Source organism: Thiomicrorhabdus xiamenensis, from assembly GCF_013282625.1.
Lineage (GTDB): Bacteria > Pseudomonadota > Gammaproteobacteria > Thiomicrospirales > Thiomicrospiraceae > Thiomicrorhabdus > Thiomicrorhabdus xiamenensis.
The window spans coordinates 630306-745648 of record NZ_CP054020.1; the positions used below are offsets into that span (position 1 = coordinate 630306).

Sequence of the window (115343 nt, forward strand, 5' to 3'; positions counted from 1 at the left end):
TCAAAAAACGCTGCCAAAAGAAGGCGGCGGACGATGAAGCTTTTTATAAAGCGGAAAGTAACGAAACCCGTCAAGAGTTACGCCCGCGACTGGAAACCCTGGTCAGGGAAGTGGCTCATGAGATGCGCTACCCGCTTTCGGAACTGGAAGTTCGCCAGCTCGGCGTCGAATTGTTGGACGAAATCTACGGGTTGGGGCCGATCGAGCCTTTAATGGCTGACCCGACCGTTTCCGATATTCTGGTGAACGGCTTTGATCAGATTTACGTTGAGCGCGCAGGTAAACTTGAACTGACTGATATCACCTTTATCAGCGAAGAACACCTGCGTAATAAAATTGATCGCATGCTCTATCTTACCGGACGTCGTGTTGATGAATCCTCACCGCTTGTCGATGCGCGTTTGCCGGACGGCTCGCGAATCAATATCATCATTCCACCGTTGGCCGTCGACGGTATCTGCGTCTCGATTCGTCGCTTCCCGGATCAGCATCTGCGTGCCAAGGACATGATCTCGCTTGGTACCATGACCGAACAGATGTATCAATTTCTGGAAATGAGTGTCCGTTCCGGGTTGAACATGATTGTCTGCGGAGGTACCGGTTCCGGTAAAACAACTACGCTGAATATGCTTTCCGGTCTGATTCCGGAGGATGAACGAACTGTTACCATCGAAGACAGTGCCGAATTGAGAATGCAGCAGACACATGTGGTTCGCCTGGAAACCCGTCCGCCAAATGCGGAAGGTGTTGGCGAAGTGACTCAGCGCGAACTGCTGAAAAACGCTCTGCGAATGCGCCCGGATCGGATTGTTCTGGGGGAGGTCCGTGGTGCGGAAGTCCTTGATATGCTTCAGGCGATGAATACCGGGCATGAAGGCTCTCTTGCAACGCTGCATGCGAACTCGCCGCGGGATTGTATCGCCCGACTCGAGTTGATGATTAACCTCAGTGGTGTCGATATTCCGGCAACGTCTATCCGCAAGCAAATCGCCAGTGCCATTGATCTGATTATTTTTGTCAGCCGCGGAAAGGATGGGCGACGTCGTGTCGAATCGATTACCGAGGTAACCGGGGTCGAAGAGGAAAACGTTGTCTTGCAGGAATTGTTTACTTTCGAGAGTCAGTTTGACGAAATTACCGGGCGGGTCAGAGGTCGATTCAAGGCGACCGGGATTCGTCCGAGCAGCTCGGCAAAATTTTCAGCCAGCGGCTTGAAGCTACCGGCTTCACTGTTTACTTTCAGTCAGGATGTGAGCTAGATGGATTGGATTACGCTGTTGTTAGCGACCCTGGTACTGATACCGATCGTATTTGCTTTCTGGGGATTTCGCAAAAAACATCAGATAGAAGCGGAGTTAAAGGTTCGCAAACTGATGCTGCGTATCGGTGTTGCGGAAGAGAAGAAACTCAGTTTCGAGGAGTTGCTGCTGTCGCAGGGCGATCGAGGCTGGTTTCAGTTTTTTGTAGTTAAATTCAAGCAGGCCGGCATTGTCGAGCGAAATGAAATTGTCCGCATCCTTCTGATTCAAGGGGTGTTAATCGCCACTTCATTGCTGTTGATTGCAGTGAACCTGCTTCATCTCAGTATGAATATTCTATTGCTTGCTCTGCTGTTGCCGATGCTGCCGACCTTATACTTGATTATTAAGGCTTCGCAGCGTCAGGCGCAGCTGCGTAAAGATTTCCCGGAAATGCTGGATTCCATTGTCCGTTCATTGCAAGCCGGGTTCGGTATCGACGGTGCTCTGCAGAATATTGCCGAAGATTCCAAGGGGCCTTTGGCCGAAGAAATTGCCGAAATACATAAGCAGCTTAAACTCGGTATCAGTCTGCGTGAACTGCTACGTGAATTTCAAAGCCGTGTCAGTCTTCCGGAAGCGAGTTATTTTGCGATTACGCTGATCCTTCAGCGGGAGAGTGGTGGCCAGTTAACGGCGATTTTAAAGGAGCTTTCTCGCCTGATGCGCAGAAGGGAGAACTTTCAAGCCAAGTTGCGCACCTTGACTGCCGAGTCCCGTTTTACCGCCTGGTTTATCGGCGGAATGCCGCTGGCTTATCTCGGTTATAAGCTGATTTTCGATTATCCGGCCATGCACTTCTTTTTACATGATCCGACGGGGGTCAAGTTATTGAGCTTGTCGGTATTTCTGATCCTGCTTGGGGCGGTGATATTGAGAAATATGTTAAGGATTCGTTTTTAATGGCGCTCTCAATCGGAATTACTCTGGCCTTTATCACCGTTTTGATGCTGGTGATGTTTTTTTCTCTGGCGCAAGTCTTCAGGGAGAAGCATCGTTTGCAAGAGAAGAAGGATCGTTTCCGCAAGCGAGTGGGGTTGGGAATTGACTTTACCCAGAATTTCGGAGCGCCTTACGATTGCTGGTGGTGCCGTATCGGGCGTGCTCTGGGGAGTAAGAACCCAAAGCAGTTACAGATTTTGCAGACTCAGCTGGTCGGAGCCGGTTTTCGTGAAGAGTGGCATATTGGCGCCTATTTCTTCATTAAATTCATGCTGATTTTCCTCGCTTTTTTTCTCGGCTTTGTTTCATGGGTGTTCAACGGTACCTCTCCGCTTTTGATGATTGCTTTGCCTTTAGTCACGATGTTTATTCCTGAGAGGGTTCTGGTTCGGCAGGGTGAAAAACGTTTGGAGAAGATTAATAATCAACTGCCGGATTATATCGATATGATCACCATCTGCATGAATGCCGGCCTCAGCTATCTGGTAGCGATTCGACGCGTAACTAAGGAATTACAGAATTTATCGCCCGAGATCTGTTTTGAATTCGAGTATCTGGTCGAACAGATTCAGATCGGGGTGCCGCGCGTTGAAGCGCTGGAACAGTTTGCTTATCGCAACCCGACGCGCGACATTCAGAATCTGGTGCAAGTGCTGGTTCAGAACGAGAAGTTGGGAAGTTCCATCAGTGAAGCGCTGACTAATTTTTCGCGCAGTATGTATCAGGACAGAGAAAACCTGATGGAAGAAAAGGCCGCTAAAACGTCGGCTAAAATGGCGATTGTTATACTGCCCTTTATGTTGTTCCCGTATGTTGTTTTATTGCTGGGCGAGAAACTGGTAATGCTGGGAAGAGGGTTTTAATTTGCGATCGTTTAATTTCCGAGTTTTTCGTTATAAAGCCCTATTGTGGGTTCTGGCGATGTCCGTTTCGGGTTGTACGACAGTGTCGAATGCGCCGGGTAGTGCCTCTTTTCCGAACTACAAAGAAGCTTCCGAGCCTTTGGTGACTTCTCTGGATGAAAAGGCTGAATATGAGCTGATGCTGGATTTGGCCGTTATGGAAATTAAACAGCGGCGATACGAGCGGGCGGAAGGGCTGTTACAAAAGCTTCGTAAAATAAATCATCAGGATATCGAAGTGTACCGGATGCTCGCCAAGGTGTATGAGGGGCAGGAAAAACGCCATCTGGCGCTCCTTGCCTGGAGGCAAATTATCCAAATGCCGAACCATTCGGTTGAAGATGAGGGTGAATATGCCCGTATGGCTTTGGCCGAAGATCAATTTACCTTGGCTGAAGCGGTTTATCAGCAGTGGTTGCAAAGTGATTCTCTGGTTCGCCGCGTCAGTGCGCTGAATAATTTGGGCTTCAGCCGACTTTTGCAAAAAGATTTTGCAAGCGCCAAGTCTTATTTTAATCAGGCCTTACAGCTCGATCCTTTAAACAGCAAAGCACTGAATAATCTGATTTTAGTTGATGCTTTGACGGAGAAGTAGTCTATGCGCAAGGAATTAACAAACAAGTTCGGATTGCACAGACAAAAAGGCGTGATCACTCTGATGGGAGTAGGGGGCATTGTTGCCGCACTGTTTGCCTTTGAGTTGGTGATGCAGTACAGCAAACTCAAGATCATTGATCACGAGTTGGATAACTATGCGCGAAGCGTCGCCGAAGTTGCCCTGCGTTCGGAAATGGCCTTGACCAAAAAAGGCCTGGAATCCGGTGGTATGTCTCTGGCTGCCTCTGAGGTGATGAGTAATGCCGTTCTGGCTCAGGTCGGTTATGACGCATCCTCCGACGGTTTGGATGGTGTGGATTTCGACAGTTTAAATAAAGAGATTACCTTCGGGAATTTTGCATCCGACGGCCATTTTTACGCGCTGGGAGAGGAAAATCCGGATTATGCCGAGAGCGCAGGTTTTGGTACCTATAAAAGTAATCCGCGTCTGGCTTTGCAGGAAATGATCGACAGCGGTGGCACCGATGTGGACAGTTTGCCGAAATTCAATGCCGTCGCCGTTCAACTGTGGACCAACGATAATTTTATGGGCGTCTATACGCCTCAGGGGCGCGCGCTGTATGGCGCTTTGCCGAGTGATAAAGAGTGTTTCTGCGACGTGCGTTATGAAAGTTGTGTCGGCGGAGAATTAACCAAAGCGGATATTCTTGAAAGGCTCTACCCGAGCGAGCCTCCGGGACTGGTTAAAGGTTTGCTGGGTGGCTTGTTGGGCGGAGGGGCTTTTCCCGAGCACTCACTGACCGAAGCGGAAGCCGATGCAATCGCCTCGGCGATAGCGATTCCGAACTCTGACGCGCGCAAAAATTATTGCGAATACGGTTTTACCGCGACTCACCCCTCCCGTGTCGATGAAAGCAAGTACCCGTACATTGATTTCGCGTTGCGTCAGGGGTGGATTGGTATTCCGCCAATCGAAGAAGACAGCGGTGTAATTTTAAATTTACTGGCGGAAAGTAATTACTCTAGAGAGGACTATTCAAGTAGCCTCGGACAGTTGCCGATTTTTATCTATGATGGCGCGGATACGCTGTCTAATGAAGCCGGGCTTCTGACTACGGTAGATGAATTGTTGGTGCTTCTCAATCCGGATTCAGGTTCCGGTTCGGTCTTTTCTGAAAACACGGATGCTACCAATCAAAAAGCTACCGATCTGGACAATAATGGAGAGAATTACCGTTGTTCGCTTTTGACGGCCAATGTCGATGTTTCGCTTTTGGGTGGTTTAACCGATACTTTGGGCTTGACTAACGATGCATTGGCAGCGCCTTGTGATAGTCTGGTGCCACAAGTCGGGGCGCTGCTTAATACCTTGACGGACCCTCTATTTGAGTTACTCGGGCCTCTGCTCAGTCTGTTGGCTGGGGCGCTTGATGGATTGCTTGATGTTCTTGGTCTTTCTGCAGATGGACTGGAGTCCATTTTAGATAATTTGCTGGATCCCAATGTGGTTGTTCACGACCCGCTTTATATCGGTCGCTCAGGAACTTGTATCTACGGGACGGACTCGACCAATGTAACTCCTCAACGTTGTCTGTATAACAGTAGTAACGTGACTTATCAGAGTTGTAATTATCTTTTGGCTGACGATGGTTCCGGAATGCCGAATGTGGGGGTTCCGTCGCCGAGCTTAGTGAATCGCCTCAGTATTTACTTGCTTGGGCCGGTCAAAGACTTTTCTGCTGGTGTTGAAAGCCTGAATTGTGAAGTGGAATATTTCCGTTATGTGCAACCTGCTTTCCGAGCCGGTTCTTGGCAGGAAGTTAATTAAAACCGATAAAATTGCCTGCGAACAGGCGATCAGAGATTTATTGCAAAGTAACTCCATCCTGGGCTAGACATCATAATTTATCCTGAGTATAATTCAGCCCCTGTTCGGAGAGCTGTCTGAGTGGTTGAAGGAGCTCGCCTGGAAAGTGAGTATAGGTTAATCGCCTATCGGGGGTTCGAATCCCCCGCTCTCCGCCAAATCCGACAAAAACCCGCTTTTATAGCGGGTTTTTTTATGCCTGCAATAAATTCAATCCTGCGTGTTCATGTTGAGCTTTGATGTGGCTTTATCAGTAAAATCCTTCTTACTCTTCTGATTTCTCCGTGCTTATCTTGTGTTCTCATTCGATTGAATCGGGACGACTGAAAGGAATGTGTTGGCATTTCCCTTTTTGCTGATTCAATTCGCCTGGACTGGTCTATCCATAATAGGGCAGGGTGTTTCATTTTGGGGCGCTTGTATTGGCATTTCATCTCTTGTAATGATCGATATCTAAGCTGTATTACTGCATAAAAAACGCTTTTGGGTCTTGGCACCGTCATTGCTTATTACATTTTTAATAAAGCGTAATAATTTTTGGCTAGGTAATGTCGAGGCTGCATATGTCCATAAACTTTTCAACATGGTTCACGCCCAGAACTCCGCTGGATAAGTCTTCCAAACGTCTGTTGACGTTCGGAAGTTTTGCGATTCCACTTTTGCTGTGGTGTCTATTCAGCTATGCGCCTTTTTTATGGCATCCGCAGGTTGAAATTACTCAGTCAGGCGGGGTCAGTTATTTCCGTGAGGGAACACTGGTCGATAAAGAAGTTTTCCAGAAGATTGTCGACAAGAAAATCGCCGAAAACCCTGAGATTAATGCCTCTGAGCTGCCGCAGGGAATTCCTTCCAATCCGGTTTACCTTCCTGCGCCACATGAGGTTGCTACGGCCTTTTATACCGCATTTACCACGCCGCCTAAAAGAAGTAACGAACCCTGGTTGCATGAAAGTCTGTGGCATTCGATACAGGTGATTGCCTGGGGCTTTTTCTGGGCCATGCTTTTCGGAGTGCCTTTAGGTGTCTTGGCGGGAACCTATGCTTCGGCGTCACACGTAATCGAGCCTTTTACCGAATTCTTCCGTTATCTGCCTGCTCCTGCCTTCGGCGCTCTGGCCGTGGCAATTCTCGGGATTTACGATGCACCGAAAATCGCAATCATTTTTATCGGAACCTTTTTCCAAATGGTGCTGATTGTCGCGGCGACCACTCGTAAATTGAATATTGCGCTGGTGGAAGCGTCTCTGACACTCGGCTGCAAAGGGTTGCGGATGATCCGACGCGTGATTCTGCCGGGCATTCTGCCGGATCTGTATCGCGACATGCGTATTCTGCTGGGCTGGGCTTGGACCTACCTGATTGTTGCCGAGCTGATCGGTACCAGTTCAGGGATTACCTGGTTCATTACGCAGCAGGCACGTTATAAGAATTTCGACAATGTATTTGCGGCGATTCTGATTATCGGGATTATCGGACTGGTAACCGACATCATTCTTGCTCGTCTCGGCAAGCGTCTGTTCCCTTGGCATAACAGTAAATAAGGAAGATTTTTGTGAATAGTCACCCTCTGAACGAATGGATTACGCCCGAAATTCAGGATAGAAACGAACGTATTCTGAAACGTCCGCCGGTACTGGATATCCAGAAACTGCATAAATCTTTCGAGCATAAAGGCAAGCCGGTCGAAGTCCTGCGCGAGATCGATTTTACCGCCTACAAAAGAGAATTTATCTGCGTTGTCGGGCCATCCGGTTGCGGAAAGTCGACGCTGGCCAGATTGGTGGCCGGTCTGGAAACCATCGACGACGGACAGATTTTGATGGATGGCGCAGCAGTCAATGCACCGGGACCGGATCGCGGCATGGTCTTCCAAAGTTATTCGCTGTTCCCGTGGATGACGGTAAAAGATAACGTTATGTTCGGAATGGTTGAGTCGGGAATGTCGAAATTGACGGCCGAATCGGAGGCTTTGCAGTGGATTGATCTGGTCGGTCTTGAGAAGTTTGCCGATTCCTATCCGCATCAGCTTTCCGGGGGGATGAAACAACGTGTCGCGATTATCCGCGCTCTGGCAAATCAGCCGAAAGTTTTATTGATGGATGAGCCTTTTGCGGCACTGGATCCGAAGAACCGTCTGAAAATGCAGCAGTATCTTTTGGAGATCTGGCAGAACATCGATATCACGATTTTCTTTATCACTCACGATTTGGATGAAGCCATCTACCTGGCTGACCGGATTCTGGTTCTCGATGCGCACCCGGGACGCGTTAAGGAGGTCGTGAATGTTCCTCTGCCGAGACCGAGAGAGGAAGAGACGTTTTTGAGTCCGGCTTTCATGGCAACCAAAGCCTATCTTGAAAGCCTGGTGCACCATGAGGACGAAGAAGTCGAAGATATGGAAGACAAGTTAAAGATGGTGCGAATGGTCTCCGTGAATTCTGAAGTACCGGACATTTTCTGATATGAAAAGACCTAGCACCCTAATTAGAACCAGCGCGTCGCTACCGGAAGAGGTCCTCAATGAACTTGAGTGGCTGACCGGTCAGCGCAAGCTGAAAAACCGCTCCGCCCTGTTGGTTGACCTGATCCGTAAGGAAGCCTCGGCTTTCCGTCAGGATCATACCAATGAAGTCATGGCGGGAACATGTACGCTGGTTTACGACCATTCGATTGCGGGTCTGCAGCAAAGTCTTAATCAGTTAAAGCATAAATATGTCGCGGAAATTATTTCCACCACACAGGTTCAGCTGATGGACCAACATACGCTGGAGGTCAATCTGATGCAAGGGCCAGCGCAATTACTTAAACGGATCAGCGACGAGATGATGTCTTTTAAAGGCGTCAAAAACAGCAACCTCTATCTGACCCATTCGGCGTTGCCGCCGATTCATACGACGACGGATGTCAGTCGTTTAACACAGGAGAAAAAACATGCCTGAGGCACCTTCTTACAACGGTTTTGTTTGGAAAGAATTGATTCCGGCAGGGGCTCACTGGTCGGGTGTCATTCGCCGCGGTACGGTGCTGCGTATGACTGATCTGCAGGGCGGAGCGAATGTTTCGATGCTGATCAATAATCTGGAAGTGAAAAATGAACGTTACAACATGCCGGATACGTTAAAAGCGCAGAAAACCGCTTTTTTGACCACGCCGAATATGTGTTTCAGTGATATGGGACGTGTGATGTGTTCGGTGATCGCTGACACCTGCGGTTGGCATGACACTATCGGCGGATTGTCCAATGCGAATATGCTGCAGAAAAAGTACGGTACGAAAACTTATCAGGAAGCGCATAACGACTATTTCAAAAACGGTCACGACAGCTTGATCAACGAGCTGGAAAAGTGGGGTCTGAACGAAAGCGATATTATGCCGAACCTGAACTGGTTCAGTAAGGTTCGTGTCGAAGACGACGGCAGCATGACGTTTGTCGAAAACAACTCTGCGGCTGGCGACTATGTTGATCTGCGTTTCGAAATGGATTGCATCGTATCTCTGTCCACGGCGCAGCATCCGATGGATCCAAGTCCGGAATACAACCCGAAACCGGTCGAGTTGAGTGTCTATAAAGCCATGAAGGTCGAGCAGGACGATCCTTGTCGTCTGCATCGAGGAGAGAACGAGCGCGCTTACTACAACACCAAAGTTTTTTACGGAGAGAACCCAAATGACTAAGTTTGACGAAAATCGAATCGTTTACCGCGAAGTGGTAAAAGCCGGCGATCCGTGGATGCACGAAGTCAAAGCCGGGCAGTATTTCCGTATTGTCGACCTGGAAGGAAATCAGGCGGTCGACACGCTTTTCTATAACGCTGCAGATCAGGCCGAACGCTATTCGGCTACCGACACCATTCGCGAGCAGGGCAAAATTTATCTGACAACCGGTAGCGAACTGATGTCCAACCGCGGCAATAAGATGCTGACGATTGTCGATGACACCTGCGGTCGCCACGATACCATCGGCGGCGCCTGTTCAGCGGAGAGCAATACTGTCCGTTATGCGATCGAAAAGCGCCATATGCATTCGTGTCGTGACTCTTTCCTGATGGCTTTGGGAAGTTGTAGCTGCAACCACGGTAAAACCATGAAAAAGGAAGACCTGTCGAGCAATATCAACTTCTTTATGAACGTGCCGGTTTCACCGGACGGGCATTTGGACTTCGATGACGGTATTTCCGCTCCAGGCCGCTATGTCGAGATGAAAGCGGATATGGACGTGCTGGTGCTGGTGTCTAACTGTCCGCAGTTGAATAACCCGTGTAATGGGTATAACCCGACGCCGGTCGAAATGATTATCTGGGAGTAAAAAACGATTGCGAAGAGCAAGAGCTGTGTTGGGCGGTGCTCGAAATCCTCATGTATTTGAATATACACTCCGGTTTCTGCGCTCCGTCCGCCTTGCTCTTGAACTTCTCATCAGTTTTTTAAACCGTCAGCTTCAAGTTCAAAAAACTTAGCGAACGCTTTAAGCAAGAAACAGACACTGAATAACAAAAAATCTAGGACGACCTAGTTGAAATAAATTGCCTCGGAACGATCCGAACAAAGGACACTCAATGTTTAGCAAAGTACTCATTGCCAATCGTGGCGCTATTGCCACCCGCATTATCCGCACCCTGAAACAGATGAATATACAATCTGTGGTGCTGGCATCCGATGCCGATCGCGCATCGCTTCATGTGCGCGAGGCGGACGAAGTGATTTTTCTGCCGGGCAATGTGGCCACCGAGACCTATTTGAATGTGCCATTCATTCTCGAAGAGGCGGAACGTCTGGGCGTGGAAGCGGTACATCCCGGTTACGGTTTTCTGAGTGAAAATACCGGCTTTGCCGATGCCTGTGAAGCCGCCGGTATCCGTTTTATCGGGCCACGTGCGGAACATATCCGCGACTTCGGTTTGAAACATACGGCCCGCGAACTGGCGATTCAGGCGGGTGTGCCGCTGCTGCCAGGTTCCGGTTTGCTGGATTCGATTGAGCATGCCTTGCAAGAAGCGGAACAGATCGGTTATCCGGTTATGCTGAAAAGTACCGCCGGGGGCGGCGGAATCGGTATGCAGCGCTGTAATAATGCCCAGGAATTGAGTGATGCCTACGAACAGGTCGAACGCCTCAGTCAGAACTCTTTTGGTCAGTCGGGACTGTTTCTCGAGAAGTTTGTTGTCAATGCACGTCATATCGAAATCCAGATTTTCGGTGACGGCCGTGGTGAAGTCGTCTCTTTCGGCGAGCGTGACTGTTCATTGCAGCGCCGTAACCAGAAAGTCGTTGAAGAGACACCGGCCGTCGGTATCAGCCGCGAACAGGTCGCTGAAATGGAAGCGCATGCGGTCAAATTAGGAAAGGTGGTCGATTATAAATCCGCCGGAACGGTCGAGTATGTATACGATGCGGATCAGCAGGCGTATTACTTTCTGGAGGTGAATACCCGTCTTCAGGTTGAGCATGGTATTACCGAAGCGGTGCGCGGGGTTGATTTGGTCGAATGGATGATTCGTGTTGCTTACGATGAAACCTTGCCGCTTTCTGCCGATCAGATTCCGGTTGCGCAGGGACATGCGATCGAAGTGCGTGTTTATGCCGAGGATCCATTCAAGAATTTCCAGCCGAGTACCGGTAAATTGACCGGCTGGGAAATGCCTAAGGAGTGTCGTGTCGATACATGGTGCGAACGCGGCGTCGAGGTCAGCTCATTCTATGATCCGATGCTGGCGAAGATCATTGTTAAAGGTACGGATCGCGAAGATGCGGTGACTCGGATGCAAACCGCTCTGGAAAACACGCGTATCGACGGATTTGAAACCAATGCCGCCTATCTGGAAGCTTTGTGTGGCAATGATGCGTTCAGACAGGCAGACGGACTTTACACCCATTTCCTGAACAGTTTTATGCACACGCCGAATACGGTGGAAGTGACGCAACCGGGAACCCATTCGATGATCGTCAGTTATCCGGGACGCGTTGGTTACTGGGATATCGGCGTACCGCCTTCCGGGCCGATGGATGCCTTGTCGCACCGTCTGGCCAACCGCTGTCTTAATAATGCGCTGGATGCCGCGACGATTGAAATGACGGTGTCTGGTGTTGGTCTGACTTTCGATGTCGATACGGTGATCTGTATCACCGGGGCGAATGTGCAGCCGACGCTGGATAAAGAGCTGATTCCGCAATGGCAGGCGGTAAAAGTGAAGGCCGGCCAGCAGTTGAAAACCAAAGTGATCAAGGATGCCGGTCAGCGCGCTTATCTTGCTGTGTTGGGTGGTTTCGACGTGCCGGATTATATGGGCAGTAAAACGACTTTCTCGCTGGGCGGATTCGGTGGCCATGGCGGCCGTCTGCTCCGAGCGGGGGATGTTCTGCGCGTGCCTGTTGTTCCTATTCCGGAAGATCTTCTGACATTGCCGCAGCAAACGATTCCGACCTTCGGCAACGCGTTCGAGATCGGTGTCATTTACGGGCCACAGGGAACGCCGGACTTCTTTACCGAAGAGGACATCGAAAAATTCTTTAACTGCGACTGGGAAGTACACTACAACTCAAGCCGTACCGGGATTCGTCTGGTCGGGCCTAAGCCGCAATGGGCGCGTAAGGACGGCGGGGAAGCGGGGCTTCATCCGTCGAATATTCACGATAACCCTTATGCGATCGGTGCCATCGATTTTACCGGCGATATGCCGGTCATTCTGGCGCAGGACGGCCCGAGTCTGGGGGGCTTTGTCTGTCCGGCGACGATTATCGAAGCCGAACAATGGAAGATGGGGCAGTTGCGCCCGGGCGATAAGATCCGTTTCAGACCGGTGACCATTGAACAGGCCGAGCAGGCGTTGAAGGATCAGGAAGCGGCTATCGATTCTTTGCAAACTCCGACCGTTGCAGAACTGTCTTTCCTTGCTTCGCCGACGGAACAGTCGTGCATTGCACACGAGGTTTCTTCCGACGCGCATGAATTCGGCGTTAAATACCGCCGTTCCGGTGACAGTCATGTCTTGATTGAATACGGCAGAATGGAGCTAGATCTGGCGCTGCGTTTCCGTATTCAGGTATTGTTCGAACGTCTCAAAGAGTATCGCGATAATCAAGCGGATTGGGCGTTCTTGAAGGATCTGACACCGGGAATTCGCTCCTTGCAGGTGCATTACGATCCTAGAAAAATTTCTCAGAACGAACTGATCGATAAACTGATCGCACTGGAAGAAGAGATCTCTTCCGGTAAGGATCTGACGGTGAAAAGCCGTATTGTTCGTCTGCCGCTGTCCTGGGATGATCCGAGCACGCGTCTGGCGATCGAAAAATATATGACCACGGTGCGTCCGAACGCGCCATGGTGTCCGAGCAATATCGAATTCATTCGCCGTATTAACGGTCTGGACTCGATCGAAGACGTCAAGCGTATTGTCTTTGACGCCAAATACCTGGTTATGGGGCTGGGCGACGTCTATCTGGGCGCGCCTGTCGCGACGCCGCTGGACCCGCGTCACCGTCTGGTGACCACCAAATACAATCCGGCGCGTACCTGGACGCCGGAAAATGCCGTCGGTATCGGCGGCGCCTATATGTGTGTTTACGGTATGGAAGGGCCGGGCGGTTATCAGTTCGTCGGTCGGACCATTCAGATGTGGAACGCCTATCACCGTACCCGCTTCTTTACCGAAGAGAAGCCGTGGCTGCTGAATTTCTTCGATCAGATTCACTTCTATCCGGTTTCCGAGGAAGAGCTGGCACAGGCGCGTCTGGATTTCCCGTTGGGACGCTTCAGTATCGATATCGAAGAGACCGAGTTGTCGTTGAATGCTTATCAGGCCTTCCTGGAAGAAAATAGTTCCAGTATCGATGAATTTAAGCAGACTCAGGGCGCGGCTTTTGAAGCGGAACGTCTGTACTGGGAAGAGTCCGGGCTGGCGAATTTTGAAGCCGAAACGGCGCAGGATGAAATTCAAAGTGAAGGTTTGGGTGAATTGCCGGACGGTTTCGAAGCCGCCTTGTCGCCGATTACCGGCAGTGTCTGGAAACTGCAGGCCAAACCGGGCGATAAGGTGCAAGAGGGCGATACCATCGCCATACTGGAAACCATGAAAATCGAGGTGGCGGTCGAAGCGGAAATTGCCGGAACCGTGACTGAAATTCTGGTCAACGAAGGTGATCTGATTCAAACCGGACAGGCGTTGATGGTGCTGGAGGAGAATGAAAATGTCTGAGATCGATTTACGTCTGGATGCTTTGAAAAACGCCTATCAAGAGAAAACCCTGACGCCACGAGAGGTCGTATCGCACCTGCTGGAGAAGGCGACGGCTTATAAAGAACATAATATTTTCATTACGCTGCTCGACGAAAGCGATCTGGAGCCTTATCTGAGCAAACTTGAGCAGAGCGACCCGCAGAGTCTGCCTATGTGGGGAGTGCCGTTTGTCATCAAGGACAATATCGACTTGGCGGGCATTCCAACTACGGCTGCCTGTCGCGAGTATACCTACAAGGCGCAGCAGTCAGCCAAGGTAGTTGAGCTGTTGATTGATGCCGGTGCCATTCCGATCGGTAAAGCCAATATGGACCAGTTTGCAACCGGTCTGGTCGGTACGCGTTCGCCTTACGGTGTCTGTCATAATGCTTTTGATTTCGAAATGATTTCCGGCGGCTCCAGTTCCGGTTCGGCGGTCGCTCTGGCGTTGAACCTGTGCAGTTTCTCGCTCGGAACCGATACCGCCGGCTCCGGGCGTGTGCCTGCGGCTTTTAACAACCTGGTTGGTTTAAAGCCGACCAAAGGCCTGCTCAGTTCAAGCGGATTGATACCGGCGGTGCGTTCGCAGGACGTCATCAGCGTGTTTGCGTTGAATGCGCAGGATGCCGCTCAGGTATTCGATGTGGTGGCTCAGTTTGATGAAGCGGACGAATTCAGTCGTGAATTGAGCGATCTGACCCCGCCTGTCTGGAATAAACAGCCGGTGATCGGAATTCCTGATGCCGCGAGTCTGGTTTTTGATGGCGATAAGCAAGCGCAGGCGAATTTTGAACAGACGGTGGCGACTTTGCGCTCGGAAGGCTTTCAACTGGTGGAAGTGCCGTTTGCCGACTGGCTGGATACCGCAAAACTGCTGTATGGTGGTGCCTGGGTGGCGGAACGTTATGTTGCGATCGAAGATTTTATCGAGCAGCATGAAGCGGATATGGATCCGACCGTAGCAACAATTATTGCCGGTGCGCGTTCTTTAAGCGCCGCCGATGCCTATAAAGGCAGCTATAAATTACAACAGGCGCAGCGCAAGACAGCCTTGCTTTGGAAGGCGTCAGGTATTGATTGCATGATGACGCCGACTACGCCGACGATCTATTCGATCAAACAGCTTGAAGAACAGCCGATCGAGCATAATTCCATGCTCGGAACCTACACCAATTTTATGAACCTGCTGGATTATGCGGCGGTGGCCATGCCGACCGGTTTCCGTGACGATCAGTTGCCGTGCGGCGTGACGCTGTTTGCGCCGGCCGGTAGCGATAAGGCGTTGTTGCAGCTAACCGATGCGCTGCACGGGAAGTTTGTTTCCACTTCCGGGGCTAAAGGGTTGCCGGTTCCCGCTCCGAATAGTGACGGCTTTGCCGATGGTCGGGTCATCCCTCTCGCGGTTGTCGGCGCGCATTTGAGCGGTTTTCCTCTCAATCAGCAGTTGATCGAGCGCGGTGCAACCTTGCTTGAAGAGACCAAAACTGCGCCGAAATACCGTTTCTACGAGTTAAATGAACGTCCGATTCTGAAACCGGGACTGGTTAAACAGCCCGAAGGTGGTGAATCGGTTGCTCTGGAGGTTTGGGCCATGCCGAAAGAACATCTCGGCAGTTTTCTGGCCTTGATTCCGTCGCCGTTAGGACTGGGGAAAGTCGAATTGATCGATGGCCGAGAAGTGGTCGGGTTTATCTGCGAGCCCTACGGAATCGAAGGCGCCAGAGAGATTACCGAAACCGGAGGCTGGCGCAATTGGATGGCGCAACGACCGCAAGAGAGCTGATTGATTTGCGGTTTTAATTTTATCTATTGCTGCCACCAGGCGGATTGCCCGGCCGGATTCTGTAGCGAGGTAACCTCTCCCATTATCGGGAAGGTTGCCTTTACGCCTTTTCCCGCTGCTGCCTTTGAGATGCGCTCAAAAGGTTCTTTCCATGGATGCATGGAAAGTTTGAAGCTTCCGTTGTGAATCGGGAATAGCCATTTACCACCCAGATCCAGATGCGCTTGAACGGTTTCTTCCGGCATCATATGGATTTTTCGCCATCTTTGATTGTAGGCTCCGTTTTCCAGAAAGGTCATGTCAAAAGGTCCGAGACGCTCTCCTATCTCTCTGAAACCGTCAAAGTAGCCGCTGTCGGCTCCGAAATACAGATTGTATTGCGCGCTTTTAATTACCCAGGACGCCCAGAGTGTTTTATTTCGATCAAACAGGCCGCGTCCCGAAAAATGCTGCGCCGGCGCAACGGTAATTTTCAGAGTGTCATTCTCGGCCGCCTCCCACCAATCCAGTTCGCTGACCTGCGACGGATCGAAACCCAGATTCAGGAGGTGTGACTTGATGCCTAAAGTGGTATATACATGACCGATCCGGTCTTTAAGTGCGCGCAGTGTCGGCTCGTCGAGGTGGTCGTAGTGGTTGTGTGACAGAATCAGAATGTCGATAAACGGCATTTCGTCAAGCGTAATCGGCAGGTCGTGAAAACGCTTTGGTCCAAAGAAAGGCACCGGCGAGGTTCTTTCTGAGAAGACCGGATCGGTCAGAACAAAACGGTTATCCAGACGGAACAACAGGGTCGAATGCACAAAGCGCACTACGGAACCTTCCGGCATGGCCAACAGATCTTCTCGGCTTAATCGGTGTACCGGAATCTGCCCGTTTTCGGGTTCCAGTCCCTGGGTATCCTGCACGAAGAGTTCCCAAAGGATTTTGCTGGTTTCGGTAAAGCCTAGATTCTGCTGATCCATTGCACTGGCAAAAACACCATCCTGATAAAAAGAGGCGCTGAAGCGCGGATTCACTTCCCGGTTTGCACAGCCGGCCAATACCAAGGGGGCCAGACTCAGCGCCAGAATTCTTGTGCACAGTTTTTTCATTACAGGTGTCCGTTTTTTTGAATATTCATTCAGTGATCATAAACAGGAATGGAAAAACAGTGAATAACCCTTTCTACGATTGATTTGCCTAATACACCAAAAACCGCAGGTAAGTTAATTCATGATTACTTGATTGCAAGCTGTTTTGAAGCGTAGTGCGCGGCACCGAGAAGCGGAGCTTCCGGGTTGTCGACAATGCGCAGTGGAATGTGTTCGATGGCGTGTGTCATCCGCCCTTTGTCGAGAAAGCCTTCGAGAAAACCGCCGGATTCGAGTGCCGGACGGATTTTGGGGGCGATGCCGCCGGCGATATAAACACCGTTGCGCGGCAGGCATTTCAACGCCAGATTACCGGCTTCGGCGCCGTAAATACGACAGAAAAGACGCATCACTTCGCTACACAGCACATCTTCCTGCTGTAGGCCTGCGCGGCTGATGACGGCATTGCGATCGGTTTGCTGCATTTGTGCTTCCAGTTCCGCATTGGCTTCGGCGAAGTTGATGCTTTTGAGAAAGTCGTACAGATTGCCGAAACCGTCGCCGGCAAGAATCCGCTCCAGACTGACATGGCCATTGAAGCGCTGGCGTAAAAAGACCAGCAGCTGGTCTTCCAGCGCATCTTGTGGTGCGAACTCGCAATGACCGCCTTCGGTCGGCATGGCATGGTAGTCCCGTCCATCGTAAAACAGAATTGCTTCACCCAGTCCGGTACCGGCAGCAATCACGGCAATGTGTCCGGCTTCCTCATGGGCATCAGGATTGAGCTCGTGAAAATGGTCAAGTCGCAAAATACCATAAGCGGCCGCTTCCAGGTCATTGAGCAGATGTACCTGCGGGATATTCAGCTCGTCAGCGATTTCTGCGGCATCTATGATCCACGGAAGGTTGGTGGTAATGCAGCGCTGAGACTTGATCGGGCCGGCGATTCCAAAGGTGGCTGCGTCGATCAGTGAATCGGAACCGAGAAACTCCAGCAGCAGGTCTTCAAAACGCGTATGGCGCCCGCTGGGATAGGTTTCCTTGCGGATCTCTGTCAATTCTCCTTGGTCACTCTGGTAGAGCGCGAGTACGGTTTTGGTACCGCCAACATCGCCAGCAAGAATTCGAACCATGGTTGTTATCTCCTCTAAAAAGCCTCGGAGGGCTTTGGTTCCCGATGAAGGTTATTTTCGCTATTTGCCTTTATGCAGGAAGCGGAAGGCGTTCACGATTGCATTAGCCGTTTCATGCGGAGGGCAATAGTAAAAATCTTGCCACGCCTGCTCGCGCTGACCGTCATAGGCGATGATTTCGTTGCCTGTCTGCGATAACCAGCGAAGGCGGACGGCGTGCCCGAGAATGACATCGAGAATCATGACGTCGTTCGAGCGTAAATCCGGATTCGCTCGCATAATCATGCCCAGTACCATAAGGGCCTCGTAGTAGAGACGGCGGACTTCCGGTACCGGTGTTTTATTGAGCAGGTGATCGACCTTGTCCTGGAAAAGCTTTTCGCCGCGAGTCATATTGGCGCTGAGCGAATGTTCAAGGCGGCGTTTTGGGTTCCATTGATCGCCGATAATGACACCGGCGGTTTGATTGACGACGTCCCAGACGCCTTCGTAGAAACCGTCCGGATAGCGACCGATACTGCCGTTGATTTTACGCCAGTGATGCCAGTCGTCCGCCTGACCCAATTCCGGGTCCATATTGGATTCAAACTTCGGCAGTTTCAAATCCCGGTCGCTGTTATCGAACTTCATCTGCTCTTGCTGATAAAGCTCTTCCTGAACGTCTGCATAGTGTTCCAGAACGTATTCCAGCGCCTGCGCGATTTCGAAAGGTGCCTTGGTCATCAGCAGATCCATGGCGTCGCTGGCACTGTAATTGGTTTCGGCATGGCGAATATGTCCGGCGAGAAGCTGCAGCAGCTGGCCGGTACGAATAAGGGTCATATTGCTCAGCAGTTCAGGTCGCGAGCGGATCAGCAAGCCAAGATTGAGAATCAGTTCCTGGGTCAGAATCTGCGCCCGCTGATCGTCCGGATTGAACTCTTTGATAATGCGAATGATCTCATCCGCGCCGGCCGGTTGTCTGAAGGTCGAGTGTTTGCTGTATTGACGCGAAACGCTCAGGGCGATTTTACGCACCAGAATTTCGGTGACCGCGCCTTCCAGGTTGATATCGTGTTTATCCAGCCACGCTGCGGCGCGACGTGTAATGTCCCAGTTGTTCAGTTCGCCGGCGGCCAGATAGATTTCATCCATCAGTTTACGCAGGCTGCAGGGGGTGCCTTCGGAGTCGGTCAGACCGCTGTCGAAGTCTCCGTCATGGCGCGCAAACAGAATCTGCAGCAGGGCAAACTGATCCTGCAGATTATCGGTGTGGATCAGCTGGGCGATCAGCGCGTCATCGTTCCACTGATTACAGGTGTCGATATTCAGTGTCGACGGTACTTCATCCCCGCCTGCCTGAAGAACCAGACAAGGGTTCGCCTGCGAGAGTTGTTCGTCGTTGTCGCCCGGTGCTTGTTCGAGATAGTGCAAGCTGCGTTTGGCCGAGGTCGGCAGGAAGTTTTTCAAAGAGCCCAGTTTCACCGGTATGTCATCAAAGCTACCGTGGCGGCACTCTTCCATAAATTCCAGCAGCGCCCGGCTACCGCCTTTACTCAGCATGGATTGGTTGACCACCATTGCCACCAGCGGACGGCCGGGTAAATTCCACTGTCGGTAGATATAGCCCATTTCCATTTTCAAACGTCGAACCAGCATGCGGTTGTCTTGGGTGAGATAGAAATCGTGACGGCTGAGAAACTGCGGCTGGAAAATAAAGCGGTTGCCTTCATACTCGTATACGCAGGAAGTCGTCAGTCCTCTGGGGTTGCGATGCGGGCGGCCGCTCAACGCCAAACGCTTCGAACGCCCGAGCCATTCAAAGGCATCGGCCAGCGAACTGGCCTGTAAAACCTGTATCGGCTTGAGTTCTTGCAGAGTTTGCGTGACCAGCCCGTACTCATCCAGTTTATTCTGTACCTGATCGTTTTCGGCGATCAGCGAAAACTGAATCTGTTTGCCGAGGTTTTTACCGATGCAGTTATGTCGTCCAAGCGGATCAATGTCGGTAATATCCAGCAAACCGTCCTGAATCAGTGCGCCCAGAATATACAAACTCTGTGCCCAGACCAATGGAACGTTTTCATTCGCTTCGCGTTTTTGCGAGCCGGGATTTTCCCGTTCGGCTTCGATTTTATCCAGCGGTACATAGTAAAGTTCCGGAAGCAGTTTCTGACCGTCTTGTTCAATCAGAAGACCTTCAAGTTTTTCCCGGTACTCGCGGGCTTGTTCGGGTTGATCGGTAAACAGGTAGTGCAACAGAAGATAAGTGAAAAACAGCGGCCATTCGCATTCGATGTGCTCGAACTGTTTCATCTCTTCGGGTTCGTAGTGCAGGCGGTTGGCGTCTTCGTTGGCGGCCTGATGGCCGTCGCGAAGAAAGCGTTTGCAGCCGTAATGACCGGATAATTTGCCGATCACTTCATCCAACGTTTGCTCGACAAGATCGGCGTCCTCGACGGCAAAAGCCGGAAAGCCGGTGATGCTTAGCGTAGCGGCATCCACTTCTTTGGACAGCGATTCAGAGGGCAGCGCGGCTTCCAGCGTAATCCGTGCCCGGGCGATTTCATCGGGGATAACATGGATGACGCTGCTTTCGCCGCCTTCGGAGCCGAAACAGTTGAAGCCGTCCATCGCCTCCAGCGCCGCCTTGGCCATGCCGACCGAGCTGCTGTTGACCTCGGCGATACCGTGATTGATTTTATTACCGCGTTCCCAGATGCCGTAATCCGGCGTACGGTAAGCGCGGCCGATATAGTGAACCAGGTTTTGAATAAAATGCACTTCGTCCATCGAGAAGACAATCCGCAGGCCCGAAGCGGTCATTTGCGCCAGCATCAGGAGGAACAGGCTGGTTGCATCCAGTTGCAGATGTCCCCATTCGTCATCGCCGACGACCGGGTCGCCGGTTGCAGTGGCGTATTTGGCGTGCAGGGCATCGAGCGGGTCCTGGGAGTGTTTAAAGGCTTCAACTTTGTGCGCCTGCTTCATCATGGCAATTAACAGACCGCGCATCAGCTTGACGACATTCTGTTCCAGCAACACCGCTCGTCCCTGGGTATCGTCAACCCGGCGGTAAGCCAGTCCCAGGCCCCAGGCCGCCAGGATGCTGTAGACGTTGTCACGTACCCAGGCATCGGTATAGTCGCCATGGGCGGTAATAGCGGTACTGGCCGGCAGAAGGCCGGTAATCGGATTTTGTCGGGCAAGAATAATGTCCGACACCTGTTGATAGTAGCGGTCTAATGTTTGCCGGGCGTTTTTTTTCATGTAACTTCCCTGTCGATTCGGTTTCGGGACTTGGCTTTTCCCAAAATAGAAGCAGTTTCCATTCCTTTTCGACTGTTTTGAATAAAATCGTGGGGCACGAAATCATTTCACCGGCTCGCGGGTAACCGTTATCTCAGAGACGGGTCCTGGTCAGAGACGATTCGAAAAATTTCATAACAATCTTATTTGAATCATAGCAGAGAGCCGTGCTCAAAAGTCTCTATTTGTATAAAACAAACGTTTCGCTGTAACGAGATCATTACAAGGTCGCAACGGGATCTTGCACACCCTGAAAAAAGGGGGGCGAGGTGGTGTAGCGGAGTTAGAGTCTAGGATGGTTCGGATAGGAAGTTGCTTGGCAGAAGAAAAGGTTATCGAGTTAGACACTGCCTGCGATTGCAGGCAGCTCATGAATCAACCGGTAAGACAGGTGGTCTTAGAAAAGATGGCTGTAGCGTTTGATTTCCCAGGCGGAAATGGTTTCGTGGTATTCACGCCATTCGCGTCTTTTATAGGTAATAAACTCGTCACGCAACTCTTTGCCGAGAACCTCTTCGACAAACGGGTCGGCTTCGAAGGCTTCAACCGCTTCCAGAAGGTTTTGCGGTAGGAATTCGATGCCTCTGGCCAGGCGTTCTTCTTCGCTCAATTCATACAGGTTGTCTTCCTGAGCGTGGCCCGGATCGAGTTTTTCGCGAATACCCTGCAGGCCGGCAGCCAATACCAGTGTCGCGGCTAGATATGGGTTGACCGAACCGTCGGCATTACGCGATTCGAAGCGTCCGCCGCCCATAGGAACGCGGATCGAGTTGGTACGGTTGTTGGAGCCGAAAGAGTTGAAAACCGGTGCCCATGAGAAGGTTTTCATATCCCCTTGACGAACCAGACGCTTATAGCTGTTGACCGTCGGCGAGAAGACGGCGCACAGTGCAGGTCCGTGCTTGATGACTCCGGCGATGAACTGATAACCCAGTTCGGTCAGGCCAAGTCCGCGAGGATCGTCCTTCGGATCGCATTTAAAGACGTTTTCACCGGTCTCTTTATCGAACAGCGACATATTGAAGTGCGCGCCGTTACCGGTTTTGTCGGCATAAGGTTTCGGCATAAAGGTCGCCAGCAGGCCTTCTTCCTGTGCATAGTGTTTGGCCATATAACGGAAGAAAATAAAACGGTCGCACATGGTCAGAGCGTCGCTGTACTGGAAGTCGAATTCGAACTGTCCATTGGCGTCTTCATGGTCGAAGGAGTACAGATCCCAGCCGAGGTCGTTAATGGTGGTCGCCATCTTATCCAACCAGGTAAAACGGTTCATGAAACCGCGTACGTCGTAGCACGGCTTGATCAGTCTGTCGTCCGGATCCGGAACCGAAAGGCTGCCGTCTTCCTCTTCTTTCAAAACGAACAGTTCGCACTCGATTCCCAGGTTAAACCCGAACCCCATCTCTTCGGCTTCGGCAAGAACTTTTTTCAGTGCAACACGGGTATTGATTTCATAAGGTTCGCCGTGCAGAGTGTTGTCGGCGGCCATCCACATGACTTCCGGCTGCCAAGGCAGTTGGATCGCACTGTCCAGATCGGGTACCGAAGCGATTTCATCATCGTTCGGACTCTGTCCCAAACCGTCCAGCGCATAACCGGTATAAAGCTCGGAACCTTCGACCATGTGTTCCAAATGGTCGATCGGCACAACTTTCCCTTTCGGAATGCCGTGAATATCAACATAGGCGCCAAGGCAGTATTTAACACCGCTGTTTTTCCATTCTTTTTTAAGTTGTTTTACATCCATTTCAACGTTCATTTAAGGTCTCCTTAATTCGGTAGCGTTGTGTATTCGGTCGACAGACGGTTCACTCGCTGTCGCTAAGAGGGTGGTGATAACTGTGAGGCAGCGGTGGCTGCTCCTTTAATCCTTGTTCAATCTTGTTTGCCAGATCCTGTTGCATCCAGGTAAAGAGCTCTTCGCCTTTTTCGACGGTTGCCAGGCTGGGCTTGCCGGTGACACCGTTGAGACTGGTGCGGTTAACCGGATGCGAGAAAACGCAGTTTTCCGTTCTGTCCGGATCGTCGGAATCCTGAAGGCGTTCGGGGCGGACGATTTCCGGAGCCAAAGCCATCATCAAAGAGGTCTCGGCTTCATTGGCGTGCCAGTCGTCGGCATCTTCAAAGTGACGTGCCTTGACGCGTTCGCTGACGGTGGCCGAGTTAATCAGGGCGACCATTAAATCGTCGTGTTCGGCACGCAGCATTTCCAGAGCACAACGCAGAGGGGCAAAATTGGAAACATGGCTGTTTAAAATAAACAGTCGCTTGATTCCGCTGTAAGCGACCCAATCGCCGATTTCCTTGACGACATCGATCAGCGTTTTCGGTTGCAGGGCAATGGTGCCCGGCCAGCGCTTCGAGTGACCGATGGAACAACCGTAAGGCAGGGTCGGCAGAACGGCGATATCGGTCAGGTCTCCTGCCGCTTTTGCCAGTTGGTCGGCGATTTCCGAATCCATACCGCAGCCGAGATGCGGGCCATGTTGTTCGGTTGCTCCAATCGGCAGTAAAGCCGCACAGCTTTCGCTTCGGGCGTATTCTGCGATTTCCGGCCAGGTCATTTGATGCCACTGCATAATTTATTTCCCATTATTAAAAAGGCTTTCCGTTCCGGGGCATTGGCGTAAGTTGCCCGGCTCGAATCCGTTGGGTATTACCTTTTTTAAAAAAAGTAATACTTATTTAGCAAAAGAAAACTCAATAATGGTTTTTTATTGAGTTATCAATCAGTTAGTTATTTTTAGGCTGTTTTTGTGCCGCGCTTGTCGTTGCTTATGTTTATTACAGAGCAGAAATTTCGCCATTTTGGTGCGTTTGCATCTTTCTTTTTTGCGGCAGTGTTTCCAGCAGGGCTGCGATTAATATCAGGGCGCCGCCGAGCATTTCGAGGCCGCTCATGGTTTCACCGAGAATCAGGCTGGCCGAAACTACGGCGGTAACCAGTTCGAGAATCAGGATGATCGAAGATTTGCCGGCCTCCATTTGAGTGACCGCCCATTGCGTCCCAAGATTGGCCAGTAACATCCAGAAAATCGCAAAAGCTAGTAATATTCCCCAAGTGCCGGTTGACACCTGAGGTATTACTTCGTCACCCATCTGGCTCAGAACCACCGCTGAGAGGCCTGCTGCGCCCAGAAACATAACGTTCAGTTTGAGCATGATCGGAATCTTCGGTGAGGCGCGGAAAACAATGTTGTTCATAGCGAACAGGAAACCGGATAACAGGGCCAAACCATCGATCCAGCTCGGTGGTGCATAGAAGGCGTTCATGCCGCCGACCACGAAAAAGGCGCCGATAATGGAAAAGCCCATGCCAAGCCAGCGGAATGGGGTAATCCGTTCGCTCAGAAAGAGTCGTCCGCCGAGTACGCCCCATAGAGGAACCAGATAGAAAAGCACCATAACCCGGATAACATCGCCGAAGATCATCGAGGTGTTAAATGCCAGCTGAGCGCCGCCGCCGAGAAGCAGGATGCCCAATAATGCCAAGCCGTTTCCGGCAATCTGCTTTCGGAAGCGCCAGATTGTCGGCAGGGTGACGGCAAACATAATTACGTACACTAAGAAGGTGATAGCGATGCCGTTGAATCCCTGTTCGTGCAGGAATTTCAACGGCAGCCAGGTCAACCCCCATAAAATCGAGGCGCCCAGTAAAGTGAAAACAGCGATGGATTGCATAGTGTTTATTTCCTGAAGGGGTTACGGCGTCGCGAGACAGTCCGAATAGGCTTGTCTGACCCGGATGTTCATCCATTGATTGATTTCCCACAGATCAACCACCGGCATTTGTGTGTAGGGTTGTAAATGGCAGTAGCCATCCGGACCAAACTCCGGCGTCATAGTGGTGGTATCGGCCTGGTTTTTTTGTCGGTGTAGCCAGATCTGACGCCAGAAAGCGAGATGGGATTCGACGGCACTTTGATATTCAGGAGCGCGCGGATCGGGAACTTGCGGTCCCTGGTCGTAACCGATTCGGGCGTGGATGTGGTGGATCTGCGGAATCAGTTGTAGCAGGGTTTCCATTTCCGAATCCATCTGTCTTTCGCACACCACGCACCAGTGACTGATGTCGACAGTCAGTTTGAGATCCGGTAAAGCCTGGGCAATACGCAGCGTTGTCCAAGGATTAAAGGTTGGTCGGCTGCGATGGGTTTCGAAACTTAATTGCAGGCCAAACTCTTCTTGTAGGCGCATCGCCTGTTCGAAAAACTCGATAGCTTCGGGTTCGCTCCAGGCGTCGCAGCCGACAATACAAGTGGCGAAAAGCGGCTTGAACGGTAGCGATTGTTCGATTTGCCGTCTGATGTCATCCAAGTGCTGTTCGCTGGACCAGCTGCGGTCCGGCACATAATCTCCGCCGGAAACAATCTCGGCGATATAGTCGCACTGGTGTCTGTGCAGAGCCTCTTGCCATGCGACACTTTGAGAAAGCTCGGGAGCCCGGCCTTCGATGCCGTCGAAACCAGCGGTTTTTGCTTCGGCGCAGGCGTCTTCGATCTGCAGGGTATTGCCCCACAGGGTTTTAAAGGTTTTCAGTTGCATGACTGAGTCGGCTCTTTATTCAAAGTAGTTAGGAAAACGATTGGTTTTCAGGTAGAACTGCCAGTCGTGATTCGGCCAAAGGTCGGCCTTCTCTTTTTCACTGAGTGATTTCAGCTTACGGATGCTGTCGATTGCCAGCGCTTCGTTGTCCTGCCAGCAAAGCCCCGGAGCGACTTCGTCGCGAATATTTTCCGTCAGATCGGCGGCGTCACCGGCGAGAATGATTGGCGGGCCTTTGGGCATTTCAATCATCATCGACATGTGGCCCGCCGTATGGCCCGGGGTTTCAATGGCATTGACGCCGGGCACCAGTTCGTATTCGCCGGTTTGAATTTTCCAGTTTACCGGCAGCTCGAAATCGCTGGCGAAATAGGCGTCGTCGGCTGGTTCTTTGGCGGCTTTCATCTCTCGCTGATGGACATGGACTTCCGCGCCGCAAAATTCGCACAATCCACCGGCATGGTCGAAATGCAGATGACTGCAAAATACCATATCGATATCTTCCGGCTGCAAGCCGAGAATTTGCAGTTTATTCGGCAAGCGCTGTTCTTCGGTCATGTCTGGCGGGCCGAAAGGAAAGCCGTCGTGTTCGTAATATTTTGCACGCAGATCCGGCTGCTTGATTTTTTGATAGTCGCAGCCGACATCGAACAGGATTCGTCCGTTATCGGTTTCAATCAGATACGCGAGAATCGGTGCCTTAATGATTTCTCCCTGGCCGCGGCCACGTGTTGAAAGGGTTTTCTCGTAGGTGTGTTCACCGGTGAGAATCGACCAGAATTTTTTTACTTGGGTCATGCGGTTACTCCGTTCAAGTTAGTGTGCGGTCAGAAAAGAGACTCCGTCGACACCGATGAAACTCTCGCCTTCGTCATGTTTAACGGGCAGGTCGATCGGGTCGCCGTTGAGAATTCGCGGTATCCGGTATTTATGGAAGCTTTTGATTAGGTGGCGGAAAGTCAAAACCTGCTGCTCATCATCGCCATACATCTGTTTATGCAGTTTCGGCAGTCGATACCAGGGTTGAAGCTGTTGGTGATGGTGGACGTTGTGGTAGCAGAAGTTCAGAACCAGCAGATTGATCCAAGGGTATTTCACCGAAAGCAGATTCGAGTAAGTGTTGTGTTCTTCAAAATCGCGGTCTCTTAGGCGAGCTTCCGGGCCGCGCGGCGAGTCGAGCGTTTCGTAAACTTCGTAGGTGTGCTGATGGACGTCCATAAAGCGCATAACGGTCAAAAACAGCAGATACGCCAGCGCATAAAGCCATAGAAAGTGAATCGAAATCGACGCCAGCCAAGCGAAAAGGGCAAGACGTACGACTAAGACCGACAGAACGCGCAGACGTCGTTGACGGCGATTTGTTTTAACGAAAGGTAAAATGATCACCAGTGTGTGCATGAGAATTTCCAAAGCGGGAATGTACGCCCACTCCAGAATTTGCAGGGTTTTGAGGAAAAACGGGTGTTTTTCCAGAATCGGTCGGAAGTCGAAACTGACGATATCCGCCCGGTCCGAATGGTGGCGGTTGTGTTTGTGGACGATGTCGTTAAAGTCCGAATAGCTGCTGCCGGTAATCCATAAAAGCAATTCGCCGTACCAGCGGTTGGCCTGCTTTTTACGGAAGACGCTTTGATGGGCCGCCTCATGAATAAGGTAGGCGGCAATAACCATAGAATGGGCAAACCACAAGACCCCCGGTAGATTGAAGTACCAGCCGTCAATCAACATCCAGTATCCGCCGACCAGATAGCCGCTCAGCGCATAGCCTGTCGCCAATAGAGTCGGCAGTAGTGCATCATCGTGTCTGAATGTTTTCGTAGTCGAAGGCATTGTGGGTTACTCACTTTCAGGTGAAGAATAAAATGCAGCAACCTTAGGCAAGGTTGCTGCGTCCTAGAGGATTCGAAGGGTTACTTCGAAACGGTATTTACTGAACTTTACAAACCGTTGGTTAGACTGCCGTCAAAGTAAGCGTCGACATCCTGAGGCGCGTCATACACTTTGTTATTGACGTTAAAGTCATCAGAAATTTTTGAAGAACCGTAGATCGAATCCAGACCAGAACCTTTTTTGTAAGCCGCTTTTGCTTCTTCCAAAGTCAATAGCTTGGTACCTTTCAAGAAAGGTGCATACTCTGCTGCAGTCAGGCCAACGCGGGATGACATGATTTCCAAAGCGTCGTTACGCGTTTTAGGATCATTGATGTAATCCACTGCCTGATACCAGACTTTCAATACTTTTTCCCAGTCAGCACCGCGGGAAGCCAGACTGGCAGGGTTGACGGATAGACCGTCATAAATGATTCCCGGTTTGTCCGCTGAGGTGAACACCGCTGATGATCCTGGAACCAGGTTCAGGGCTTGACCGGAGCTTGGCTGCCAGGCAACAATTGCGTCAACTTCGCCAGAAGCCAGAACTTGAGGGGTTTCGTTGGTCGGTACATTAACCAGAGTGACGTCAGACTCGCTCATGCCGTTTTCTTCAAGAGCGGTTAGCAGTAAAAGATGGCCGACAAAACCGACTTCAACACCGATTTTTTTGCCTTTCAATTCTTTAATGGATGAGATGCCAGGTTGCGCTACAACCATGTCGTTCCCGTTTGAATAGTCGTTGATGGCAATCATCACGCTTGGCGCACCGGTAGAGCCGGTAACAAGAGCGTCACCGTTGGTCATGCCGACCGCATCCAGCTGACCGGCTGCGAAAGCTTCCATTGATGCGACGTAGTCGAACCATTCGAATTGAACGTCAACGCCTTCTTTTTCAAACATTTTCTTTTCAATCGCAACTTCCCAGGCTACCCAGCCAGGCCAGTCGCTGTAACCGATTTTCAAAGGTTCGGCCGCATTGGCAATCCAGGAAAGGCTACTTAAAGACAAAACCGCAGCAAATTTAGCCGCTTTCTTAAATACATTTAGTTTCATAGGAGGTACTCCGCTGTTGGCTGTTGGTTATTACGAATTAATACAAGTGTAATAACCTAATTAAGCAAGAAGTGAATTTAACTTTTTAAAAATCTTTTAATATCAATTGCTTAGTTTTAAATTAGTGGGTTTTTAGCGTGTTTTCGAAAGGCGTGTTGATTTATTTTGGTTTGTTTGTGTTTTATTGTGGTGCATAAGTGCTGCTTTTCCGGATCGGCTTTGAACGATTTTTTCAGTTTGTCGAATATTTGAATTCTTACGCCGCCATGTTTTGTCGTTTTGGTGTCGCAGTTTCGAGGGCGTTTTTTAAGTTCAATGAGTACGTAATGCTTGGCGATACCTTTTTAAGGAAGCTTGAATTATGATGCGCAAATGTCCGCGCGATTTCCGCTAGGATGAAAAGTCTGGAATTTTTTAAGGGTATAGAATGAGAAAACATACGATCATGCTTGCGGCGACTTGTCTGCTGACTACCGGAAGCGTTCAGGCGGTGGATACAACCGATTACAGTCAGCCGGGTATGAAACAGATGGCTCTGGCGATGAATAAAATGCAGGATTGTATCGGGCAGGTCGATGAATTGGAGCAGAATCGGTATGAGGTTGCAATTAATCGCATGCAGAATGAGTTGCTTGATCTTTGTCGCAGCGGAAAAACAGAAGCTGCCCAGTCCAAAGCATTGGTGTTCAGCCGGGAAGCGCAAACTTCGCACTCTTTTCAACAGATGATGGCGTGTTCGAAAACGATGCGCGATCAAGGTTTTATGCCGCAATTGCCGGTGCTGTCGCTGGATCAGGACGGCAACAGTTCAGAAGCGGTATGCGATCGTTATAACTATTAAGGACTGCTGTCATCTTTTACCAGACGACTCTTTTTCTGCCTGTCCGGCGAAAGTACGACGGTTTACTGTTTTTTTGAATAGCGTGGGACGGTCATGTCGAAAATAACACCGCCGAATCGTTCAATCGGGTTGTTGGGGGCGATTGCCATCGGCGTCGGAGGAATGGTCGGCGGCGGTATTTTTGCGGTACTTGGCGAAGCGATCTCTTTTGCCGGAGGAGCCACGCCGCTTGCGTTTGTTTTCGCCGGAGTGATTGCCATTCTGACGGCATACTCTTATGTGAAGTTTAGCGTGTATTTCCAGAGTCGCGGCGGCACGGTGTTTTTTGTCGATCAGGCTTTTAACCACAACCTGCTTTCCGGTAGTTTGAATCTATTTCTGTGGCTGTGCTATCTGGTGACTATTGCACTTTATGCCAAGGCCTTTGCTTCTTACGGACTGACCTTCGTCGAGTCGCCGTCTTCTTTTTTGGCGCACTTTCTGATCAGTCTGGCTATTGTGGTGCCGATGTTGATTAACTTAATCAGCAGCGGGTTTGTCAGTCGTTCGGAAACGCTGATTGTTGCGATTAAGCTGCTTTTGCTGTTATTGATTATGGTTTTTGGCGTCGGGACAGTGGAAGGTGAGCGACTGTCGACGCAGCACTGGATGCCGGCGTTTAATGTTTTTATTGCGGGCATGATTATTTTTGTCGCTTATGAAGGGTTTGAATTGATTTCCAATGCGGCCGAAGAGATCAAGCAGCCGGAACGCAATTTGCCTCGGGCCTTTTATGTTTCGGTGGTCGGTGTGCTACTGCTGTATGTCGGTATTGCAATAATCGCCATCGGCAGTGTTCCTGAAGAAAAATTACTCGACGCGAAAGATTATGTCTTGGCAATCGCGGCCGAACCGGCGCTCGGGACCGTCGGTTTTCAGTTGGTCGCGGTGGCGGCATTATTGGCGACATTTTCGGCAATTAACGCGACGATTTACGGTAACGCGCGTTTGGGATACTTGATTGCCAAGGAAGGGGAGCTGCCAGAGGCGTTGGATCATGAAACGCGTGCAATTCCGGTGAACGGTGTTATGACGATCGCTGCGATCAGTTTGTTGTTGGCCAATAGCATAGATTTAACCGAAATCGCAATTCTTGGCAGTGCCGGTTTTTTATTGATTTTTACCGTTATTAACTTCGGCGCTTTTCGCCTGAGGAATAAGATCGGCGCGTCGGGTGTCATTACGTTGTTAGCCGCAATTATCAGTGCGCTTGCTTTGCTTACATTGCTTTACCAGACGGTTTTGAGTAATCCAATTGCCGTAGCGGTTTTTGCAGGGTTTATTTGCGTTGCCGGGTTGTTTGAATGGTTTTATGGTCGAATGATCCGCAAGCATTGGTTTCGCCGTCGTTATGCTTGAATACCCGGTTAAGTCTGACTCTTTTCGCGAGGCAGTGGGCGTCGGCAGCAAGCGGTTTTGAAGATTTCAGGCCTCAGGAGTGGTTTTTGACGATTTGACAATAAAGATCGTTCCCATTAGAATCCCCACACTCATTCGGAACTGAAGGTTTATGGTGTTAAACGCCGGCGACGGCTTCGGTTTTCTTAAACGGCAGTCAAGTGGCTGTTGTTGATGTTTAAGACGGAATTTTGTTCTTGATTATTTCGTTATTATCCGAATATTCTCAATATGGTAACTCTGTTCGTCCCCTCGCGACGCTAAGTTGGAAACCCCGCCAGGTCCGGAAGGAAGCAACGGTACCTTCTGATGCGTGCGCCGAGGTAAGGCGGGCAGGGTTGCCTCCATTTCCAATCTGAATTTCTCCCCATTTTGTTAGCCTTAACGGTAAAATAGCAGGCAATTTGCGACCTGATTCTGGCATTCTTTTTCGCCGGTCCTCAGTGGTTTTTCTTTACAGGCATGAACAAGGTTTAAGCATGAGTTATAGCGTTTTAGCGAGAAAGTGGCGTCCGAAAAACTTTTCCGAGCTGGTTGGCCAACAACATGTCATGCAAGCTTTAGCGAATGCGCTTGATCAGCAGCGCCTGCACCACGCTTATCTTTTTACCGGAACCCGTGGGGTCGGTAAAACCACCATCGCCCGAATATTTGCCAAAGCGCTCAATTGCGAAACCGGAATCAGTTCTACGCCTTGCGGCCAGTGTGAAGTGTGTCGTTCGATCGATGAAGGGCGTTTTATTGACTTGATTGAGGTCGATGCCGCTTCGAAGACGAAAGTGGATGATACCCGCGAAATTCTCGAAAATGTTCAGTTCGCGCCGACTCAAGGGCGTTTTAAAGTTTATCTGATCGATGAAGTGCATATGCTTTCCAAGAGCAGTTTCAATGCATTGCTGAAAACCCTGGAAGAGCCGCCGGAACACGTTAAATTCCTGCTGGCGACGACCGATCCGCATAAGCTTCTGAATACTGTTTTGTCCCGCTGTCTGCAGTTTAATCTGATGCGATTGACCCAGGTGCAGATACAGAATCACCTGCAGTATATTTTGCAGCAGGAAAATATTCCGTATGAAGAGAGCGCTCTGGCATTGATCGCCAAAAGCGCCGATGGTTCGGCGCGAGACGCTTTGAGTCTGCTTGATCAGGCGATCGCATACGGAGCCGGTAAGATTGAGTTTCAGCCGGTGCAAACCATGCTGGGGCTGGTCGATCAACAATTTGTATTACGTATTCTGCAGGCGCTGGCCGAGGATAGCTCCGCTGCAATCAAAGACGTGATGCAGGAACTGGCGATGATGGGTGTAGACTATGATGCTCTGTTGGCCAGTTTGAGTGAAACCTTGCATGAAATCACTTATTTCCAATTGTTCGGCGAGGCGGCAAATTTCGATAGCCTTCCGCAGGAACTTTTGCAGGCGCTGTCCCAGGCTCTCAGTCCCGAAAGAGTCCAGACACTTTATCAGATCAGCCTTTTGACCAAGCAGGATATGCAGTTGGCTCCGGATAGCCGTATCGGTTTCGAGATGGGGCTGATGCGTATGTTTGCTTTTGATCCGCAGCAGCTTGCGACCTCGGCTGTAAAGGATGGGGGGGCTGTTGAGACGGTTACTCCGGTTTCCGAGGTAGATCCTTCTGCGGCCTTGGCTTCGTTGAAGAGTGGCTTGCAAAATTTTACCGAACAGAAGTCGAGCGCAGCCCCTGAAGTCAAAGCACAAGTGTTAAGTCCGTCTGTTGAGCAAAGCGCCAATTCGGCAGCACCAGTTGCTTCGGAAACGGCTCAGCAAGTCTCGCCGCAAAGCGAGCAGGACTTTGGGCTTAGCAGCGGGGATGTCGATCCGCAGGAGAGTGTTCTCGAGACGCTTGATCCTCAGGTTGCGGTAGCGCAAATGTCGTCGGCACGTAATCTGGTTGGAAAAGAGATTACACCTAAAAAACCGGTAGTGCCGGAATCGAATGAGGTTCAGATGCCGCAAGAGAATGGGCCGTCGTTGGCGGAGCAGATGCTTGCGGGGTTTGATTCGCTGGGAAAGCCTGATGCGCCGCAAAACGCGGAGCCGGTAGAGCAGCCGAAATCGGATTTGGAAAAACAGGTTGCCCAGATGGGGATGGGGGCAATGGAAAGATCTGCTCCTGTCGCGGATAACCAAGCAGATTTTTCCCCGATTTCGAATCAACCGGAAATACCTGCTTCGTCGCATACCGAATTGTCGGCGCCGGTCGATGTGTTTTCAGAGGTTCCGCCGTGGGTGAACGAACCGATTATCGAGCCTTCTGCCGGACATTCTTTTGACGAAGTTTCCCAGTCATTCGCTGATAATGCTGCCGGTTTCGGCTCTGCGGCGCCTTTTGAACCGACCTATGCAGAAAATTCGTCGGATGCTGCAATTCAAAACGATCCTTCGCTTGACATGCCGTCTGCCTCTATGCCTTCTGACGATACGCAGAATTTATCAAATCCGCATGAAACTGCCTTTGAGATGAGCAGTGTGCCTGCGGTGCAGATTAGTGCCTCGGCGCAGGAAAAAATGCAATTATGGCAGGAGCTGATCGAAGGGATGCAGTTAAAAGGCATGGTGCTGGAAATTGCATCGCAGTCGGTTCTGCTTTCTAAAGATGCGTCCCAGTTGCAGATTGCGGTCAATCCCGAGCAGGATTTCTCCCGGCAGCACGTCGCCATGCAACAGTTTAATGATGAGGTCGGCAGTCGGTTGGGTCTGGAATTACAGGTTCTGGACGGCTCGATGTTTGATCGTGAGCAGCTTACGCCTCGGCAGCTTGAGGCGAGACGAATTGAAGAGCGGCAGAAGCAGGCGGAAAACGCGATTGCTCAAGACCCTGTTTTGCATAATTTAATGTCTTTGTTGAATTTACAGGTGTTGCCGGATTCGGTAAAACCTTTGTAATGTGTTTAATTTATATTGTTTGAGAGGTGAAAAATGTTTGGTGGTAAAGGTGGTTTAGGTAACCTAATGAAGCAGGCGCAGGAAATGCAGGAAAATATGCAGAAAGCGCAGGAAGAAATCGCCAAAATGGAAGTCTCCGGCGAAGCGGGCGGTGGCCTGGTTAAAGTTATCATGACCGGAAAGCACGAGTTGGTGAAGGTTGAATTGGATGATTCCCTGATGGATGACCGTGAAATGCTTGAAGATCTTGTCGCCGCTGCGGTCAATAGTGCAAGCCGTATGGTTGAAGAGAAGTCTCAGGAAAAGATGGGCTCCTTGACCGCGGGTGTCAACTTGCCCCCTGGCATGAAAATGCCTTTTTGATAAGGAAGATCAATGCAAACGCCTTTAATTGATGATTTAATTGCAACATTGAAGGTTCTACCCGGTGTTGGCGCAAAATCTGCTCAACGCATGGCATATCATCTTTTAGAGCGTGACCGAAAAGGCGGTTTACGTTTGGCCAAAGCTCTGGAAACGGCAATGGAAAATGTCGGGCACTGTAAAGAGTGTCGGACGTTTTCGGAAACCGAGTTTTGTCCGATATGCGCATCGCACAAACGTATTCGTTCCGAAATCTGTGTTGTCGAATCTCCCGCGGATATCGCGGTTATTGAACAGTCAGGGATTTTTAAAGGGGTTTATTTTGTCTTGATGGGGCGTTTGTCCCCTATTGACGGCATAGGACCCGATGAAATCGCTCTGCCACAACTGGAAGAGCGTCTACAGAGCGGTGGGATTGATGAGATGATCATTGCCACCAACCCGACGGTAGAAGGAGAGGCCACGGCGCATTATTTGCAGCAGATGGCTAAAAACAGTGGGATCAAGGTGTCTCGTCTGGCTCAGGGAATTCCTCTGGGCGGCGAATTAGAATACTTAGATTCGGGCACGCTCGCCCAAGCATTTATTTCAAGAAAAGAGGTATAGTCTCATGAAAATGTCAGTCTCCGGTCTCTTATTGGCTTTCTGGATTGCGTTGTTAACCGGGTGTGGAGGGCCGGGGAGTTCTGATAATTTTGAGTCTCCAGTGGTTGGGCTGAATGCCAAAATGACCGTTGACTCGGTTGAAACTACGGATATTCCTGCCGGAGGCACTGCAGATGTCTATCTACTTCTTCTCGATGAAGAAGGTTTTCCTATTTCAAATGTGGCTGTTGTTCTTGAAGCTTCTTCCGGAACTTTATCTGACAGTAGTGTTGTGACCGGATCCAATGGTGAGGCTATGGTGACACTGTCAGCTCCTGCGACTGGAGAAGCGGGGTCGCTGACAGCATCTGCCGCTACGGGTGATAGCGCTTCTATCAGCTATGTTGTTATTGATAACGGCTCTTCCGGTGGAACGACAATTACCAACTCTGCCGGTATTAATTTAACTTTGACAGTTGCATCAACCGGTGAGGAGTCATTTTCATCGACTGAAGATTTCAGAGTCAATATTCTTTTGTTGGATTCCAACGGAGATCCTGTTCCTCAATCAATTGTGAATGTGTCTGCAACTTCCGGTTCTTTGGTTCAAAACCAGCTTTTGACGGATGCGAATGGTGAAGCTTCGATTGATATTAATGCACCTGAAAGCTTGACGGTGGGCACGGCACCGGGCACTTTTACGGCTTCTTCCGAGACCGGCTATAGCGCAAAGGTAAATTATGAATTCGTGGCAACCGGCACTGTTGGCGAGGGTGAAGTGCCGCCTGCAGCATCTATTCAGTTCATTGCGCCGTCAACGCCTATTATTATGTCCCTAAAAGGGACAGGTGGTTATGGCTATGGAGAAACGGCTCAAGTCAGTTTTAAAGTTGTCGATGATGCAGGGAATCCTGTGCAGGGAGCCACAATTGAATTTGGCTTGACGACTGAAGTAGGTGGTTTGTCATTGTCAGCTCTTGAAGCAGTTTCAAATGCTGCGGGAGAGGTTTCGACTACCGTTCAGGCCGGAACTATTGCGACACCGGTTCGTGTTACTGCGACAATGACGCTGGATAGTGGTGAGGTGGTATTCGTACAATCTGACTTACTGACGGTCACAACCGGTATTCCGGATCAGAATAGTATGAGCCTGTCTCTAGAGACATTTGCTCCAGAGTCTCTTGGGATAGACGGGGTTACAGTTCCGGTAACCATTCGTTTGGCTGATCGAAACAACAATCCTGTACCGGACGGGACTGTGGTGAATTTTACAACCGAAGGCGGACGTATCGGGGATGCTGGTTCTGACGGTTCATGCGTAACATCAGACAGCGAGTGTTCGGTGACTTGGACAAGTCAGAACCCTCGTCCAGCTGATCATCGTGTACAGATTATTGCCTATGCTATCGGGCATGAGAGTTATTATGATCGAAATGCAGATGGCATCTTTAACGATGGCGATGTTTTTGATGATATGAAAGAAGCTTATCGCGATGATGATGAAAGCGGACATTTTGATGCAACGGCAACGGAAGCCTTTGTTAATGATTTTGCCCGAGATGAGCGCTTTATCGATTACAACAGTAATCAGGTATTTGATCACGAGGACGGAGCTTTCAACGGCGTTCCTTGTGAGCATACCACTGACTGTGTTGTCGATCCGCAAACAACTTTAACCAATGTTCGTGCGCAGGCTACTTTGATTATGGCTGATTCGTTTGCTACACCACATTTGTTGTCGACCACGGCGGGAAGCTGTTTGGATGGAAATGGCAAGCTGAAAACCGATGGTAGTTGTTCATCCAATATCACTTTTGGAACGGGTGCTGATTTTGCTGTTCTCTGGGTGATGGCCGAAGACAGTGCGGCTTTGTGTCACGATGGTACAGGGAATGGAATGCAGGATCCTGTGACTCCGCTGCCTTATGTTCGTGTTGACGCGATAGATCCAGATGATGTGGCTTGTACGGCGGCGATCCGTCAATCTCCTGCCACCGGATCCAGCATTGAGGTAACCTCTGATATTGGTGATCTTTCGGAGATTCCGGTTGATACCGTTGATAATCAGCTTGGAGCGGTCGAATTCTTTATGGTGCTTGCTTCAAGTCCCGATAATGCTACAACAGAAGTTGGCACTGTTGAGTTGGTGGTGACTTCTCCATCAGGTAAAAAATCTACAACCTATATTACGGTGACAGACCCAGCGAATTAATCGATGACTGGCATAAAAAAACCCGCTTTAAGCGGGTTTTTTTATGGCTGATGAAATGCGTAATGGCTTAGGATTTAGCCATTAGGAATTCCAGCAACGCCTTTTGTGCATGCAGGCGATTTTCGGCTTCGTCCCAGATGACGGATTGTTTGCCGTCGATCACCTCTGCGGTGACTTCTTCTCCGCGATGCGCTGGCAGGCAATGCATGAACAGGGCGGTATCTTTGGCGCAGGCCATTAGTTCTTCGTTCACCTGATAGTCGGCAAAGGCCTTTTCGCGCAAGCGCTGTTCTTCTTCCTGTCCCATACTGGCCCAGACGTCGGTTACGATGAGATCGGCATTGGCTGCAGCGTCTTTGCTGTTGCGGACGATTTCGACGCGATCGGCGTGCTGTTCAACCAGTTCCGGATTCGGATCGTAGCCTTCTGGGCAGGCGATACGCAGTTTGAAGTCGTATTGTTCGGCTGCATTGATATAGGAGTGGCACATGTTATTACCGTCTCCAATCCAGGCTACGGTTTTGCCAGCGATGCTACCGCGGTGCTCGTAATAAGTCTGCATGTCCGCCAGTAGCTGACATGGATGAAAATCATCGGTCAGTGCATTGATGATCGGCACTTTAGAGTATTCCGCCATGTTTTCGATGATCTCATGCCCGAAGGTACGGATCATAATAGCGTCAGCCATGCTGGAGATGACGCGTGCAGAATCTTCGATCGGTTCACCGCGACCAAGTTGACTGTCACGCGGTGACAGAAAAATCGCATGTCCACCCAGTTGAGTCATGCCGATCTCAAAAGAGAGTCGGGTACGTGTCGAGGATTTTTCAAAAATCATCGCCAGTGTCTGATTCTTCAGAGGCTCGTAGATTTCACCATCCTTCTGGCGTTTCTTAAGTTCAATTCCGCGCTGCAGTACAATCTGCAACTCGTCTTTGCTTAAGTCCTTTAAGGTCAAAAAGTGTCTTACAGTCATAATAAATTTTTTTAGTTGTTAATTTGTTTGAGTAAAGTCTTTGACAAGCTGGCTGACAACGGTGATTAACTGTTGTGTTTGCTCTTGTGTCATGACAAATGGCGGCAGCAGACGAATCGTGTCTCCGCGGGTAACATTAATCAATACGCCTTTTTCCAGCGCTTGGGAAACCAGTTCTCCGCAGGGTTGGTTTAATTGGATGCCGATCATATAACCTTTACCGCGAATATTGACAACGGCATCAATGTCCGTGAACGCCTCTATGAAGTCCTGAAGCAGTTGTTCGCCTTTTTGCGCAACGTGCTCGATATAGTTGTGAACTTCCAGTGTATTGATTACCGCAGCGGCGGCAGAACAGGCCAGCAGGTTGCCGCCAAAAGTCGTGCCGTGATTTCCGGGTACCAGAATGTCGGTGGCTTTTTTAGCCGCCAGAGTCGCGCCGATAGGCATGCCGTTTCCTAAGGCTTTGGCGAGGCTGAGGACGTCCGGGATAATGTCGTCATGCTGATAGGCAAACCATTTTCCGGTACGGCCAATGCCGGTCTGGATTTCATCAATCATTAGCAGCCAGTCGTTTCGGTCGCAGATTTCCCGTAAGGTTTTCAGGTAGCCGGCTTGTGGAACGTGAACACCGCCTTCCCCTTGTACAGGCTCAACCAGAATGGCGACGATATCCGAATCTTGTTCCAGAGCTTCGACTGCGCCGATATTGTCGAAAGGTACACGCTCAAAACCTTCGACCAGCGGGTAAAAGCCCTCATGAACTTTCGGGTTGCCGGTTGCGCTTAAGGTCGCCAGGGTACGTCCGTGAAAACTGTTTTCCATGACGATGATTTTAGGGTGTTTAATCCCTTTTTGGTTGGCGTATTTGCGGGCAATTTTAATCGACGCTTCATTCGCCTCGGCCCCGGAGTTGCAGAAGAAAACCTGCTCCATTCCTGATAGGTCGCATAGCTTTTCGGCGAGTTGTTGCTGTTTATCGATCTGATACAGGTTGGATGTATGCAGAAGTGTCTGGCTCTGTTCACAGATTGCTTCGGCGATTGCCGGGTGAGCATGTCCCAAGCTGCAGACGGCGATGCCGCTGACCGCATCAAGATAGCTTTTCCCTTCCGTATCCTGTAGTAATGCCCCTTGTCCTTTGACAAAGCTAACCGGTAGACGGGCATAGGTGTTCATTAGTTTTGACATCGAGGTTTCCTTTCTCTTGTTCTCCGGCACTGTGTTTTTGCTATTGGGTGCCGGGTGACGCCATTTAAGTTCTGTTTTTGTTATCTAATTCGTTGCGATTCGCGCGCTGCATAAATAAAAAAAGCAACCGTGAAAGGCATTTTTCAACGATTTCAGGTGCAAGGACTTCTCTTAATAAAAGCCCGGCGTTGAAACTCGGTTCAAAAATACATTCCAAATATGGTTGCTTTTCTTGTTGAATCCGTTGTGTTGTCGGAACAGCAAATAGATGATTTTATCTGTTGGAGAGTAAATTTCAAGTTATTGGCTGTGTTTTTCTTTTTTTAAGTCTAAGGAATTGATGTTTAACAATATTTTGTTGTAGCAATTTTTCTGCGAGTGGAAAATTATTTATACACCATTTCCTTATATTCGTTAAAATACTTGGTCATATTTTCAATATTGGCGGGACGGTGTTTCCGTCATCGCAATTCACTGTTTTTTGGAGTAAGAATTCAATGCAAACAATGGCAGATAGAGACGGCCTGATCTGGCTGGACGGAGAAATGGTTCCTTGGCGTGAGGCGAAAGTTCACGTCTTAACGCATACGCTTCATTACGGTATGGGTGTCTTTGAAGGTGTCCGAGCCTATGACGCGGAGCAGGGGACTTCTATTTTCCGTTTGGACGCTCATACACAGCGCCTGATTAATTCTGCCAAAATCATGAACATGCCTATGCCGTTCGATAAAGAGGTACTTGATGAAGCTCAGCGCATGGCCGTTCGTGAAAATAATTTGAAATCGGCTTATATTCGACCAATGGCTTTTTACGGTTCCGAAGGTATGGGGTTGCGTGCGGATAATCTGAAAGTGCATGTTATGGTCGCTGCTTGGGAATGGGGCGCCTACATGGGTGAAGAGAACCTGACCAAAGGCATTAAGATTGCGACCTCTTCGTACACGCGTCACCATGTCAACGTTACTATGACCAAAGCGAAATCAAACGGTCAGTACATGAACTCGATGCTTGCTTTGCAGGAAGCTGTTGCGCATGGTTGCGACGAAGCGCTGCTATTGGATGTTGACGGCTACGTATCTGAAGGCTCCGGTGAAAACTTCTTTATGGTTAAGGATGGTATCCTTTACACGCCTGAACTGACCTCGTGCCTGGATGGTATTACCCGTAAAACCATTATGCAGTTGGCCAAGGAAAATGGCTTGGAAGTGCGTGAAAAACGCATTACCCGCGATGAAGTTTATATCGCGGATGAAGCCTTCTTTACCGGTACTGCGGCAGAAGTAACGCCTATCCGCGAATTGGATAACCGTCCGATCGGTCGTGGGTCGCGTGGTCCAATTACCGAAAAGCTGCAGTCGCAGTATTTTGATATTGTTCACGGCCGTTCACCATCTCATATGGATTGGTTGACGCCAGTCGCTTAATTCAGGCTAAAAAAGGAGAGCCAGATGTCATCAAACTCAACCAATAGCCAAAAGCAGTATGAAGTAACGCACAAAGATCTTCCATTGCACTGTCCGACTCCGGAGATGAGTAAATGGAATTCGCACCCTCGTGTCTATCTGCCGATCGAAAAAACCGGTAAGGCGAAATGTCCTTATTGCGGAGCAGATTACATCTTGACGGATTTTGATCCGAGTGCCCCTGCGGGACATTAAGTTGTGTTCTGAAGGATAAGAAAAACCGCCGTATGGCGGTTTTTTTGTATTTAACGAAAGTTACAGTTTTAAATCCCAGCGGTTATGCACCCACAGGTATTGTTCGGGAGCCTGCCGTACGGCGTCTTCATAGAGGTGATGCAGACGTAAAGTATCCTGATAATCGTCTCCGCTTGGAAAGTTGTCCAGCGCGGGTAAAAAGGTGACTTCGTAGTGAATGCCTGAGTCGTCTTCGATTCGACGGGTAAAAGTCGGCACCACGGCACAACCGGTTAATTTGGCGATTTTGGATGTGGCCGGATTGCTTGGGCACTCTTTACCGAACAAGGGCACCATGATGGAACCTTTGGAGCGATATTTTTGATCGGGTAAGAATGTCATTGCTCCGCCTTTTTTCAATACCTTGAGCATTAGGCGGGTGTTAGCGTTTGATACAGGTTCAACTCTTTCACCACTGGCGAATTCAATACTGCGTCCTTCGGCGATCAGGTAGTCCATAAAAGGATTGTCGTGCGGGCGGTAGACGGCATGGTAGTTGGTTAAAAAGGAGACAAACAGGCCTGTGACTTCTAGGGTGGTAAAGTGCGGAGCCAGAATTAGAACGCCATGCTCTTGCTTAATAGCATTGAATAAGTTTTGCTCGCCTTTATAGCGGACAATTGAACGCTCAAAGGCCTTCTGGTGATTGCGTTTATGGTCGCCATGCCAGATAAGCGCCATTTCCGCGAAGCTCATGCCCAGACTGACGAAGTGTGCTTTTAAAAGGGCTTTCTGCTCAGCAGGTTTTTTTTCGGGGAAGGCGATTCTGATGTTTTTCAGTGCGATTTTCCGGCGTTTGAAGGCCAGCTGATACATCAGCTTGCCAAGTACTCTGCCGACTTTAAATTTATACTGGTATGGCAGCAGGCCCAGTAAACGTAAAATGCCTACGCCAAGCCAGATTCCCCAGTATTTCGGGTGGTAAAAGGCGGCCTGAAATTTGGATGGCGTTTTAATCTTTTTGGCCATCTTCCAAATCTCCTTGTTGGTAAAGGCTGGAATAGAGCCCGTTTTCAGTCAGAAGCTGCTGGTGACTACCGCATTCAATCAGCTTTCCGTGCTCCAGAACGACAATTTGATCGGCGTTTTCAATGGTGCTGAGGCGGTGCGCGATAATAATTACAGTACGGTTCTGGCGTAATTCTTCCATCGCTTGCTGAATCATTTTCTCGCTTTGATTGTCCAGAGCAGAGGTGGCCTCGTCCATAATCAATACCGGAGCATCCTTCAGAAACGCGCGTGCCAGAGCGATACGCTGCCGCTGTCCTCCGGATAAAAGACTGCCGTTGTCGCCGATATTGGTATTTAAACCCTCAGGCAGCTTTTCGATAAACTCCCAGGCGTGCGCTTTTTGGGCCGCAGCAATAATCCTCTGTTGGTCAAAGTCACTGTGGCCGTAGGCGATATTGGCTGCGATCGTATCATTGAAAAGCACAATATTCTGACTGACGAAAGCGATGTTGTCACGATAGTGGTTAAGTTCAATTTCATTTAGAGGTTGGCCGTCTAAAGTAATTGCGCCTGAGCTTGGTTCATAAAAACGCGCAATCAGGTTGGCAATGGTTGATTTTCCGCTTCCGGATTGACCGACCAGAGCGGTGGTTTGCTTGGCGGGAATGGTCAGGTTGAAATTTTCAAAGGTTAGGTTTTCGCTGTTCGGATAGCGGAAACCGAGCTGTTTGAATTGTATTTCGCCGCGGATTACGTCCAAAGTCGTTGTGCCGTTGTTGGTTTCGTCAGGCTGATCAAGCAGTTCGAAAATACTTTCAGCCGCCGCCATGCCTTTCTGAACCGTTTCATTGATGTTGGTCAGGCGACGAATCGGTTCGAAGGTCAGTGCCATAGCGGTAATGTAGGAAAGCAATTCCCCCGGCGTAAACATGTCCTGAGCCGACATCTGCATGGCAATATAGACCACAATGGAGAGCGCAATGGCGGCCAGTATCTGAACCAGGGGGACGTTTAACGCCGAGACCTTGGTGACATTCAAGGTGTTTTTCAGCAGGCTTCGGGCGGTATTCTGGAAGCGCTCCTGTTCATAAGATTCTGCGCCGTAGATTTTAATGTCCTGATAGGCGTTCAGCCCTTCTTCAAGCTGGTGAGTCATCTGTCCCATATCGGATTGCATGTTACGGCTGGACTGACGCATCAATTTACTGGCTTTGTCGATAATAAAGGCGACAATAGGACCAATGATCAGCATGAGCAGGGTCAGTTGCCACGAGATATAAAGCAGATAGGCGAAGAGTGCGAGAACCGTCAGGGTGTCGCGGATAATAATGACCCAAGCGGTCGAAAGAGCGTTGCTTGCCTGTGGTACGTCATAAGTGATTTTCGACATCAGTTTTCCGGTCGAATATGACTGAAATTGGCTGAAGGGCAGAGATTGCATTTTCCGGTACATTGCCGAGCGGATATCGAGAATGGCGTTTTGCGCAATCCACTGGCTGAATACCTTGCTGAAGTACTCGGCAACACCTTTGATAATAAAGACTCCGGCCAGCAGCAGAGGCATTAAGAGAAACGAGTCCGGATTCTTGGCAATCAGACTTTCGTCGACCAGGTCTTTCAGAATCATCGCCGTGGCAGGTTCCATTGCCGCGATGACAATTAATGAAATAAGGGTGACGGCGATCAGTTTTTTGTACGGGAAAATGTAGCCGAGCAGTCGTCGGTATAGCCGTAATGTTTGCTTATCGAGCATGAGGGAACCGTAATCCTCTGTATTTTATCTGTTCTGTAGCCATTGACGCGATCATGTTTACACGTTTCTCAAAGTGCCTGTTATTATGGGCGGCGCCAAGAGTAATCCATGCTGTGAAGTGTGGCAAATAGTTTATACTAACAAGTTTTCAGTAGTTTACTGCGGAATACTCTTGCCGTTTGTTTAATTTGGGGTCGGTCATCCGTGAAGATTTGTTTTGTCAGTCTTTCCAGAAAAAGAAAACGTTATTTTACTCTGATATATATGGTGTGTCTCATTAATAGCCAATGATTACTTTTCGCCAACGAATGAAAAAGGTACTGAAGTGATTGGCGTAGTGTCAATAAGATAGCGTTAGTCTATTTGGTAAGTGTTTAAGTGTGTTATGAATAAGGAATTACCATTGAAGTCAAAATTTTCTGAGTGGTTGAGTCGGCCTGTTGCTACGTATTATGATAAATGGAAATTTTTATTTTTAATTTCATTTGCTTATCTTTTTATTTATTTCTCTGTTCAGTCCGAAATCTCTGATTTCCGGTTTACTCACTTCCTTTTTAATTATGAATATGAATTTCTGAAAAGAGGGCTTGTGGGTGAAATCTGGCGGCTAGCGGGCGTTTCAGTTACTCCGGAAAGAGTTGCTGTATTTTCCCTGTTAAGTTTTGGGGCTCTATTTGTATTGATGGCTGGGCTTTTTTACCAGATTGTGCGTTTAGAACCGGACAGAAAGGTTTTATGGCTGTTTTTTTGTCTTCTGATGACGCATTCTGCCTTTATGCCTCATTTTTATGTGGATCTCGGCCGCTTTGATACGCAGAATTATTTCCTATTCTTAATTGCTATTTTTTTAATATTTAAGTTAGAAAGCCATTTTTTGGCCCATTTGCTGACAGGATTGTTGCTGGCAGTGATGCTTCTGATTCATGAAGCAGTCTTTTTTATGTTTTTTCCAACCTTGGCTCTATTGCTTTATTTTCGCTTTAAATGCGTGTTCAGTGTAGGTCTTTTGTCCGTTATTACGGTTTATATCACTTACGCTGCAGGTACTTATGGGCAGATACAGTATTTAGATCCTGTATCTTGGTATGAGAGTCTAACCCAAGTGTATGGGGAGAGTGTAAGTCAATATGCTGTAAATATCATGGATGGCAGAGGGTTGATAGAAAATATCGCTACCACGTTTGAGCGTTCATTGGCATGGGATCGCTTTGCAAAGCATATTTCGATGATTCTGATTTTTTGGCCGTTTTACTTGTTGATGTGGAGAGTTTGGAAAGGCGTGAAGCTGAAAGTTCAGGAAACAGAGGGGCGTTTCCACTGGCACATCGTACTGTTTGTAGCTCTTGTCTCTCCCTTAGCTCTTTATCCATTAGGTCATGACCATTTCCGTTGGTGGGCAATTGGATTGACTAATTTTTGGGTTCTGGTTGTTGTTATGTGTATTAAGGACCGTATTTTATTTGGCCAGGTAAAGAATATTTTGGAGTCCAGCAAGAAGGCATTAATTTGGGCTATCGGATTGTCTATTCTTGCCGGGCCTTTAGGGACAACTAGCGCATTTGTGAGAAGGCTTTAGATGAAGATTTGTTTTATCAGTCTTTCCAGAAAAAGAAAACGTTATTTTACTTTACTGGCCAACAGCGCGCCGAACGAATGTGAAGCGAGTGTTATTCCGGGGATCAGACCTAATTTCACTTTACTGAAAAGTTTGTTGCATTTTCCTAAGCCACTTGGGTTTGAAGATGTTCATGCCCGCCGGCAAGTCATTAATTATCCGACCCTGAATAAATTCAAACCACTGTCCGCGTTGCTTTTGGCTGTAAACGCCTATGCGGAAACCGTTCGGTATTATTATTTTAAAAGCCTTTTCATGCAACAGCAGTGCGATTATCTAGGGGTATGGAATGGTCAAAAACCGCCTTATTCTACGGTGGCTAAAGCCGCTATCGATTGCGGTATGCAGGTGACCTATTTCGAAAACGGCGGTTTACCGGATACGACCACGGCGGATAATAAGGGCGTGAATGCTTGGAACAGCTTGCCGAGAAATATCGATTTTTATTTGCAGTATGCGAGCGATAATTCGAATAGCCGGGTAGACGAAGAAGCGGTAGAAGCAGAAAGCGTTTCTCAGCCGTATATTTTTGTTCCTCTACAGGTCGAATCCGATACCCAGGTGGTTCTGCAGACGACGTGGGTGAAAGGCAATATTGCTTTGCTGGAAGCAGTTGCTGAGGTTTTTGGTCCTTATATCGAAAAAGGCTGGAAGGTCTTGGTTAAAGAGCACCCTAAGGCAAGAACCTCAAGCAAGGATTTTCAGCATAAAGGGTTTGAGTTCGTCGGCAGCGGCGATGTTGCGACCTATATTAAAGACGCATCGGCTGTAGTGACCATTAACTCAACGGTTGGGCTTGAAGCATTGCAAATGAATAAAAATGTCGTCGTTGTTGGAAATGCGTTGTATGGAATTGAAGGGCTGAGTTTTGTCGCCACAAACCCATTGACGTTAAAGTCGGCGATTGATTCTGCGGTTACGCTGCCTTTTAATCTATCAGCCAAGGAGGCGTTTTTCCGTTTTCTTGATGAAGTCTATTACATTCCGGGCGATTGGCGTCGGTTTGATGAGTTGGATGAAGCGCATTTCCGTGCATTATGGATGCGTATTCTTAAACAGGATACGATGGCAAAATTGGCTAACGATAAAGCTGAAGGATCAGTTTGATGGTAAAAAGGTTGTTTTACGTTTTATTGGTTCAAATTCAGTGGTTTTTTCGATCTTTTCTGGCAAATCGAAAGCATCGGTTTGCACGACCTCTGATCATTAACCTGACTTCTTTTCCTCCGCGATTCAAGACTTTGCACCTCACGCTCAAGGCATTGTTATTGCAAAGAGTCAAACCGGATGACGTCGTTCTATGGCTGTATGCCGAGGATATTGAGCAATTACCGCAATCGGTATTGGCGCTGCAAAAAGATGGTCTGTCAATCAAATCGGTCGAAAAGGATATACGTTCCTACAAAAAACTGGTTCCGGCGCTGAATGAATTTCCGGATGCGTTCCATGTTACCGTTGATGACGATGTCTACTACCCTCGAGACTTGCTACAGGGACTTGAACGAGAATACCAGCCTGAGACAAAAGAAATTCTTTGTTACAGGGCCAACCGGATGACATTCAATGCGGACGGTCGGGTGAAGCCTTATATTGAGTGGGATTTTAATATTGATGGTGGTCCGGCATCCGACAAAATTTTATTCACCGGCGTTGGAGGCGTGCTTTATCCGCCTCAGTGTATGGATGAGCGTGTTTTGACGGAAGACTATATGTCTTTTGCGCCTTATTCCGATGATCTTTGGTTTTACTGGATGATCCGAATTAATGGTTATCAGGTTCGAAAAATAGGGCCGGCTAAGAAATATGTTACTTGGAAAGGAACTCAGGCGCAGTCGCTTTGGCGGACCGCTAATAACCTTCAGTCAGAAAATCAGAACGATTTGACTATTGAAAGACTGAATCGACGGTTCCCATTACTTTAAAAACTTAACGGGCATAGTGAAAAGATGATCAATGCAATCAATATCGGCGGTTGGAATGTAGGCAACGGCGCCATTGTCGAATGGCTGGATAGTATTGATCAGGTGGCGCGAATTCAAGGTGAGTTTAATATAACGCGCGCGCCGGGCGGAGTCTTGGATCTGCTTGCGGAGCAGGATCCGGAACGAAAAAAACAGCTTATTAAAGCTCTTGCCTCACAATGTGATAAGGGCATGCTGAGAGGGTTCAAAAGAAAAGTTCGCGGCCTTTTTTTCAAGCGTAAACGGGATTTGGAATATAAAAACCTGTACGAATTCCATCGAGGGCTTAAAACAACTTTGCTCGAGCATCAGGCGCTTTTAAAGAGCAAAGCTTCTTTTGACGAGTTCGATCTGTGGAGAAAGTGGTTGGCTTCACTAGCGGAGCTTTATCCCAGTGATCAGGAAAGCAAGGTTTTACTGTTTCAAAACCCTTTTTTCTACGATGAAACGTTTGATCTTCATTCCAAGGTTTGGCCGGAACTGTTTAATCCATACAAATTGATTTTTGTGCATCGGGATCCCCTTGATCAATGGTCCGATATCGTGACGAAGAAAGAACACTTGATGACCAGGAGTACGATCACCGGATCCCGTCCTTTCAAAGGAACTGAGGAAATGCATCCTGCCGATCGTTTCCTGCATATTGCCAAAAACAACTATCTGGCCCGTTTAAGAATGGCAAAAGAATATACCAGAGAGAGCTTGATTGTTTTCTCATTCGAGGATTTCATTAACAGCCATGATTTTGTAGCGAGAGAGTTACTGAATTTCTTGGATGTCGAGCAATCGCCGCGAAAACAATCTTCCTTTGATCTATCTGTTTCACGAAAGAATATTGGAATAGGTAAAAATAATGCCGAAGCTCTACAGCTTCTGGAAGGCAAAGATTATGTTTTGGAAGAGTTGTATGATTTACGCGACAAACTGATTAATACAGAACAGTCTATAGTTCAGAAAAGATTTAAAAATATATAAAACTTTTGAGTGTGATGGTAGCTAAAAAATGTCAAAGAGTTGGGTATTGAAATTTATAAAAAGAATTTTTAACTGCTGGTTTGGGACGTTGGAGCGCTTCCCTCAAGAAAATGGAATTACATTTCGACACCACCAGCCAGAAATTCCTAATATAGGTGATCATTTATGTTCGCCCCGTCATTACTTTTCGTTTAAAAATTCTAAAAATAATTTGATTATTCTCGGGGGGGGAGTGTTCTCTAACTATGGTGTTGATGAAGTTAAATTGAACTGCTTTGAACCTGAGAATGTAGTTTTATGGGGAGTTGGTGTATCTCTGAGAAATAAACAAGAAGCGCGGGCTGATTTATTGCCATACAGGGTTTGGGGGGTCCGAGATATTGATAGAACTGATGACGCTCATTTTCTTCCTTGTGTTAGTTGTCTCAGTCCTATGCTTAATCGATCTGCAGCTGTAAGTGGGACGTTATTATTTTTAAATGCTGATCCTAATGTGGCACCAAATAGTTTCAAAGAAAAATACAAGTCTCTGGCAGAGAAAAAAGGGTGGCGAGTACTCTTCAATAACTGTACGGAGTCTGAGATAGCTTTCGCTTTACAAAATTGTAATCATATTATAACGAATTCTTATCATGCTTCCTATTGGGGGTTGCTGACGGGTCATAAAGTTACTGTTCTTGGATATTCATCCAAATTTATAAGTTTGTTAAATGCATTTGGTTTTAATAAGGATCATCTTTTTAGTATAAAAAGAGGTGATGGTGATAGCCTTTATGAAAGTTTAAGTTTTATTGAAGATGATAGGAATTCTGTATTTGTGAAAGATTATCAAAATTTTTTAATGGATTTCAGAAGGCGAAATGTAGAATTTGCAGAGAAGCTAGTAAATAATCATCTTGTTGAAGGGTTCGAGTTAAAAATTAATAGTTCTATCTGAAAATGATGTTTTTTATATATATTATGAATGTAAATTGCACTAACTAAACCATGTTTTACGGAAAAAGAGTGAAGTTTTAGGCAGATTTTAATTGTTTTCTTGGTTGACTAAAATGTTTTAGGGTTGTACTAGTTATTTGTTTGAATTTTTAAATTATAAGCTTTTCAAATTTTGTAATGTTCTTAAAAAATAGGTGAGTCGGTATCTAAATTAAAGCTTGAAGTAGGTCTGGAAGTAATTGGCGATATATAAGTTGGATATAATTGGTTAAATAGGGGGGGGTAAAAGTGTTGCATGTAGTTTGCTTAAAATGGGGGGATAAGTATTCCTCTGAATATGTTAATCGTTTATACAAGATGGTTAGGCATAATCTAAAAAGGACTTTTAAATTTCATTGTATTACGGAGGATCCGCAAGGAATCGATTCTTCAATCCTTATTGAACAATTACCTAAAGTAGATTTAAAGGGGTGGTGGTATAAGTTAGCAATTTTCAAAAAAGATTTTTTGAATTTAGATGAGTCCGATAGGGTGCTTTTTTTGGACTTGGACATTGTTATAACGGGCCCTCTTGATCAATTAATTGACTTTGATGAAAGGTTTTGTATTACTCCTGGTGTGCTTAAGAATACTTACAACAGTTCAATTATGTGTTTTGACGCTGGAAAATATGGATTTATATGGGATTCTTTTTTGGCTCAGAAAGAATTGATTATGAATGAGATGCATGGAGATCAAGATTGGATCCAACACGTCTATAAAAACGCAGTAGTTTACCCGAAGTCTTTAGTAAAGTCTTTTAAACTTGATTTAGATTCTAAAATTAAATTTAAGTTTGGTAAATTAGGTAGATCTTTGAGAAAAAGATACACTTTTTTTCTTCCAAGAGGAACTGTTCCATATCCAGTTGGAACAAGCGTTGTGTTATTTCATGGTAAGCCAGATCCACATGATGTTATGGAAAAGCCTTACGATATATATAGACGAGCGCCTTGGGTTAAGGATATTTATAAAGAGGTGGAATCTGAGTTTATTTAATTTGTTAGGTTTGCAAAAAATAGAAGTATTGTAAGTAATTTAACAATGAGAGTCTCAGTGAGTAACAAGTTTATTACAGTTATTATTCCAACTTATCGCGACTGGGATCGCTTAAAACTCTGCTTTGACGCTTTGCAGAAACAGAGTTATCCGGCCGATTCTTTTGAGGTTATTGCGGTCAATAATGACCCGGAAGATCCTATTCCGGAATGGGATCTTCCGGAGAATTTCAAGATTCTTATAGAACCGAAGGTCGGCTCTTACGCAGCACGAAATAAAGGCGTAGAAAATGCGCTCGCGACTGATTCGGACTCGATTCTGGCATTTACCGATTCAGATTGCATACCGAGTGAAACGTGGCTCGAGGCGTCTGTTGAGGAGATTGAAGCGGGCGCTGATCGGGTCGCTGGTAGGGTTGAACTATTCTATCTTGATGATCAGAAACTGACTGCGGCTGAAAAATATGAAAAGGCCTTTATGTTCGACCAGAAAAAAAGTGCCAAGAGAGGGCTGACGGCCACCGCGAATCTGATTGTGCGCAGAGGCGCCTTTGATTATGTCGGCGAGTTTAACTCCGCAATGGTCTCCGGTGGAGATACTGAGTGGAGCCGCAGAGCGACCAAGAAGGGCGTTAATATCGTGTATTCCGAGGGCGCGATGGTTAAACATCCGGCGAGAAGTTCGTTGCAGGCAATTTTCAAGAAAGCGAAGCGGGTTGCCGGCGGTTCGGTGTTTATGAAAGACGGCCGCAGAAGATTGAAAGTATTTTCGCTTTTCAGAAGCCTGATTCCACCCGTGATTAAATATATTCGTTTGCTGTTTAGCCGCAAAGACTTGAGTGTTAACGAAGCCTCGGTTGCCTGTCTGGTTCTGTATTTCTTAAATATCTATAAGGGGTACACTAAATTTGGTGTTTCAACCGGTTTAATGAAGCCGGAGAGAGAGTAATCTCTGCATAAGGATTACTCTCGTCTAAGCAACTTATCAACAAGGGTGCTGGCCCACCAACTGTCACTAAAGTTTTGCATGGTCTGTTTTCGATCATATTTGGTTTCAACCCATTCCATAAAATCCATTGGTTCTTCTTTATTGTCTTTCAGATAGGTTGCAAACAGGTGATCCAGTATGCCGGTTTTTGACTGCTTTATATGACCGTATTTAAAACTGAGTTGTGTTATCGCATCTTCAACCGGTTTGTTCTGAACCATTATCTGGTAAAACGTCGAAACAATTCCTGCTCTATCTGCACCTGATTTGCAGTGCAAAGCAATGGGGTACTCTGCGGTCTCAAAAACGTGTTTGATATTGTTAATGACGGTTTTGGTCGGAAGGTCTCGAGAGTAGATACCCTGAATATCGATCATCTTCACGCCGTACTTTTCACAGGCTTCTATTTCGAGAGGGTAGGAACCATAGGGGTTTTTGCCTCTTAAATTCAGAATGGTTTTAATGCCTTTTTTGGACAGGTTGCGAATTTCAGCCGGAGAGGGTTGCGACATGCGCAAAGCCTGATTATCAATCCAGTATTTATTGAAAAATGTCATCGCTCTTAAAAAGCCATGGTCGGTAAAGTACATACTTAAGTAGGCTTTTATTCTATTCCCAAGCGTTTTGAGATGGTATTTATGCATCAGTTTTTCCAGTTGCCTTCTAATGTCGTCCAGTAGATTGTGTGTTTTATGCCTGGAAGAAATTTGTATTCGGTCGTGTGTGATTGGTAGGTCAATTTTGTCACATCGATATTTCGTTTCTGCAGCCAGGCGGCAAAACGGTTTTCCTTACAGTTTTCCGATTCGCAGACAAGCAGCAGTGTACCGGTATGATTAACCTTGCTGACGTATTTTCTCCCGTTGCTGATAGCGGCATTCGGGAAATAGATTCGCAGGTTGCCGGCCAGTACATGACTGTCGGCAAAAATCACGGCTGGTTCGCTTGCAAGCTGGGTTTTGATGTAATTCAGCTGTTCGGGGAAAGGCAGGTTGGGGCGGCTGACTTTTTCCGTGTATTGTGCCAGAGGCGTCCGCATCGGTAGCACAAACATCATTACCGCCAAAAAGAAGATGCCGATATTTCTAAAGGTCTTATAGGCGCGATCGGATGGATTGATTGTCATGGCTACCAGAATCGGTACAAACGGCAAGAGCGGGTGGAACCAGCGGTCTTTAACGTGCTGTGCACCTGAGGCAATGACAAAGATAACGAGAATCAGCCAGACAAAGAAGAATAAAGTCAGAAGCAACTTTTTATCGTCTTTTTCAACCAGGTTGTCACCTTGGTCTTTTTTATTGATCAGAAGGGTTAATGCGAAAAGCCACAGCGGAGACAGGAAGACCAGACCGGCCATCAGTGTTGCGCCAAGACTTTGCATCAGTCCCGATGATTCGCCCATTTGCAGTTTATTGGTGCCGGAAGTGGCTGCCTGCAAGTGGTCGAGCATCCAGAGACCGTGCGGAAGGAAAACTACAAGAGCGGCCAGAATGCTGACGATCAGGTATTTGTTAAACAGTATGCTTCGGTGTTTGGAGAGCAAAATGGTCAGAATCAGCGCCGAGACAAACAGCACGATATTGTATTTGCTCATCATTCCGAGTCCGACGGCAATTCCGAGAAGCAGGTAGTTTTTCAGGCTGGCGTCACGGGTGACGCGTAGTGTTTGCCATAGGATCAGAAGTGCCATTAGCCCCGACAGCGAAGAGTGGCTTAAATCACGCTGTGACTCAAAGACATATTGCGGGATCAATGCCATCGCAATGACGGCAACGACAAGCTGCTTGGAGGACAGTTTGAAGAATTCGCCGATCTGCAGAATCGTCCATACCATCAAGGTCAGAATACCTACCTTGATGGCTCCGGTTGCAAACAGGCTGGGGCCGAAAACTTGTGCCACCGGATAGATCAACCAGCTGTATAGCGGCGGTTGTGGGCCATATCCCAGCAACAAGTATTGACTGGCCAGAAGCTGTTCCGCTTGATCGTAATCGGCAGTACCCGAAACCAGGTATTGCGTAATTTGGTTGATTGTGAAAAACAGAAAAGCCAATAGAGTGATTTTGGCTTTTAAGTCCAGTTGATTCTGCATCGGTTCTAGCCTTTATTGAAGTGCGCTATTTGTTTTTATTAAAGTCGCTATCATCCAGATTTTTGGTATCTCTTACCGTGTAATGACGTCTGTCCGCCGATGAGTAATAGGTTCTGGAAATCATTTCCCCTAAAACACCGGTCAGCAGGAATTGCACGGACATCACCATAAACAGTACCGAGATAGTCAGTAGAGGGCGGGTTCCGATGTCTTCGCCCATCAGCTTGAGAATAAGCAGATAAGCCAATCCGATGGAACCGATGGCGCCGAAGCCCAAACCGATTTGCCCGAAAAAGTGCGCCGGGCGGGCACGGAATTTCATAAAGAAGAAGACCGACAGCAGGTCGATCAAAACACGGAATGTACGGGTAATGCCATATTTGGATTCGCCGTGCTGTCTTGCATGGTGAGTGACAACTTCTTCTTTGATCTTGGTAGGAAGGGTTTCAGTCGCCATCCAGGCCGGAATAAAACGGTGCATTTCGCCATACAGAGCGATGTTTTTAATAATTGAAGCCCGGTAGACTTTCAGGCTGCAGCCGTAATCATTCAGAGTGACGCCGGTGATTTTGGCGATCAGCTTGTTGGCGATGCGCGAAGGAATTTTTCTCAGAACCAGAGCATCCTTACGGTCTTTACGCCAGCCGGCAACCAGATCCAGCTCTTCGTCAATCAGACGCTGCACCATTCTCGGAATGTCTTTAGGGTCGTTTTGCAGATCGCCGTCCAGTGTGGCGATAATCTCGCCCGATGCGGCATCGATACCTGCTTGCATGGCGGCTGTCTGGCCGTAATTGCGCTGTAAATTGATTACTTTAATGCGGTCGCCGACCTTCTCAGCCTGTTCCGCAAGATAGTTTGCGGTTCGATCGATACTGCCATCATTGGCAACGATCAGTTCCCAGTCGTTAGGATAATCGCTCATGGCGGAGGTAACGGCTTCAATCATCGGTTCAACATTGTCTTCCTCGTTATACATCGGGATTACAATCGAAAGTTTATGTTCCATCATGGCGGAGTCCTTAAAGTTTAATCAGGGCCCATTTTAAGACAAATGGGCGTGTTTTATCTAAATCAAAGTATTGGGTCGAGGTATTCAATTGGTCGTGCCATTTTATGGGTTTTTCAAAGTAACCATCGACATAGTTCAGGAAAGAATCCGAGCAAGAGGTTGTGCACACAATTAACACCCGTTGTGATCCTTTGATGGGGGACGGGTTGCGGTGGCTCAAATAAGTCACTGTTTTGCTGGATTGGAAGTATTCCTTAAGGTTGCCGGCGGTAAATTTTGTGTCGGCAATAATCAGATCCGGTGCTGTGATGCTCCAGCTGGAAAAGTGCGCTTTATAGGGGTACACCGAACGATCGTATTTCAACTCGACGTGTTGGCTGATAATCGTTCTGCCCGGTAACAGTAAAGCGGCAACGACAATAAAAAAAATCCCTATTCCGATAAACGTCTTGTTGAATCGTTTCAGAGAGAAATGCGCGATGATCAGAGGGATAAAGAACAGTAGCGGCATATACCAGCGGTCATTGAACTCCGACGAACGGGTGCCAATGACGAAGGCCAATACAATCATAATGATCGTCAGCAACAGGATAAGCAGAAAGCGGCTTTCGGTCGTTAATTTCGCTTTGTAGGTTTTCAAGTGGTAAGGGATTATCAGGAGTGCCAGTATCCAGAGAGGATTTAAAAAATGCTCGAAAAGATAGAGTGCCTGATAAATTCCGTCGAAAACACTGCCGCCCATATCCAGTTTGGAAGCGCTTTTAGTGGCGAACTCCAGGTTTTGCAGTACCCACGAGAGATGAGGGGTTATGACTAAGGTAGCAACGAAAATGGCGATCACCAGGTTACGGTTCAATACCACTTGGCGTGTTTCCCGGTGCATTAGCAAGGCTAGCATGGCTGAAGTAATTAACAGGATAATGTTGTACTTCGAGATAAGGCCCAGGCCGGATAAAAGACCGATCATAATGTAATTTTTAGCCGACGAAGGGTTGTGCAGCGCTTTTATAATCCAGAAAAGCAGCCATGCGGCAATTGTTGAAGCTAAAACCGAGTGCGTTAGATCTCTTTGGGATTCCCACAGGAAAAATGGAATCATTAAGACGCCTATAATGGAAATAACCTGTTTCCTGTCGTCAAAGCCTAAGAGCTCGCCTGTTTTGAGCAACGCCAGAATAAAAAAGCTAAACAGCACTGCTTTCATCAGCAGGAGAATAATCAGTTTTTCGCCGAAAACCTGGAATAGAGCAAAAGCGATCCACGAATAGAGTGGCGGCTGAGGTCCGTATCCTAATAAAAAGTCTTGGGCGAAAAGCATCTGCTCAGCCTGATCTTTGTCTGCGACGCCGGAAATTAAATATTGTGTAACGGCATTGAACAAAAAGTAAATCAGGCTGAATAAAAACAGCTTGCTTGCCGTGTCTAATCGGGAGGTATTAATTTGCATTTTTATTTTTCTTGCTAGGGAATATCAGATAAACCAATGCAGCGGCTAACAAGCTGCTGCTGAATAATATGAGATGCAAGTTGACGGCGGCAACCAGTAAATCATCAAGCTGGGTAAAGCCGTCCCCGAAACCGATGATAACACCAGCTTCATAGGAACCCATTCCTGCAATGCCATGAATGGGCAGGACGCTGCTGAATTCACCGCCAATGACGCCCATTAAAAGTTGTTGTACCGGCAGTTGGATAAACCAGCTTAAAACCCAGGCTAAAACGGCAATTTTGATGGCCCAGTTGAAAACTGTCCAGAAAAGTCCCCAGGCTATATGGCTGATCGTGTTCGGAAGCCCGGCGAAAATTTTAATCAGTAGGGGGGGAAGGTCTTGCCGTTTTCTCAGCCAGCGATTGTACACCCAGAAAATCATAAACGGGGCGCTTAGCCCGGCGAGCGCGAACGCCAGAATCCAGCCGGTGGAGAGCCAGATTGATCCCAAGGTCAGTAATGCAATCAGCAGCAGCACCTGTAAGTCCATCAGACGCATCCATAGTAACGCCGGAACAGAGGTGGATACCGGCATTCCGAAATTCGTTTTCATCAGCAATGGAAAAGAGGCTTCTCCGGAGCGCATCGGGAGAAGGTTATTCCAGAAATTATGCAGAACCATTAAGCGGGCGGAAATCAGGAAGTCTCTAATACCGTGCATATAAAAATGCTGGTAAATACGCGTCGCTCTAATCGCATAACTGGAAATCAGCAGGGAGAGTGCCAGCAGTGCATCGACAATAGAGAGCGTTGTCCATGGGGCGATCAGTTTTGACCAGCCTAAAAAGTAGTCGATTGCCCAAATAAGGCCCACTGAGACCAGAAGGCTAAGACTGAGTAGTAGCGTTTTCTTTGTTGTCATTTTAGCGAGTCACATCGTTTGGCAATAACCGAAAGAATGTGGTGTTGAGCCAGGGAGCTATTTTTCATTTAACTGCGTAACTTAAATGTTGTTGTGCAGAAAATGTTGAATCTGCTTGCCTAGTGTTTCTGCCTGCTGCGGGTTTGCAGTCAAAGGCTCATGACACCAGATAGGATCCGGCCAGGCTTCATCGTCTTCAGAGCGGAATACCAGATGCAGGTGTAGCCATTTATTTTTATTGCCGATTTTAGCGATATTATAGTGACCGTAACCGTGCTCCTGCAGGGCCGCTACGAGTTTATGCAGCTGGGGATACAGGTTTGACAATACCTCGTTGTCATCCAGACGGCCTTTGGGGACGAAAAGAATCCAGGGAATGGTCGTTTCTTTTACTAAAATCGAGTAGAAGGGGCGTTCTGCAATGTACTTGGCCTGAAAAAGGTTTTCGAGATTTTCCGGGCTGTGATCATCCACGATCTGGTCTAAATTCATATATTCGTCTCTGGTTGCCTGTGCAATGGTGAATAAGTCGTATGCAATTCGCCCATTTTACAAAATGTCACGGTAGAATGAGTTACTAAAATTCACCAGAGCATTAATTAATCTGTATGAACTCGAAAACGGTATTTTTAGCTTCGTCTTCACCGCGGCGTCAGGAACTCCTTGCACAGATGGGCGTCGAGTTCTCGGTACTGGATGCCCCGATCGATGAAACTCCGATAGAGAGCGAGGATGCCGCGCAGTTTGTCACGCGCATGGCACGAGAAAAATCGCAGCAAGGTGCTCAGCAGCTTACAGATGAGGGCTGCTGGGTCATTGCAGGGGATACAGCCATCGTGCTGGATGGCGAAATTATCGGCAAGCCTGAAGATCCTTCTGATGCCCAGCGAATGCTGCGGGAATTGTCGGGCAGAACCCATCAGGTATATTCTTCGGTGGCGGTTTGGCATCTAGGGGTGTTGGAAGTGGCGCTTAATATCACTGATGTCGTTTTTACCGAGCTTGCAGAGACTGAAATAAAAAACTATATCGCTACCGGTGAGCCTCTGGATAAAGCCGGGGGCTATGCGATACAGGGAGAGGCTGCGAAATGGATTAAAGCGATCAATGGCAGCTACTATGGTGTCATGGGATTGCCGATCTTCGAGTTGAACCGGATTTTACAGGAAATGGGGTTTTACGATCCCGTATAACCAGCACTTTACACATTTAAGATAACGGACTAAACGATTAAAGGCCTGATTCATGCATAACGAAGAAAAAATTCTTGTCAATGTTACTCCAAACGAAACCCGCGTTGCCTGGGTGGAGAATGGGGTGTTGCAAGAAGTCTGGGTTGAGCGCTCAAACAAGCGCGGGCTGGTCGGGAATATCTATATGGGCAAGGTAGACCGCGTTTTGCCGGGTATGCAGGCTGCCTTTGTGAATATCGGGCTTGAGAGAGCGGCTTTTTTACATGTGTCTGATGTTTGCCATAAAGCCATCGGATCGGATGACGAGCAGTGTGACGATATTGCCAAGTTACTGCGTTGTGGTCAGAAAATTATGGTGCAGGTGGTCAAAGACCCTTTAGGCACCAAAGGTGCGCGCGTGACCATGCAGGTAACCATTCCGTCGCGGATGCTGGTCTATATGCCGACCGAAAAAACCTTGGGGGTGTCACAGAAAATCGATTCCAACGAAGAGCGTGAACGTTTAAGAGAAATGGTTAAACAGATCCCTGAATATTCCGATGCCGAAGGCGGGTATATTGTTAGGACGGTTGCCGAGGGGGTCGATTTTCATGAAATGCGCGCCGATATGATCTATCTTCAGCGGTTATGGTCGGGCATCCAGGATAAGGCTCGGACCTCGCGTAAACCGGCGGTGATTTATGAAGACCTACCTTTGTACCTGCGAATCCTTAGGGATATTCCGATTGAACGGATTGAGAAGATTAGGGTCGATTCCACTGAAACCTATAAAAAGATGCAGCTCTTTGTTGACCAGTACGTGATGGAACTGGCGGACCGTCTCGGTTTGTATCAAGGTGAGCGGCCGATTTTCGATTTATACAACATCGAAGAAGAGATTCAGGCGGCGCTACATAAGCGTGTCAATCTTAAGTCCGGCGGTTACCTGATTATCGATCAGACCGAAGCGATGACGACGATCGATGTCAATACCGGCGCTTTTGTCGGCCATCGCAACCTTGAAGAGACCATTTACCGCACAAATCTGGAAGCAACTCAGGCAATTGCCCGTCAACTGCGCTTGCGTAATCTGGGCGGAATCATTATTCTCGACTTTATCGACATGGAAGATAAAACGCATCAGGATCATGTGTTATCTGCTCTGGATAAAGAACTTAGTCGAGATCGGGTAAAAACTTCGATCAGCAGTATTTCCAGTTTAGGGTTGGTTGAGATGACCCGTAAGCGAACCCGCGAAAGTCTGGAGCGTACTTTGTGTGAACCCTGTCCCGTCTGTAGCGGACGAGGCTCTGTGAAAACGGCGGAGACCGTCGCTTATGAAATATTTCGTGAAATTACCCGTATGGCACGATCTTTTGAAGCCAAGCAATATCGGGTGATTGCCGCAGAATCGGTGGTTTCGCGAATTATGGATGAAGAATCAAGCAGCGTTGCCGAGTTGGAAGCGTTTTTGGACAAGAGTATCCGTTTTCAGGCCGAGAGCGCCTATACAGCGGAGCAATACGATGTGGTGATGATCTAGAATTTAGCGTATTTTCGGATTTGGTGGGCGAATGTTAATTAAAAGGACGCATCTGTTTTTGGAAGTCATGCTGGGCCTGTTTGTCGCCTATCTGCTGATTATGCGTCTGTTTATTATTGGTTTGCAGTCCTATCCTGAAAAAAGCCTTTCCGTTTTCGAAAAAATAACCGGCTGGCAGGTTGAGCTTTCGGCAATCGAGTTGGAGCAGACCTGGCTTGGCGCCAGATTCAACCTTCAGGGCGTCAGTCTTTCCAGTCAACAGTTTGACCTCCAAGCCGACAAGATCATAGGCGATATCAATATCTTTGCCCCTATGATTCCCGTTCTGAGTTTCGGGGATTCCCTGCGATTCGAACAGCTCAGTATTCGTAATCTTCAGCCTCAAGATAAACCGGTTGTCGCCAATATGCCGGATATAACCGAGTTGTCGTCAGCCTATCAGGGGGCGGTGGATTTTTTACGCTCGCAAAAATTCACCAAGCGGATGTGGCAAAAGGTTTCTGTGGATTCTTTGATTATGAACGGCTTTTTGAATTCTGCGACGAGCGTGATTCAAATCGATAGGCTGGATCTGGTTAAGGCGAGTCAAATTAATCTCGTTGCGGAGTTCTCCGTACATTATAAAGAGGCGTTAAATTTCGAGCGCTTCAGTACAAACCTGGCTTTTACTCCAAACTCTTGGGGAGGTTTGAGTCATGGTTCCGTTCGCGTTATTTCTTATCAGCCGTTAAGCGTTAAACGTCTTGCTGCGCTGTTGCCTTCGAAATGGGTTGAAGTGCTTCCTAAGGGCGAAGTGCTACTTGATTGGCAGACGGATTTCAAAGATTCCAAAGTAAGTCATTCCGTAGTGCATTTGAATGCGCAGGCTCTCGATTGGCGGGAAAATAACGAGGTCTTGCCGAAAAGTGTCGGGCTGGAACTGAGTTGGAACCCGGAACTGGATCAGGCTCTGGGGAAAAATCTGGCAAATTTCCATCTGACCAAAGTGCAGTTGGATAACCAGTTTGTCGAAACCCTATCTCCGATTAAGTTAACGGTCGCCTCCGAAAAGGAGTTGGTGTTAAGTGCTGAAAAGTTCGATATCCAGCCGTTCAAAGAGATGTTGCGGGTGTTTGTTGAAACCCGTTATTTAAGTGATCTGCTGAGTAAAGCGGTTGAGTTGCAGGTTTCGGATTTTGCATTACGCTTGAACTGGCGGACGCTGGATGTGCCTATGTTGAAAATGCATTTGGCCAGACTCGGTATTCCGTTAACGGAGTTTCCCGGTGTTGCTGCTCAGGATGTAACCCTGGTTAAATTCGATAAGCAGTTCAGGCTGGAAACAACTGAACCTGTCTGGGTGTTGGAGCCAAAGATCTATCCACTTCCTATGCGTGTCAGTCTGCCGCCCGTGGTCCAGTCGCACTATGTCGATCAGCAATACGATTTTGATGCTTTTGATTTTCAGCTTAATGACTTCAATCTCAAATTGGAACGCTTTCGTTATCACCAAGGGGCGTGGGATGTCGGAGCTTCTCTTGTCGTTGATAAAACCGAGCAAATCATGCCCTACCTTCCGTATAAATTGATGGGGGCGTCACTGAATAAATGGCTTGAAGATGCGGATATTAAAGGTGGGAAAACGGCTGTTAAGGTGGTTTTTCAATCTTCACCGAAAGCGCTTGATTCTGAAAAACAGACTCCCTTAGGCGAGTATTTGAAAGGACTGAGTTTGCATGGTGTGATCGAAAATGCACAATTTGAATTTAATTCAAAGTGGCCGGCTATAGCCAATACCGATCTGACATTTGAATTCAAGGATAACCGTATCGCTTTTGCAAGTCAGGCGCTTGGTTTTGCAGGTGTTTCTGCGCCCATCAAAGCGAAAGCGGTTATTAGCGATGTCACAGAAGATGATATCGGTTTGCAGGTTTCCGGAACCGTTTCAACCTCTCTGACAGAGATGGCCGCTTTTGCGAAGAAGACCCCGTTACCCCAAAAGCTGGGCTTGCAACGTTATCTGCAGCAACCGGAAAAACTGCAAGGCACTGCGACACTGGAATTAAACAGGATATGGATACCGCTTTTCGGGCATGGGCGAAAGGATGAACAGGTCAGTGGGCGTTTGCATTTGAAAAACGCGCGACTTGAGGTTTCGGAACTTCCCGAATTACAGAGGGTTAACGGGACGCTTGAATTTAGCGAAAAGGCTTTGAGTGCGAAAAATATCAAGCTTACCCTCTACGAGAGTCCGGCTGTATTGGGGATTGAGACGGATCAGAAGCGCAAGCAGGTGGTTTTCGATTTAGCGGGTGAAAGCCGGTACCGTAGCGAAGCGTATTTTTCTAAACCGATTCCTTATCAACTGCGTTTTTCTGTGCCGACCGACGAAACGGGGCGGCCGGTTGAATTTAGCGGAAACGTCTTTGTTAACCAGGCTGAAAGCAGAATGCCGCCACCTTTCACCGCTAAGGATATTGTTCGACCGCTGGAGTTGACAGGGAAAATCGATGATCGGTTGCTTTATGCTAATGTTCTCTCACGGGATATTGTGCAAGCGGATTTTATTTGGAGCCTGGATAAAGAGAAATTCATTAAGATCCAAGGGTATGTCGGCGATATGGTCGATGCCCAGCGAGACTGGGGGGGGCGAGATTCGTTTATTCGTGGGCGATTGGTGGATTTAGATGCCCTTGCCTGGTGGCGTTTGTGGGAAGGTGCTCCGGATTCAGGGCAAGAGATGAATCCACTCGAAGAGATTGAATGGCAAAACACGGAGTTTTTCGTTAAAGCACTTAATTACAAAGAGCAGCAGTTAAATAATGCCCGAATTGTCGTTCAGAGTCTGGATGAAAATGTAGATAAGATTACCTTGCAGAGTGATGAGGTTGATGCAACTGTTTTGATTCCTGAAGAAGGTGTGATTGAGGTTGCTGCGGATAAACTGTATCTGAAATCGAAGGATGAAAATGCCTTTGTACAGGGCAGTAGTGATATCTGTCCACTCGAAACCAGTGATGTTGATTATCCCGAACTAAAGTTCAATGCACGCAATGTGCGTTTTGGTGAGTATTTATTTGATCAGCTTGGTTTTAATGTTGTGCCGATAGCGGAAGGGTACGAGGCCAAGAATCTGCAGGCGCAAATGCATAATAATGCTGGGCAGATTAGTGGTAGTTACCGATTTGACCAGCTTAAGAACTTGAGTGCTGCACGTTTGAATCTGCAGTCCAATAATATAGTAGAGCTTTTAAAGACGCTCAGGATCAGTCAGGGGATAAAGGCTAAAGAGGCCTGGCTGCATTCCGAAGTATCCTGGTTTGGTGGAGTTGACTGTTTTTCGATTAAGGATCTGTTTGGAAAGATGGATTTTAGATTGGAGGACGGAGTAGTAAAAGATGTCGAGCCGGGGTTTGCACGCTTATTAGGTTTGTTGAGTGTGGATTCATTGGCTAGGCGCTTGCGACTTCAACTTGATGATGTGACGAATAAAGGGCTGGTCTTTGATGACATTAAAGGGCAGGGGTTGCTTAATGAAAGTCGACTGCAACTGCAATCTTTTAAATTGACAGCGCCGGCAGCCAAAGTGACTATGCAGGGTGACATCTTGTTGGATGAGGAATCGTTTGATCTCAAGGCAAATGTAACGCCGTCGGTTGGATCGTCACTGCCGACTATTGCAGCGCTTGCAGGTATGGCAAATCCGATCACCGCATTAGCGGTTTATACGTTAATGAAGGTCATTCCTGATATTAATGAAAACTTGATTACTTATGAGTATGAGATTACAGGGCCATGGAAAGAGCCACGGATAGAGCTTAAAGAGAAAGCATCAAAAAAATAGCTGAGTTCAGTCTAAAGAAAAAAGCCGCTTATTACTAAGCGGCTTTTTTGTTTTTGGGGTTTGGAGGGAGTGGGATTAGAGGGGAAAACGGGCGTAAATGTGCATAAGTCTGTGGATAAGGTGTGGGGTAAAGTGTATAAGCGGAGTGGTGCGATTTTTTTGCGATTTTTTGAGAAAAAAGTGAAAAAAAGGGTTGCGTTGTTTTTAGAAATCCCTAGAATACGCACCTGTCTTGGGGGGGCAGCGTTAAGCCGGCTTCGAAAGACAAGAAAAATTTGGTGCTAAGTGATTGAGTTTGTTTGAGTTATTGGAATAGATAATGAGAGTAAGCGGGATGATTTAGCCGGTCGTTTTAAGTGTTTTAAAACGGTTGAAAATTTTCTGAAAAAAGTTTGAAAAAACATTTGACACGAAGATATCAACTCTATAAAATACGCGGCCTACCAACGAGGAACGCAGCGCGGATCGAGTTGGTTAGCTCTTTAACAATATGGTAATTCAGAGATAATTTATGTGGAAACTCTCTAGATGAGTGACCGATAAAAAATCTCGAAATTTATGACAATTATGTAATGGTAATAAGTTTACTTATTTATCATGCTTAACTTGTCAATTCCGAGTGTTTATATCCGGAGACGGAATTTAAATATATCTAGCAAGATTAAACTGAAGAGTTTGATCCTGGCTCAGAATGAACGCTGGCGGCAGGCCTAACACATGCAAGTCGGACGGAAACGATAGAGAGCTTGCTCTCTAGGCGTCGAGTGGCGGACGGGTGAGTAATGCCTGGGAATCTACCCTTTAGTTGGGGACAACATGTGGAAACGCATGCTAATACCGAATGTGCTCTACGGAGTAAAGGAGGCCTCTACTTGTAAGCTTTCGCTAAAGGATGAGCCCAGGTGAGATTAGTTTGTTGGTAAGGTAATGGCTTACCAAGACTGCGATCTCTAGCTGGTTTGAGAGGATGATCAGCCACACTGGGACTGAGACACGGCCCAGACTCCTACGGGAGGCAGCAGTGGGGAATATTGCACAATGAGGGAAACCTTGATGCAGCCATGCCGCGTGTGTGAAGAAGGCCCGAGGGTTGTAAAGCACTTTCAATTGTGAGGAAGGTAGTGTAGTTAATACCTGCATTATTTGACGTTAACTTTAGAAGAAGCACCGGCTAACTCTGTGCCAGCAGCCGCGGTAATACAGAGGGTGCAAGCGTTATTCGGAATTACTGGGCGTAAAGCGCGCGTAGGCGGACTGTTAAGTCGGTTGTGAAAGCCCTGGGCTCAACCTGGGAATTGCATTCGATACTGGCAATCTAGAATTTAGTAGAGGGAAGGGGAATTCCAGGTGTAGCTGTGAAATGCGTAGATATCTGGAGGAACATCAGTGGCGAAGGCGCCTTCCTGGACTAAAATTGACGCTGAGGTGCGAAAGCGTGGGTAGCAAACGGGATTAGATACCCCGGTAGTCCACGCCGTAAACGATGTCAACTAGCTGTTGGCCTTATTAAAAAGGTTAGTAGCGTAGCTAACGCGATAAGTTGACCGCCTGGGGAGTACGGTCGCAAGATTAAAACTCAAAGGAATTGACGGGGGCCCGCACAAGCGGTGGAGCATGTGGTTTAATTCGATGCAACGCGAAGAACCTTACCATCCCTTGACATCCAGAGAACTTTCTAGAGATAGATTGGTGCCTTCGGGAGCTCTGTGACAGGTGCTGCATGGCTGTCGTCAGCTCGTGTCGTGAGATGTTGGGTTAAGTCCCGCAACGAGCGCAACCCTTATCATTAGTTGCTACCATTTAGTTGAGAACTCTAATGAGACTGCCGGTGATAAACCGGAGGAAGGCGGGGACGACGTCAAGTCATCATGGCCCTTATGGGATGGGCTACACACGTGCTACAATGGGGGGTACAAAGAGCGGCCAACTGGCGACAGTGCGCGAATCTCAAAAAACCCTTCGTAGTCCGGATTGGAGTCTGCAACTCGACTCCATGAAGTCGGAATCGCTAGTAATCGCAGATCAGAATGCTGCGGTGAATACGTTCCCGGGCCTTGTACACACCGCCCGTCACACCATGGGAGTGGATTGCAAAAGAAGTAGGTAGCTTAACCTTCGGGAGGGCGCTTACCACTTTGTGGTTCATGACTGGGGTGAAGTCGTAACAAGGTAGCCGTAGGGGAACCTGCGGCTGGATCACCTCCTTTAAGATAAAAAGGTTTACGAGTCTAGACGAGTTTTCACATAAATTCTTTCTGAATTACCTGTTAGGGGCTATAGCTCAGCTGGGAGAGCGCCTGCTTTGCACGCAGGAGGTCTGCGGTTCGATCCCGCATAGCTCCACCAATTATTTGAGTTGGTAGTTTTACGGGCTCAACTATTGGGTCTGTAGCTCAGTTGGTTAGAGCGCACCCCTGATAAGGGTGAGGTCGGTGGTTCAAATCCACCCAGACCCACCAATTACTCAGTAAACCTGTTAATAAGGTTTTGAACAGAAGTTTGAAAGTTTATTAACAGTTTTATTTTGTGGTTGAGAAAAGGATGTTATAATTCCGCTTCTCAGTTCACGTAAACTGAAGTTCTTTAAAAATTTGGAATAACGTTGATATGACGCCGACTTTGTCATATCAATACGCTAATAAATTTCTCCAAAATTTATTAGCAATTGCTGGATTGTTAAACGTGAGTTTAATAATCAAAGTAATAGGTAACGCAATACTTAATTGAGATTACTCAAGTGTATTTGTGTCAGCGATGAACCTTAGTCATGGCAGCTCTCTAGACCTTAATGATGTTTACATCACACAAAAGGTTAAGGTTATTTTTGAGTTGTATAGTTAAGTGACTAAGCGTACACGGTGGATGCCTAGGCGGTAGAAGGCGATGAAGGACGTGATAGCCTGCGATAAGCGTCGGTGAGGTGGCAAATAACCTTTGACCCGGCGATTTCCGAATGGGAAAACCCATCCTTTATGGATATCCTCTTTGAGGAAGCTAACCCGGAGAACTGAAACATCTAAGTACCCGGAGGAAAAGAAATCAACCGAGATTCCCTTAGTAGCGGCGAGCGAACGGGGACCAGCCCTTAAGCAATTATTGAGTTAGCAAAATACTCTGGAAAGTGTAACGGTACAAGGTGATAGTCCTGTATGCGAAAACTCATTAGTTGTGAAATCGAGTAGGACGGAACACGTGAAATTCTGTCTGAACATGGGGGGACCACCCTCCAAGGCTAAATACTCTCTACCGACCGATAGTGAACCAGTACCGTGAGGGAAAGGCGAAAAGAACCCCTGGAGGGGAGTGAAATAGAACCTGAAACCGTGTACGTACAAGCAGTGGGAGCCCTTTTGGGGTGACTGCGTACCTTTTGTATAATGGGTCAGCGACTTACGTTATGTAGCAAGGTTAACCGAATAGGGGAGCCGTAGGGAAACCGAGTCTTAACTGGGCGAATAGTTGCATGGCGTAGACCCGAAACCGGGCGATCTATCCATGGCCAGGTTGAAGGTGCCGTAACAGGTACTGGAGGACCGAACCCACGTATGTTGAAAAATGCGGGGATGAGTTGTGGATCGGAGTGAAAGGCTAATCAAGCCCGGAGATAGCTGGTTCTCCTCGAAATCTATTTAGGTAGAGCCTCATGTCTCACTCCTGGGGGTAGAGCACTGTTATGGTCTAGCGGCCCGTCAAGGGTTAGCAGCCCATTGCAAACTCCGAATACCAGGAAGTGCAATCATGGGAGACAGACTGCGGGTGCTAACGTCCGTAGTCAAGAGGGAAACAACCCAGACCGCCAGCTAAGGTCCCTAAACACTACTCAGTGGGAAAGGATGTGGGAAGGCTTAGACAGTCAGGAGGTTGGCTTAGAAGCAGCCACCCTTTAAAGAAAGCGTAATAGCTCACTGATCGAGTCGGCCTGCGCCGAAGATTTAACGGGGCTAAGTAGTGTACCGAAGCTGCGGATGCGTTTTTACGCATGGTAGAGGAGCGTTCTGTAAGCCTGCGAAGGGGCATTGTAAAGTGTCCTGGAGGTATCAGAAGTGCGAATGCTGACATAAGTAGCGATAAAGGGAGTGAAAAGCTCCCTCGCCGAAAGACCAAGGTTTCCTACGCAACGCTAATCGACGTAGGGTTAGTCGACCCCTAAGACGAGGCCGAGAGGCGTAGTCGATGGGAAGCAGGTTAATATTCCTGCACTTTTTATGACTGCGATGGAGGGACGGAGAAAGCTAAACCAGCCTGGCGATGGTTGTCCAGGTTTAAGACGGTAGGCATGTATCTTAGGCAAATCCGGGATACTCTATGCTGAGAGTTGATGACGAGTCCTCTTTTGGACGAAGTGGTTGATGCTATGCTTCCAAGAAAATCTTCTAAGCTTCAGGTCATAAAGAATCGTACCCCAAACCAACACAGGTGGTCAGGATGAGAATTCCAAGGCGCTTGAGAGAACTCGGGTGAAGGAACTAGGCAAAATGACACCGTAACTTCGGGAGAAGGTGTGCCCCTGCCGGTGATGAGACTTGCTCTCTAAGCTAGTGGGGGTTGCAGAGACCAGGTGGCTGCAACTGTTTACTAAAAACATAGCACTCTGCAAAATCGAAAGATGACGTATAGGGTGTGACGCCTGCCCGGTGCCGGAAGGTTAATTGATGGGGTTAGCTTATGCGAAGCTCTTGATCGAAGCCCCGGTAAACGGCGGCCGTAACTATAACGGTCCTAAGGTAGCGAAATTCCTTGTCGGGTAAGTTCCGACCTGCACGAATGGCGTAATGATGGCCACACTGTCTCCACCCGAGACTCAGCGAAATTGAACTCGCAGTTAAGATGCTGCGTACCCGCGGCTAGACGGAAAGACCCCGTGAACCTTTACTACAGCTTTACACTGGACTTTGACCTTACTTGTGTAGGATAGGTGGGAGGCTATGAAACTGTGTCGCCAGATGCAGTGGAGCCATCCTTGAAATACCACCCTGGTAATGTTGAGGTTCTAACCTCGGTCAGTGAATCCTGATCAGGGACAGTGTATGGTGGGTAGTTTGACTGGGGCGGTCTCCTCCCAAAGTGTAACGGAGGAGCGCGAAGTTACCCTCAGCACGGTCGGACATCGTGCATTGAGCGCAAGAGTAGAAGGGTGATTGACTGCGAGACAGACACGTCGAGCAGGTACGAAAGTAGGTTCTAGTGATCCGGTGGTTCTGTGTGGAAGGGCCATCGCTCAACGGATAAAAGGTACTCCGGGGATAACAGGCTGATACCGCCCAAGAGTTCATATCGACGGCGGTGTTTGGCACCTCGATGTCGGCTCATCACATCCTGGGGCTGAAGTCGGTCCCAAGGGTATGGCTGTTCGCCATTTAAAGTGGTACGCGAGCTGGGTTTAGAACGTCGTGAGACAGTTCGGTCCCTATCTGCCGTGGGCGTTGGAGAATTGAGAGGGGCTGCTCCTAGTACGAGAGGACCGGAGTGGACGAACCGCTGGTGTTCCAGTTGTCATGCCAATGGCATTGCTGGGTAGCTATGTTCGGAAAGGATAACCGCTGAAAGCATCTAAGCGGGAAACCTGCCTCAAGATGAGTTCTCCCTAGACTTTAAGTCTTCTGAAGGGCCGTTGGAGACTACGACGTTGATAGGCAAGGTGTGGAAGTGCAGTAATGTATGAAGCTAACTTGTACTAATTACCCGTGAGGCTTAACTATACAACTCAAAAGTAACTTTTTAAGTTATGACTGAGGTTCAGACGCAAATACCTTGAGTAATCTAAGGTGCGTACCTAAAACAACAGCAAACGTTATTCTAAAGAATTTTGTGTGGCTGATCGAAGATCAGTCGTACAACACCGAATTGCTTGGTGACAATAGCAAGATGGAACCACCTGATCCCTTCCCGAACTCAGAAGTGAAACGTCTTAGCGCCGATGGTAGTGTGGGAGGTCCCATGTGAGAGTAGGTCATCGCCAAGCTTATATCCCGAAAAACCGCTGATTCCAGAAGGAACGGCGGTTTTTTTTTGCCTGAAATATTCTCTGTATTTTATTTCGATTACTTTTGTTTCTATCTGAAACACAGTACTATAGCCCATACGAAGAGAATGGAATATTCGTATGTATCGACCTTATTTTGGTTTGTCGCAATTACCTTTCAAAACAACTCCAGAGTTGGAGATGTTCTACAACGAGGGATCTAGAGAAGAAATTCTTCAAGCCTTAAAATATACCGTAGAGAGAGGGGATGGAATACTTAAGGTTGTTGGTGAGGTCGGATGTGGTAAGACGATGATCCTTCGTCTGCTTGCAAATACACTGGCGGACAACTTTAAACTTATCTATGTTAATTCTCCAAACCTGTCTTCTAAAGATATTCTGTTATTTATCTGTACTGAACTGGGGCTTGAAGTTACTGAAAGTTCGCAAAAGTTTACCTTGATTAATCGCTTGCAGAACCGGTTGCTCGAACTATACGCACAGGGTTCACGGGTTGTTATGTTGATTGATGAAGCACAGGCCATGACTTTAGATGGCTTGGAAGAAATTCGTCTGTTAAGTAATCTTGAAACGGATAGCGATAAGCTTTTGCAAATAGTACTATTCGGACAGCCTGAGTTGGACAGGGCCTTAGACAATCCCAATATTCGTCAATTGAAAAGCCGTATCACCTATAGTATCTATATCCCGCCTTTTTCCGTGGATGATGTTTTGTCTTATTTGAATTTCAGAATGCGCAGAAGCGGCTATTCCGGAATCGATGTTTTTACCAAGCCTGTGGCCAAACGTATTTTTGATATGACTAACGGGTATCCTCGTGGAATAAACGTCTTGGCGGATAAATTGCTGATGGTAGTTTACAGTCAACAGGATAGGGTTGCTAAAACCAAGCATTTTAAGTCGCTCGATTCTTATGAAAATGCGCAAAGCAGTTCTTTCAAAATGCTCTATTTGTCATCGGCGATCTTCATTGTCGCTGCGCTTTCGGTTGTTTATTTTTTCATATACGACAACAAGCCGCTTTTCCCCGGCGAAAATGTAGCGGCAAGTACTGAGAAAAGTGTCATAAAAGATGATATAGATAAAGTAGAAGAAGTGCAGAATGATTATACTGGTACTCAAATCGCTGCAAAAGTGGAAAGCTTTGAGCAACCAGTGAAAGCCGATGAAGCCTCCCTGAATAATAATGAAATACAGGTCCAACCGAAAATTTCGGAAAAGCCGGAAATTCAGTTGGTCTCTGAAAATAATGCGATTGAAAAGGAATTCGTAACGCCTATAGATTTTGATAGTTATTATGAAGCTTCAAAATTATGGGTAGACTCATTAGAGGGTAAAGGTTACACGATTCAGTTGGCAACCATTGCATTTAGCAGCCTGCCAAAATTTAAATCAGATATTCAAAGATCCGGCCTTTCTCCAGATAGTGTGAATTATGTGCTGGATTACAAAGTTGAAGATTCGGTTTTTAGAATAAAAGTCTATTATTCGGAAGTGGTAAGCTATGATGAAGCAAAAAGAAAGTACCAGGCGTTACCAAAACGCTTTCTTTCATCAAAGCCTTTCATTACTTCCTTTTCAGTTGTTCGAAAAAGCCTAGATCAAGCAGTTAAGTACCTTAATAATGGTGGTGGATCAGATGTTAGTTAAAAACAAAACTTTTAAAGTCATTACGTTAACGAGTTCGATCATTGCTCTGTTAATGATTTCCGGTTGTGAGACATCAGCAGTCAAGCGTGATCCACCGGCTCCTCCGGTTGCTGAAGATTTTATTCCGAAAGGTCACATTGACTCGCCACAGCAAATGGCCGAGCAACAGCCTGATATTAATGCTATTCCCGGTATTTCAACAGCATCAACAGCCAAATTGCCTCCATTAGATTTGACTCAAAAAGAGTTGTATTCCATCACTGCCATTAAAGTTCCTGTCACTGAACTGCTTTTCCAGATTTCTCAAGATTCGGCAAAAGAAATTGATATCAGCAATGGTGTAGAAGGTACAGTTACGATTAACGCCATTAATCAACCACTCGAGCAGATTCTTGATCGCATGTCTGAACAGGCTAATTTCGTATTCGAAATGCGCGACAACGTCATTAAAATTCGTCCCGATGTACCTGAATGGCGTAACTACAAAGTGGATTATGTCAATATCACTAAAACGAGTACGGATAGTATTGATATGAAAATGAATGTTTCGTCCTCTGTGGATGGAGCAAGTTCAACACTTGGTAAGGGAAGTTCTTCTCAGGTTAAAGTCGAGTCTAAGCATGATTTCTGGGTTCAGTTGGATAATAATATTCAAAAACTGGCTCAGTTAGATCCATACTCGATTTCGGAAGTCGTTGCCGAAACGGAGAAGGATAAAAAAGGCGGCAGTCAGAAAGTTTCCCAGAATACCGTTGTGAACCCTGAGGCAGGTGTCATCTCTGTATTTACGACAGATAAAAAGCATCGTGCTATAAAGAAATATATTGAACAGGTGACTCGCAGAGCCGAGAAACAGGTGTTAATCGAAGCGACCGTTGTTGAAGTGACCCTTAACGATCAATATCAGGCTGGTATTGATTGGTCGATGATAAACAGCAGTGCGTTTGGTTCCAGCGGTGGTATCAGTTTCTCCTCGCCATTTTCCGGTCCATCAGACGGTTTCTCGATTGGTACTGTTAACCCTCTAGGGGCTGCCGGTTCTGTTGCATCAGGTGACTGGAATATCCTGGCTAATTTGAAATTACTGAAACAGTTCGGTGATTCGAAAGTTCTTTCCAGCCCTAAAATCATGGCGATCAATAACCAGACAGCACTTCTTAAAGTCGTTAATAATCTGGTTTATTTTACCGTTGACGTGAACACCACAACGGGAACACAGACATCACAAACAACCTACGAAACAGAAGTACAGACGGTTCCGGTTGGTTTTACGATGAGCGTGACGCCTTTCGTAAGCGATGAAGGGACTGTAACGCTAAATGTCCGCCCGACGCTTTCCCGCCTAGTCGGTCAAGTAGCAGATCCTAACCCTGCCTTGGTTAATTCAGGTGTTGAGAGTCTTATTCCGATCATTCAGGAAAAAGAGATGTCTTCAGTATTACGTCTGCAGGATCGTCAGGTCGCGATTATTGGTGGTTTGATCGAAGATGAAAACTCCAATAACAGAAATGGTATTCCTTGGTTGAGCGATACACCTTATGTTGGTGATCTTTTCTCAGCCCGTGATGACCAAGCGACTAAGAGTGAGTTAGTTATCTTTATTCGTCCAATCATTATTGATAACCCGGATGTTTATAACGGTGATTTGCGATCAGTGAGTCAATTCCTCAAAACTCAAAGCATGTAATCGGCAATGAGGGTTGAAATGTGAGTGTATTACTTGAAGCTTTAAAAAAAGCAGCTGAAGAAAAGAATAAGTTAGCTGCCAAGGAGTCTGAGGCCGAGTCCTCTCCAAGTGAAAAAGACTCCTTGGAAACGACCAGTTCTTTTTCTTCAGAAGATGTCCCGGGAGAAGTCGATCAAGCTCCCGAGAGTACTTCTTCTGCGACGGCAACCGGTGAAACCCCGGTGTCAGAGACTCCGGTTTCTCTGAAACTTGAGACATCAACACCTGTAGAGGCAAGTGGGTCGCGAGATCTTGATGAACTTATTCAAGAGCCAGAATCGGCGGCAACTGCGACGAGAGCTAATATATACGCTGCTCAGGACAATAATTCGAGTGATGATGTTGAATTGGAAACTCGGCAGCAAACACCTCCTGCGACTAAGCTTAATTTTTCCATTCCTACTGAAGAAGCAACTGATTTGGAATCGGACAAAACGACTAGCGAAGCAACCGCCAACCCAGAACCAAGCAAATCTGCAGATTTTCCGGTAATTGATACGACTTCTCTCGATGAAGATGCTTTGCCTGAGCCAGACTTGGCGCCTGTTGTAAACAACGATAAAACGGCGCCTGTTGAAACGAAAGCGACTGCAAAGCAAGCCGACGAGCCCAAGGTTAAAGAGGACAAAGCAGAGGACGATAGTTTCGAGTGGGGATTGGAGCAGCTTCCTGCTTATGTTCCTGATGGTGAGGCTGGACAGAAAGAAGTTCCTGCCGGTTCAGCAAGTCAGGAGGTTACGCATAATGCAGAGGACGATCAAAAACTCGCCAAGAATTCTGTTTTGACCAAAAATGCGCACAGTAAACCCTATTCAACAGGCGGTTTATTGAGCAGCCCGAAAACTCTGCTGGCTTTAACTTCTTTAACGGCATTTGTGTGTATCGGTCTCTACACGGCTTTTTATTTCGACCAGCAAAATCAGGCGCTAGAAGCCAGTTTTGATAAATATAAAATTACGCCGATTCAAGTTGAACTGCCTAAAATTCCTGAACAGGTTGATACTGAATCGGATAAGGCGGATGGCTTAAGCGGTGACACTGTTATGGCCGACTCCACAATGGATCCGGCTTTGGATGAAGGTCAGGATACTGCTCTGGTCGAAAGTCTTGCTGCTGACAAGGCGATTGCGTCAACGAAAGCGGTTAAGCCCGCCCGAGATACGACGACAAAAGCGGCCGCTTCGAGTAGTACATCGAAATCTTCTAAAGCGGTTGCCACAAAATCTGTGCCTAAAGCTAAGACTTTGAGAACCACTGACAAGGTATTGGTCCTCAATACTGTCAACTCAACGATTATTCAGCCTAAGCCTGCTGCTAAAGCAGCGTTGATTACGCGTTCAAAAGCGTTGACTCCTTCGCAACAGCAGTTGGTTCAGGGGTATGAGTATTATCAGCGTGGTGAATGGCAAAATGCGCAAGATGCTTTCAAAGCCGTTTCGCAGCGTGACCCGCAAAACATTAAAGCGCTTATCGGGCTGGCGGCTACACAAAATGCACTTGGCGATCCGTCCACCTCGGTTGAAACCTATTTGCAGGTTCTAGACATCGATCCAGGCAACCCATTCGCTTTGGAAGCGGTCGCCGAAATTGCAAATTCCGTTACGGCGCCGACCAATGACTGGTTGCAGCAGTTGACAGAACTTGCGGAAAGAAACCCTAAGTCGGCAGTTCTACAGAATGCTTTGGGTAATTTCATGGCCCGAAAACAAGATTGGTTCAAGGCCCAGGAGTCGTATTTCAATGCCGTTTCAATTGAATCGAATCAAGCGGTATACCTGATGAACCTGGCGATCAGTCTGGATCATCTAAACAAGTATAAATTGGCTGCGGATTACTATACTCAGGCACTGGTTTATGCAAATAACACGACAGCGATTGACCAGTCTGCAATTAAAGAGCGTTTGGTCATTCTGAAACAGCATAGTTTGATGGAGCCTTGATGCAATATCCGGAGCGTCTCGGTGAGCGTTTAATTCGCGATGGCTACATTACCCGCGATCAGTTAAATATCGCTTTAACTGAGCAAAAGCGAAACGGGCAGAAGCTGGGCGAAACCTTGGTCGGGATGGGCTTTATCAGTGTTGATACACTGCGTGAAGTCGTCGGGACCTACGGCGGTTTTACCGCAATGAGCTTAAAAGATGTTGTTCCGGATCCTAAAGCGATTTCGCTGGTTTCAGAAACTTTCGCCCACAACTACACATTAATGCCGATCAGTTTGTCCGACAATGTACTTAAAGTCGGTATGTCGAACCCGGGTGATATTCTGGTTCTGGATAAATTGAGACGTCACCTGCAACGCAGTGATGTGCGCATTGAACCGGTACTGGTTGTTGAGGCGGAAATACAAAATGCAATTGATAACTACTATGGCTATGAGTTATCGATTGAGGGGATCTTAAAAGAGCTCGAGACCGGTCAAGTCGATATGACTGCGGCCAGCAACTCGAATGAGTATGCTCAACCGATGGTCCGACTTGTGGATAACTTGTTGACAGATGCGGTTAAGCGTAATGCCTCGGATATTCACTTTGAGCCTGAAGAAGATTATATTCGCATCCGCTACCGTATCGATGGCGTACTGCAGGAGATTCGACTACTGCATAAGATGTTCTGGTCCGGGTTGGTCGTACGTCTGAAAGTTATGTCCAATCTGGATTTGACCGAGCAGAGACTGCCTCAGGATGGTCGTATGACTCTGGTGGTTCAAGGGCGAAGAATCGATTTTCGTGTCTCTTCTCTGCCCTGTACTCACGGTGAGAACTTCGTGTTACGTATTCTGGACCGTGAAAAGGGGATTGTTCCGCTCGATAAACTGGGTCTGGCCGAAGAAGCGTATCACGATTTGAAACTGATGATCGCTCGCCCGACAGGGATCTTTCTGGTTACAGGGCCGACCGGTTCCGGTAAAACGACGACGCTGTATTCGATTTTGAATGAGTTGAACGATATGGGCGTCAATATAATGACTTTGGAAGATCCTGTCGAATATCCGATGTCGTTGATACGTCAGACGCCGGTCAATGAAGAGATTGGGATGGATTTTGCCGCAGGGATACGTTCGCTGCTGCGTCAGGATCCGGATATTATTCTGATCGGTGAGATTCGAGACGGGGAAACCGCGGAAATGGCCTTGCGTGCCGCTATGACGGGGCACCAAGTGTTTGCGACTTTGCATACTAACTCGGCCATTGGTGCAATTCCCCGACTTTTGGATATCGGTGTATCACGTTCGATTCTATCCGGAAATATTATCGGTATTGTCGCTCAGCGACTGGTACGTAAACTCTGCAGTCAGTGCAAAGAGCCCTATCAACCCGAATCGTTCGAGAAAAAGCTATTGGGCCTAGAGCCGGATGAAGAAATTACACTGTATCACCCGAAAGGCTGCTCTAAATGTAATGGTGTCGGATATAAAGGCCGTTTGGCTTTGTTGGAAACCATGCGTTTTAACGGTGAAATGGATGATCTCTTATTGGAAGGCGCTTCACAGCACGCCATTTTAAATAAGGCAAAGGAAAAAGGGTTTATCGATATGGCACATGCCGGCATTAACTGGGTCAAGAAAGGAGACACGACTTTGGATGAAGTCAGCCGTGTTGTTGACTTGACTGAGCTGTTGTAAGGAGCAATCGATGCAAAACTATAATTACACAGGGATCAATCAGCTTGGTAAGCGGGTCTCGGGAGTCATGCCGGCGAATAATGAGCAGGATCTTGAGCAAAAGCTGAAAAAGTCACAAATTGACCTTTTGAGTTTCCGTCAGCAGGGCAAAGGTTTATCGCTCTCTTTCGGATCCAAAATAAAAAAACGCGACATTATCACCATTACTTTCCAGCTTGAACAGATGCTTGAGGCGGGGGTTCCTCTGATGGAAATCATCGAGGATATGAAAGACTCCTTTGAGAATGATGCTGCCAAAGAGATGCTGGCTAATATTTACGAGTCGATGGAAGGAGGGAATACCTTTTCCGAATCACTGGCTGATTTCGAAAAAGAATTTGGTCAGGTATATATTTCTCTGGTTTCAGTAGGTGAAAAAACCGGTAAGCTGGAAGACATCCTGCGCGATCTGGGGAATATGATGAAGTGGGAAGATGAGCTTGCTTCCAAGGCGAAGAAGGTCATGATCTACCCAGCCATTGTAGCAACCGTTGTTATCGCGGTTGTTATTCTGATGATGTTGTTTGTGGTACCGGAGCTATTGGGCTTCATTACTTCAATGGGTGGGGAAATTGGTTTTGCGACAGTCGCTCTGATTGCCACCTCCGACTTTATTCAGAACTATATTATTGAATTGATGATGGCGCCGGTAATCTTTGTATTCGTCTATTCCTGGTGGCGTAAACAGTCTCCGGATTTCAAGCTTAAATCGGATGAATTTCATTTGAAGATTCCTATTATTGGCGTTGTTTTGCATAAATTAAAGCTAGCACGTGTAGCCAACTCGCTTTCGGTCATGTATGGCGCAGGTGTCAGTTTTCCGGAAAGCCTGCGAATGGCCAGTATGACTGCAGGTAACAAGTTTCTGGAAACGAATTTCCTGAATGCCGTCAATATGATCGAGGACGGTAAAGAGATTTGGGTTTCATTCCGGGATTCCGACGCCTTTCCGATGATGGCTGTGCGTATGATTAAATCCGGAGAGTTAACCGGTAAGATGGATGTCGCTCTAAAGAACGTCAGTTATTTCTACGATCGAGAGGCGAAAGAACTGATCGAGAAAATCGAACCAACAATTGAACCGCTTTTGACCGTGATCATGGGATTTATTGTGGGTTGGATTATGATTGCAGTATTAGGTCCGATTTACGACACGATTTCTCAGGTCCAACTATGATTGTCGGACAATTCCACGGGTCATATTTGGCATGATGATCGAACTATTTTTAACCATTATCATCGGCTTTATCGTTGGCTGGGTCACAATTGCCGTTCTCGGTCCGATTTACGATACTATTTCGCAGGTACAATAATATGCAATATGTACTTTATGTTACTGAATCCGGCTTTAAAGCCTACAAAAGTGTAAGGGAAGTCGGAGAAGAAGTCGAAACCTTTGAATGGGACGATATCGCGCAGATTGACCTCTTCATTTCCGGCCTCTCCGCCAAAAGCGAAGTGATGCTTCTGCTGGATCTGGTGGATGAAGACCTTTTCTTCGAATGGGTTCCGAAAGTGATGCCTTGGGAGAAGAACGCTCTTCTGAAACGCCGACGCGAACGTTTGATGGGCGAGAATATCGCGCTTTCGGAAGTTCATTCCACAAATCAGAATCGTAAATCAGATGAAGGGCGTAAAGAGGAATTGATTCTTTCTGCCACCATCAGCGATTCATTCAAGCTAACACGGTTTTTAAACAGTCTTGAAGCCGCGCAGGTTCTGATTAAAGGCATTTACTCCAAACCGTTCCTGCTGCAGGAGTATTTCCGTGGTGTCGTTAAGCCTGAACTTAAATTATCCAAAGAACAAGAACAGCTTCCTTTCCTGATTATTTCCCGTCATTCGGAAAGAAATTACCGCCAGACCTTCTTCCATGGCGGCCAGATGCGTTTAAGCCGTCCGGTGCAGATAGAAGAAGAGTTTAAGCAGGCGGACGAAATTCATAAAGCGCTTCTTGAAGAAACCAAGCTGGCGATCACCTATGTGTACAATCAGAAAATCATTCCGTTCAACCATCCGATAGGTCTGATCTTCCTTGATGAAGACGAAGCCGTTTTACAGAATATCGAAGAAGATTGTCGTGAAAACGGGATTATTCGCGGGTCATGGGGTAACAATTTCTACTTTGCGAAAAAGACCTACAAGGAGTTGGGCGGAGGGATGCAATATTGCAATGAAGAAGCCCACTGCTACTCTGAACAGGCGGCGGTTGATTTCCTTTTCAATAATGTACTTAAAGGCTTTTATTGCACGCCTTATATCGAACGTTTGCAAAACTTCCAGCTGGCGCGCAAAAGTCTGTATGCCGTCAATATTGCCCTGCTTCTAGGGGGGCTGGCTTTTGTTCTGGTGAACTCGGTCGATAATTATCTGAGTTGGCAAAAGCTGGGATTGCTTGATCAAAATATTGTGGCGCATGAGCGAGAAAAACAGCGCTTGACCGAACTGGTCAAGTTGCAGGATGACGCTCAGCAGATCAAGGCGTCGGTTGAGTTTTCGGAGGCAGTTCTGAGTCTGCGTGTCGACAGACTGGTTGGTTTCAATATTCAGGATTTCAGTGAAACTTTAAAGCGTCATCCTAATATTCAGCTTAAGGATATGAATTGGAAAAACCTTCAGGCAATGGACAGTCAGCGGCATGAAATCGCCATCGAAGGCTGGGTTTTCCCGTTTTATGAAACCTACAGAAAGCCGGTTTACTGGGTAGATGCACTGGTTGATGATCTCAAAAAACTGAAAAATATTGAATCGGTTTCGTTGGATGAAGAGCCATTGAACCGAAATTTGAAACAGGCAACCAAAATTAATACGGATGAAGGTGAAGTCGAAGCTCTGCCTTTCAGCATAACTTTGAGGGTTAAAGATGGCGAGTCTAAATAATATTGTCCAAGATCCCTTTTTTAAGCGTTTCTTTCGGAACCTGTTGATTGTACTCGTTCTTTTGGTCGCAGCCATCGGCGGGGCCTGGTACGGTTTTGAAGAGTTAAGTAAGGATCTTAAAGCGCAAGCGCAGCCGAAAATTGCCAAGCTCAATCAGTTGAAGAGTGAGGTGACCTTTTTGGAACAACAGGTTCGTCTCTTCCAGCAGTATGGTGAAAAATATGCCGAGCTGATGAAAAAAGGTCTGGTGAAGAAACAGGATCGTGTTTTCTGGGCGGATAATCTGATCAAACTCAAACAGGGGTATTTGATGCCGAAGTTTAGTTTTGAATTTTTGCCGGAGAAACCTCTGAGCAGTTCATTATTCAAAACCATTCAGGTACCGCAGAAAATGTTCTATTTCAGCCGTATCAAGCTGACGATGGAGCTTCAGCATGAAGAGGATTTGTTGCGATTGTTCGAATCGATCAATGAACGAGTATCTCCTCTGTATTTGATTGAATCCTGTAATAACGAATTGCGTACCGACGACCATAAGGTTAATGCGAACTTCAACTTGACCGAAGGGAATGTTAAGAGCGTATGTACGATAGTCGTTTTCCATACGCATTTGAATTTGGGTAAGAAGAAAGACCCGAAAGAAACCAAAGTCGTGGCAAGTCGATAATTTGAACCTAAGGCTGCTTGAGAGTCAGACACATAAAGATGTCTGCCGGGTGCCTGAGAGTAGATAGATAAAAAGGGGTTCTGTATGAAATTTTTAACGAGTTGTGCAACATTGCTGGTCGCATCGCTTGTGCCTATCATGGGGACGGCGGCCGATCCGGCTCCGGTACAAAATGTACCGCAGAACGTTCCGCAAAGTGCCGATGTGATTGTGCTTGAAAGAGGGCAGGACGGCAAGCTGAAGGTTCGAACCGAAACGCCAACTGATCAGGCGGAAACGCAGAAAGCATCACCAGAGCAGAAAAAGCCGAAAATATCCGGAGCCGGAAATGATGTTCTGAATAAACCTCTGAATCTTCAGACGATTCTTCTGGATAAACCAACCCGTGAAAAAATCGACCGACAAAGAGCGGCCTATATTAATCCTCCAGAGGCGCAAGATGTGGAAAAAATTCCACCACCACCGCCTCCGGGTAAGGGAACAGGTACCGAAAAAGCAAAGAAAAAACGTATCTATCTGCCATACAAACTGGCCGTTTCCGCTTTGGTCATCAAACCGAATGGAGACTCTCTGGCCCGGGTGAATGGAAAATATAACCGTACCTATTCCAAGCATATTACGATCAATAAAGAACATACAACCGAGAAAGGCGTCGCATTCGATATCTTGGGGAAAGAGCAGGTCGTTCCGGTAGGCAGCACTCTGTTGCCAAGAAAACCTAAAGTCGTTCCGACCTATCAGCTGGTTCAGAAAGAAAAAGCGAAAGGTAAAGCACTGCCGAAAACCAAAGAAAGGGTTGCGAAAGACACGTTGGAACAGGTTAAAATTCTTACTTCACAACCGACAGCAACGAAACCGAATTCTCAATAGATATGAATATCAACGAACTCTTTTGGCCCGCACTGACTGTTGCGGGCTTTTTCATTTTAATTCTGGGTTATTTATTTATTCAGCAGCGCCAGCGTATTGACGCCTTGCAAAACTTCCGCGAAGAAGTGCAGCCGTCACTGTATGAGCTGGAAGCACTGCGTCAGAATCAGCAAAAATGGCAGCAGGATCAACTTGAACTGGAGCAGCAAGTGCGACAGCTGAATGCGATACAGGGACAGTTCGGCCAGCTCGAGCAGCAATTGCAGACGGCACAGGAAACACTGAAAGATAAAGAGCGGAAACTTGAGGCCTTGAATCAGGCATTGGCCGAGGAACAGGCCAGAGTAGCTACATTAGAGACCTCCTTGGAACTTCAGCAGAAGAACGCAGAGGAAAAGCTGTTGTTTCAGCAGGAAGCCAAACAGCAGCTCGAAAATGAATTTAAGAACCTTGCAAACCATATTTTCGAAACAAAACAGCAGGAATTCTCCCGATTGAACAAAGAGTCGATGGGGGCAATTCTGCAGCCGATGCAAACAACTCTGGAAAGCTTTAAACAAAGAGTTGAAACCACTCACAAAGAGAGTCTTGAAGGAAGAGCCAGTCTTCAGCAGCAGCTCAAACAACTGCAGGAGCTTAACTCGCAAATGACCGAAGAGACCAAGAACCTGACTCAAGCGCTTAAAGGCGACAGTAAAACTCAGGGTAATTGGGGGGAACTGGTTCTGGAAAGGCTGCTTGAGCGTTCGGGACTTCGAGAAGGCGAAGAGTTTGAACGGGAAAAAAGTTTTTCTCAGCAGGATGGCAGCCGCCTGAGACCGGACGTCATTTTGAATTTGCCCGGCAATAAACACATTATTATTGATTCTAAAGTTTCGTTGAAACACTATGAGCAGACGCTTAACAGCGATAATGTTCAGCATCAGCAGGTCGCCTTGAAATCTCACCTACAGAGTCTGCGCAAGCATATTGACGCACTTGCGAGTAAGCGTTACGACCATCTGGAGCTGTTAAACGCGCCGGATTTTGTCTTGATGTTTATTCCGGTTGAAGGGGCTTATCTGATGGCGATCGAAGCCGAGCCACGGATTTTCGAGGAAGCATTCGACAAACGGGTCGCGGTGGTGACTCCGACAACGCTTTTCACGACCTTAAAAACGATCGAGCAGCTGTGGCGCTATGAACGACAGAGCGAGAACACTGTCAAACTGATTAAACGTGCTGCCGAAGTGCATGATAAGTTTGTCGGATTTGTCGAATCTTTTGAGAAGGTTGGTAAGCAGCTGGATGCGGTCAACAATAGTTATCATCAGGCTAAAACGCGCATGATGGAAGGTAACGGTAATCTGGTTCGTCAGGCTGAAATGCTTAAGGAATTAGCCGGTAAGACCAAGAAAGAGATTCCGGAACATTTGCTGCAAGAAGCGCATGGTGCGCCGCTTTTACAGGATTCGGATTAACGGTAACAGTCTTGCAAATGTTTCCGCAGTAGCAGCCAGGATTTGCCGTTTTCCTTCGCCTGTCGAAAACGTGTATGTAAATACGGGTTAATGTTCTGCAGTTGCAATTCGTCGAGTGGCTGGTATTCGAGCCGTTGATAAAAGCGTTCTAAATGCTCCAGCGCAAAACAGATAATCTGTCCGCCTTCGGTTACTGCCAGAGCATTCTCTGCGGAGCGGATCAGGTTAGCGGCGATCCCTTGGTTACGCCAATGCGGATCGACATAGAGTCCGCGCAGCCAAAAAGCACTGTTTTCCTGAGGGACTAGGCGCGCATAGCCGACGATTCGGTCTTGATGCACAACGAGAAAAACCCGATCGCTCTGTTGCCAGTTTTTTTGCTGAGCTTGTTTCAGAAAGTGTTTGAGTTTATAGATCAGTGGGCTGTCGGGAGGCTGTTTTGACAGATCCACAAATTCGCAGTTTGCTAAAATAGTCACAATGTAATTTGCCGCTTGAGTGAGTCGAACGAAAAATGGCACGAACAATTTGCCAAGGCTGCGTAAGGCCTGTCAATGCCTGCTGGTGCCATTGTAGCAGAGAGGTTGGCAACCGGATTGAAATCGGTATTTTGCAACATCCCGACGAAGCGAAGCAGGCCAAATCAACCGTTCCCTTGTTGGTTAAATCTCTGAATTGGGTTCAACTCTGGAAAGGGGAGACGGTTGCGCAAGCTCTGGTATGCACAGAGTCGTTGAAAGATGGTGCAATGGAATTGGATCAGTGGCTGGCAAATGGTAAGCGGACTTATCTTCTGTACCCGAAAACCGAAGAAGATTTGCCGACATTACCGGTTGTTACGGCCGAGTCTTTACGGCCGAGTCTGCAGAACAGTCAAATTCTGGTGCTTGACGGAACCTGGCGGAAAACTTATAAGATGCTTATGCTAAACCCGCAGTTACAAAGTCTGCCGCGGATTACTATTCAACCCGGCAGCGCTTCACAATACTTCATTCGCAAACAGAAAAACAGCGATAGTCTGTCGACACTTGAAGCGGTCGGAGAGTTACTCGGCCAGTTGCAGCAGGATAATTCCATCCGTACCGATCTAAACGAAGCATTTGACTGTTTTCAGAAGTCGGTGTTTCATAAGCGACTCTCAAGAGATTAATCCGGTTTGTTGAATTTGAAAAACGCCTTGCCTTCCCTCTCCATAGCGCAACTGTCCGCGCTGATGCTTTTTACCGCCTTGAAGCTGGTGCTTTTATGGCAGGTTCCGCTAACTGGCGATGAAGCCTATTTCATTGTCTGGGGACAGCAACTGGCTTCCGGATATTACGATCATCCTCCAGCGGTCGGGTGGATTCTGGGCTTAATGAGCCTGTTATCCGAAGATCTTGTCTGGTATCGCAGTTTCGCTTTTGCGACCTCGCTTGTGGTGGCCTATCTGCTCTATCAGTGGTTATGCTTGTTTGCCGAAGTCGAACGCGATAAGGCGTTTTGGGTAGCAATGATTTTCTGGGTTTCCCCGGTTTCATTGATGTTTGTCCTGACTGCCAACGACACGGTTCTGGTCTTTTTCGCAGCTCTGGGCTTTTACTGGTTTTCGCGTGCGCTGAAAGAAGTTTCGACGCTTTTTGCCGTGCTTGCCGGCCTGACGCTCGGGATGGCCTTTCTTTCTAAATATTTTGCAGTTTTTCTGCTGTTAGGACTGCTTTTCTATGTGCTGTATTTCACGCTGCGTAAGCCTTCCGATCATCCTCTAGTCAACTGGCGCTTAATGACGCTGATGATCGCGCTCGTTGTTCTTTTTGTCGCCCAGAATCTGTGGTTTAACTACCAGCACTGCTGGAACAATATTCTGTTCAACTTTTTCTCGCGAACTCAGGATAGCTCTCTGGGGTGGAACTATCCTCTGTCTTATCTGCTGATGCTTGTGTTGATGCTTTCCCCTTTGGGACTTTATTATCTGTATCGGCAGAGAAGCGAATTGCGGCGACTTCCGGTATTACCGTGGTATTCCAGTCTGCCGCTGCTGCTGGTTCTGCTGCTTGTCAGTCTGAGTAATCAGGTAGGCCTACATTGGCCACTGATCTCGGTGGTTTGGCTGTATGCCGCCTATGCGGTGCTGAATGAGCGACAGCAGATACGGTTATTCTGGTTTAATGCGCTACTATCGATTTTGGCTGCCATAACCTTGCTGTTTTTGCTGGCCAATGCGATGGACTTTTTAAAGGGAACGGCCAAGTTACGTGCGCCGCTTTATCTCGAGCCACAGGCGCTCTGCCAGCAGCTTCCGCCCGATACACTGTTTACTTTGGGGTACAGTTCCCAGGCTACACTGAGCCAGCATTGCCGACGTACGGATCTGCATGTCTTTGCCAGCACCTCGAAGTTTGGTCGTGAAGATGATAAACGGATCAATTTCGCCGATTTCGCTGGTCGTCAGATGCGAATCTTGCTGGTCAAAAGCTCGGATCTGCAGTTAGTAACGCCTTATTTCCAAAATTACCGGCTCAAGCCGCTACGGAAAGTTGCCGGACAGACCTATATGCTTTTTATCGGAGAAGATTTCAACTATCGACTCTACCGGGAGAAAATCCTTGAACCGGTGTACCGGAATTATTATCTGCCTCCGGAATGGTTGCCACAGGGACACTGTGGCTTTAAAGAGAAGTACCAGCTGGGCAACTAGCCGTTAGGCCTGGCGGCAAACGGTTTAAGGTATTAAGGGCGTTTTATAGGGCTCTCCGGCGATTTCCCGGACCAGTTTGGGGACCAGATAGCCGGGGAGCCTCTGACGTAACTGCTCGTGAAGATTTAACGCCAGCCGATCTTCAACTTCGAAATGGCTGGCGCCGCTGACCTTATCCAATTGATGCAGATAGTAGGGCAGGATGCCCTGAGCGAAGAGTTTATGACTCAACTCTTCGAGAATCTCGATTGAATCGTTGACGCCTTTGAGCAAAACGCTCTGGTTCAGTAGTGTCACGCCTGCCTGACGGTAACGGCTGAACAATTCGCCGGTTTCCTTGCTGAGTTCATTGCCATGGTTGCTGTGCACAACCATAACGACATTCAGGCGTGTCTCCCGCGTCCATGCCAGCCATTGGTTTTGCGCGGCTTTATCCGGAGCGACTACCGGCGTTCGGGTATGCACTCGCAGAGTGGTAATCTGTTCGATCGTTTCGATTTGCTGACACAGCTTTAACAGGGCGTTTTCGCTTAAACTCATCGGGTCGCCACCGCTGAGAATAACTTCATGCAGTGTCCGGTCATTACTTATGGTCGCTAATGCTTTTTGCCAATGGCGTTGATTGGCGTGGCTCTCGTACGGGAAATGACGTCGAAAACAGTAGCGGCAATGAATATCGCACTTCGGACTGGCAATCAGCAGCACGCGACCATGATATTTATGAATCAGCGCCGGTTGTGGGTTTTTCAGGTGATCTCCGACCGGATCGGTCAGATACCCCTCCGGCGAGTGATTTTCGGCTTGAATCGGCAAAATCTGTTTAAGCAGGGGGTCCTCGGCATCTGCCGTTTGGATCTGCGCTATGAAGTGGCGCGGCGCTTTGAAAGCAAACGCGCTTTCGATCAGATCCTGTTGCAAAGCGTCCTGAAGACCTAGATCGGCAATAAGGGATTGGGCGGTAGCGGGCGGTTTGCGCATAAAACGGGCTCGATTGGAAGTGAATAAAATCGGACTATTTTAAACCGAAGCGGTTTTGCGGTAAAATGCGACCAAAATTTTATTATGGGATCACGGTCATACGGAAACGCCGTTTGTTCGGATCTGTAAACTCTTCTGGAAAAAATTATGGCAACAGTAAGCACAAACGAATTTAAAAACGGTCTGAAATTCCTTATGGACGGCCAGCCTTGTACCATCGTCGATAATACCATCGTTCAGCCGGGTAAAGGTCAGGCGTTTAACCGCGTTAAATACCGTAACCTGATGACCGGACGCGTTCTGGAAAAGACCTTTAAGTCGGGTGAGAAAGTTGAAGCGGCCGACGTTATGGATACTGAACTGCAGTATCTGTATACCGACGGTGAATTCTGGCACTTTATGGATGCGGAGTCTTTCGAACAGTATCAGGCGCCGGAATCAGCCGTGGCAGATGTTGCCAAATGGTTGATCGAACAGGATATGTGTGTGGTCACTCTATTCAACGGCCAACCGATTTCGGTTATTCCACCTAAGCAGGTAACGTTGGAAGTTATCGAAACCGATCCGGGGCTGAAAGGGGATACGGCGGGAACCGGCGGTAAGCCGGCGACTCTGACGACCGGTGCGGTTGTTCAGGTTCCTCTATTCGTACAGATCGGTGAAAAGGTAATCGTCAACACCGAAAAAGGTGAATACGTTTCTCGTGCGAAATAAATGATGAACGATTTTTCGACAGCTTCGAAAGTTTCGGAACGTCGTCTTCAATTGGAAAAACGCTCGCAGTTTCTGCAAAGACTGCGGGCGTTTTTTTATCAGCGCCAAGTGCTGGAAGTCGATACGCCGATGTTATCTCAGGGGGCGACGCCGGATGTACACCTGCGTTCGCTTAGCAGCTGGCTGCAGGTGCCGGGCGAGCGCGAACGTCAGGAATATTTCTGGCATACGTCGCCGGAGTATCCGATGAAACGCTTATTGTGCGAAGGGTCCGGAGATATTTTCTATCTCGGCAAGGTGTTCCGGGACGGGGATTTGAGTCCGCGACACCAGATCGAGTTTACGATGCTGGAGTGGTACCGTGTCGGCTTTTCTTTGCAGGAACTGATTGATGAGGTGATGGAACTGCTTAATCAGCTTCTGCCGGAGCTACGCGAAGTTCAGCAGTTAAGCTACCGACAGGCGTTTGCGGAATTTGCCGGGGTTGAGGATATTTTCCACGCCAGTGCCGAGCAGTGCCGGGCCTGTCTGCAACGGCACAAGGTGCCGGAAATTGTCGGTGTCGATGAAAACGATAAAACGCTTTGGGAACAACTGATTCTGACCGAAGTCATTGAACCGCAGCTCGGTCAGGGCGTTATTACGGTGCTTAAGGATTTTCCGGCCCGCGACGCGGCTCTGGCGTTGATCGATCCGCAGAACCCTGAGGTTGCCGAACGCTTTGAGGTCTTTGTCGATGCTATGGAGTTGGCTAACGGCTACCACGAGCTGGCCGATGCCGGTCTTTATCGACAGCGCTTCGAGGAGAGTTTGGCTCAGCGCGCGCAACTGGGCTTGCCGCAAGTTCCTCTGGACCAGAAGCTGTTGCAAACGCTGACGGAAAAGCCGCTGCCTGACTGTTGCGGGGTCGCACTCGGCGTAGACAGACTGTTAATGCTGCAGCAGGGAGAGCGGCAGATTGAGGCGGTTATTCCTTTTGGCGTCCGGCAGGCGTGATCTCCGCTACTGACTGATTTCCCGGAGTTTTTCCAGCATGTCGGGGCTGTCCCAGATCGCTCCGGCATTGATGGAGTAGCGAATGATTCCTTGACGGTCGACCAAGAAGCTGCTTGGAAAGGCGAACACTTTCCACTGCGCGGAAACATGGCCTTCATAGTCCATGAGAATCGGGAAATCGACTTGTATTTCTTGAGTGAACTGACTCATGATCTCGGCGGTATCCTTATAGGAGATGGAGATCATGGCGAAACGCTCCTGATCCAGTTGTGCCAGCGCACGATTCATCGATGGAATCTCTTCTACGCAATGCGGACACCAAGTGGCCCAGAAATTAATCAGCAGCGCTTTCCCCGCGTGTTCAGCCAGAACGTCAACCGCATTGCCTTGTAAATCATGCAGTTTGATATCGGGCATTTTAGCCGTGCCGTCCAGCTTAATCAGACCGGAAACGATTTCGCTTTTTGGAGAATTGCTCGGGTCGAATTTTTCGACCGGTAGAACCCGATAATTGATGGTTCGGCGGAGTTGGCGCATGTGCTTTTCGCTGCGATCAATCATGTCCGAGCAGATCTTTGCCATCGAACGGATATCCTGAAATTTATAGATGCCGTCGGTTGCGGCCGCGATCTTTTCCAGTTGAACCAAACTTCCGCCGCGGCGCAGGGCCATAAGCGATTCATCAATATAATTGGCCTGGGCACCCAGTTGCGGCTGAAAAACGCTGATCGGCAAGGCGCTGTGCTCTACGATCGGAAACAGTTCTCTTTCACGCCCGGCGACCGGCGTATTGACGTACAGACTGGGGTAGAGGAGGATCAGCTGCGAAAGTTTGTTCAGATTGACTTGATCGGCTTGCGACTGCCATTGATTCAAGCCGCGCAGGACGGGAACGCTGACAACATCCATCGTAATCAGGGTAACCGACGCGAAGACCTGGGTGATCTGCTGCATAATCGGCAGCATAAAATCGCCCGCGTTATTGCGCATACCGGTGCGTTCCCGTTCGACAAACAGTGCGTCCGGAGTATCGATAAACCACACTTCGCTACGCGGATTTTTTTCGGCCAGGTGCTGCATGACCAGCGCATCGCCGTTATTCGGTACGGCGGTTTCGCCGATAAACAGGATCAAGTGCGAGCCGTCCGCTTCGGGTTGCTCTATTTTGTGCAGGGTAAGCGTCTCACCGGCGAAATCATAATCCGTCTGCGGCAGGCTGGTCCACAGGTCGCGATCGCTATATCGGTAGGCCTTGAGTTTGTCCTCTTTGGCAACGCCAGTCTTGTTTACGTTTGCTTGTGAGTCGCCTTTTGCGGGTTGTTGCGCATGGGAGCCGCACGCGAATGCTGCCATTAAAAGGAATATCAGTGCCGGAGTTTGTTTAGCCGGCTGTCGGCAAAAAAAATCAAACATGGGAAGCAAGAGCCTTATTGGGAGTTGTTTGCAATATTACCAAATAATCGCTTGCGATCATTTGCTTGTATTGCTTTGTTAGACGGGTAAAGCGTTGTTTTTATTTGCGGTCTTCCGGTTTTAGGGCTTTAAGAGGGCTTGACAAGGTGGTGTATAATAATTAATTCACTGTACCAAACGATGACAGGCTCTGCATGGTGCCGATGCCGGTTCATTTTGGATTGGATTAAGGAGTTAATTAATGAGTGATGTACCTGTGACCAAGCGTTCACAAATGGTTTTATTTTCTGATTCAAAAAGTCCTAGCTGCCATCGCGTGCGCCTGGTTGCCAAAGAGAAAGATATCCCGATGGATATTATCGAAGTCGATCAGGAAAGCCTTCCTGAAGACCTGTTGGAACTGAACCCGTACGGCACCTTGCCAACGCTGGTTGATCGCGAATTGGTTCTATACGATCCACAAGTGATTATCGAGTATCTGGATGAGCGTTTTCCACATCCGCCGTTGATGTCGGTTGACCCGATTTCCAAAGCACGTGCACGTCAGATGTTGCGCCAGATCGAGACCGAATGGTATCCGCTGGTCGAAACCATCACTCACTCCGGCGACGATGAAGCGATCAAAAACGCTCGCCGTGACCTGCAGGAACGCCTGATTCAGCTGATTCCGGTATTTGCGCATAAAGATTTCTTTATGAGCGACGACTATTCTCTGGTCGATATTTCCATGTCGGTTCTGTTGTGGCGTCTGCCGTATCTTGGAATTGATCTGCCAAAGAGCGCCAAGCCGATTATGGATTACGCAGAGAAAGTATTGAATCGCGAAATGTTCGGCGAGAGTCTTTCGGACGATGAACTGGACATGCGAGACTAAGCTATGACTTCAAGCCGTCCTTATCTGGTTCGCGCCATCTATGACTGGATTGTCGATAATGGCTGGACGCCGCATATGCAGGTGGATGCAAACTATCCTGGAACCTATGTTCCGCAGCAGTTTGTACAGGAAGGCATGATTGTTCTCAACACCAGTCCGACCGCGGTTGTCGGTTTGGAAATGGGCAACGAAGAGATCTCTTTCAGCGCCCGTTTTCAGGGGATGGAACAGAGCGTGTCGTTTCCGCCTGAGGCGGTTCTGGCGGTTTTCGCACGTGAAAACGGGCAGGGGATGCCGTTCCCGGCCGAGCCATATCCTGAAGAGGCTACGACCGAGGAGGGCGGTAAGTCGCAAGCCAGCTCGCCTCTGAAAGCGGTTGAACCTGCTTCTAAAGGTGCTAAAGCGGAAAAAAGCGATAACGCCGAGAGTGGCAGCGATAAGAAAAAGCGTCCGACCTTGTCGATCGTAAAATAAAAGTTTGTTCGTCTGCGATTCAAACAAACCCCGAAGCGGAATGCCGCTTCGGGGTTTTTTATTGTGCTTTTTACAGTGGGCCGGTTTCGTACTTAACAGAAATTCGACTAACCTTAACCGGAAAACGGGTGCAGAAATTCGATACCGATACCGCGTTCCTGAAACGCCTTTTGTACCGCGGCGCGATCTTTTTCCTGTAGAAGCAGCTTCAAGTTCGGACCGGCGTCCATTGTGAAATAGACTTCGATATTCTGCTCGCGCAGAGACCATACCAGCTGCATGGCCGAGAGCGACTCCGGCTGCCAGTAGACAATCGGCGGCCAGGTGGCGATCATGGTGGCATGCATGCTCAGGGCATTATGCTCGGCGGTTTTTCCCATGGTGCTGAAGTCGTTGGATTTGATCGCGTTGATAATGGTTTGCAGGTCGCGTTCTGCCTGTTGCGGCCAGGATTGGTAGAGGTCGCAGGTTTCTACGGTCTGTTGCATTCCGGCGGTTGAACCGACCGGTTTTTCTCCGGTATTCACTTTGACCAGTCCGATCGTCAGATCCGGCCATTCGACCTGTAGCGGCTCGGCAAAACTATCGAGGCCGTCTTCGCGGCTCCCTCTGTGCCAGATGGCAAAGCCGTTGAAAAGCGAACGGCTCGCGCTTCCGCTGCCGAACCGCGCCAGCAGCGAAAGGGTTTCTTTCGGCAGTTGCCAGTCGAAAAGATCATCCAGTGCCAGAACCAGCGCCGCATAGCCCGATGCCGAGGAGGCTAGGCCCGCGGCGGTCGGTACCGTATTATGGGTTTCCACTTCGAAAGCGCTCTCGCGGTCATCGCGGAACCAGTCCAGAAAGCGGCTAAGACGTTCGGCAAAAACGGCGTTGTCGGCAAGTGGTTTTCCGTTAAGGGAAATTCGATCTTTTTCGGCGTTAATCGGTTTCAGTCTGGTTTCCGTGCCCAGTCCGGGAAGACTGATCGAAACACTGCCGTTAATCGGCAGATTAAGTGCTTTGTCACGTTTTCCCCAGTATTTGCTAAGAGCGATATTAACCGGTGCTGTACCGACGCCACAGGCTTTCTGTGGCGTGAGCGGACTGCTGTTTTTGCTGGATTGAAGAAGGTGGCGTATGAATGCCGCTTGTCTTTTTTGATCGTTGTTCATGCTTGCTGTACAGGTTCGTTTTTAATATGTGTGCCGATAGGGCTGATCGGCAGCTGGAGCTGTAAATAATTTTTGACGACTTCCGGTTCGGGACATTCGTGCAGCAGCGGTTTTTTTTCGCGCTGAGGCCGGTGTTTTGAATAGACTTCGCCAATCGCGAGGACACAGTCGCCGAGGCCGGAGCCGGATATTTTGCTGGCCCATACGAGAGGACAGGCGCGCAGTTGAGCGATCAGGAAATCCAGCGTCATATCGCTGACGCCAAGACGTTCCATTAATGACTGGTATTGCTCGAAGCTGTGGTAAAAAACCGGCCAATTGTGTTCTGTCAACGCATGATAGGCGCCTTGGGTGATCTGCCCCATTTCCCGATAAAGCGCATCGAGCATTTCAGGTTGCGCTTTCCAGTTCTGCGCGACAATCTCCAGTACCTCGGCTGTCGGAGTCTTATAGCCGCTGTAGACAAGAAGAATGTCCATATTGACCGGAAGAGATTCGATTTTCAGTGCTTGTTTTTCTGTTGGTGGTTGAATAAATACCACGCCGCCGAAAAGGCTGGCGGCCAGATCTGTTGCCGAACCGCGGCCCTGAATTTCGACAATGATCTCCTTGCCGATTTGCCAGAGTTCAAGCTTGGAGAGTTTGCTTTTGGTAATCTGATTAAGACCGGCCAGGGTCGCCGCCAGAACCGCCGCGGAACTGCCTAGGCCAATGGTGGATGGAAACTCGCTGAGCACGCGTAACTCCCAGCCGTGTCCAAGTTGCAGGAGCGCACTCTGAAAATGCTTCAGAGCCAGTCCGATGAATCTTAGCTTAGGGTGGATTTCGAGTTGCTGCAGATCGCAGGTGTGTTGAGCGATTTCCGAAAAAATCAGAACCTTCTGATCTTCCCGTTGCTGCCATTCAATCTCGATCCATTGATCCAGTGCGCATGCCAGAGCCGGTTGGCCGTAAACCACGCTGTGTTCGCCCAGTAGCATTGTATTGGCCGGCGCTTTAGAGATAAATCTTTGCATGGTCATGTCTACCTTCTCATACCCTTTTCAGTCATGGATGGACGAGTTCAAGCGGTCGGCTCTTAAAGCCCATCGAATGGCATAGTGTATCCGGAGCCTGTTCACCGAAATAGACGAGTACTCCGGCGGCATCACCCTGCACGGCACCCGCGCCGCAGACTTTGGCGCAGGCGTGTGCGCTCAGGTTGTCCAGTTCGCGGATAAATGTACGAATCTTCGTCGGAACGACGCCGATCTGTTCCAAAAGGCGCTGATTGTGTCGTATGCCTTCGACAAACTCGGTTTGTTGATTGTTTTGCCAGGCGAGTTTAATCTGCTGTACTACCTGTGCAAACTCATGCCAAAGGGCATCATTGTCGGCAAAGTGTTCTCTTACCTTCAGGACGCACTGTCCTGTATTGCTGACGGGTTGACCGGTATCGATCAGCCAGGCCTGCAGAGGGAATTCGGACAAATTCAGCGGCTCAAGTAAACCGGGAATCTTATATTCGATCACGGTTTTTGCCAGCAGCGTGGCTGGATCCAGTCCGCTGGATTGCCCGTGCTGGTAGCATTCGACCTCGGTCGCTATTTGCAGAAGTCGTTCGTGACTTAACTCAAGTTGCACTATTCGGGCGATCCCCTGCAGAGTTGCCAGTATAACCGCAGCGGAACTACCCATACCACGTCCGAGCCAGTTTTCTGAATGAATCTTGATCTGCCACAGTCCTGACGGTAAGGGATGTATCCGGTCGATTTGTTGCAGACACAGCAAAATTAACTGTTGCGGATGGGTCAGAGGGGCAGGAGCCTGTTGCGGTTCCGATTGGAATGCATGGTGGCGTTTATTGATCTCCTGTAGTTCCTGGCGCCACTGTTTTTCGCTGGTTTCGCTGTGGACGTTCAGATCAGGGAGGTCGATTTGGAAGCGCGATTCATTTTGAGCGGAGGCGCTGAATTCAATCTGACAGGTGGTTGGTAGGTCGACCGCCAGACTGAGAGCGGTAGAGCCGTAGAGAACGGAGTGTTCGCCGCAGAGAATTAATTTACTGGGTACTTGGCAGAAAGCAGTAAGAGGTTGGCTCATCTCAGTATCGCATCGACTATTACCGGCATTGGGCGATTATAGCCGAGGGGCGCTTAATCTTGCTGACTGTTTTGCTTGGTTGCGCAATAGATGCGTTTATCGTCCTCAATACCGCAGAAACGATAAGGACCTTTATTGTGTTGCGGCAAGGTCAGATTGGATTGGGAAAAGTCGGTCTGGTAATAGAATTCCAGATAGGTCTGGTAATCCAGTTCTTCGCGCTCTTCGATCTGTTTACGGTGACTGTCGCTCATCAGAACTTTGTCGTAGCCAGGCTGAACGATGCCGGTAAAGAATTCGGCAACGCAGCCGGAACCGTAGCTGAAGAAGCTGACGCGCTTATTGTCCAGACGGTCTTTGACATTATCCAATAGCGAGATAAATCCGACAAACAGCGACGCACTGTAGCTGTTACCGACAATGCGGTTGTAGATCTGCCCCGGAAGGGTTTTCGCATCGGCCTGCGCTTTTTCCAGTTTAGCTCCGACTTTGCGGATCAGTGTATGATGCGCTTTTTCCGCCATTTTGGTGAATGGGATGTGATAGCAGAAGTAGTCGATATCATCAAACACACGGCCGGTCTGTTCGGTAAAGTGCTCCCATGCCTGCTTCAGGCTGTTCAGGTACACTTTGGTCGAATATTTTCCGTCCACCAGCGCAGTCGTACGATGGTTAGGACGCCAGAAATCCATAACGTCGTCGGTAAAATAGCCGGAGCCCGGTTCGATTTCGATAATTCGCGGATTGGCGGTGATCAGCATGCCGACGGCGCCGCAGCCCTGAGTCGCTTCGCCGGACGAATTTTGATCGTATTTGGCGATATCTGCAGCGATGACCAGAATCTTTTCCTGCGGGTTCGCCTTAACCATGGCGGTTGCCATTTGCAGCCCGGCGGCCCCGGCGTAGCAGGCGTGTTTCAGTTCAACCATACGGCATCGGCTGGACAGGTTGAGCAGCTTATGCAGATAGACACCCGCTGACTTGGACTGGTCAATTCCGGTTTCCGTGGCGAATAGAACCGCAGTCACTTCCTGACGGTCGATCTGTTGCAGAATCGGTTCAACGGCTTTGGCGGCCAGCGTAACGATATCTTCATCCGGCGGAGCGATGGACATTTTTTCTTGGCCGATACCGATATAGAACTTATTCACATCGATACCTTTCTCCCGAGCAAAAGTATCCATGCCCAGGAAGTAATCAGATGTTGCAAAATGGATTAAATCAATACCAACTTTCATAATGTCCAGTTAAATTTGAAATCTCTATCAAAAGTGAGTAGAGAATTATATCGGTTTATTACGGCTTTATCTTGTGCTTTTATTTTCTATCCCTGTTGCACCGAAAACGGGCCAGGGCGATTATCCGCTACGCTTTTTCGACAGGCTATGCCATGGCGACTGTAAAATAAGGTCGCTATTAAAGTGCAAATCCGCAAATTTTTCAATACCCAGAAGGAATTGTCCGGCCGTAAACTCTTGATGAAACTGTGCTATTTTGGCCGCGACTTCCTCGCTTGAGGTCATTGCCGGCTGTAGCAGGGGGGCGGCTACACCGGCCAGTCGTGCGCCCATGACAACCGATTTGAGCATATCAATTCCGCTGCGGATCCCGCCGCTGGCAATGAGTTTGGCTTGCGGGATAAATGGCTGAGCCAGATAAAGACTTTCGCTGGTGCTCAGTCCCCAATCCTGAAGCAGAATGCCAAGATCGTTATCCGAGCGGTGCGCTTCGATTCGGCTCCACGAAGTGCCGCCGTGTCCGGCAAGATCAAACCACTCGATACCGGCATCCAAACCGAGTTGAATGTCCTGAGGGCTCAGCCCGGAACCGACTTCTTTCAGAATAATCGGCTGTTCAATCTGTTCGGCCAGCCGGGCGATTTTATCCGCCAGCGCGGAGAAGTTGCTGTCTCCTTCCGGCTGAATGATCTCCTGCAACGGATTCAGATGCAGATAGATTGCATCCGCCTGCAGGATATCGATGGCCCGACGGATTTCGTCGACTCCGAAACCATAGTTCAGCTGCACCGCACCGATATTGGCAATTAATGGAATGCTCGGCGCATATTGGCGAATCTTGAAACTTTCTTCGGCGGATGCGTTGCGAATCATGGTGCGCTGCGAACCGACTGCCATGGCGACCTGACTGTTTTCGGCGGCTTCGGCCAGATGACGATTTATTTGTTGCAGGTTCTGCGCGGCGCCTCCTGTCATTGAAGAGATCAAAAACGGAAAGCGCAGTTTTTTACCGAGAAATGCACAGGAGGTATCGACCTGGGCATAGTCGATTTCCGGAAGCGCGCGGTGCATCAGGCGAATCTGTTCGAAGTCGCTGTGACGTTCGACCTGCGGATCTTCAAGGATCGCCCGGATATGATCCTGCTTGCGCTGGGTAATTTGCTGTTGCTGGTTTGGCTCTCTGCTCATGCGCTGCTTCGCTTACGGTTATGAATGTTGTGCGCGTTCGAGTTTGATATGCGCCTGCATCAGTTCGCCCGGGTTGGTTTGCGCCGCCAGAAGCGAGAGCTCTCCGCAGAAAGCGGTCGCCCCGGCAATACAGGCCAGACGGCGGGCATTGGCACCCGGTTCCGCATTGCGATCATTGCAGCCGAGCAGTTCCAGATTTTCCAGTACAAAATCGAGACCTTTACCGTTACCGACCGTGCCGACAATCATATTCGGCAGGGTGGTCGAGAAGTAGAGATCGCCCTCAGGCGTGACTTCGGCATGGTTGATCGCCTGCGAGCCTTCAACGATATTTGCCGCATCCTGACCGGTCGCCAGATAAAAACCGAGCAACATATTGGCAACATGTGCGTTGGCGCTGCGCAGACCGCCGGAGACAATGCTGCCGATCAGATCTTTTTTGATATGCAGGTCAACCAGTGCCTGAGGCGTGGTTTTCAGGAAACGCTTACAGAATTTTTCCGGAATCGTACACTCGCAGACGACATATTTCCCGCGCCCGAGAATGCCGTTGACGGCGGACACTTTTTTGTCGGTACAGTAGTTGGCGGAGATCGAAACATATTCCAGATCGGAGTAGTTTTCGAGAATCCATGGGATCAGCTTGTCGGCGGCATTGGTCGCCATATTATGTCCGGAAGCATCGCCGGTATGGAACTCCAGACGCAGGTAGATCAGATTGCCGACCACCTGAAAATGCGTGTCGATCAGTTTGGCAAAGCGGCTCGACTGGCTGACGACATCCTGCATCTCGTCCTGGCGATTCTGCAAAGAGGCCAGATGTTTGGCTGCAATACCGGCGTGCGGAGCCTGAAGCAGGATGGATCGGGTCATGCGTTCGTCGATGACCGTGACGCGAATTCCACCCGAGTGTGCAGCAACGCGTGCGCCGCGGGCAACCGAAGGCCACAGAGGTGTTTCATAGGTTGCCATAGGAACCATTAGATTATCGGTTTCGACATCGCCGATCAGTTTGAACGGACCGACGGCCTGCATCGGAATCGAGGCAAAGGTCTGGGTAGAGGTTTCAGTGTTATTTTTCATAGGCGCTATTATAAAAGCTGACTCAAATTTTGGGTAAAAGAATTGTTCATGGAATCTTCGGGACGGAAGATTTGCAGCGTGCGGCCTTGAAAAAAAGCGCTTTATCCTTATATTGATCCTGAAAGCGTTCAACGATACAAAAATCAGCGATCACTGATCAATAACAAAAGAGACAAAGGAAAAACTATGGCCTTAGCAACCGCACGCCACATTCTGGTAGACAGCGAAGAAAAATGTAACGAACTAAAGCAGCAGATTCTTGACGGAGCAGACTTCGCGGAAGTGGCTAAAGCCAACTCTCAATGTCCGTCCGGTCAAAACGGCGGCGATCTTGGACAGTTCGGTCCGGGCATGATGGTTCCGGAATTCGATAAGGTCGTGTTCAGCGCCGATGTTGGTTCAGTGGAAGGGCCGGTTAAAACGCAGTTCGGTTATCACCTGGTAGAAGTGACCAGCCGCAGTTAATTGCGTGTGCCTTTCGCAAAAAAGAAAAGCCGCTTAAATGCGGCTTTTTTGTTTTCGGCTGATTTTGTTTAGTGGGCCGGGTCAAAACTGAATTTCTGGCCGCTGATCGCCGCTTCGTACATCAGACCGGCTTTGACCAGATTGAATACGGCCATGCCCTTGTAATACTGACCGTCTGCGGCAACGTATTTGTCGCCGGCATTAGCGGTTGCGGAAGTTCCTTTGGTTGAAGCTTCTCCGGAAACACCGGCGGTTATGACCACGGCAGAGGCTTGCGCACCGAATTCGAAGCTGCCGCTGACAAATTCATCATAGGCACGCTGATCCTGGAAAAAGATAATTTCGCTGTACGCCTGTCCGCCGAACTGAAAACCGAGCGAGGCCTGAGTCAATTTGGTCATACCGGTAAAGCTGCCCTGTTTATAGACGCGTCCTTCGCCGTAAGCGCCGCCGATGACAAAACCGACCTTACCGACGACTGGAAAAATCGCATAGCCGTAAGCGTGATCGAAAAATGCCGCGGATTTTGGGGCGTTCTTAAAGGCGCGGATGGTTTCATCATAATCCTTGTCTGTGGTGCGCTTGATGAACTGACCGTCGGAATCGGCTGAAGCGACATCGTCTTCGGCCATGACCTGAGTCTGGACGCCAAGGGAACAGATCGATACCAGAAGAGCACTTTGAATCCATGATTTTAATTTCATTGCGTTAATCCTTTTCCAAGTTGAAAACTGCGTTTGTCACATTCTAATATGAAGCATGGCCGATTTGCGCACTTTTAAGCATGACTATTCGCTTAAGACTTTATGCGCTCGGTATCCTTTGCAAGTTGCGTCAGACCAACTTTTCGAGCCGATGCGCTTGTGAATTTTCATGCCGTTGAGTATTCTGATTTGAATTGAAAAATATCAGGAATATGAGGCGCTTATGACAACCTTGCTGGTGATTCTTTTTATTATTATCGCGATCGCGCTGTATCTGATCGTGATCTACAATCAGCTGGTCAAACTGAAAAACCGTTATCAGAATGCGTTTGCGCAAATTGATGTGCAGATGAAACGTCGCTATGACCTGATTCCCAATCTGATCGAAGTGGCCAAGCAGGCGATGCAGCACGAGCGCCAGACCCTGACCGAAGTGATTGCGGCGCGCAATCTCGCGCACGCCGCGTTGCAACAGGCGGCCAACAATCCCGGTGATGCTAAGGCAATGCAGAACTTTCAGCAGGCCGAAGCGAAACTGAAAAATTCTCTGAGCGGCTTTAATGTTCTGGTAGAGGCCTATCCCGACCTGAAAACCAACCAGACCATGATGCAGCTCAACGAAGAACTCTCTTCAACCGAAAACCGCATCGCTTTTGCCCGTCAGGCGTTCAACGACGCAGTGATGTTCTATAACGCCTATCGTCAGAGTTTTCCGCCGATTCTGTTTGCGGCGACTTTCGGTCATCCGCTGGATGCGGCGCTTTTGGAGTTTGCCGATAAGGAACAGATTCAACAGGCGCCGAAAGTTCAATTCTAGTTATTGATCGGAGAGCGTGCACAGTATGGATTTTTTCGGCGCGCAGGATAAAGCTCGAAGCCGGACACGCTGGCTGGTGTTCTGGTATGTCATGATCCTGCTGTTTATTTCCGTTCTCAGTTCTCTGGTATTGATGCTGCTGATTCCGCTCTTTACCGGCGCCCACGGAATCCGGCTCGACTCGCAGTTTCTGGCGGGCTCGGTTTATACTTTGGATAACTGGCCGATCTTGCTCGGTATGAGCGCGTTCATTTTCTTCGGCGCGGCGCTAAGCTCCTATCTCAAAGGGCGTGAATTATCCAAAGGGGGAGCCGCGGTTACCGTTCAGCTCGGAGCCCGCTTAGTGCCGCAGAACAGTTCTCATCCGCTGCAGCGACGGGCGTTGAATATTGTTCAGGAGATGGCGATTGCGGCCAATATGCCGGTGCCGCAGCTTTATCTTCTGGCTGAGGAAACCTCCATCAACGCCTTTGCTGCAGGTCTGTACCCTTCGGATGCAGTCATTACCGTGACCCGCGGTGCTCTGGAACGGCTCAACCGCGATCAGCTGCAAGGTGTCATCGGGCACGAGTTCAGTCATATTCTCAATGGCGATATGCGTCTTAATCTTCGTTTGATTATGCTGCTGCACGGCATCGAGTTTATCGGCTCGGTCGGGCGTTTTCTGTCGCCGTCCCGCCGACGTTTTCACTCGTCGCGCAAAGGCAATCGCAGCGGCGGCGTGATTGTTCTGGTCGGCTTGCTGTTGCGTGTTCTGGGCTGGTTTGGCGAAATCTTCTCGCGTTTGTTGCAGGCCGGAATCAGCCGTCAGAGGGAGTTTTTGGCGGATGCCAGTTCACTGCAGTTTACCCGCAACCCGGATGGTATCGGCGGTGCTTTGAAAGTGCTGGCTCATGCTCAAGGGCGCTCATATCTCAAAACGGATAATCTCGAAGAGGTGGCGCACCTGTTTTTTGCTCAGGCGTTGTTCAAACGTTTTAAATGGTATGCGACCCATCCGCCGCTTGAAGAGCGCCTGCAGCGAATCTACCCGAACTGGAACGGAGAAACGCTGGAAGGACTTCCTCTGCATGAAACCAATACACACTTCGACACAGAGCAGGGCGATGACGATTCATCCCAAGCAACCGCCAATGCTTCAACAGCCAACCCGCTCGCCGACCTGCGGCTGGAGTCCGTGCACAATCTGGCTCTGCTTTTACCTTTGTTGATACAGGGCGGGAAGGAACCTGAGCCCGCCCAAAAAACACAGCTTGAAGCGCTTTTAGCTTCGCTGAATGAACCCTTGGATTCGATGGCGCTGGTTTTTGCAGTCTTGCTTGCCAGACAATATGGTGCTCTGCATGGCAACGATTATTCTGCTCCGGCTTTAGTTGCCGATTTTGCAGCCCAGCTGAATTCTACGAACAAGCAACAGTGGACTGCGATTGAAGGGCTTGAGCCTTTGGTCATTCAACAGCTACAGCGCTTACAGTCTCTTGGACAGCTCAATCGTCTGCTGTTAATCGAACTCGGCATGCCAGCATTAAAAGCCCTTTCCGAGGTGCAGTACCGGCAGTTTGCCGAACTGTTGGAAGCAACGGTGAAGTTTGACCGCCAGGTGACCCTTTTTGAAACGGCGCTGCTCGGACTGATCAATCACTACCTGCAGGCAAATCTGGGGTTAAAGAAAGTTGCCGCAAGTCGTATTCGGCGCTGGCGGATTGTACAGCCTGAACTGCAGTTGCTGTTTTCCTATATGAGCCGGCGGATTGCTCTAAGCGCCGTTCCGGAAAACGATTATCGGCATGCTCTGTCTTTGCTCGGCATCCATGACATTGATTCGATGCCGCTGATCGCCAGCGAGCAGCTTGACGAGCAACAGGTTCAACGGGCCGTGAACAGGCTTCAACAGCTGGATTGGGCATTAAAAGGTGAATTGCTCAAGGCAATGGTGGCGATGGTGGAAAAAGACGGCGTCCTGACCGAGGCGGAAGAAGAACTGATTCTGGCTATTGCCCTTAATCTTGAAGCGCCACTACCCCGATTTACTTTACAAACCACGCTTGAGCAGCAGCCTCCTTCTCCTTTTGCTTCTGCTTCTTCTTCTTCGCAATAGATTCCCTGTGCAAGGCGCATTATTGGCCGTTTTATCCCTGGCTTGAAAAACAGCGCTTTTTCGATTCGATTTTTATTGCCAAAACAGTGGCTTAGGCGCATAATTCGCGCACTTTTTATAATCGGGTTTAGGCGGAAAATGGAAGCTTTTGATTGGCAGTGGCAGGCGTCCCTGTTGAATGAGATGCTCGACTCTCTGGTAGAGCAGGGGTTTTATATCTGGGATGATGCCATTCCGCAAGCGCTGTGTCTGGCTCTGTTGAACGAAGTTCAGCAGCTTGAGCAGGAAGGCGAAATGTATAAGGCCGGTATTGGACGCGGTGACGATCATCAGCTGAAAAGCGAGGTTCGCCGCGATAAGATCAAATGGCTGGATGGTAATACTACCTCACAGATCCTCTATCTGAAAATGATGGCTGAACTGCAGTTTCAGATCAACCGGGCTCTGTTCCTTGGTCTGTTTGAATACGAGGCGCATTTTGCTCTGTACGACAAAGGCGATTTTTATAAGCGTCACAGAGATAGCTTTAAAGGCGCGGCCAACCGCATCCTGACGACAGTGTTGTATCTTAATCCTGAATGGGATAAAGAGTGGGGCGGAGAATTGCTTCTTTATCCTGACGATGATCAGGAACAAACCGTTCTGGCACGGGTCACGCCGAAAATCGGGCGTCTGGCGATCTTTATGAGTGAAAATCTTCCGCACGAAGTTTTGCCGACCCATCAGCCGCGCGTTAGCATTGCCGGCTGGTTCCGCTGCAATAACAGTCTCGGCGGGCAGATTGATCCGGCAAAGTAAGCCGCACAGTTTTCTTAATTGTTTAATCAAACTGTCATCTGCTCTCGCTAAGCTGAACCCAATTTCTTAATTGAGTTCAGCGCCGAATGCTTAATTCAAGATTTTTCGCTCCTGACGAAATATTTACTCTGTCTGGCGCTACCGCGTCGGACAAAACAATCCGCAAGCTGCTTCTGGTGACGGACGCCTGGTATCCCCAGGTCAATGGAGTGGTTACGACCTTATCGCATCTGATTGAAGAACTGCGTCTTCAGGGAATGACTGTCGAGGTCATCAATCCGGAAAACTACCGGACGTTTCCTCTGCCGACCTATCCGGAAATCCGCCTGGTGACCCGAGCGCCGGATCTGGAAGCGCGTATCCGCGGTTTTCAACCGGATGCAATCCATATCGCGACCGAAGGGACGCTGGGTTGGAAGGTGCGCGCTTTGGCGCTAAAAAATAACTGGCCTTTTACCAGCGCCTATCACACCAAATATCCCCAGTATATCCGTCAGCGTTTACCGTTTATTTCCGAAAAATGGATCTATAAACTGCTGTACCGTTTCCACCAACCGGCACAGGCTACTTTTGTTCCGGCGCTGTCGATTCGCGAAGAGCTAGAGGAGCAGGGCTTTTCTCCGGTGAAAATTATGAGCAGAGGGGTCGATCGTCAGATTTTCCGGCTGTATGAAGAGGATGAACTCGAAGCGGATTTTCCATTTGACCGTAGTTGGCCTCGGCCTTTTCTATTGTATGTTGGCCGCGTTGCGCCGGAAAAAAACATTCAGGCCTTTCTGGATCTGGATATTCCCGGAACTAAAATCGTGGTCGGAGACGGTCCGCAGTTATTCGAGTTACAAACAACTTATCCACAGGTTAAATTTCTGGGGAAAAAGAAAGGGATTGCACTGGCACGATGCTATGCGGCAGCGGATGTTTTTGTTTTTCCGTCGCTGACCGATACTTTCGGCGTCGTCAATATCGAGGCCATGGCCTGCGGGACGCCGGTCGCGGCCTTTAATGTGACCGGCCCGAAAGACAGCGTCCGCAACGGAGTGAACGGTTTCCTTGATGACGATCTTGATTATGCCATTGAGCAGGCACTGCGACTCAAAGATACGCACAGGATCGCGCGATCGGTGGATAACTTTAACTGGCGTTCGGCCAGCAAACAATTTACTGCACATCTGGCGAAGATTGCCGGTGTTTTTTGAGCATAAGGTTTGGCAATTGTCCGGCAAGCGTGAATAATGGGCAACGTCTGTTAACCAAATAGTATTGCTATGAAAATCATCTCTTTACCGAATCGAAAATTTCTGCCGGGTAAATTTACCGTAACCCTTTTCTCCGCGGTTGTAGCGACCGCTTTGGCGCTGTCTCCCTTGAGTGTGCAAGCTCAGGATCTGATGTCGGTACCCTCCAAATCCAAGCAAACGCCCGAGACACAGATTGAGCTCTCCGCGTCGACTGTGCAAAAAGGCATTTTCAAGGGCGCTTATGCCATGCCGGATACTTACAGCGCGCAGGTGGTCGAGAAGGTTTTTGCCGGCGGCGGGAATGCGGTTGATGCGGCAGTAGCCGCCGGTTTTATGCTGGCGGTTACCTATCCCGAGGCGGGCAATCTTGGCGGGGGGCGGCTTTATGACTCTGGCGATGGGGCAGAACGAAAGCAAGCAGCCGTGGTTTCTGGATTATCGTGAAATGGCGCCTAAGGCGGCTTTCCGCGACCTCTATCTGGACGAAAAGGGCGAAGTGATTCCTTATAAATCTTTGGTGGGCTATGCGGCTTCCGGCATACCGGGCACGGTGATGGGATTGTGGCAGGCGCATCGCAAATTCGGTTCTCTTCCGTGGCAACGGCTTTTGCAGCCGGCGATTGAAGCGGCCGCTAACGGTTTTGTGGTCTCCGAGCATCTGGCGAAAACGCGCGCCTGGTATCAGCAATGGGTGGCTGATAAGAGTCAGGAACCGCTTAATTTCAATGACTATTTTGCTCAGCTTAAAGCCGGGAATACGTTTAAACAGCCCGAGCTGGCGCAGACATTGCAGCGGATTGCCGACCAAGGCGCGCAGGGATTTTATCAGGGGAAAACGGCCGAGCTGATGGCAAAACAGTATCAGGCCAATGGCGGTTTGATTACTTTGGAGGATTTGCAAGGTTATCAGGCGAAATGGCGAGAACCGGTACGGGTTAAGTGGTTCGGTCGCGAAGTTGTCTCCGCGCCGCCGCCGAGTTCCGGCGGGATCGCTATCGGCCAGCTTTTGAAAATGTATGAATTTCTGCAACCCGAATATCAGGATGCTTTGGCCCACGCCGAGCATGCAGGGCTTCCGAAAACGGCCGTTAAAGCGCACTTTTACGCCGAGCTGGAAAAGCGTGTGTATGCTGATCGTGCCGAATATCTTGGCGACAGCGACTTTTTCGATGTTCCGATGGAGACGCTGTTGTCCGCTGATTATCTGAAAAAGCGCGCGCAGGAAGTTAATTTCGAAGCGATTTCCAAAACCGAAGCGATCCGGTCGGGCAAAATCGAATCGCCGGAAACCACGCATTTTTCGATTATTGATCCTTACGGAAATGCGGTGTCCAATACCTACACTTTGAACATGCCGTTCGGTAACGGCGTGGTCATAGAAGGGGCCGGGTTCTTAATGAATAACGAAATGGACGATTTTTCGACCAAACCTGGGGTGGCTAATCTGTTTGGCGTGGTCGGCGGTAAGGCCAACGAAGTTGCGCCGCAGAAACGGATGCTCTCTTCAATGTCCCCGACGCTGGTACTCAAAGACGGGAAAGTCGAAACGGTCGTCGGTACGCCGGGCGGTTCGACGATTATTACCTCGGTCTTCCAGACGCTGATTAATCTGTATCACGAAAATATGAACGCTCAGCAGGCGGTTGATGCGCCGCGAGTGCATCATCAGCTGTTGCCGAAAGATCTGATCGTATATCATCCGGATCTTGCCGATGAGGTTAAAGAGGAGTTGGCGCTGATGGGCTATCAGCTTAAACGCAACAACTATCTCGGCGATGTCCAGCTGATCTGGCGTGGTGAAGAAGGCTGGCAGGCGGCGGCTGACTGGCGCGGTCGCGGTCAGGCGAAAGTGCTTGAATAAAAAGGAAAGGCTATGAAATCACCGCACAGCGGTTTCAAACGGATTTTTCACGCGGCAGGTTATTCCTGGAAAGGGTTTAAATCGACCTGGAAGCACGAGACGGCTTTCCGTCAGGAGGTGATCCTGTTTGTACTGCTGCTACCGCTGGCTTTCTGGATCGGCGAAAGCGCCTTTGAGCGGGCGATTCTGATTGCGGTATTGATGATTGTTCTATTGGTGGAATTGCTCAATACCGCTATTGAATCCACGGTCGATCGGATCGGTGACGATTATCACAAACTTTCGGGCCGGGCGAAAGATCAGGCTTCGGCGGCGGTCTTTCTGTCGTTCTTTATCGCCGCCGTTGTCTGGGCAGGCTTTCTGATTTCGAAAATCATGGGCGGTTTATAGTGGCCCGGTGCCGTTCAATGCCTCCCGATCAGGTTTTGACCAGGCTGGAATTTATTTCCACAACATGCGGCGCAAGACATTGTCGCGCAGAATGTAATGGTGCCACAGCGCCGCCAGAGCGTGAATCCCGATAATAAAGTAGCCCAGATTTCCGACAAACTCATGCACTTCTTCAAAGAATTCTGCGGCACCGTGACTTTCGCCGATTAAATGCGGCAGCCGGGAACCGAATATCATCAGTTGTTCGCCTTCGGCACTGATAATCAGCCAGCCCAGTAGCGGCATCAGCACCATAAACAGATACAGGCCGATATGCACGCCGCCGGCCGCCTTGGTCTGCATGGCATTCGGATCGCCCAAGAGTACCGGCGATTGCTGTAGATATTTAACCAGCAGACGAAATAAGACCAGAGCGAGTACCGAGAGTCCGATGATAAAATGACTGTACTCCATAAACTCTCTGCCGGCAGACCCCTTATCAAAGATATCTTCGAGTTCGATCGACAGATACGCCAGTGCAATCAGAACAACCATGATCCAGTGCAAAAAAATCGACAGGAGTCCATAACGCTCCAGATTGTTTAACCACTGCATACAACGTCTCCCAGTCATTTAAGGTTCTGTCATTTGGCGCCACTTTACGGTGAAAAGCAATCGACAAATAGCCTAGCGAAAGACTTTCTTAAGCGTGCTCAAGAGATATGAGACTTATGTCCCGTGTGAGGAATGGTCGGGTTTTGCGAGAGGCGGTAAGGAGATCGCCTCTCTCGTGAATTGCGGCTGTCTAGCCGGCAGGAAAGGGTTATTGCGCGCGAATCGAAAAGGTATCGGTCGCTTTGAGCTTGTTGATCGTCGGGTTCGGGGTCGAGTTTTCCGCCAGCCAGACGGTTTCGGTTTCCAGCTGGTCATCGTCAATCAGCTTTTTCCACACGCGTAAACTTGCATCCCAGCGGTAACCGCGACTGCGCAGCTGATCCTTGATATCGAAAGGCGCACCGGTCGCCTGAATAATCGATTTGGCGACACGGATTTTTTTCAGCAGATAGTGGAAAGCCGGCATTTTCGCTTCGCCGACCGATTGTGAAAGCAGTTCCGAAAGGGCCTGAACATCGTCCAGCGCGCGGTGTGCGCCGTAGAAGAACTGGCCGATTTTCCAGCACAGAAATTCCTGCGAGCGCGAGCCGACATCGGTCAGAGCTTCCCAGTCAATCTGTACCACTGAACAGCCCCAGATTTTGTCGACAAAAACGTCGTGATAGCGTTCCAGTACCGGGCGGTCGAAAGCGGCATTATGCGCCACGCACAGTTGTGCCTGAGCGATGTCGTCGGCGACCTGATCCCAAGGGATCTGATGCCCGGCGACGTCTTCCATGGTCAAGCCGGTGACCTTGGTGACTTCCGGGGTGATTTCGCCTTCCGGTTCGTTAAGGAAGTTTTTAGCGGCCAGCACACGGTAGAAATGTCCCTGACTGTCAAACTCGATAATCTGATAGCCGAGTTCAATGATTTCGCACTCGGCCGTATTCAGACCGGTGGTTTCGGTGTCAATGACGCAGACGCGATGATAGCTTTCCTGTTGCGGAACATTGAATTGTTCGGTTGGTTTGAGTTTGCGAAGAACCTGATAATCATCGGACTGATTTAACAGTTGGGCACATTGTGCGAGTGAGGCGTTATCGCTCATTTGGAATCTCTTGATTTACAAAAATAATGCGGTGAATTGTTGCAGATTCACGCAGGCTTCGTAAAGTCATTAGCAACTTTTCTTACGACGAAAGCGTTGCCACTGGTGTTTTTTTCGCAGCCACAGCGACAGCAAAACCGATTGCAATGCCTTATGCCACGGAAGATCGAGCGTCATTTGCAGTTCGATTTCCTGCCATTTTCCCTGTCGCCACAGATAGCTGATGCGGTTGTCGAGGTTTTCAATGTCATGCGGAGAGTAGATTTCTGCCAGCGTTTTGGCCAGCTGCCGCGGAATATAACCGATCAGCGCGCTTCCTTGCCGGTTCGTCCAAAACAGTTGTATTGCATTGGCATCGTAAGAATTATCCGGTTCGGTTTGTATTTTAAAGTGCATTCCGGTTTTTAAATGCGGCCAGAGGGCATCGGCGGCGTAGTAATACAGGCCTTTAATCGGAAAGCGCAGAGTCAATCGCATGGGAAATCACTGTGGTTATCGGTGTGATAACTACTTTAAAACTGCGGTTGAATAATTGCAATTATGCAATGATTGGGGCGCACTGACTGAAAGGTTTAATCCGCTTTGCGCTAGTCGATCAGCGTCAGGAGTTCGTCGGAAAGCCGGATGGTCTGTTCGCTGTGACTAATCGGGCAGATCCAGCGAAGTTTATAGGCGCTCAGTTGCAGATCGAAATCGTATGGCTGATCCAATTGTGCATTGCCGTACAGTCGGTCGCCGATAATCGGCAGATTCGCCGAGGCGAGGTGTTTGCGGATTTGGTGCTTGCGGCCGGTTTCGATAGCAATCTCAACGCGGCTAAAGTGATGGCCATCGATTTCTGAGTTGCCGATCAGTTTGAAATGACTGGTCGCGTTTTTGCCGTCGATCGGCTCGTGGCTGCTCCATTCGGGTTGGCTCGGTTTGCCCCAGACATTAGCCAGATAGGTTTTATGAATTCGCTTCTCTTCAAACAGCCGTGTCAGCGCAGCCGCAGTTTTTTTATTGTGCGCGATCAGCATCAGCCCTTCAGTCGCTCGGTCCAGACGGTGGATCTGCCAGCACTGACGAATCTGTCCGAAAAATTGCTCCGAGCGCAGTTCGATCCAGCGCGGAAGGCTTTGAAAATCGCCGTATTTACTGCCTTGAGATAGCATGCCGCGCGGTTTGAACCACACCGAGTAGGCGCCGAAATCTTGAATCAGCGTCGCTTGAAACTGATCGCCGAGCAAAGGTTGCTGTAACAGCTTTGGGTTGTAGTACAGGTCAAGCTGCTGACCGGGTTTCAAGGTGCGCTTCAGGCGACGAATCGCTTCGGCCTTTTTTCCGTGATTGAGCCAGATCGCACCTTTCTGAGCAAAGTCTTTTAATTGCGCCTTGCTGAAAGGGCAAGCCTGCGCCAACAATTCCAGAGCGCTTGTTTCGTTCTCGGCAACGGCCTGAAAATGCGGGTTCTCGGAAACCGGTTTTTCGGACAGGTGGGCGTTTTTTGCTTCGGTCATAGGGTAATATAGTCAGGCGTCAGTTCAAGTTAAGTTAGCGTAACGGATTACACCGGGTTTTGAATGTCACATTTTGCCAGAAAATTAGTCGATAAACTTGCCAATCAGGCGGTGCCGAAAGCGGACTATCCGCAACACTGGCCTATGCAGGTCAATAACGAGCCGACGCAGATTGCGATTAAATATACCCGTCGCAACCGTTCGATTGGACTGAAGTATCTGCAAGAGGGCTGGAAACTTTACTGTCCGCAAAATGTCTCGCCGAAAAAAGTGCGTTCCATGCTGCAAAGTCACCACGCCGACCTGCAGGCTTTTATCGACCGCCATTCGTCGAAAATTCACAAAAGGGCGCAACAGCAGAACATTTCCCCCCTACAAAAAGGCTCGGAGTTCATCTGGCTTGGTCAAAAATGCCAGATTGAATGTGAACTGGCAGAACTGGAGAGAGAACTGATTAAAGAGGCGCAAGACTATCTGCATCCTAAAGTGGCCTTCTATGCCGAACAGATGCAGCTGGCACCTAAACAGATCAAAGTGAAAAACTATAAATCCTGCTGGGGTAACTGCTACCATCAGCGCGGGCTGGTGCAATTCAACTGGAAACTGCTGCAAGCCCCCGAATGGGTGGTGGACTATGTCATTGTCCATGAACTCGCCCATCTGGTTCACCCCAACCACTCCCGCGACTTCTGGTCACTGGTGCAATACCATTATCCTCAAACCCCGCAAGCCAAAAGCTATCTAAAACAATATGGCGGCCACATGATGAAGTTTTATGTGCGCTGATTTAAAATTTGAATCTAGGTTTATATCGGGAGATTTAGTGGATGCTATTTAAGAAAATAGAAATAGATAATGTTGGGCCAATTTCAAAGTTATCAATTGAATTTCCCAAAACAGAGGGTGCACCTAAGCCTCTGATTGTAGTAGGTGAAAATGGTACGGGAAAAAGTATACTTCTAGCTCATTTAGTTAACACTTTGGTGGTTGGAAAACAAGAAGTGTATGAGGATGTTGAAATTGAAAAGGGAAAAGTTTTCAAGTATCGAAGTCCAAGCTATATAAAGTCAGGTGAAGTATTTTCGTTTTCAAAAGTAGAGTTTGAATCAGGGGAAAATGTTCAAGAATGGCAATTAGCCCTTGCAAAGAATGACTTTGAGGAAAAATTAGGCTACACACCACCAAGACGAGAATGGAGTCAAATACCTGGGCAAGAAAACTCGCATTTTTCTTCTTCTTTTAAAGCAAACTCTGAAAGTACTCAGAAAATTTTCAAACATCAATGCTGTCTGTATTTTCCAGTAAATAGATTTGAGGAACCAGCATGGCTAAATCAGGTTAATCTTAAGTCAAAGGCTAGTTATACGGAATTGAGAAGGATTTCTGGTTTCTCAAATAGAGATCTTATATGTACATCGCCTCTCAAAAAGAATATCAACTGGTTACTTGATTTAATATTTGACAGACAGGCATTTGACTTACAAATCCAAGAACAGCCTCTGTCAAGAAGTGATGCCACCTTTCAAACTTACATTCCTGTTTTTTCCGGTTATAAAGGTCAAAGCACAAATCTATATGAAGCTGTTTTACAAATAGTTCGTGTAATACTTAATGAGGATGGAAATATCAGGCTAGGAGCAGGTACAAGACGATCTCGACAAATTTCAGTGATGAAAAATGAAAAGATGTGGATTCCAAATTTATTTCAATTATCGACTGGCGAAGTTCAGTTAATAAATTTATTTCTTTCAATTATTAGAGATTATGATCTATCCGAGGGAGAATTAAACAGTCTAAGTGATATTAGAGGGATTGTAATAGTTGATGAGATTGATGCCCATCTTCATGTGTCACATCAGAAAGAAATTTTGCCAAAGCTAATTAAATTATTCCCAAATGTTCAATTTATTATTACATCCCACTCCCCCCTTCTACTTATAGGGATGGAGAATGAATTTGGTGCAGATGGTTTTGAAATACTTAATATGCCAAATGGTGAAAAGGTTGTAGCAAGTGATTTTTCAGAGTTTATCAATGCTTATGAATCATTCAAGGAAACAGCCCGCCATCGGGAAGAGATTGCTAAGGAAATAAACCAACACTCTAAACCAATTGTCTTTGTGGAAGGTGACTATGATATTCGATACCTTATTAAAGCTGCTGAGGTTCTTAATAAGAATGATATCTTGGATAAAGTGCAGTTAAAGGATGGAGTTGGTTTTGGGAATTTGGATAAAATTTGGAAAAGTTATAACAACTCTATTTCAGCCGTTGTGCCAAATAAAATTTTACTTCTTTACGATTGCGATACAAATAAACAGAATGCCCAAAAAAACTTGGTATTTAAGCGAGTGATCCCATCTCATGCAGATAGTCCAATTTCAATTGGTATAGAAAGTCTTTTTGCACAAAATACTATTTTAAAAATTGAAGCTGAAAATCCCCAATATATTGATGTTGTAGAAGAGTCATCAAAAAGAATTAGAGGTGTAGAAACAAATATTCCAGCTTCAAAATCTGTGAATAAGGATGAAAAAGGAAATATGTGTAACTGGCTTTGTGAGCATGGAAATGCAGAGGACTTCTCTAACTTTGTAATTGCTTTTGACATAATAGAGCAAGTTATTAATGAATAGCTGGGTTAAAGTAAAGCGTAATCATTTTTTCGGTTCGCTCAAGGTTAGCCTTTTAGTCCAAGAGTGCTTTTAAAAACATATTTTAAAAAAACTTCCTCTCCGTTTACTGGGTAGACGAAAACACAAAATGATTTAGAATCTCTTTCTGCACTTCGTTAACTCGCTTTAGGAAATCGATGACTCTGTCAGAATCCAGTCCAAACACGCTCCATCTCTGCGCTAATAACCGTTTGGCGATGTCGCTCAAGCAGCAGGCCGTGCAGGCGCAGGCCGAAACCGCTTCGGAAACCTATCGCAAGGTTGCGCCGAGTTTGCAGGCGCTGACGATTGCCAACTGGTGGCAGCAGTGGCGCGACAGTGTCGCTTTCAGTGGTTTGGGGGCGGTTGATTATCAGCGGCTGTTAAGCGATTTCGAAGCGGTATGGTGGTTTGAACAGGCGCTGCTGGAAGTGCTTAAACGCAGTGAAAAACAGGGCGAAGAAATCGCGCTGTTAAATCCGCAGCAGACCGCGAAACAGCTTTATCAGGCCTGGCAGCTAAGCAATGAATTTCTGCCCGAAGGCTGGCAGGAAGAGTCGTTTTTAAACCCGGAAAACCAACTCTATAAAGAGGTCAGCGAACTCTATCGGTCGCAGATGGAGAAGCGCGACTGGCTGGATTCGGTTTTGCTGCAAAAAGCCTCTCTCTCCTTGCTGAGTCGCTTATTGAACGATCAGCCGAAGGCGCTTAAATCGCTGTTGCCTGAACGTATTCAACTGCACGGTTTTGATGACTACACGCCGTTTCTTAAGCAGTGGCTGGAGATTATGACGCAGGCGGGCGTGGAAGTGATCGAAGAAACGCCGGGCGATAAACAGCCGCAAAGTACGCAGCTTTTCGCGGCGCAGGATATTCGCGATGAAGCGCAGCAGGCCGCAGCCTGGGCGTGGCAGTCGCTGCAAACACTTCAAGCCGTTCAGGGCAAAGAAGCGATTAAAATCGGCATTATTGCGCCTGATATGCAGCTCTATAAACAGCCATTGCAGAATGCGCTGGACGAGTATCTGGTTTTGCAGGGCGTGCAGAAGTTCGACCTACTCAAAGAAGACAATAAACTCTATAACCTGTCATTGGGTCAGCCGTTGAATAGCGTGCCGCTGGTACAGAATGCCTTGTTGAGTCTGCAATTGTTTCTGCAGCCGCATAAGCCGTACCGTTTTGCCGACTGGAGTCAGTGGCTGATTTCGCCCTATACGCAGGGCGACCTGACCAAACGTCAGCAGGCGGATCTGCAACTGCGCCGTCTGCAATGGTCGCAGATCAGCTTGCCGCGATTGCTGAACGAATGTGTCGATTATCTCGAAGACGAAGAGCGTTTGCTGCCGCTGATTCTGCCTAAAAGCCTGCTCGAAGCGTTGGAAGCGCAAGCCGGCGTTCAGTACTCCGGTAAATTGTCGCAGCAGGCGTTTATCGATGCCTGTCAGGAAACGTTGAACCGCATGGGTTGGCCGGGAAGCCGCACGCTGAGCAGTAGTGAATATCAGCAGCAGCAGGCATTTTGGGAAGCCCTAAACAGTTTCGCTTCCATGCAGGGGCTGGTGCGCGAGCAGACGGTAGCACAGTGGCTACCTCTGCTGCAGAGCTATATTGCCGAACAGTTGCACCAGCCGCAGACCAAAGGCGATCGCCCGATTCAGATAATGGGGATGCTGGAAGCCGGTGGTCAGCAGTTTGACGCTTTGTGGGTTCTCGGCTTAAGCGATCAGGCTTGGCCGCGTGCTTCCAATCCAAATCCGTTTATTCCAATGCATCTGCAACGAGAACATAAATTGCCGCGCGCCGACGGTCATCGCGAACTGCTGTACGCACGGCAGATTAACCAGCGCTTGCAAAATGCCACCGAACAATTGGTCTTGAGCTATCCGCGTTTTTCCGGTGAAGCGGAGCTGCTGCCGTCGCCATTGCTGTCGGAGTTTGACGGCAAGCCGTGGCAGAAAGCCGAATTCATCTCTCTGGCCCAGAAAGCCTTTAATGTGCAAAATGCCGACAGACAAAACGATGGCCTATGGTCTGAAAATTCGCTGATTGAATGGCAACTGGATGACCGCGGCCCGGAAGTACCGGAAGGCGAGAGTGCACCGGGCGGCAGTGGGATTCTGCAGGCGCAGAGCAAATGCCCGCTGATGGCGTTTTTGGATTATCGTCTCGGTGCCAAATACGGCTTGCAGCAGGTCGAAGAGACGCTGCAATCCACCAATCAGGGGTCGATGTTGCACCGTGTTCTGGAATTGGTTTGGGATGAACTGAAAACCCAGACCGCGCTGATTGCATTGAGCGAGGGTGAACTGAGCGAATTGCTCGACCGTCATCTGAAGACGGTTTTCGACGAAGTCCATAACACTTTGAGTGAGAGTCTGTTGCAGCTGGAAATGGCGCGCATTAAACAACTCTGCTGGGATTGGCTGGAGCTGGAAAAAACACGCGCTAATTTTGCCAACTTCTCCACCGAGCAGGAGGTCTATATTACGCTGGCCGGTATTCAGTTTAAGGTGATTGTTGACCGCATCGATCAGGTGGACGGCAAGGCGCTGATTATCGATTACAAGAGCGGCAAGGCATCGATCAATGATCTTCTGAAAACGCCGCTTCAGGCACCGCAGCTGGCGGTTTACCTGCACGCTCTGGCGCAGATCGGGCAGGAGTCGCAGGATAAGTTCGTAACACAATTGAGCGGGCAGATCTGCGGCATCGGCTACGGCCTGTTGCATTCGGACGATGGCGTCAGTTTCAGTGCCCTGAGCGAAGAGGGCGATCTGCTTCCGGGGCGCGGCATTAAAGTGTTCAGCAAGCTGGCGGAAAACGAAAAGAGCGAGTTTTATCAGGTGCAATGGGAAGATCTGTTGCAGTCGCTAAAAGAGGAAGTGGAAACCTTGGCTCGACAGATTCAGCAGGGTGATGCGCGTATGCAGTTTGCCAAAGAGACCGATGTTCAGTATGCGCAGGCCTATCTGGCTTTGCGTTTGCCGGAGGTGCGTCAGCAATTGAAGTTGCAGGCAGAGGAGACGAACGAATGAGTTTAGATGCCTCTGTTTACCCGAACCCGCAGCAGCTATTCGGCTTGGAACTGGACAGCCAGTTGGCGGATGCGCAGCCTCGCTTGCAGGCGATTGACCCGTTTCACTCTTTTATTGTGCAGGCTCCGGCCGGTTCGGGAAAAACCTCGCTGCTGACTCAGCGCTATCTGGGACTCTTGTCGCAGGTCAAAGCGCCGGAACAGATTATCGCCATGACCTTTACCAAAAAGGCAGCGGCGGAAATGCGCGAGCGGATTATGAAAGCGCTGGTTTTCGGTTCCCGTCCGCTTGCATCGGATGCTTCTCTGGTGGATCGCAATACCTGGAAGCTAGCGCAGAAAGCGCTGCAGCGCGATGCCGAAATGGATTGGCAATTGCTGAATAACCCGAATCGTCTGCGCATTAAGACCATTGACGGTTTTAACAGTTTTCTGGTCGGACAGATGCCGCTATTGTCGAAGATGGGCGCGCAACTGAATCTCAGCGATAAACCGCATCAGGCCTATCTGGAAGCGGTGCGCCAGGTGTTGCAGGAAGAGAGTCTAGCTCCTCTGGTCGAACAGCTGCTCGATCTGGTTAACGGGCGTTATTCCCGTGCGCAGAATCTGCTCAGCGATATGCTCGCCAAGCGCGATCAGTGGATGGACTATCTCTCCTATGCCAATTCGGATGCGCGCCACGCTCTGGAGCAGTCACTACAGGAGATTGTTTCCAGCGAACTGCGTCAGCACCGCAAAAGTTTGAGCAAGGTGAATGAGCTGTTAAGAGAAGTCTGCGACATTGCCGACTATGCTCAGCATAACGATCAGCCGGATCTGTCCAGAATCGCCGGAGCCTGGCCGTTTGCCGAAGAAGATACCGACTCCTGGCGGATTCTCGCTTCCTGGGTTTTGACCAAAGACGGCAAGAAACTGCGCGGCCGCCTGACCAAAAACGAAGGTTTCCCGGCCGGAAAGGGCGAAGCCAAAGAGCGTAAGGATCAGATGGCGCAGGTTCTGCAGGGCATTGCCGATGCTGATGACCGTCAGGGCACGCTGGTATCCGCACTGGCCTCCTTAAAAGATCTGCCCGACCCGCGCTACAGCGATGACCAGTGGTTGAAACTGCAAAGCCTGATGCAGCTGCTTAAGGTGTGCGCGGCCTATCTTAAGGTGGTTTTCCAGAGTCGTTCCGAAGCGGACTTTATCGAGATCGCGCAGGCAGCTTCGCAGGCACTGGGGGAAAAAGAAGAGCCGACCGATCTGGCGCTGCAGCTTGATTATCAGATTCAGCATCTGCTGATTGACGAATTTCAGGATACCAGTTCGAAGCAGTTTGAACTGGTTAATAAACTGGTTGCCGGCTGGCAGCCGGACGATGCGCGCACCCTGTTTATCGTCGGTGATCCGA

The 115343-nt window shown here is 48.5% G+C and carries 91 protein-coding genes, 3 tRNA genes, 3 rRNA genes and 1 other RNA gene (2 of these 98 cut by a window edge); 64 read left to right on the forward strand and 34 right to left on the reverse strand.

Annotated elements, in window-relative coordinates; translation table 11 throughout:
- The 13 genes from HQN79_RS02945 to atzF all read left to right on the forward strand — a co-directional run.
- Nucleotides 1–1259, forward strand: the 3' portion of a protein-coding gene (locus HQN79_RS02945; RefSeq protein WP_173284200.1) for a TadA family conjugal transfer-associated ATPase. The gene continues 139 nt to the left of window position 1, outside the view; the window shows 1259 of its 1398 coding nt (coding positions 140–1398); the start codon falls outside the window, past its left edge; its stop codon occupies nucleotides 1257–1259.
- Entirely contained in the window at nucleotides 1260–2201 is a 942-nt protein-coding gene (locus HQN79_RS02950) for a type II secretion system F family protein (protein WP_173284201.1), read from the forward strand.
- Nucleotides 2201–3103: a type II secretion system F family protein gene (locus HQN79_RS02955; protein ID WP_238843410.1), complete on the forward strand. Its 903-nt coding sequence runs from the start codon at nucleotides 2201–2203 to the stop codon at nucleotides 3101–3103. Before HQN79_RS02950 ends, HQN79_RS02955 begins: the two co-directional genes overlap by 1 nt.
- A gap of 58 nt (nucleotides 3104–3161) precedes the next feature.
- A complete protein-coding gene (locus HQN79_RS02960; RefSeq protein WP_173284202.1) occupies nucleotides 3162–3737 on the forward strand; it encodes a tetratricopeptide repeat protein in 576 nt (191 codons plus the stop codon).
- Between the two features lie 3 nt (nucleotides 3738–3740).
- Nucleotides 3741–5528 (forward strand): hypothetical protein, encoded by a 1788-nt coding sequence (locus HQN79_RS02965; RefSeq protein ID WP_173284203.1) that lies wholly within the window; start codon nucleotides 3741–3743, stop codon nucleotides 5526–5528.
- 106 nt (nucleotides 5529–5634) lie between these two features.
- Nucleotides 5635–5725 (forward strand) — tRNA-Ser (locus HQN79_RS02970).
- Between the two features lie 405 nt (nucleotides 5726–6130).
- Nucleotides 6131–7108 carry an ABC transporter permease gene (locus HQN79_RS02975; RefSeq protein WP_173284204.1) on the forward strand — a complete coding sequence of 326 codons (978 nt, stop codon included), beginning with the start codon at nucleotides 6131–6133 and terminating at the stop codon, nucleotides 7106–7108.
- 11 nt (nucleotides 7109–7119) lie between these two features.
- A complete protein-coding gene (locus HQN79_RS02980; protein ID WP_238843411.1) occupies nucleotides 7120–8028 on the forward strand; it encodes an ABC transporter ATP-binding protein in 909 nt (302 codons plus the stop codon).
- A 1-nt stretch (nucleotide 8029) separates the two neighbouring features.
- Nucleotides 8030–8506, forward strand: a complete 477-nt coding sequence (locus HQN79_RS02985) for a CopG family ribbon-helix-helix protein (RefSeq protein WP_173284205.1) — start codon at nucleotides 8030–8032, stop codon at nucleotides 8504–8506.
- Nucleotides 8499–9242: an urea amidolyase associated protein UAAP1 gene (locus tag HQN79_RS02990; RefSeq protein ID WP_173284206.1), complete on the forward strand. Its 744-nt coding sequence runs from the start codon at nucleotides 8499–8501 to the stop codon at nucleotides 9240–9242. Before HQN79_RS02985 ends, HQN79_RS02990 begins: the two co-directional genes overlap by 8 nt.
- Nucleotides 9235–9873: an urea amidolyase associated protein UAAP2 gene (locus tag HQN79_RS02995; protein ID WP_173284207.1), complete on the forward strand. Its 639-nt coding sequence runs from the start codon at nucleotides 9235–9237 to the stop codon at nucleotides 9871–9873. The genes HQN79_RS02990 and HQN79_RS02995 overlap by 8 nt, the downstream gene beginning before the upstream one ends.
- 250 nt (nucleotides 9874–10123) lie before the next feature.
- Nucleotides 10124–13762 (forward strand): urea carboxylase, encoded by a 3639-nt coding sequence (uca, locus tag HQN79_RS03000; RefSeq protein WP_173284208.1) that lies wholly within the window; start codon nucleotides 10124–10126, stop codon nucleotides 13760–13762.
- The gene (gene atzF, locus HQN79_RS03005) at nucleotides 13755–15566 is read left to right on the forward strand and encodes an allophanate hydrolase (protein WP_238843412.1); all 1812 of its coding nucleotides are present in this window, start codon (nucleotides 13755–13757) and stop codon (nucleotides 15564–15566) included. Before uca ends, atzF begins: the two co-directional genes overlap by 8 nt.
- A 23-nt stretch (nucleotides 15567–15589) precedes the next feature.
- Here the strand turns inward: atzF and HQN79_RS03010 are convergent, their stop codons facing one another.
- The 10 genes from HQN79_RS03010 to HQN79_RS03055 all read right to left on the reverse strand — a co-directional run bounded on the left by HQN79_RS03010 (nucleotide 15590) and on the right by HQN79_RS03055 (nucleotide 28529).
- Nucleotides 15590–16660: an MBL fold metallo-hydrolase gene (locus HQN79_RS03010; protein ID WP_173284210.1), complete on the reverse strand. Its 1071-nt coding sequence runs from the start codon at nucleotides 16658–16660 to the stop codon at nucleotides 15590–15592.
- Nucleotides 16661–16785: 125 nt separating this feature from the next.
- Complete coding sequence (gene glk / locus HQN79_RS03015) at nucleotides 16786–17772, reverse strand: glucokinase (protein ID WP_173284211.1); 987 nt, start codon at nucleotides 17770–17772, stop codon at nucleotides 16786–16788.
- A 60-nt stretch (nucleotides 17773–17832) separates the two neighbouring features.
- A complete protein-coding gene (locus HQN79_RS03020) occupies nucleotides 17833–21021 on the reverse strand; it encodes a phosphorylase b kinase regulatory subunit alpha/beta (RefSeq protein WP_173284212.1) in 3189 nt (1062 codons plus the stop codon).
- A gap of 436 nt (nucleotides 21022–21457) precedes the next feature.
- Nucleotides 21458–22819 carry a type III glutamate--ammonia ligase gene (glnT, locus tag HQN79_RS03025; RefSeq protein ID WP_173284213.1) on the reverse strand — a complete coding sequence of 454 codons (1362 nt, stop codon included), beginning with the start codon at nucleotides 22817–22819 and terminating at the stop codon, nucleotides 21458–21460.
- A gap of 49 nt (nucleotides 22820–22868) precedes the next feature.
- Nucleotides 22869–23639 carry a creatininase family protein gene (locus tag HQN79_RS03030; RefSeq protein WP_173284214.1) on the reverse strand — a complete coding sequence of 257 codons (771 nt, stop codon included), beginning with the start codon at nucleotides 23637–23639 and terminating at the stop codon, nucleotides 22869–22871.
- 205 nt (nucleotides 23640–23844) lie between these two features.
- Nucleotides 23845–24741 carry a DMT family transporter gene (locus HQN79_RS03035; RefSeq protein ID WP_173284215.1) on the reverse strand — a complete coding sequence of 299 codons (897 nt, stop codon included), beginning with the start codon at nucleotides 24739–24741 and terminating at the stop codon, nucleotides 23845–23847.
- A gap of 21 nt (nucleotides 24742–24762) precedes the next feature.
- Nucleotides 24763–25605 carry a sugar phosphate isomerase/epimerase family protein gene (locus tag HQN79_RS03040; protein WP_173284216.1) on the reverse strand — a complete coding sequence of 281 codons (843 nt, stop codon included), beginning with the start codon at nucleotides 25603–25605 and terminating at the stop codon, nucleotides 24763–24765.
- A 15-nt stretch (nucleotides 25606–25620) separates the two neighbouring features.
- Nucleotides 25621–26403: an N-acyl homoserine lactonase family protein gene (locus HQN79_RS03045; RefSeq protein ID WP_173284217.1), complete on the reverse strand. Its 783-nt coding sequence runs from the start codon at nucleotides 26401–26403 to the stop codon at nucleotides 25621–25623.
- 18 nt (nucleotides 26404–26421) lie between these two features.
- Nucleotides 26422–27435 (reverse strand): fatty acid desaturase, encoded by a 1014-nt coding sequence (locus HQN79_RS03050; protein ID WP_173284218.1) that lies wholly within the window; start codon nucleotides 27433–27435, stop codon nucleotides 26422–26424.
- 107 nt (nucleotides 27436–27542) lie between these two features.
- On the reverse strand, nucleotides 27543–28529 hold the full coding sequence (locus HQN79_RS03055; RefSeq protein WP_173284219.1) for an ABC transporter substrate-binding protein: 987 nt from the start codon (nucleotides 28527–28529) through the stop codon (nucleotides 27543–27545).
- Between the two features lie 427 nt (nucleotides 28530–28956).
- Between HQN79_RS03055 and HQN79_RS03060 the strand changes: the two genes are divergently transcribed.
- The 7 genes from HQN79_RS03060 (at nucleotide 28957) to HQN79_RS03090 (ending at nucleotide 36873) form a co-directional block, all read left to right on the forward strand.
- Nucleotides 28957–29370 (forward strand): hypothetical protein, encoded by a 414-nt coding sequence (locus HQN79_RS03060; RefSeq protein WP_173284220.1) that lies wholly within the window; start codon nucleotides 28957–28959, stop codon nucleotides 29368–29370.
- A 93-nt stretch (nucleotides 29371–29463) separates the two neighbouring features.
- Nucleotides 29464–30768, forward strand: coding sequence for an APC family permease (locus HQN79_RS03065; RefSeq protein WP_173284221.1), 1305 nt, complete (start codon nucleotides 29464–29466; stop codon nucleotides 30766–30768).
- 280 nt (nucleotides 30769–31048) lie between these two features.
- Nucleotides 31049–31145: signal recognition particle sRNA small type (gene ffs, locus HQN79_RS03070), an RNA gene on the forward strand.
- 141 nt (nucleotides 31146–31286) lie between these two features.
- Nucleotides 31287–33713, forward strand: a complete 2427-nt coding sequence (gene dnaX / locus HQN79_RS03075; RefSeq protein ID WP_173284222.1) for a DNA polymerase III subunit gamma/tau — start codon at nucleotides 31287–31289, stop codon at nucleotides 33711–33713.
- Nucleotides 33714–33746: 33 nt separating this feature from the next.
- A complete protein-coding gene (locus HQN79_RS03080; protein WP_173284223.1) occupies nucleotides 33747–34076 on the forward strand; it encodes a YbaB/EbfC family nucleoid-associated protein in 330 nt (109 codons plus the stop codon).
- 12 nt (nucleotides 34077–34088) lie between these two features.
- Nucleotides 34089–34682, forward strand: a complete 594-nt coding sequence (gene recR, locus HQN79_RS03085) for a recombination mediator RecR (protein ID WP_173284224.1) — start codon at nucleotides 34089–34091, stop codon at nucleotides 34680–34682.
- Nucleotides 34683–34686: 4 nt separating this feature from the next.
- Nucleotides 34687–36873, forward strand: coding sequence for an Ig-like domain-containing protein (locus HQN79_RS03090; protein ID WP_173284225.1), 2187 nt, complete (start codon nucleotides 34687–34689; stop codon nucleotides 36871–36873).
- Between the two features lie 67 nt (nucleotides 36874–36940).
- Here HQN79_RS03090 and argF read toward each other — a convergent pair whose 3' ends face one another.
- Both argF and HQN79_RS03100 read right to left on the reverse strand, forming a co-directional pair.
- The gene (gene argF, locus HQN79_RS03095; RefSeq protein ID WP_173284226.1) at nucleotides 36941–37849 is read right to left on the reverse strand and encodes an ornithine carbamoyltransferase; all 909 of its coding nucleotides are present in this window, start codon (nucleotides 37847–37849) and stop codon (nucleotides 36941–36943) included.
- Nucleotides 37850–37867: 18 nt separating this feature from the next.
- On the reverse strand, nucleotides 37868–39040 hold the full coding sequence (locus tag HQN79_RS03100) for an aspartate aminotransferase family protein (RefSeq protein WP_173284227.1): 1173 nt from the start codon (nucleotides 39038–39040) through the stop codon (nucleotides 37868–37870).
- Between the two features lie 497 nt (nucleotides 39041–39537).
- Between HQN79_RS03100 and HQN79_RS03105 the strand changes: the two genes are divergently transcribed.
- Nucleotides 39538–40464: a branched-chain amino acid transaminase gene (locus HQN79_RS03105; protein WP_173284228.1), complete on the forward strand. Its 927-nt coding sequence runs from the start codon at nucleotides 39538–39540 to the stop codon at nucleotides 40462–40464.
- 24 nt (nucleotides 40465–40488) lie between these two features.
- On the forward strand, nucleotides 40489–40698 hold the full coding sequence (locus HQN79_RS03110) for a zinc-finger domain-containing protein (protein ID WP_173284229.1): 210 nt from the start codon (nucleotides 40489–40491) through the stop codon (nucleotides 40696–40698).
- A 60-nt stretch (nucleotides 40699–40758) separates the two neighbouring features.
- Here HQN79_RS03110 and HQN79_RS03115 read toward each other — a convergent pair whose 3' ends face one another.
- Both HQN79_RS03115 and msbA read right to left on the reverse strand, forming a co-directional pair.
- On the reverse strand, nucleotides 40759–41706 hold the full coding sequence (locus tag HQN79_RS03115; RefSeq protein ID WP_173284230.1) for a lysophospholipid acyltransferase family protein: 948 nt from the start codon (nucleotides 41704–41706) through the stop codon (nucleotides 40759–40761).
- The gene (gene msbA / locus HQN79_RS03120) at nucleotides 41690–43441 is read right to left on the reverse strand and encodes a lipid A export permease/ATP-binding protein MsbA (RefSeq protein WP_173284232.1); all 1752 of its coding nucleotides are present in this window, start codon (nucleotides 43439–43441) and stop codon (nucleotides 41690–41692) included. The genes HQN79_RS03115 and msbA overlap by 17 nt, the downstream gene beginning before the upstream one ends.
- A 403-nt stretch (nucleotides 43442–43844) precedes the next feature.
- Between msbA and HQN79_RS03125 the strand changes: the two genes are divergently transcribed.
- The 7 genes from HQN79_RS03125 to HQN79_RS03155 all read left to right on the forward strand — a co-directional run bounded on the left by HQN79_RS03125 (nucleotide 43845) and on the right by HQN79_RS03155 (nucleotide 50914).
- Nucleotides 43845–45017: a hypothetical protein gene (locus HQN79_RS03125; protein ID WP_173284234.1), complete on the forward strand. Its 1173-nt coding sequence runs from the start codon at nucleotides 43845–43847 to the stop codon at nucleotides 45015–45017.
- Complete coding sequence (locus HQN79_RS03130; protein ID WP_173284236.1) at nucleotides 45018–46163, forward strand: capsular polysaccharide export protein, LipB/KpsS family; 1146 nt, start codon at nucleotides 45018–45020, stop codon at nucleotides 46161–46163.
- A gap of 161 nt (nucleotides 46164–46324) precedes the next feature.
- Nucleotides 46325–46978: a hypothetical protein gene (locus HQN79_RS03135; protein WP_173284238.1), complete on the forward strand. Its 654-nt coding sequence runs from the start codon at nucleotides 46325–46327 to the stop codon at nucleotides 46976–46978.
- A gap of 24 nt (nucleotides 46979–47002) precedes the next feature.
- Complete coding sequence (locus tag HQN79_RS03140; RefSeq protein ID WP_173284240.1) at nucleotides 47003–47992, forward strand: hypothetical protein; 990 nt, start codon at nucleotides 47003–47005, stop codon at nucleotides 47990–47992.
- Between the two features lie 28 nt (nucleotides 47993–48020).
- The gene (locus tag HQN79_RS03145; protein ID WP_173284242.1) at nucleotides 48021–48929 is read left to right on the forward strand and encodes a hypothetical protein; all 909 of its coding nucleotides are present in this window, start codon (nucleotides 48021–48023) and stop codon (nucleotides 48927–48929) included.
- A gap of 287 nt (nucleotides 48930–49216) precedes the next feature.
- Complete coding sequence (locus HQN79_RS03150) at nucleotides 49217–49966, forward strand: glycosyltransferase family protein (protein WP_173284244.1); 750 nt, start codon at nucleotides 49217–49219, stop codon at nucleotides 49964–49966.
- Nucleotides 49967–50023: 57 nt separating this feature from the next.
- The gene (locus tag HQN79_RS03155; RefSeq protein WP_173284246.1) at nucleotides 50024–50914 is read left to right on the forward strand and encodes a glycosyltransferase family 2 protein; all 891 of its coding nucleotides are present in this window, start codon (nucleotides 50024–50026) and stop codon (nucleotides 50912–50914) included.
- Between the two features lie 14 nt (nucleotides 50915–50928).
- Here the strand turns inward: HQN79_RS03155 and HQN79_RS03160 are convergent, their stop codons facing one another.
- The 6 genes from HQN79_RS03160 to HQN79_RS03185 form a co-directional block, all read right to left on the reverse strand.
- Entirely contained in the window at nucleotides 50929–51597 is a 669-nt protein-coding gene (locus tag HQN79_RS03160) for a fused DSP-PTPase phosphatase/NAD kinase-like protein (RefSeq protein WP_173284248.1), read from the reverse strand.
- The gene (locus HQN79_RS03165; RefSeq protein WP_173284250.1) at nucleotides 51597–53045 is read right to left on the reverse strand and encodes an ArnT family glycosyltransferase; all 1449 of its coding nucleotides are present in this window, start codon (nucleotides 53043–53045) and stop codon (nucleotides 51597–51599) included. The genes HQN79_RS03160 and HQN79_RS03165 overlap by 1 nt, the downstream gene beginning before the upstream one ends.
- Nucleotides 53046–53070: 25 nt before the next feature.
- Nucleotides 53071–54057: a glycosyltransferase family 2 protein gene (locus tag HQN79_RS03170; RefSeq protein ID WP_173284252.1), complete on the reverse strand. Its 987-nt coding sequence runs from the start codon at nucleotides 54055–54057 to the stop codon at nucleotides 53071–53073.
- 10 nt (nucleotides 54058–54067) lie between these two features.
- Nucleotides 54068–55504, reverse strand: coding sequence for a glycosyltransferase family 39 protein (locus HQN79_RS03175; protein WP_173284254.1), 1437 nt, complete (start codon nucleotides 55502–55504; stop codon nucleotides 54068–54070).
- Nucleotides 55494–56408, reverse strand: coding sequence for a lysylphosphatidylglycerol synthase domain-containing protein (locus tag HQN79_RS03180; RefSeq protein WP_173284256.1), 915 nt, complete (start codon nucleotides 56406–56408; stop codon nucleotides 55494–55496). The genes HQN79_RS03175 and HQN79_RS03180 overlap by 11 nt, the downstream gene beginning before the upstream one ends.
- 81 nt (nucleotides 56409–56489) lie before the next feature.
- Nucleotides 56490–56900, reverse strand: a complete 411-nt coding sequence (locus HQN79_RS03185) for a hypothetical protein (protein WP_173284258.1) — start codon at nucleotides 56898–56900, stop codon at nucleotides 56490–56492.
- Nucleotides 56901–57016: 116 nt separating this feature from the next.
- Here HQN79_RS03185 and HQN79_RS03190 point away from each other — a divergent pair, with 116 nt between their 5' ends.
- The 17 genes from HQN79_RS03190 (at nucleotide 57017) to HQN79_RS03270 (ending at nucleotide 81846) form a co-directional block, all read left to right on the forward strand.
- A complete protein-coding gene (locus HQN79_RS03190; protein WP_173284260.1) occupies nucleotides 57017–57601 on the forward strand; it encodes a Maf family protein in 585 nt (194 codons plus the stop codon).
- Nucleotides 57602–57653: 52 nt separating this feature from the next.
- Nucleotides 57654–59123 (forward strand): ribonuclease G, encoded by a 1470-nt coding sequence (gene rng, locus HQN79_RS03195; RefSeq protein WP_173284261.1) that lies wholly within the window; start codon nucleotides 57654–57656, stop codon nucleotides 59121–59123.
- A 31-nt stretch (nucleotides 59124–59154) separates the two neighbouring features.
- Nucleotides 59155–62946, forward strand: a complete 3792-nt coding sequence (locus HQN79_RS03200) for a YhdP family phospholipid transporter (protein ID WP_173284262.1) — start codon at nucleotides 59155–59157, stop codon at nucleotides 62944–62946.
- Nucleotides 62947–63609: 663 nt separating this feature from the next.
- Nucleotides 63610–65153: ribosomal RNA gene (locus tag HQN79_RS03205) — 16S ribosomal RNA — on the forward strand.
- 63 nt (nucleotides 65154–65216) lie between these two features.
- Nucleotides 65217–65292 (forward strand) — tRNA-Ala (locus HQN79_RS03210).
- Between the two features lie 36 nt (nucleotides 65293–65328).
- A tRNA-Ile gene (locus HQN79_RS03215) sits at nucleotides 65329–65405 on the forward strand.
- Between the two features lie 376 nt (nucleotides 65406–65781).
- Nucleotides 65782–68645: ribosomal RNA gene (locus tag HQN79_RS03220) — 23S ribosomal RNA — on the forward strand.
- A 148-nt stretch (nucleotides 68646–68793) separates the two neighbouring features.
- Nucleotides 68794–68908 (forward strand): 5S ribosomal RNA (gene rrf, locus HQN79_RS03225).
- Together the 16S, 23S and 5S rRNA genes with 2 tRNA genes alongside form the textbook arrangement of a ribosomal RNA operon.
- A 141-nt stretch (nucleotides 68909–69049) precedes the next feature.
- On the forward strand, nucleotides 69050–70579 hold the full coding sequence (locus tag HQN79_RS03230; RefSeq protein ID WP_173284263.1) for an ExeA family protein: 1530 nt from the start codon (nucleotides 69050–69052) through the stop codon (nucleotides 70577–70579).
- A complete protein-coding gene (mshL, locus tag HQN79_RS03235) occupies nucleotides 70569–72266 on the forward strand; it encodes a pilus (MSHA type) biogenesis protein MshL (RefSeq protein ID WP_173284264.1) in 1698 nt (565 codons plus the stop codon). Before HQN79_RS03230 ends, mshL begins: the two co-directional genes overlap by 11 nt.
- A 20-nt stretch (nucleotides 72267–72286) precedes the next feature.
- Complete coding sequence (locus tag HQN79_RS03240) at nucleotides 72287–74245, forward strand: tetratricopeptide repeat protein (protein WP_173284265.1); 1959 nt, start codon at nucleotides 72287–72289, stop codon at nucleotides 74243–74245.
- Nucleotides 74245–75930 (forward strand): GspE/PulE family protein, encoded by a 1686-nt coding sequence (locus HQN79_RS03245; protein ID WP_173284266.1) that lies wholly within the window; start codon nucleotides 74245–74247, stop codon nucleotides 75928–75930. The genes HQN79_RS03240 and HQN79_RS03245 overlap by 1 nt, the downstream gene beginning before the upstream one ends.
- 10 nt (nucleotides 75931–75940) lie before the next feature.
- Nucleotides 75941–77146, forward strand: coding sequence for a type II secretion system F family protein (locus tag HQN79_RS03250; protein WP_173284267.1), 1206 nt, complete (start codon nucleotides 75941–75943; stop codon nucleotides 77144–77146).
- 137 nt (nucleotides 77147–77283) lie between these two features.
- Nucleotides 77284–78849, forward strand: a complete 1566-nt coding sequence (locus HQN79_RS03255; protein ID WP_173284268.1) for a hypothetical protein — start codon at nucleotides 77284–77286, stop codon at nucleotides 78847–78849.
- 43 nt (nucleotides 78850–78892) lie between these two features.
- The gene (locus tag HQN79_RS03260; protein WP_173284269.1) at nucleotides 78893–79516 is read left to right on the forward strand and encodes a hypothetical protein; all 624 of its coding nucleotides are present in this window, start codon (nucleotides 78893–78895) and stop codon (nucleotides 79514–79516) included.
- 84 nt (nucleotides 79517–79600) lie between these two features.
- Nucleotides 79601–80386 (forward strand): hypothetical protein, encoded by a 786-nt coding sequence (locus tag HQN79_RS03265; RefSeq protein WP_173284270.1) that lies wholly within the window; start codon nucleotides 79601–79603, stop codon nucleotides 80384–80386.
- A gap of 2 nt (nucleotides 80387–80388) precedes the next feature.
- Nucleotides 80389–81846 (forward strand): DNA recombination protein RmuC, encoded by a 1458-nt coding sequence (locus tag HQN79_RS03270; RefSeq protein ID WP_173284271.1) that lies wholly within the window; start codon nucleotides 80389–80391, stop codon nucleotides 81844–81846.
- Here HQN79_RS03270 and HQN79_RS03275 read toward each other — a convergent pair.
- Complete coding sequence (locus HQN79_RS03275) at nucleotides 81843–82325, reverse strand: GNAT family N-acetyltransferase (RefSeq protein ID WP_173284272.1); 483 nt, start codon at nucleotides 82323–82325, stop codon at nucleotides 81843–81845. The genes HQN79_RS03270 and HQN79_RS03275 overlap by 4 nt on opposite strands.
- A gap of 35 nt (nucleotides 82326–82360) precedes the next feature.
- Here HQN79_RS03275 and HQN79_RS03280 point away from each other — a divergent pair, with 35 nt between their 5' ends.
- Both HQN79_RS03280 and HQN79_RS03285 read left to right on the forward strand, forming a co-directional pair.
- Nucleotides 82361–82996: a tRNA-uridine aminocarboxypropyltransferase gene (locus HQN79_RS03280; RefSeq protein WP_173284273.1), complete on the forward strand. Its 636-nt coding sequence runs from the start codon at nucleotides 82361–82363 to the stop codon at nucleotides 82994–82996.
- 6 nt (nucleotides 82997–83002) lie between these two features.
- The gene (locus HQN79_RS03285) at nucleotides 83003–84520 is read left to right on the forward strand and encodes an ArnT family glycosyltransferase (RefSeq protein WP_173284274.1); all 1518 of its coding nucleotides are present in this window, start codon (nucleotides 83003–83005) and stop codon (nucleotides 84518–84520) included.
- A 24-nt stretch (nucleotides 84521–84544) separates the two neighbouring features.
- On the opposite strand, the gene epmB is transcribed toward HQN79_RS03285, so the two are convergent.
- Nucleotides 84545–85498 (reverse strand): EF-P beta-lysylation protein EpmB, encoded by a 954-nt coding sequence (epmB, locus tag HQN79_RS03290; protein ID WP_173284275.1) that lies wholly within the window; start codon nucleotides 85496–85498, stop codon nucleotides 84545–84547.
- Between the two features lie 147 nt (nucleotides 85499–85645).
- Between epmB and efp the strand changes: the two genes are divergently transcribed.
- Both efp and epmA read left to right on the forward strand, forming a co-directional pair.
- Nucleotides 85646–86212 carry an elongation factor P gene (gene efp, locus HQN79_RS03295; RefSeq protein WP_173284276.1) on the forward strand — a complete coding sequence of 189 codons (567 nt, stop codon included), beginning with the start codon at nucleotides 85646–85648 and terminating at the stop codon, nucleotides 86210–86212.
- Complete coding sequence (gene epmA / locus HQN79_RS03300; RefSeq protein WP_238843413.1) at nucleotides 86213–87208, forward strand: EF-P lysine aminoacylase EpmA; 996 nt, start codon at nucleotides 86213–86215, stop codon at nucleotides 87206–87208.
- Nucleotides 87209–87214: 6 nt separating this feature from the next.
- On the opposite strand, the gene HQN79_RS03305 is transcribed toward epmA, so the two are convergent.
- Nucleotides 87215–88561: a TlpA family protein disulfide reductase gene (locus HQN79_RS03305; RefSeq protein WP_173284277.1), complete on the reverse strand. Its 1347-nt coding sequence runs from the start codon at nucleotides 88559–88561 to the stop codon at nucleotides 87215–87217.
- 301 nt (nucleotides 88562–88862) lie between these two features.
- Here HQN79_RS03305 and HQN79_RS03310 point away from each other — a divergent pair, with 301 nt between their 5' ends.
- The gene (locus HQN79_RS03310; RefSeq protein WP_173284278.1) at nucleotides 88863–89495 is read left to right on the forward strand and encodes a glutathione S-transferase N-terminal domain-containing protein; all 633 of its coding nucleotides are present in this window, start codon (nucleotides 88863–88865) and stop codon (nucleotides 89493–89495) included.
- A 3-nt stretch (nucleotides 89496–89498) separates the two neighbouring features.
- Entirely contained in the window at nucleotides 89499–89969 is a 471-nt protein-coding gene (locus HQN79_RS03315) for a ClpXP protease specificity-enhancing factor (protein WP_173284279.1), read from the forward strand.
- A gap of 113 nt (nucleotides 89970–90082) precedes the next feature.
- On the opposite strand, the gene mvaD is transcribed toward HQN79_RS03315, so the two are convergent.
- The 6 genes from mvaD to HQN79_RS03345 form a co-directional block, all read right to left on the reverse strand.
- Nucleotides 90083–91120 carry a diphosphomevalonate decarboxylase gene (gene mvaD / locus HQN79_RS03320; RefSeq protein WP_173284280.1) on the reverse strand — a complete coding sequence of 346 codons (1038 nt, stop codon included), beginning with the start codon at nucleotides 91118–91120 and terminating at the stop codon, nucleotides 90083–90085.
- Entirely contained in the window at nucleotides 91117–92142 is a 1026-nt protein-coding gene (locus tag HQN79_RS03325) for a mevalonate kinase family protein (RefSeq protein ID WP_173284281.1), read from the reverse strand. Before HQN79_RS03325 ends, mvaD begins: the two co-directional genes overlap by 4 nt.
- 25 nt (nucleotides 92143–92167) lie before the next feature.
- Nucleotides 92168–93202: a mevalonate kinase family protein gene (locus HQN79_RS03330; RefSeq protein ID WP_173284282.1), complete on the reverse strand. Its 1035-nt coding sequence runs from the start codon at nucleotides 93200–93202 to the stop codon at nucleotides 92168–92170.
- 53 nt (nucleotides 93203–93255) lie between these two features.
- Complete coding sequence (locus HQN79_RS03335; RefSeq protein ID WP_173284283.1) at nucleotides 93256–94440, reverse strand: hydroxymethylglutaryl-CoA synthase; 1185 nt, start codon at nucleotides 94438–94440, stop codon at nucleotides 93256–93258.
- A gap of 120 nt (nucleotides 94441–94560) precedes the next feature.
- Nucleotides 94561–95628: a type 2 isopentenyl-diphosphate Delta-isomerase gene (fni, locus tag HQN79_RS03340; RefSeq protein WP_173284284.1), complete on the reverse strand. Its 1068-nt coding sequence runs from the start codon at nucleotides 95626–95628 to the stop codon at nucleotides 94561–94563.
- 18 nt (nucleotides 95629–95646) lie between these two features.
- Entirely contained in the window at nucleotides 95647–96711 is a 1065-nt protein-coding gene (locus tag HQN79_RS03345; RefSeq protein WP_173284285.1) for a hydroxymethylglutaryl-CoA reductase, read from the reverse strand.
- A 186-nt stretch (nucleotides 96712–96897) separates the two neighbouring features.
- Here HQN79_RS03345 and HQN79_RS03350 point away from each other — a divergent pair, with 186 nt between their 5' ends.
- Nucleotides 96898–97176 carry a peptidylprolyl isomerase gene (locus HQN79_RS03350; RefSeq protein WP_173284286.1) on the forward strand — a complete coding sequence of 93 codons (279 nt, stop codon included), beginning with the start codon at nucleotides 96898–96900 and terminating at the stop codon, nucleotides 97174–97176.
- A 68-nt stretch (nucleotides 97177–97244) separates the two neighbouring features.
- Here the strand turns inward: HQN79_RS03350 and HQN79_RS03355 are convergent, their stop codons facing one another.
- The gene (locus tag HQN79_RS03355; RefSeq protein ID WP_202984505.1) at nucleotides 97245–97880 is read right to left on the reverse strand and encodes a lipid-binding SYLF domain-containing protein; all 636 of its coding nucleotides are present in this window, start codon (nucleotides 97878–97880) and stop codon (nucleotides 97245–97247) included.
- Between the two features lie 223 nt (nucleotides 97881–98103).
- Between HQN79_RS03355 and HQN79_RS03360 the strand changes: the two genes are divergently transcribed.
- The 7 genes from HQN79_RS03360 to HQN79_RS03385 all read left to right on the forward strand — a co-directional run bounded on the left by HQN79_RS03360 (nucleotide 98104) and on the right by HQN79_RS03385 (nucleotide 105082).
- The gene (locus tag HQN79_RS03360; protein WP_173284287.1) at nucleotides 98104–98697 is read left to right on the forward strand and encodes a LemA family protein; all 594 of its coding nucleotides are present in this window, start codon (nucleotides 98104–98106) and stop codon (nucleotides 98695–98697) included.
- A 25-nt stretch (nucleotides 98698–98722) separates the two neighbouring features.
- Nucleotides 98723–100795 carry a M48 family metalloprotease gene (locus HQN79_RS03365; RefSeq protein WP_173284288.1) on the forward strand — a complete coding sequence of 691 codons (2073 nt, stop codon included), beginning with the start codon at nucleotides 98723–98725 and terminating at the stop codon, nucleotides 100793–100795.
- A 138-nt stretch (nucleotides 100796–100933) separates the two neighbouring features.
- Nucleotides 100934–101593 carry a 2OG-Fe(II) oxygenase gene (locus HQN79_RS03370; RefSeq protein ID WP_173284289.1) on the forward strand — a complete coding sequence of 220 codons (660 nt, stop codon included), beginning with the start codon at nucleotides 100934–100936 and terminating at the stop codon, nucleotides 101591–101593.
- Between the two features lie 86 nt (nucleotides 101594–101679).
- On the forward strand, nucleotides 101680–102789 hold the full coding sequence (locus HQN79_RS03375) for a glycosyltransferase family 4 protein (RefSeq protein ID WP_173284290.1): 1110 nt from the start codon (nucleotides 101680–101682) through the stop codon (nucleotides 102787–102789).
- 69 nt (nucleotides 102790–102858) lie between these two features.
- Complete coding sequence (locus tag HQN79_RS12090; RefSeq protein WP_275284705.1) at nucleotides 102859–103275, forward strand: gamma-glutamyltransferase; 417 nt, start codon at nucleotides 102859–102861, stop codon at nucleotides 103273–103275.
- Nucleotides 103217–104692, forward strand: coding sequence for a gamma-glutamyltransferase (gene ggt, locus HQN79_RS03380; protein ID WP_275284706.1), 1476 nt, complete (start codon nucleotides 103217–103219; stop codon nucleotides 104690–104692). Before HQN79_RS12090 ends, ggt begins: the two co-directional genes overlap by 59 nt.
- Before the next feature lie 12 nt (nucleotides 104693–104704).
- Nucleotides 104705–105082 (forward strand): diacylglycerol kinase, encoded by a 378-nt coding sequence (locus HQN79_RS03385; protein ID WP_173284291.1) that lies wholly within the window; start codon nucleotides 104705–104707, stop codon nucleotides 105080–105082.
- 51 nt (nucleotides 105083–105133) lie between these two features.
- Here the strand turns inward: HQN79_RS03385 and HQN79_RS03390 are convergent, their stop codons facing one another.
- The 4 genes from HQN79_RS03390 to HQN79_RS03405 form a co-directional block, all read right to left on the reverse strand.
- A complete protein-coding gene (locus tag HQN79_RS03390; protein ID WP_173284292.1) occupies nucleotides 105134–105676 on the reverse strand; it encodes a cytochrome b in 543 nt (180 codons plus the stop codon).
- 208 nt (nucleotides 105677–105884) lie between these two features.
- Nucleotides 105885–106766, reverse strand: coding sequence for a 3'-5' exonuclease (locus tag HQN79_RS03395; protein ID WP_173284293.1), 882 nt, complete (start codon nucleotides 106764–106766; stop codon nucleotides 105885–105887).
- A 69-nt stretch (nucleotides 106767–106835) separates the two neighbouring features.
- Nucleotides 106836–107243, reverse strand: coding sequence for an HIRAN domain-containing protein (locus tag HQN79_RS03400; protein WP_173284294.1), 408 nt, complete (start codon nucleotides 107241–107243; stop codon nucleotides 106836–106838).
- A gap of 110 nt (nucleotides 107244–107353) precedes the next feature.
- Nucleotides 107354–108265, reverse strand: coding sequence for an RluA family pseudouridine synthase (locus tag HQN79_RS03405; protein WP_173284295.1), 912 nt, complete (start codon nucleotides 108263–108265; stop codon nucleotides 107354–107356).
- Nucleotides 108266–108328: 63 nt separating this feature from the next.
- Between HQN79_RS03405 and HQN79_RS03410 the strand changes: the two genes are divergently transcribed.
- The 4 genes from HQN79_RS03410 to HQN79_RS03425 all read left to right on the forward strand — a co-directional run.
- Nucleotides 108329–109051 carry a M48 family metallopeptidase gene (locus tag HQN79_RS03410; protein ID WP_173284296.1) on the forward strand — a complete coding sequence of 241 codons (723 nt, stop codon included), beginning with the start codon at nucleotides 108329–108331 and terminating at the stop codon, nucleotides 109049–109051.
- A gap of 41 nt (nucleotides 109052–109092) precedes the next feature.
- A complete protein-coding gene (locus HQN79_RS11990; protein ID WP_202984506.1) occupies nucleotides 109093–110901 on the forward strand; it encodes an AAA family ATPase in 1809 nt (602 codons plus the stop codon).
- 176 nt (nucleotides 110902–111077) lie between these two features.
- The gene (locus HQN79_RS03420; RefSeq protein WP_173284297.1) at nucleotides 111078–113954 is read left to right on the forward strand and encodes a PD-(D/E)XK nuclease family protein; all 2877 of its coding nucleotides are present in this window, start codon (nucleotides 111078–111080) and stop codon (nucleotides 113952–113954) included.
- On the forward strand, nucleotides 113951–115343 hold the 5' portion of the coding sequence (locus tag HQN79_RS03425; protein ID WP_173284298.1) for a UvrD-helicase domain-containing protein. 2141 nt of this gene lie beyond the right edge of the window; only the first 1393 of its 3534 coding nucleotides appear in the window; its start codon is at nucleotides 113951–113953; its stop codon lies beyond the right edge, outside the window. Before HQN79_RS03420 ends, HQN79_RS03425 begins: the two co-directional genes overlap by 4 nt.

Coding starts and splice junctions, on each gene's coding strand:
- HQN79_RS03200 (WP_173284262.1), top strand. CDS start 59,155: ATGTTAATTAAAAGGACGCATCTGTTTTTGGAAGTCATGCTGGGCCTG.
- rng (WP_173284261.1), top strand. CDS start 57,654: ATGCATAACGAAGAAAAAATTCTTGTCAATGTTACTCCAAACGAAACC.
- HQN79_RS02955 (WP_238843410.1), top strand. CDS start 2,201: ATGGCGCTCTCAATCGGAATTACTCTGGCCTTTATCACCGTTTTGATG.
- HQN79_RS03390 (WP_173284292.1), bottom strand. CDS start 105,676: ATGCAGTGGTTAAACAATCTGGAGCGTTATGGACTCCTGTCGATTTTT.
- HQN79_RS03245 (WP_173284266.1), top strand. CDS start 74,245: ATGCAATATCCGGAGCGTCTCGGTGAGCGTTTAATTCGCGATGGCTAC.
- glk (WP_173284211.1), bottom strand. CDS start 17,772: ATGGTTCGAATTCTTGCTGGCGATGTTGGCGGTACCAAAACCGTACTC.
- dnaX (WP_173284222.1), top strand. CDS start 31,287: ATGAGTTATAGCGTTTTAGCGAGAAAGTGGCGTCCGAAAAACTTTTCC.
- HQN79_RS02950 (WP_173284201.1), top strand. CDS start 1,260: ATGGATTGGATTACGCTGTTGTTAGCGACCCTGGTACTGATACCGATC.
- glnT (WP_173284213.1), bottom strand. CDS start 22,819: ATGAACGTTGAAATGGATGTAAAACAACTTAAAAAAGAATGGAAAAAC.
- HQN79_RS03030 (WP_173284214.1), bottom strand. CDS start 23,639: ATGCAGTGGCATCAAATGACCTGGCCGGAAATCGCAGAATACGCCCGA.
- HQN79_RS03035 (WP_173284215.1), bottom strand. CDS start 24,741: ATGCAATCCATCGCTGTTTTCACTTTACTGGGCGCCTCGATTTTATGG.
- uca (WP_173284208.1), top strand. CDS start 10,124: ATGTTTAGCAAAGTACTCATTGCCAATCGTGGCGCTATTGCCACCCGC.
- argF (WP_173284226.1), bottom strand. CDS start 37,849: ATGACTGTAAGACACTTTTTGACCTTAAAGGACTTAAGCAAAGACGAG.
- HQN79_RS03020 (WP_173284212.1), bottom strand. CDS start 21,021: ATGAAAAAAAACGCCCGGCAAACATTAGACCGCTACTATCAACAGGTG.
- HQN79_RS03305 (WP_173284277.1), bottom strand. CDS start 88,561: ATGGCAGCATTCGCGTGCGGCTCCCATGCGCAACAACCCGCAAAAGGC.
- HQN79_RS03180 (WP_173284256.1), bottom strand. CDS start 56,408: ATGACAACAAAGAAAACGCTACTACTCAGTCTTAGCCTTCTGGTCTCA.
- HQN79_RS03255 (WP_173284268.1), top strand. CDS start 77,284: ATGCAATATGTACTTTATGTTACTGAATCCGGCTTTAAAGCCTACAAA.
- HQN79_RS03420 (WP_173284297.1), top strand. CDS start 111,078: ATGACTCTGTCAGAATCCAGTCCAAACACGCTCCATCTCTGCGCTAAT.
- HQN79_RS03050 (WP_173284218.1), bottom strand. CDS start 27,435: ATGCCTTCGACTACGAAAACATTCAGACACGATGATGCACTACTGCCG.
- recR (WP_173284224.1), top strand. CDS start 34,089: ATGCAAACGCCTTTAATTGATGATTTAATTGCAACATTGAAGGTTCTA.
- HQN79_RS03335 (WP_173284283.1), bottom strand. CDS start 94,440: ATGAAAGTTGGTATTGATTTAATCCATTTTGCAACATCTGATTACTTC.
- HQN79_RS03365 (WP_173284288.1), top strand. CDS start 98,723: ATGGATTTTTTCGGCGCGCAGGATAAAGCTCGAAGCCGGACACGCTGG.
- HQN79_RS03190 (WP_173284260.1), top strand. CDS start 57,017: ATGAACTCGAAAACGGTATTTTTAGCTTCGTCTTCACCGCGGCGTCAG.
- HQN79_RS03280 (WP_173284273.1), top strand. CDS start 82,361: ATGGCACGAACAATTTGCCAAGGCTGCGTAAGGCCTGTCAATGCCTGC.
- HQN79_RS03360 (WP_173284287.1), top strand. CDS start 98,104: ATGACAACCTTGCTGGTGATTCTTTTTATTATTATCGCGATCGCGCTG.
- HQN79_RS03055 (WP_173284219.1), bottom strand. CDS start 28,529: ATGAAACTAAATGTATTTAAGAAAGCGGCTAAATTTGCTGCGGTTTTG.
- HQN79_RS03250 (WP_173284267.1), top strand. CDS start 75,941: ATGCAAAACTATAATTACACAGGGATCAATCAGCTTGGTAAGCGGGTC.
- msbA (WP_173284232.1), bottom strand. CDS start 43,441: ATGCTCGATAAGCAAACATTACGGCTATACCGACGACTGCTCGGCTAC.
- fni (WP_173284284.1), bottom strand. CDS start 95,628: ATGAGCAGAGAGCCAAACCAGCAACAGCAAATTACCCAGCGCAAGCAG.
- HQN79_RS02995 (WP_173284207.1), top strand. CDS start 9,235: ATGACTAAGTTTGACGAAAATCGAATCGTTTACCGCGAAGTGGTAAAA.
- HQN79_RS03400 (WP_173284294.1), bottom strand. CDS start 107,243: ATGCGATTGACTCTGCGCTTTCCGATTAAAGGCCTGTATTACTACGCC.
- HQN79_RS03065 (WP_173284221.1), top strand. CDS start 29,464: ATGTCGAAAATAACACCGCCGAATCGTTCAATCGGGTTGTTGGGGGCG.
- epmB (WP_173284275.1), bottom strand. CDS start 85,498: ATGCGCAAACCGCCCGCTACCGCCCAATCCCTTATTGCCGATCTAGGT.
- HQN79_RS03395 (WP_173284293.1), bottom strand. CDS start 106,766: ATGAGCGATAACGCCTCACTCGCACAATGTGCCCAACTGTTAAATCAG.
- HQN79_RS03130 (WP_173284236.1), top strand. CDS start 45,018: ATGAAGATTTGTTTTATCAGTCTTTCCAGAAAAAGAAAACGTTATTTT.
- HQN79_RS03175 (WP_173284254.1), bottom strand. CDS start 55,504: ATGCAAATTAATACCTCCCGATTAGACACGGCAAGCAAGCTGTTTTTA.
- HQN79_RS02975 (WP_173284204.1), top strand. CDS start 6,131: ATGTCCATAAACTTTTCAACATGGTTCACGCCCAGAACTCCGCTGGAT.
- HQN79_RS03325 (WP_173284281.1), bottom strand. CDS start 92,142: ATGACCATGCAAAGATTTATCTCTAAAGCGCCGGCCAATACAATGCTA.
- HQN79_RS03405 (WP_173284295.1), bottom strand. CDS start 108,265: ATGACCGAAGCAAAAAACGCCCACCTGTCCGAAAAACCGGTTTCCGAG.
- HQN79_RS03170 (WP_173284252.1), bottom strand. CDS start 54,057: ATGATGGAACATAAACTTTCGATTGTAATCCCGATGTATAACGAGGAA.
- HQN79_RS03185 (WP_173284258.1), bottom strand. CDS start 56,900: ATGAATTTAGACCAGATCGTGGATGATCACAGCCCGGAAAATCTCGAA.
- HQN79_RS03105 (WP_173284228.1), top strand. CDS start 39,538: ATGCAAACAATGGCAGATAGAGACGGCCTGATCTGGCTGGACGGAGAA.
- HQN79_RS03110 (WP_173284229.1), top strand. CDS start 40,489: ATGTCATCAAACTCAACCAATAGCCAAAAGCAGTATGAAGTAACGCAC.
- HQN79_RS03270 (WP_173284271.1), top strand. CDS start 80,389: ATGAATATCAACGAACTCTTTTGGCCCGCACTGACTGTTGCGGGCTTT.
- HQN79_RS02965 (WP_173284203.1), top strand. CDS start 3,741: ATGCGCAAGGAATTAACAAACAAGTTCGGATTGCACAGACAAAAAGGC.
- HQN79_RS03100 (WP_173284227.1), bottom strand. CDS start 39,040: ATGTCAAAACTAATGAACACCTATGCCCGTCTACCGGTTAGCTTTGTC.
- HQN79_RS02990 (WP_173284206.1), top strand. CDS start 8,499: ATGCCTGAGGCACCTTCTTACAACGGTTTTGTTTGGAAAGAATTGATT.
- ggt (WP_275284706.1), top strand. CDS start 103,217: ATGACTCTGGCGATGGGGCAGAACGAAAGCAAGCAGCCGTGGTTTCTG.
- atzF (WP_238843412.1), top strand. CDS start 13,755: ATGTCTGAGATCGATTTACGTCTGGATGCTTTGAAAAACGCCTATCAA.
- HQN79_RS03330 (WP_173284282.1), bottom strand. CDS start 93,202: ATGAGCCAACCTCTTACTGCTTTCTGCCAAGTACCCAGTAAATTAATT.
- HQN79_RS03355 (WP_202984505.1), bottom strand. CDS start 97,880: ATGAAATTAAAATCATGGATTCAAAGTGCTCTTCTGGTATCGATCTGT.
- HQN79_RS03080 (WP_173284223.1), top strand. CDS start 33,747: ATGTTTGGTGGTAAAGGTGGTTTAGGTAACCTAATGAAGCAGGCGCAG.
- HQN79_RS03115 (WP_173284230.1), bottom strand. CDS start 41,706: ATGGCCAAAAAGATTAAAACGCCATCCAAATTTCAGGCCGCCTTTTAC.
- HQN79_RS03145 (WP_173284242.1), top strand. CDS start 48,021: ATGTCAAAGAGTTGGGTATTGAAATTTATAAAAAGAATTTTTAACTGC.
- HQN79_RS03040 (WP_173284216.1), bottom strand. CDS start 25,605: ATGCAACTGAAAACCTTTAAAACCCTGTGGGGCAATACCCTGCAGATC.
- HQN79_RS03090 (WP_173284225.1), top strand. CDS start 34,687: ATGAAAATGTCAGTCTCCGGTCTCTTATTGGCTTTCTGGATTGCGTTG.
- HQN79_RS03010 (WP_173284210.1), bottom strand. CDS start 16,660: ATGAAAAAACTGTGCACAAGAATTCTGGCGCTGAGTCTGGCCCCCTTG.
- HQN79_RS11990 (WP_202984506.1), top strand. CDS start 109,093: ATGCTATTTAAGAAAATAGAAATAGATAATGTTGGGCCAATTTCAAAG.
- HQN79_RS03375 (WP_173284290.1), top strand. CDS start 101,680: ATGCTTAATTCAAGATTTTTCGCTCCTGACGAAATATTTACTCTGTCT.
- HQN79_RS03160 (WP_173284248.1), bottom strand. CDS start 51,597: ATGCATAAATACCATCTCAAAACGCTTGGGAATAGAATAAAAGCCTAC.
- HQN79_RS03060 (WP_173284220.1), top strand. CDS start 28,957: ATGAGAAAACATACGATCATGCTTGCGGCGACTTGTCTGCTGACTACC.
- HQN79_RS03230 (WP_173284263.1), top strand. CDS start 69,050: ATGTATCGACCTTATTTTGGTTTGTCGCAATTACCTTTCAAAACAACT.
- epmA (WP_238843413.1), top strand. CDS start 86,213: ATGATGAACGATTTTTCGACAGCTTCGAAAGTTTCGGAACGTCGTCTT.
- HQN79_RS03345 (WP_173284285.1), bottom strand. CDS start 96,711: ATGAAAAATAACACTGAAACCTCTACCCAGACCTTTGCCTCGATTCCG.
- HQN79_RS03350 (WP_173284286.1), top strand. CDS start 96,898: ATGGCCTTAGCAACCGCACGCCACATTCTGGTAGACAGCGAAGAAAAA.
- HQN79_RS03140 (WP_173284240.1), top strand. CDS start 47,003: ATGATCAATGCAATCAATATCGGCGGTTGGAATGTAGGCAACGGCGCC.
- efp (WP_173284276.1), top strand. CDS start 85,646: ATGGCAACAGTAAGCACAAACGAATTTAAAAACGGTCTGAAATTCCTT.
- HQN79_RS02960 (WP_173284202.1), top strand. CDS start 3,162: ATGTCCGTTTCGGGTTGTACGACAGTGTCGAATGCGCCGGGTAGTGCC.
- mshL (WP_173284264.1), top strand. CDS start 70,569: ATGTTAGTTAAAAACAAAACTTTTAAAGTCATTACGTTAACGAGTTCG.
- HQN79_RS03385 (WP_173284291.1), top strand. CDS start 104,705: ATGAAATCACCGCACAGCGGTTTCAAACGGATTTTTCACGCGGCAGGT.
- HQN79_RS03410 (WP_173284296.1), top strand. CDS start 108,329: ATGTCACATTTTGCCAGAAAATTAGTCGATAAACTTGCCAATCAGGCG.
- HQN79_RS03045 (WP_173284217.1), bottom strand. CDS start 26,403: ATGACCCAAGTAAAAAAATTCTGGTCGATTCTCACCGGTGAACACACC.
- HQN79_RS02985 (WP_173284205.1), top strand. CDS start 8,030: ATGAAAAGACCTAGCACCCTAATTAGAACCAGCGCGTCGCTACCGGAA.
- HQN79_RS12090 (WP_275284705.1), top strand. CDS start 102,859: ATGAAAATCATCTCTTTACCGAATCGAAAATTTCTGCCGGGTAAATTT.
- HQN79_RS03370 (WP_173284289.1), top strand. CDS start 100,934: ATGGAAGCTTTTGATTGGCAGTGGCAGGCGTCCCTGTTGAATGAGATG.
- HQN79_RS03265 (WP_173284270.1), top strand. CDS start 79,601: ATGAAATTTTTAACGAGTTGTGCAACATTGCTGGTCGCATCGCTTGTG.
- HQN79_RS03310 (WP_173284278.1), top strand. CDS start 88,863: ATGAGTGATGTACCTGTGACCAAGCGTTCACAAATGGTTTTATTTTCT.
- HQN79_RS03165 (WP_173284250.1), bottom strand. CDS start 53,045: ATGCAGAATCAACTGGACTTAAAAGCCAAAATCACTCTATTGGCTTTT.
- mvaD (WP_173284280.1), bottom strand. CDS start 91,120: ATGAACAACGATCAAAAAAGACAAGCGGCATTCATACGCCACCTTCTT.
- HQN79_RS03315 (WP_173284279.1), top strand. CDS start 89,499: ATGACTTCAAGCCGTCCTTATCTGGTTCGCGCCATCTATGACTGGATT.